This window comes from Micromonospora sp. DT15 (assembly GCF_049841475.1).
Classification (GTDB): Bacteria; Actinomycetota; Actinomycetes; order Mycobacteriales; family Micromonosporaceae; genus Micromonospora.
Genome location: NZ_JBNCKJ010000010.1, coordinates 185,551 through 300,893, shown reverse-complemented (window position 1 = coordinate 300,893; position 115,343 = coordinate 185,551). Strand labels below are relative to the sequence as shown.

General features: G+C 71.8%; 81 protein-coding genes (2 of these 81 only partly in view). 65 read left to right on the top strand and 16 right to left on the bottom strand.

What is annotated here, in order from left to right; translation table 11 throughout:
* The 4 genes from ACLQ3F_RS23080 to purE all read left to right on the top strand — a co-directional run.
* Positions 1-149, top strand: the end of a protein-coding gene (locus ACLQ3F_RS23080; RefSeq protein ID WP_425851337.1) for a putative bifunctional diguanylate cyclase/phosphodiesterase. 2,383 nt of this gene lie to the left of the window's left edge; the window shows 149 of its 2,532 coding nt (coding positions 2,384-2,532); its start codon lies beyond the left edge, outside the window; the stop codon is at positions 147-149.
* A gap of 52 nt (positions 150-201) precedes the next feature.
* On the top strand, positions 202-2,238 hold the full coding sequence (locus ACLQ3F_RS23075; protein ID WP_425851335.1) for a thioredoxin domain-containing protein: 2,037 nt from the start codon (positions 202-204) through the stop codon (positions 2,236-2,238).
* A gap of 121 nt (positions 2,239-2,359) precedes the next feature.
* Positions 2,360-3,535, top strand: coding sequence for a 5-(carboxyamino)imidazole ribonucleotide synthase (locus tag ACLQ3F_RS23070; protein WP_425851333.1), 1,176 nt, complete (start codon positions 2,360-2,362; stop codon positions 3,533-3,535).
* 83 nt (positions 3,536-3,618) lie between these two features.
* On the top strand, positions 3,619-4,116 hold the full coding sequence (gene purE / locus ACLQ3F_RS23065) for a 5-(carboxyamino)imidazole ribonucleotide mutase (protein WP_425851331.1): 498 nt from the start codon (positions 3,619-3,621) through the stop codon (positions 4,114-4,116).
* Positions 4,117-4,383: 267 nt separating this feature from the next.
* Here the strand turns inward: purE and ACLQ3F_RS23060 are convergent, their stop codons facing one another.
* Together ACLQ3F_RS23060 and ACLQ3F_RS23055 are read right to left on the bottom strand one after the other, a co-directional pair.
* Complete coding sequence (locus tag ACLQ3F_RS23060) at positions 4,384-9,279, bottom strand: SCO7613 C-terminal domain-containing membrane protein (RefSeq protein WP_425851329.1); 4,896 nt, start codon at positions 9,277-9,279, stop codon at positions 4,384-4,386.
* A gap of 151 nt (positions 9,280-9,430) precedes the next feature.
* On the bottom strand, positions 9,431-10,858 hold the full coding sequence (locus ACLQ3F_RS23055) for a UDP-glucose dehydrogenase family protein (protein ID WP_355005619.1): 1,428 nt from the start codon (positions 10,856-10,858) through the stop codon (positions 9,431-9,433).
* Positions 10,859-11,108: 250 nt separating this feature from the next.
* Here ACLQ3F_RS23055 and ACLQ3F_RS23050 point away from each other — a divergent pair, with 250 nt between their 5' ends.
* From ACLQ3F_RS23050 to ACLQ3F_RS23005, 10 genes are all read left to right on the top strand, one after another.
* Positions 11,109-12,272 carry an acyl-CoA dehydrogenase family protein gene (locus ACLQ3F_RS23050; RefSeq protein WP_355005618.1) on the top strand — a complete coding sequence of 388 codons (1,164 nt, stop codon included), beginning with the start codon at positions 11,109-11,111 and terminating at the stop codon, positions 12,270-12,272.
* A gap of 1,302 nt (positions 12,273-13,574) precedes the next feature.
* Entirely contained in the window at positions 13,575-13,799 is a 225-nt protein-coding gene (locus ACLQ3F_RS23045; protein ID WP_425851327.1) for an MbtH family protein, read from the top strand.
* The gene (locus ACLQ3F_RS23040; RefSeq protein ID WP_425851325.1) at positions 13,799-21,847 is read left to right on the top strand and encodes an amino acid adenylation domain-containing protein; all 8,049 of its coding nucleotides are present in this window, start codon (positions 13,799-13,801) and stop codon (positions 21,845-21,847) included. Before ACLQ3F_RS23045 ends, ACLQ3F_RS23040 begins: the two co-directional genes overlap by 1 nt.
* Positions 21,848-21,886: 39 nt before the next feature.
* Positions 21,887-22,858, top strand: coding sequence for a TauD/TfdA family dioxygenase (locus ACLQ3F_RS23035; RefSeq protein WP_425851323.1), 972 nt, complete (start codon positions 21,887-21,889; stop codon positions 22,856-22,858).
* Positions 22,855-23,409 carry a DUF6817 domain-containing protein gene (locus tag ACLQ3F_RS23030; RefSeq protein ID WP_357196803.1) on the top strand — a complete coding sequence of 185 codons (555 nt, stop codon included), beginning with the start codon at positions 22,855-22,857 and terminating at the stop codon, positions 23,407-23,409. The genes ACLQ3F_RS23035 and ACLQ3F_RS23030 overlap by 4 nt, the downstream gene beginning before the upstream one ends.
* Positions 23,410-23,416: 7 nt before the next feature.
* Complete coding sequence (locus ACLQ3F_RS23025) at positions 23,417-27,112, top strand: ATP-binding cassette domain-containing protein (protein WP_425851321.1); 3,696 nt, start codon at positions 23,417-23,419, stop codon at positions 27,110-27,112.
* Positions 27,109-32,847, top strand: a complete 5,739-nt coding sequence (locus tag ACLQ3F_RS23020) for an amino acid adenylation domain-containing protein (RefSeq protein ID WP_425851319.1) — start codon at positions 27,109-27,111, stop codon at positions 32,845-32,847. The genes ACLQ3F_RS23025 and ACLQ3F_RS23020 overlap by 4 nt, the downstream gene beginning before the upstream one ends.
* Entirely contained in the window at positions 32,844-40,016 is a 7,173-nt protein-coding gene (locus ACLQ3F_RS23015) for an amino acid adenylation domain-containing protein (protein WP_425851317.1), read from the top strand. Before ACLQ3F_RS23020 ends, ACLQ3F_RS23015 begins: the two co-directional genes overlap by 4 nt.
* A gap of 12 nt (positions 40,017-40,028) precedes the next feature.
* Entirely contained in the window at positions 40,029-40,805 is a 777-nt protein-coding gene (locus ACLQ3F_RS23010) for a thioesterase II family protein (protein WP_425851315.1), read from the top strand.
* Positions 40,806-41,110: 305 nt separating this feature from the next.
* On the top strand, positions 41,111-42,403 hold the full coding sequence (locus ACLQ3F_RS23005; RefSeq protein ID WP_425851313.1) for a multidrug effflux MFS transporter: 1,293 nt from the start codon (positions 41,111-41,113) through the stop codon (positions 42,401-42,403).
* A gap of 47 nt (positions 42,404-42,450) precedes the next feature.
* On the opposite strand, the gene ACLQ3F_RS23000 is transcribed toward ACLQ3F_RS23005, so the two are convergent.
* Entirely contained in the window at positions 42,451-43,122 is a 672-nt protein-coding gene (locus ACLQ3F_RS23000) for a hypothetical protein (protein ID WP_357203608.1), read from the bottom strand.
* Between the two features lie 23 nt (positions 43,123-43,145).
* Here ACLQ3F_RS23000 and ACLQ3F_RS22995 point away from each other — a divergent pair, with 23 nt between their 5' ends.
* Together ACLQ3F_RS22995 and ACLQ3F_RS22990 are read left to right on the top strand one after the other, a co-directional pair.
* Complete coding sequence (locus ACLQ3F_RS22995; RefSeq protein ID WP_203125586.1) at positions 43,146-43,664, top strand: acyl-CoA thioesterase; 519 nt, start codon at positions 43,146-43,148, stop codon at positions 43,662-43,664.
* A 143-nt stretch (positions 43,665-43,807) separates the two neighbouring features.
* On the top strand, positions 43,808-45,805 hold the full coding sequence (locus ACLQ3F_RS22990; protein ID WP_425851310.1) for an acetoacetate--CoA ligase: 1,998 nt from the start codon (positions 43,808-43,810) through the stop codon (positions 45,803-45,805).
* 29 nt (positions 45,806-45,834) lie between these two features.
* Here ACLQ3F_RS22990 and ACLQ3F_RS22985 read toward each other — a convergent pair whose 3' ends face one another.
* Entirely contained in the window at positions 45,835-46,524 is a 690-nt protein-coding gene (locus ACLQ3F_RS22985; RefSeq protein WP_357222873.1) for a TIGR03089 family protein, read from the bottom strand.
* 154 nt (positions 46,525-46,678) lie between these two features.
* Between ACLQ3F_RS22985 and ACLQ3F_RS22980 the strand changes: the two genes are divergently transcribed.
* Positions 46,679-47,824, top strand: coding sequence for a glycosyltransferase family 4 protein (locus ACLQ3F_RS22980; RefSeq protein ID WP_355005605.1), 1,146 nt, complete (start codon positions 46,679-46,681; stop codon positions 47,822-47,824).
* A 63-nt stretch (positions 47,825-47,887) separates the two neighbouring features.
* Positions 47,888-48,979: a mannose-1-phosphate guanylyltransferase gene (locus ACLQ3F_RS22975; RefSeq protein ID WP_425851309.1), complete on the top strand. Its 1,092-nt coding sequence runs from the start codon at positions 47,888-47,890 to the stop codon at positions 48,977-48,979.
* Here ACLQ3F_RS22975 and ACLQ3F_RS22970 read toward each other — a convergent pair.
* Entirely contained in the window at positions 48,948-49,550 is a 603-nt protein-coding gene (locus ACLQ3F_RS22970) for an NUDIX hydrolase (RefSeq protein ID WP_425851366.1), read from the bottom strand. The two genes, ACLQ3F_RS22975 and ACLQ3F_RS22970, sit on opposite strands and share 32 nt — an antisense overlap.
* 54 nt (positions 49,551-49,604) lie before the next feature.
* On the opposite strand from ACLQ3F_RS22970, the gene ACLQ3F_RS22965 reads away from it, so the two are divergent.
* On the top strand, positions 49,605-50,672 hold the full coding sequence (locus ACLQ3F_RS22965) for a hypothetical protein (RefSeq protein ID WP_425851307.1): 1,068 nt from the start codon (positions 49,605-49,607) through the stop codon (positions 50,670-50,672).
* 259 nt (positions 50,673-50,931) lie between these two features.
* Positions 50,932-51,924, top strand: a complete 993-nt coding sequence (locus tag ACLQ3F_RS22960; RefSeq protein ID WP_357203625.1) for an ArsR/SmtB family transcription factor — start codon at positions 50,932-50,934, stop codon at positions 51,922-51,924.
* A gap of 30 nt (positions 51,925-51,954) precedes the next feature.
* On the opposite strand, the gene ACLQ3F_RS22955 is transcribed toward ACLQ3F_RS22960, so the two are convergent.
* Together ACLQ3F_RS22955 and cofD are read right to left on the bottom strand one after the other, a co-directional pair.
* Positions 51,955-53,040: a coenzyme F420-0:L-glutamate ligase gene (locus tag ACLQ3F_RS22955; RefSeq protein WP_425851305.1), complete on the bottom strand. Its 1,086-nt coding sequence runs from the start codon at positions 53,038-53,040 to the stop codon at positions 51,955-51,957.
* Positions 53,037-53,984 carry a 2-phospho-L-lactate transferase gene (gene cofD / locus ACLQ3F_RS22950; protein WP_355005600.1) on the bottom strand — a complete coding sequence of 316 codons (948 nt, stop codon included), beginning with the start codon at positions 53,982-53,984 and terminating at the stop codon, positions 53,037-53,039. The genes ACLQ3F_RS22955 and cofD overlap by 4 nt, the downstream gene beginning before the upstream one ends.
* A 97-nt stretch (positions 53,985-54,081) precedes the next feature.
* On the opposite strand from cofD, the gene ACLQ3F_RS22945 reads away from it, so the two are divergent.
* The 6 genes from ACLQ3F_RS22945 to ACLQ3F_RS22920 all read left to right on the top strand — a co-directional run bounded on the left by ACLQ3F_RS22945 (position 54,082) and on the right by ACLQ3F_RS22920 (position 60,914).
* The gene (locus ACLQ3F_RS22945) at positions 54,082-55,131 is read left to right on the top strand and encodes a hypothetical protein (RefSeq protein WP_425851303.1); all 1,050 of its coding nucleotides are present in this window, start codon (positions 54,082-54,084) and stop codon (positions 55,129-55,131) included.
* A gap of 287 nt (positions 55,132-55,418) precedes the next feature.
* Positions 55,419-57,962 (top strand): bifunctional FO biosynthesis protein CofGH, encoded by a 2,544-nt coding sequence (locus ACLQ3F_RS22940; RefSeq protein ID WP_425851302.1) that lies wholly within the window; start codon positions 55,419-55,421, stop codon positions 57,960-57,962.
* A 162-nt stretch (positions 57,963-58,124) separates the two neighbouring features.
* Positions 58,125-58,403, top strand: coding sequence for a hypothetical protein (locus ACLQ3F_RS22935; protein WP_357231380.1), 279 nt, complete (start codon positions 58,125-58,127; stop codon positions 58,401-58,403).
* Positions 58,404-58,454: 51 nt separating this feature from the next.
* On the top strand, positions 58,455-59,849 hold the full coding sequence (locus tag ACLQ3F_RS22930) for a DUF4331 domain-containing protein (RefSeq protein WP_425851299.1): 1,395 nt from the start codon (positions 58,455-58,457) through the stop codon (positions 59,847-59,849).
* 18 nt (positions 59,850-59,867) lie between these two features.
* Positions 59,868-60,197: a phospholipase gene (locus tag ACLQ3F_RS22925; protein WP_425851298.1), complete on the top strand. Its 330-nt coding sequence runs from the start codon at positions 59,868-59,870 to the stop codon at positions 60,195-60,197.
* 459 nt (positions 60,198-60,656) lie between these two features.
* Complete coding sequence (locus tag ACLQ3F_RS22920; RefSeq protein WP_007455784.1) at positions 60,657-60,914, top strand: WhiB family transcriptional regulator; 258 nt, start codon at positions 60,657-60,659, stop codon at positions 60,912-60,914.
* Positions 60,915-61,107: 193 nt separating this feature from the next.
* Here the strand turns inward: ACLQ3F_RS22920 and ACLQ3F_RS22915 are convergent, their stop codons facing one another.
* Complete coding sequence (locus ACLQ3F_RS22915) at positions 61,108-61,557, bottom strand: metallopeptidase family protein (protein WP_355005594.1); 450 nt, start codon at positions 61,555-61,557, stop codon at positions 61,108-61,110.
* 153 nt (positions 61,558-61,710) lie between these two features.
* On the opposite strand from ACLQ3F_RS22915, the gene ACLQ3F_RS22910 reads away from it, so the two are divergent.
* Positions 61,711-62,079, top strand: coding sequence for a DUF3499 domain-containing protein (locus ACLQ3F_RS22910; RefSeq protein WP_091394110.1), 369 nt, complete (start codon positions 61,711-61,713; stop codon positions 62,077-62,079).
* Between the two features lie 166 nt (positions 62,080-62,245).
* Here the strand turns inward: ACLQ3F_RS22910 and ACLQ3F_RS22905 are convergent, their stop codons facing one another.
* Positions 62,246-63,592 carry an aspartate aminotransferase family protein gene (locus ACLQ3F_RS22905; protein ID WP_355005593.1) on the bottom strand — a complete coding sequence of 449 codons (1,347 nt, stop codon included), beginning with the start codon at positions 63,590-63,592 and terminating at the stop codon, positions 62,246-62,248.
* A 970-nt stretch (positions 63,593-64,562) separates the two neighbouring features.
* On the opposite strand from ACLQ3F_RS22905, the gene ACLQ3F_RS22900 reads away from it, so the two are divergent.
* Both ACLQ3F_RS22900 and ACLQ3F_RS22895 read left to right on the top strand, forming a co-directional pair.
* Positions 64,563-65,306 (top strand): Scr1 family TA system antitoxin-like transcriptional regulator, encoded by a 744-nt coding sequence (locus ACLQ3F_RS22900; RefSeq protein WP_425851364.1) that lies wholly within the window; start codon positions 64,563-64,565, stop codon positions 65,304-65,306.
* Positions 65,297-65,506 carry a DUF397 domain-containing protein gene (locus ACLQ3F_RS22895; RefSeq protein ID WP_425851296.1) on the top strand — a complete coding sequence of 70 codons (210 nt, stop codon included), beginning with the start codon at positions 65,297-65,299 and terminating at the stop codon, positions 65,504-65,506. The genes ACLQ3F_RS22900 and ACLQ3F_RS22895 overlap by 10 nt, the downstream gene beginning before the upstream one ends.
* Here the strand turns inward: ACLQ3F_RS22895 and ACLQ3F_RS22890 are convergent.
* Entirely contained in the window at positions 65,485-65,997 is a 513-nt protein-coding gene (locus ACLQ3F_RS22890) for an Lrp/AsnC family transcriptional regulator (protein ID WP_355005591.1), read from the bottom strand. The two genes, ACLQ3F_RS22895 and ACLQ3F_RS22890, sit on opposite strands and share 22 nt — an antisense overlap.
* Before the next feature lie 215 nt (positions 65,998-66,212).
* Here ACLQ3F_RS22890 and ACLQ3F_RS22885 point away from each other — a divergent pair, with 215 nt between their 5' ends.
* From ACLQ3F_RS22885 to ACLQ3F_RS22820, 14 genes are all read left to right on the top strand, one after another.
* Positions 66,213-67,397, top strand: coding sequence for a polyamine ABC transporter substrate-binding protein (locus ACLQ3F_RS22885; protein ID WP_355005590.1), 1,185 nt, complete (start codon positions 66,213-66,215; stop codon positions 67,395-67,397).
* Positions 67,397-68,554, top strand: a complete 1,158-nt coding sequence (locus ACLQ3F_RS22880; RefSeq protein WP_425851294.1) for an ABC transporter ATP-binding protein — start codon at positions 67,397-67,399, stop codon at positions 68,552-68,554. Before ACLQ3F_RS22885 ends, ACLQ3F_RS22880 begins: the two co-directional genes overlap by 1 nt.
* Positions 68,551-69,459, top strand: a complete 909-nt coding sequence (locus ACLQ3F_RS22875) for an ABC transporter permease (protein WP_355005588.1) — start codon at positions 68,551-68,553, stop codon at positions 69,457-69,459. The genes ACLQ3F_RS22880 and ACLQ3F_RS22875 overlap by 4 nt, the downstream gene beginning before the upstream one ends.
* Before the next feature lie 55 nt (positions 69,460-69,514).
* A complete protein-coding gene (locus ACLQ3F_RS22870; protein WP_425851292.1) occupies positions 69,515-70,351 on the top strand; it encodes an ABC transporter permease in 837 nt (278 codons plus the stop codon).
* 37 nt (positions 70,352-70,388) lie between these two features.
* Positions 70,389-71,855 (top strand): NAD(P)/FAD-dependent oxidoreductase, encoded by a 1,467-nt coding sequence (locus ACLQ3F_RS22865; RefSeq protein WP_425851291.1) that lies wholly within the window; start codon positions 70,389-70,391, stop codon positions 71,853-71,855.
* Positions 71,855-73,036 (top strand): saccharopine dehydrogenase C-terminal domain-containing protein, encoded by a 1,182-nt coding sequence (locus tag ACLQ3F_RS22860; RefSeq protein WP_357226955.1) that lies wholly within the window; start codon positions 71,855-71,857, stop codon positions 73,034-73,036. Before ACLQ3F_RS22865 ends, ACLQ3F_RS22860 begins: the two co-directional genes overlap by 1 nt.
* Positions 73,037-73,306: 270 nt before the next feature.
* Positions 73,307-74,074 (top strand): G5 domain-containing protein, encoded by a 768-nt coding sequence (locus ACLQ3F_RS22855; RefSeq protein WP_425851362.1) that lies wholly within the window; start codon positions 73,307-73,309, stop codon positions 74,072-74,074.
* Positions 74,075-74,340: 266 nt separating this feature from the next.
* A complete protein-coding gene (locus ACLQ3F_RS22850) occupies positions 74,341-75,186 on the top strand; it encodes a DUF559 domain-containing protein (protein ID WP_425851288.1) in 846 nt (281 codons plus the stop codon).
* 389 nt (positions 75,187-75,575) lie between these two features.
* Complete coding sequence (locus tag ACLQ3F_RS22845) at positions 75,576-76,241, top strand: response regulator transcription factor (protein ID WP_425851286.1); 666 nt, start codon at positions 75,576-75,578, stop codon at positions 76,239-76,241.
* Positions 76,238-77,302 (top strand): sensor histidine kinase, encoded by a 1,065-nt coding sequence (locus tag ACLQ3F_RS22840; protein WP_357205701.1) that lies wholly within the window; start codon positions 76,238-76,240, stop codon positions 77,300-77,302. The genes ACLQ3F_RS22845 and ACLQ3F_RS22840 overlap by 4 nt, the downstream gene beginning before the upstream one ends.
* A gap of 73 nt (positions 77,303-77,375) precedes the next feature.
* Positions 77,376-78,410: a threonine ammonia-lyase gene (locus tag ACLQ3F_RS22835; RefSeq protein WP_425851284.1), complete on the top strand. Its 1,035-nt coding sequence runs from the start codon at positions 77,376-77,378 to the stop codon at positions 78,408-78,410.
* Positions 78,407-79,537 (top strand): D-alanine--D-alanine ligase family protein, encoded by a 1,131-nt coding sequence (locus tag ACLQ3F_RS22830; RefSeq protein WP_425851282.1) that lies wholly within the window; start codon positions 78,407-78,409, stop codon positions 79,535-79,537. Before ACLQ3F_RS22835 ends, ACLQ3F_RS22830 begins: the two co-directional genes overlap by 4 nt.
* Complete coding sequence (locus tag ACLQ3F_RS22825) at positions 79,534-80,211, top strand: M15 family metallopeptidase (RefSeq protein WP_425851280.1); 678 nt, start codon at positions 79,534-79,536, stop codon at positions 80,209-80,211. Before ACLQ3F_RS22830 ends, ACLQ3F_RS22825 begins: the two co-directional genes overlap by 4 nt.
* Positions 80,212-80,268: 57 nt before the next feature.
* Entirely contained in the window at positions 80,269-80,943 is a 675-nt protein-coding gene (locus ACLQ3F_RS22820; protein ID WP_357259088.1) for a hypothetical protein, read from the top strand.
* Positions 80,944-81,006: 63 nt separating this feature from the next.
* Here ACLQ3F_RS22820 and gabT read toward each other — a convergent pair whose 3' ends face one another.
* Together gabT and ACLQ3F_RS22810 are read right to left on the bottom strand one after the other, a co-directional pair.
* A complete protein-coding gene (gene gabT / locus ACLQ3F_RS22815; protein ID WP_425851278.1) occupies positions 81,007-82,278 on the bottom strand; it encodes a 4-aminobutyrate--2-oxoglutarate transaminase in 1,272 nt (423 codons plus the stop codon).
* Between the two features lie 3 nt (positions 82,279-82,281).
* Positions 82,282-83,718 (bottom strand): gamma-aminobutyraldehyde dehydrogenase, encoded by a 1,437-nt coding sequence (locus ACLQ3F_RS22810; protein ID WP_425851276.1) that lies wholly within the window; start codon positions 83,716-83,718, stop codon positions 82,282-82,284.
* 142 nt (positions 83,719-83,860) lie between these two features.
* Here ACLQ3F_RS22810 and ACLQ3F_RS22805 point away from each other — a divergent pair, with 142 nt between their 5' ends.
* Positions 83,861-85,300: an aldehyde dehydrogenase family protein gene (locus tag ACLQ3F_RS22805; protein WP_425851274.1), complete on the top strand. Its 1,440-nt coding sequence runs from the start codon at positions 83,861-83,863 to the stop codon at positions 85,298-85,300.
* Here the strand turns inward: ACLQ3F_RS22805 and ACLQ3F_RS22800 are convergent.
* On the bottom strand, positions 85,297-86,544 hold the full coding sequence (locus ACLQ3F_RS22800) for an SUKH-3 domain-containing protein (protein ID WP_425851273.1): 1,248 nt from the start codon (positions 86,542-86,544) through the stop codon (positions 85,297-85,299). The genes ACLQ3F_RS22805 and ACLQ3F_RS22800 overlap by 4 nt on opposite strands.
* 3 nt (positions 86,545-86,547) lie before the next feature.
* On the opposite strand from ACLQ3F_RS22800, the gene ACLQ3F_RS22795 reads away from it, so the two are divergent.
* The 12 genes from ACLQ3F_RS22795 (at position 86,548) to ahcY (ending at position 100,680) form a co-directional block, all read left to right on the top strand.
* Positions 86,548-87,045, top strand: coding sequence for a YbaB/EbfC family nucleoid-associated protein (locus tag ACLQ3F_RS22795; RefSeq protein WP_425851271.1), 498 nt, complete (start codon positions 86,548-86,550; stop codon positions 87,043-87,045).
* Positions 87,042-87,374, top strand: coding sequence for a hypothetical protein (locus ACLQ3F_RS22790; protein WP_425851270.1), 333 nt, complete (start codon positions 87,042-87,044; stop codon positions 87,372-87,374). Before ACLQ3F_RS22795 ends, ACLQ3F_RS22790 begins: the two co-directional genes overlap by 4 nt.
* Positions 87,375-87,390: 16 nt before the next feature.
* The gene (locus tag ACLQ3F_RS22785) at positions 87,391-91,332 is read left to right on the top strand and encodes a toxin glutamine deamidase domain-containing protein (protein WP_425851268.1); all 3,942 of its coding nucleotides are present in this window, start codon (positions 87,391-87,393) and stop codon (positions 91,330-91,332) included.
* Positions 91,333-91,390: 58 nt separating this feature from the next.
* Positions 91,391-91,642, top strand: a complete 252-nt coding sequence (locus ACLQ3F_RS22780) for a hypothetical protein (RefSeq protein WP_425851266.1) — start codon at positions 91,391-91,393, stop codon at positions 91,640-91,642.
* Between the two features lie 44 nt (positions 91,643-91,686).
* The gene (locus ACLQ3F_RS22775) at positions 91,687-92,025 is read left to right on the top strand and encodes a hypothetical protein (RefSeq protein ID WP_425851264.1); all 339 of its coding nucleotides are present in this window, start codon (positions 91,687-91,689) and stop codon (positions 92,023-92,025) included.
* Positions 92,026-92,702: 677 nt separating this feature from the next.
* Positions 92,703-93,764: a hypothetical protein gene (locus tag ACLQ3F_RS22770; protein WP_425851262.1), complete on the top strand. Its 1,062-nt coding sequence runs from the start codon at positions 92,703-92,705 to the stop codon at positions 93,762-93,764.
* A gap of 69 nt (positions 93,765-93,833) precedes the next feature.
* A complete protein-coding gene (locus ACLQ3F_RS22765; RefSeq protein WP_355005567.1) occupies positions 93,834-95,219 on the top strand; it encodes a phosphomannomutase/phosphoglucomutase in 1,386 nt (461 codons plus the stop codon).
* A gap of 61 nt (positions 95,220-95,280) precedes the next feature.
* Complete coding sequence (locus ACLQ3F_RS22760) at positions 95,281-95,466, top strand: Trm112 family protein (protein WP_091394023.1); 186 nt, start codon at positions 95,281-95,283, stop codon at positions 95,464-95,466.
* Complete coding sequence (locus tag ACLQ3F_RS22755) at positions 95,463-96,659, top strand: SIS domain-containing protein (RefSeq protein WP_357204243.1); 1,197 nt, start codon at positions 95,463-95,465, stop codon at positions 96,657-96,659. Before ACLQ3F_RS22760 ends, ACLQ3F_RS22755 begins: the two co-directional genes overlap by 4 nt.
* 67 nt (positions 96,660-96,726) lie before the next feature.
* Positions 96,727-97,734 carry a cation diffusion facilitator family transporter gene (locus tag ACLQ3F_RS22750; RefSeq protein ID WP_425851260.1) on the top strand — a complete coding sequence of 336 codons (1,008 nt, stop codon included), beginning with the start codon at positions 96,727-96,729 and terminating at the stop codon, positions 97,732-97,734.
* Between the two features lie 3 nt (positions 97,735-97,737).
* Positions 97,738-98,901, top strand: a complete 1,164-nt coding sequence (gene manA / locus ACLQ3F_RS22745) for a mannose-6-phosphate isomerase, class I (protein WP_425851258.1) — start codon at positions 97,738-97,740, stop codon at positions 98,899-98,901.
* A 279-nt stretch (positions 98,902-99,180) separates the two neighbouring features.
* Complete coding sequence (gene ahcY, locus ACLQ3F_RS22740) at positions 99,181-100,680, top strand: adenosylhomocysteinase (protein ID WP_328650867.1); 1,500 nt, start codon at positions 99,181-99,183, stop codon at positions 100,678-100,680.
* 103 nt (positions 100,681-100,783) lie between these two features.
* Here the strand turns inward: ahcY and ACLQ3F_RS22735 are convergent, their stop codons facing one another.
* On the bottom strand, positions 100,784-100,930 hold the full coding sequence (locus ACLQ3F_RS22735; RefSeq protein ID WP_167493764.1) for a hypothetical protein: 147 nt from the start codon (positions 100,928-100,930) through the stop codon (positions 100,784-100,786).
* Positions 100,931-101,066: 136 nt separating this feature from the next.
* On the opposite strand from ACLQ3F_RS22735, the gene efeU reads away from it, so the two are divergent.
* The 8 genes from efeU to hpf all read left to right on the top strand — a co-directional run bounded on the left by efeU (position 101,067) and on the right by hpf (position 110,515).
* Positions 101,067-101,966: an iron uptake transporter permease EfeU gene (gene efeU, locus ACLQ3F_RS22730; protein ID WP_357203295.1), complete on the top strand. Its 900-nt coding sequence runs from the start codon at positions 101,067-101,069 to the stop codon at positions 101,964-101,966.
* Positions 101,967-101,988: 22 nt separating this feature from the next.
* The gene (efeO, locus tag ACLQ3F_RS22725) at positions 101,989-103,122 is read left to right on the top strand and encodes an iron uptake system protein EfeO (RefSeq protein WP_357203298.1); all 1,134 of its coding nucleotides are present in this window, start codon (positions 101,989-101,991) and stop codon (positions 103,120-103,122) included.
* Positions 103,123-103,147: 25 nt separating this feature from the next.
* The gene (gene efeB / locus ACLQ3F_RS22720; protein ID WP_357259108.1) at positions 103,148-104,425 is read left to right on the top strand and encodes an iron uptake transporter deferrochelatase/peroxidase subunit; all 1,278 of its coding nucleotides are present in this window, start codon (positions 103,148-103,150) and stop codon (positions 104,423-104,425) included.
* Between the two features lie 226 nt (positions 104,426-104,651).
* The gene (gene mtrA / locus ACLQ3F_RS22715; protein WP_030331519.1) at positions 104,652-105,341 is read left to right on the top strand and encodes an MtrAB system response regulator MtrA; all 690 of its coding nucleotides are present in this window, start codon (positions 104,652-104,654) and stop codon (positions 105,339-105,341) included.
* 12 nt (positions 105,342-105,353) lie between these two features.
* Positions 105,354-107,111, top strand: a complete 1,758-nt coding sequence (gene mtrB, locus ACLQ3F_RS22710; protein ID WP_357203304.1) for an MtrAB system histidine kinase MtrB — start codon at positions 105,354-105,356, stop codon at positions 107,109-107,111.
* A gap of 32 nt (positions 107,112-107,143) precedes the next feature.
* Positions 107,144-108,922, top strand: a complete 1,779-nt coding sequence (locus tag ACLQ3F_RS22705) for an LpqB family beta-propeller domain-containing protein (protein ID WP_425851361.1) — start codon at positions 107,144-107,146, stop codon at positions 108,920-108,922.
* A gap of 37 nt (positions 108,923-108,959) precedes the next feature.
* Positions 108,960-109,634, top strand: a complete 675-nt coding sequence (locus ACLQ3F_RS22700) for a ComF family protein (RefSeq protein WP_425851359.1) — start codon at positions 108,960-108,962, stop codon at positions 109,632-109,634.
* A gap of 245 nt (positions 109,635-109,879) precedes the next feature.
* On the top strand, positions 109,880-110,515 hold the full coding sequence (gene hpf, locus ACLQ3F_RS22695; protein WP_355005557.1) for a ribosome hibernation-promoting factor, HPF/YfiA family: 636 nt from the start codon (positions 109,880-109,882) through the stop codon (positions 110,513-110,515).
* 55 nt (positions 110,516-110,570) lie between these two features.
* Here the strand turns inward: hpf and ACLQ3F_RS22690 are convergent, their stop codons facing one another.
* Both ACLQ3F_RS22690 and ACLQ3F_RS22685 read right to left on the bottom strand, forming a co-directional pair.
* Positions 110,571-111,683: a GNAT family N-acetyltransferase gene (locus ACLQ3F_RS22690; RefSeq protein ID WP_425851254.1), complete on the bottom strand. Its 1,113-nt coding sequence runs from the start codon at positions 111,681-111,683 to the stop codon at positions 110,571-110,573.
* Entirely contained in the window at positions 111,680-112,834 is a 1,155-nt protein-coding gene (locus tag ACLQ3F_RS22685) for a GNAT family N-acetyltransferase (protein ID WP_425851252.1), read from the bottom strand. The genes ACLQ3F_RS22690 and ACLQ3F_RS22685 overlap by 4 nt, the downstream gene beginning before the upstream one ends.
* Positions 112,835-113,002: 168 nt before the next feature.
* On the opposite strand from ACLQ3F_RS22685, the gene secA reads away from it, so the two are divergent.
* Positions 113,003-115,343, top strand: the 5' portion of a protein-coding gene (gene secA / locus ACLQ3F_RS22680) for a preprotein translocase subunit SecA (RefSeq protein WP_425851251.1). The gene runs 587 nt beyond the window's last position; 2,341 of the gene's 2,928 nt are visible here — the first part of the coding sequence; its start codon is at positions 113,003-113,005; its stop codon lies beyond the right edge, outside the window.

The following is a 115,343-nucleotide window of genomic DNA, read 5'->3' as shown; positions in this document are numbered from 1 at the left end:
TGGCCCTGGCCGAGTTGGGCTGCACCTCCGCGCAGGGCTACCACTTCTTCAAGCCCATGCCGGCGGACAAGATCGGCGCGGTGCTGGGGTCGCTGCGCGACTCGGCGGAGTCGAACGTGTTCCGGCTCCGCGCCGACGGCGCGTCCTGACCGTCCGGGTGGAGCCCGCGCGGTCCGCGCCGGGGCTGGCTATGGTCGTCAGGTGAACCGACTCGCCGAGGCCACCAGTCCGTACCTGCTCCAGCACGCCGACAACCCGGTCGACTGGTGGCAGTGGTCGGACGAGGCGTTCGCCGAGGCGAAGCGGCGGGACGTTCCGGTGCTCATCTCGGTGGGCTACGCGGCCTGCCACTGGTGCCACGTCATGGCGCACGAGTCGTTCGAGAACGAGCAGGTCGGCGCCCTGATGAACGACAACTTCGTGTCGATCAAGGTGGATCGTGAGGAACGCCCGGACGTGGACGCGGTCTACATGACCGCCACCCAGGCGATGACCGGCCAGGGCGGTTGGCCGATGACCGTCTTCGCCACCCCGGACGGCACCCCGTTCTTCTGCGGCACCTACTTCCCCCGACCCAACTTCGTCCAGTTGCTCCAGTCGGTCGCCACCGCCTGGCGGGAGCAGCGCGAGGCGGTGCTGGGCCAGGGCGCCGCCGTGGTCGAGGCGATCGGCGGCGCGCAGGCCGTGGGCGGCCCCACCGCGCCGCTGGACGCCCCGCTGCTCGACGCGGCGGCCGCGAAGCTGGCCAGCGAGTACGACGCCACGAACGGCGGGTTCGGTGGCGCCCCGAAGTTTCCGCCGCACATGAACCTGCTCTTCCTGCTGCGCCACCACCAGCGCACCGGCGACCCGGGCAGCCTGGAGATCACCCGGCACACGGCCGAGGCGATGGCCCGGGGCGGCCTCTACGACCAACTCGCGGGCGGCTTCGCCAGGTACTCGGTGGACGCGCACTGGACGGTGCCGCACTTCGAGAAGATGCTCTACGACAACGCGCTGCTGCTGCGGCTCTACACCCAGCTGTGGCGACTCACCGGCGACCCGCTGGCCCGCCGGGTGGCCCGCGACACCGCCCGGTTCCTCGCCGACGAGCTGCACCGGCCCGGGCAGGGGTTCGCGTCCGCACTGGACGCCGACACCGAGGGCGTCGAGGGGCTCACCTACGCCTGGACGCCCGCGCAGCTCGTGGAGGCGTTGGGCGAGGAGGACGGCCGGTTCGCCGCCGACCTGTTCACCGTCACCGACGACGGCACGTTCGAGAAGGGCATGAGCGTGCTGCGGCTCGCCCGGGACGTGGACGACGCCGCGCCCGAGGTGCGCGCCCGCTGGCAGCAGGTGGTCGGGCGACTCCTCGCCGCCCGGGACACCCGCCCCCAGCCGGCCCTCGACGACAAGGTGGTGGCCGCCTGGAACGGCCTGGCGATCACCGCCATCGCCGAGTTCCAACAGGTCGCCGCCGTGTACGCGTCCCCGCAGGATGAGGACGCCAACCTGATGGACGGCGTCACCATCGTCGCCGACGGGGCGATGCGCCAGGCCGCCGAGCACCTGGCCGCCGTACACCTGGTGGACGGCCGGCTGCGCCGGGTCTCCCGGGACGGCAAGGTCGGCGAGCCGGCCGGTGTCCTGGAGGACTACGGCTGTGTTGCCGAGGCCTTCTGCGCGCTGCACCAACTCACCGGCGAGGGCCGCTGGCTGACAGTGGCCGGCGAGCTGCTGGACACCGCCCTGGCGCACTTCGCCGCGCCCGGTGGCGCCTTCTACGACACCGCCGACGACGCGGAGCGGCTGGTCGCCCGCCCGGCCGACCCGACCGACAACGCCACCCCGTCCGGCCGGTCGGCGTTGATCGCCGGGCTGGTGGCGTACTCGGCGCTGACCGGGGAGACGCGCTACCGGGAGGCCGCCGAAGCGGCCCTCGGCACTGTCGCGCCGATCGTCGGTAAGCACCCCCGGTTCACCGGGTACGCGGCAACCGTCGGCGAGGCGTTGCTCTCCGGGCCGTACGAGATCGCCGTGGTCACCGACGACCCGGCCGGCGACCCCCTGGTGGCCGCCGCCCGCCGGCACGCGCCGCCCGGAGCGGTGGTCGTCGCCGGGCGTCCGGACCAGCCGGGTGTTCCGCTGCTCGCCGACCGTCCGCTGGTCGAGGGGCGGTCCGCCGCGTACGTCTGCCGGGGTTTCGTCTGCCAGCGGCCGGTCACCTCGGTCGAGGAGCTGGTAGCCGAGCTCGGCTGAGCGCACGGCCACGCCCGGTAGTCGCCCGCCCCGCCCGCCGGGTGGTCCCGCCAGCGCTGCCGAGGCGGGTCGCCAGCCCTCCCGGTGGGCCCGTCGACGGCCCGGATAGGCTGGCCGCGCTATGGATTCCCGTACCGGTCTGCCAGTTGTCGGCATGGTGGGTGGCGGCCAGTTGGCCCGAATGACCCACCAGGCCGCGATCGCCCTCGGCCAGTCACTGCGTGTGCTCGCGACCGCCCCTGACGACGGCGCGGCGCTGGTCGCCGCCGACGTCCAGTACGGCGACCACACCGACCTGGCCGCGCTGCGCACCTTCGCCAAGGGCTGCGACGTCGTCACCTTCGACCACGAGCACGTACCTTCCGAGCACATCCGCACGCTGGCGGCGGAAGGGGTGCCCCTCTACCCGCCGGCGGACGCGCTGCTGCACGCCCAGGACAAGCAGGTCATGCGGGAACGCCTGACCGAGCTGGGTGCGCCCAACCCGGCCTGGCGGCCGGTCGCGGAGCCCGCCGACCTCGTCGGCTTCGGCGAGCAGGTCGGCTGGCCGGTGGTCCTCAAGGCGGCTCGGGGTGGGTACGACGGCCGGGGCGTCTGGATGGTCGACGACGCCGCCCAGGCCACCGAGTTGGCGACCACGCTGCTCGCTGGCGGCACTCGGCTGATCGTCGAGGAGCGGGTGCCGCTGCGGCGGGAGCTGGCCGTGCAGGTGGCCCGTTCGCCGTTCGGTCAGGTGGCCGCGTACCCCGTGGTCGAGACCGTGCAGCGCGACGGCATCAACGTGGAGGTCCTCGCCCCGGCCCCCGGCCTGGACGAGGAGCTGGCGGTCTCCGCTCAGCAGCTCGCCATCGACCTGGCCACCGCGCTCGGTGTGATCGGCCTGCTGGCCGTGGAGTTGTTCGAGGTGCGCGACGACGCCGGCCTGCCCGCGATCGTGGTCAACGAGCTGGCGATGCGACCGCACAACTCCGGGCACTGGACCATCGAGGGTGCCCGGACTTCGCAGTTCGAGCAGCACCTGCGGGCCGTGCTGGACTACCCGATGGGGGACACCGCGCTGACCGCCCCGGTGGTGGTGTCGGCGAACGTGCTCGGCGGTGAGCCGGGCGGGATGTCGATCGACGAGCGGTTGCACCACCTCTTCGCCGCCGAGCCGGGCGCCAAGGTGCACCTGTACGGCAAGCAGGTGCGACCTGGCCGCAAGATCGGGCACGTCACAGTGCTCGGTGACGACCTGGACGACCTGCGGGCGCGGGCCGCACGTGCCGCGCGCTGGCTGCGCGAGGGCCACGAGTGAGCCACGGTTTCGAATGAACCACGGGTTCGGGTGAACCAGGGTTCCGGGTGAACCACGGTTTTGGGAACGAGGAGAGGGCCGTAGTGAGCACTGTTGGCTTGATCATGGGCAGCGACTCGGACTGGCCGACCATGCGGGCCGCGGCCGACGTGTTGGACGACTTCGGCGTGGCGTACGAGGTCCGGGTGATCTCGGCGCACCGGACTCCGGTCGCGATGATCGAGTACGGGCGCGACGCTGCCGACCGGGGCCTCAAGGTGATCATCGCGGGGGCCGGGGGTGCCGCCGCGCTGCCTGGCATGGTGGCCTCGGTGACGCCATTGCCGGTGATCGGCGTGCCGGTGCCGCTGAAGCACCTCGACGGCATGGACTCGCTGCTGTCCATCGTGCAGATGCCGGCCGGGATCCCGGTCGCCACCGTGTCGATCGGCAACGCCCGCAACGCCGGCCTGCTCGCCGTACGGATCCTCGGTGCCGCCGACGAGGGCCTGCGCGCCAAGATGGCGACCTACCAGCAGGACCTGGAGAAGCTGGTAGCAACAAAGGAAGCCGCCCTCCAAGCAACCCTGCCCCAGTCCTAACCCGCGCGAACCCCGCCCCGCCCCCGCGATCTTGCACTTTCGGTCGTTGTTCTGCGGCTTTCGCGCCTTATACCGCAACAGAAAGTGCAAGATCGCGCAAGGCCCACCGGCGAGCCCGGCCCACCCCGCGCCAGCCCCCGCGAACCCGCCCTCAACGGGTCGATCATGGAGTTGTGGTGCCCGGCGAGAGGGCATTTACGTGTTTCGTCCCCCACCACAACTCCATGATCGACACCAGTGCACTCGCCCTGCCGTGACCCTTCGGCGTTATCTCATGCCACGCAGGGCGGTCTGTAGGCGTTCCTGGGCGCGGCGGCGGCGCTCGTTGCTTGCGCCGAGCACCAGCAGCAGGATGCCCACCGGGATCAGCGCCAACCACGGTCCCAGGCTGAACAGGGCGTGGATCGCCGTGATCGCGGTGACCGACGCGCCGACGATCACCGGGGCCTGTTGCCGGCTGGACGAGCCGAAGATAAGCACCGCGACCGCGCCGAGCAGCAGGAGCATCTGCCGCACTGTGCTGGTCTCAGTGGCCAGCACGATCGCCAGCGTCGGCACGAAGGCCGCTACCAGCGCCGGGCCGTACGCCACCCAACTGCTCATGTCGGGCCGGTGGCGCAGCTCCAGGACGCCGACGAGGAGGGCCAGCACGGCGAACGGCAGGGTGTACGCCTCGGGCAGCGCCACGTCGGCGACTCGCATCAGGATCCACCACGCGGTGATCTCACAGACCACCACCGCCCAGAACAGGATCCGGCGTTCCACTGGCCGGCGACCGGGTCGGGTCGCCGCCACCCCGAGGACAGCGCCCCAGGCGGCCAGCAGGGCGGCGATGTGACGGGGCGAGTCGAAGGCGAGGGCCAACGCGATCAGCGCGGCAGCGTACCCGGTCCACTCCACAGTGGAGGCCTCTCGCTGCGCCTCAGGGCGGCGCAGCCGGGGCACTGTCGCGGCGAGCACCTGTAGGACCGCGCCGACGGCCAGCACTCCGAACGCCGACCAGACCGCCGCCAGCCCGGCGACCAGGCCGACGGTGAGCACGAAGAGCTGCGCCATGAGTGAGGCGAAGAGCCAGCCGAGGATGCGCGCCCGCTGGGTGGTGCCGAACAGCGCCGCCACCGCGCCCACCCCGACCGCGCTGCCCAGGGTGAACAGGGTCATCTGCCGGTCGGCCAGGCTGCCGGCGAGCCCGGCGCTGCCACCGGCCAGACCGATGGCGAACACCAGCACCCGGGCCAGCCGCAGTGAGCGGGCCCGCTCGACCAGTGCCGGCGGTGGGGTCAGTGCGAGACCGAGCATCGCGATGGTGAAGACGGAGAGCGCGGCGACGGTGCTGGCGGGCCAGCCCTGGCCCAGCGCGATGGGTGCGATCAGCAGCGTGACGGCCGCTCCGGGCAGCACCACCGGCACGGCCCGGGAACGCCGCCCGCCGCTGAACCCGGTGGCGGCCAGCGCGGCGGTCGCGGTGAGCAGCAACGCCGTCAGTACGTGGGTCGGGTTGACCACGTCCGGTGGAGGGGTGAGCAGCTCCGGCGGCGGGCCCTGCCAGATCCGGGTGAGTGTGCGGTGCGGCTCGACCAGGGCGGTGACCAGCGCGGGGGCTATCGAGGCGAGCGCCAGGGCGGTCGGCAGCGCCGCCGCCGCCAACGCACCCGCGGCCGGGTTGACCCGCCACCGCCGTCGTTCCGCGTCGTCCGGCAGCCGCCGCAGGGCCCCGTCGAGTCGGACCGCCCAGCGCCGGACCGGCTGGGCCGCGCCGGTGGGCGGCACGGTGGCCGCGCGGATCAGTTCGGCCAGTACGCCGAGCAGGGCGGCGGCGGCCGCGTAGACGCCTGCGGCGAGGCCGGTGGGGATGGCGGCGAGGGCGCTGATGGTGGCCCCGCCGACGACCGCCACGCTGACCCAGGGCAGATATTGCGGCACCAGTCGGCGGACCGCTGCCACGGCGGCCAGGCCGAGGCTGGTCGCGGCCAGCGCGGCGGTCAGCACCACCTGCGCCGAGTGGTCGAACTCGGCGGACAGTGCCGCCACCGCACCCGGGAGGGCCAGCAGGGCGGCACCGATCGCCGCGCCGCCGATCTGCGCCAGGTGCGGCGGCATGCCCTCGGTGTCGATGTCGGCGACCTGTGGACCGGCGAGGACGCGGGCCAGTGTGGCCACCACCACGCCGATCAGCGCGATGCTGCCCAGCGCCAGGGCCGTGGTCCACGGGCGGACCAGTCCGGCGCCGGCGGCGTGCAGCGCGACGACCCCGGCCACAGTGGCCCGGGACAGCCCGGCGCGTGCCTCCTCCGTGGCCACCGCGGCCATGCCGAACACGGTGGCGACCATTCCGCCGACCAGCACCGGTGACCACCAGGCCAGATCGAATGCGGCCGGTGCGCCGATCGTGGCGAGCACCACCGCCACACCGGACACGTCCCAGCGCCACGGCGGCGGGAGCAGGATGCCGGCGGCGAGGGCCAGCAGTGCCAGCGCGACCGGCGCCTGCCAGGTGGCACCGCCGACGGGGGCGGCCGGCCAGTCGCTCAGGTCGCCCCTCCAGATCGGGCCGGGGGTGGCCAGCACGCCGACCCCGCCGCGCACCGCCGTCCAGCCGGCGAGGACGCCGATCAGGACGCCGCCGACGGTGAGGCCGAGGATCGGACCGCGTCGCCACTCCTCCGGCATGCTGCGGGCGGCCACGGCGACCACCAGGAGCAGTGCGGCGGCCACCGCCAGCTGCCCGCCGGGGGCGAGCACCGCCCCGATCCGTACCAGCGTGGCGATCAGGGCGGTGGTGACCGCCGCGGCGGCCAGGTCCGAGCCGTCGAGGGTGAGGTCGGCTCGACGGCCGGCGTCGATGGAGGGGGCCAGGAAGAGCAGCACCGCCGCGACCAGCAGGAGCGCGCCCACCCAGGCGTCGGCGACGGTCGCGCCGGGCGCCCCGAACGCGGCGGCGGTGACCATCAGCGCGCCCAGCCCGGTGCCCACCGACAGCGGAACGGGGATGTGGCGCTGGGAGACCTGCACGACGGCCGCGTAGCCCAGTGTCACGCAGACCGCCAGGAAGCTGGCCGCCAGGATCGGAACGGTCACCTCGCGCAGGCTCGCCGGGGTGAGGAGCGGGTCGTTCGGCATGGTCGCGGCCACGAACGCCGCCACCGCCCCGGGCAGCGCGAACGCGGCCCCACCGGCGGCCCAGGCGGTGACCGTCTCGGAGGCGGCCGAGGCGATCCGGATCCGGGGCGCCAGCGTGACAAGCGTGCCGGCCGCGAACAGGGTGATCAGGACCGCGGCGGTGAGGGTGGGGCTGGCCAGGCTGGCACCCGCGCCGAACAGGCCGACCACGGCCGCGCCGATGGCGTGCGCCACAGCGGCTCGGTCGGTGCGGGCGGACAGCCCGATGATCCCGATGCCGATCGCGGTGATCACCATTGGCCAGGGGGCCGTCGCCCAGCCGAGACCGAACGAGGCTGGAACGGCGAGCGCGGTCAGCGCCGCGCCGGCGACCGCGAACTCCCGGCGGATCTCGGTGGGCAGGGCCAGCACCGCCGCGATGGTGAGCAGGAACGCGGCACCCGCGAGCTGCCAGGTCGTCGGCCCGACGGCGGCGGCCAGCTCGCCCGGGTATCGGCTGAGGTCGGGGTTCCAGGCGGGCAGTGCCGCCCGGACCGGTGCCACCCCGGCGCGTAGCGCGCCGCCGGCGACCACCAGACCACTGACGGTCAGCGCCACCGCTGAGGCCAGCTGTGGGCCACGTCGGGCCGCCTCCGGGACCGCGCGCACCGCCAGCCCGGTCACGGTGATGACCGCCGCGATCAGCAGCAGCGCCCGGCCGGGGAGTGCCACCGAGGCGATCCGGCTGAGCGAGCCGATCACCGCCAGGGTGACGATGCCGGCCGCGACGTCCGGCAGCGGCGGGCGCCGCAGCACCAACGCGCCGGCCAGCCCGATCACGGAGGCCAGCAGCAGCACCACCCCGGCGCCGGTAGCGGTCGGCACGGTCTGTGCCCGCAGCAGGGCGGTGACCGCGTACGCCAGCGAGACGGCGACCGCCAGGGCGTGCAGCAACCAGGTCAGCTCACGCAGGCCGGGCACCGGCCTGGTGGGCTGCGGGTCCGTCGCGCCGCCGCTGGCGTCGATCAGCTCGGCGGCCTCCTCCGGGTCGCCCTCCGGCCTGCTCTCGGCGTCTCGTTGGCGGGGCGCGGGCGGCGTGCCTGGCGATGGCAGGTCCTGCCGGACCTGGCGTTCGACGGTCACGCTGGAGCGGGCCAGGCCGAGGTCGACGAGGGCGACCAGGGCCAGCACCAGCGCCCAGCCGCCCGGGCCGGTGATCTGGTCGTACGCCAGCAGCGGCAGCACCGGCTGGGCGGCGAGGACGGTGGCGAAGCGGGGCGCGCGCAGACCGGTCCAACCGGCGTACCCGAATGCGACGCCGGCGGTGACCGCGAAGATCACCCCGGCGAAGACCGTGCCCGAGCCGCCGCCGACGCCGATCCGGTCCACCGCCCAGAGGGCGTTGCCGGCGAGCGGCACCAGCAGCAGGCCGACCGCGGCGATGGTCTCGGCGGTCGAGGTGAGCCCGCGCCGGGCCAGTGCCGGCGGGGCGAGCAGCATCAGCACGGTGGCCAGGAGCAGGATGCCGAGCCGGGCCAGCGCGTCCATCGAGCTGGTGGCCACCGCGGCGAAGACCACGGCGGCCACGCCGAGCAGCAGCGCGCCCAGCCCCAGCGGGATGTTCTGCACCTCCCGCGAGGACGCCTCCGGCGGGTGCTCCGGGTCGTCCACGTCCAGCCAGGCGGCCCGGGGCGGGGGCGGCGGCGGGTCCTCGGGGGCGGGCGGAGTGCCCTGGCGGGGCACCCGGGGCGGCGCGCCCATGGTGGCAGTCGGTGGTCGCCGGCCGGGGCGGCGGCGCAGTACCCGGCGTGGGCGGGTGGCCTGCTTGAGCCGCTCCTCGCTGGCGTGGGCGAGGATGTCCCGCTGGAAGAGCGCGGCCTGCATCTTGGCGGCGATCTGCCGCTGCTCGCGGGCGATGGCGGCGTCGCGCGCCTTCATCTCCGCGATCGAACGCTCGATGTCGGCCAGGTGCTCGGCCCACTGTGGTTGATCTGCCCCACAGTGCGGGCATCGAACGGCCGGCTTGATCTCCCGGCCGCACGAGGAGCATTGAAAGGTCGCCACGACACCCCTCCACCCGCACTGTGGACTCCCACTGTCGCAGCATGCCCAAAGCTGGCGCGGATTTCGACTCTTGTCGGCGGGTCCGGGGCAAACAACGACACCGGCCGGCCATCGAGATGCTCGATGGCCGGCCGGCGGGGCGTCCGTTGGGTCAGGGGCGACCCATGCCCCGGTACTCCCAGCCCGCCTGGGCCCAGAGTGCCGGGTCGAGGCAGTTGCGGCCGTCGACGACCTTGCGGCCCTTGACCAACTCGCCGAGGGCGACCGGGTCGGCGTTGCGGAAGTCGGCCCACTCGGTGAGGACGCAGACCAGGTCGGCCTCGTTGACCGCCTCGTTGATGCTGCTCTCGTACGTCAACTCGGGGACCGCGCGGCGGGCGTTCTCGGTGCCCTGCGGGTCGTACACGTGCACGTCGGCGCCGGCCTTGTGAAGCAGCGCGGCGACGGCGAGCGCCGGGGCGTCGCGGACGTCGTCGGTGTTGGGCTTGAAGGTGGCGCCGAGTACGGCGATCCGGGTGCCGGAGAAGTCTGGGCCGGCCGGGCCGGAGCGGCGGCCCAGCAGGTCCGCGGCGAGCTGGAGCACCCGCGTACGCCGGCGCAGGTTGATCAGGTCGACCTCGTGGAGGAAGCGCAGTGCCTCGCCGGCGCCCAGCTCCTGGGCGCGGGCCTGGAAGGCCCGGATGTCCTTGGGCAGGCAGGCGCCTCCGAAGCCGAGGCCGGCCTGGAGGAACCGGTTGCCGATCCGCGGGTCGTAGCCGATCGCGCGGGCCAGCTGGGTGACGTCGCCACCGGAGGCCTCGCAGACCTCGGCCATCGCGTTGATGAAGGAGATCTTGGTGGCCAGGAAGGCGTTCGCGGCGACCTTGACCAGCTCAGCGGTGGAGAAGTCGGTAACCACCAGGGGCACCTCGCGGTCCTCCGTGGCGGCCAGGTCGAACACGCCCTTGTGCGCGGCGTAGAGCATGCCGTTGGCCCACTCGCTCTTGACGCCGACCACGATCCGGTTGGGCCGCAGGACGTCGTCGACGGCGAAGCCCTCCTGGAGGAACTCGGGGCTCCACGCCACCTCGACGTCCAGGTCGTTCGGGGTGTGCTTGCCGACGAGTTGCTCGACCCACTCGGCGGTGCCGACCGGCACGGTGGACTTGCCGACGATCAACGCCTTGCGGGTCAGGTGCTGCGCGAGGCTGGTGACCGACGCCTCGACGTACGACAGGTCGGCGCCCATGCCGTCGGCCCGCTGCGGGGTGCCGACGCAGATGAAGTGCACGTCACCGAACTCGGCGGTCTCGGCGATGTCGGTGCTGAACCGGAGGCGGCCGGCGGCGAGGTTGCGCCGGAGCAGCTCGTCCAGGCCGGGCTCGTGGATCGGCACCTGACCGGCGTTCAGCATCGCGATCTTGTCGGCGTCGACGTCGAACCCGAGAACCTCGTAGCCCAGTTCTGCGTAGCAGATGGCGTACGTCGCACCGAGGTAACCAGTCCCTAGGAACGTCACCCGCGGCCGGGGTGCGCCCGAGGGCGGGGTCACCGCGGCGATGGCGGGGGTCGGCTGGATGGTGGGGTAGGGGATCGTCACGCCTGTCTTCTCCGCTCGCGCTGGCGCCGCGTCGTCGCGTCGCATTCTGCTGCGGCGCCTGGGCGGGGCACCGGAGGGTGGCTCACTGTCTCAATCTCCATCATCGCTGAGCGCGCTAGGTGCGCCGTCCTGCCCATACCTACGCGCCGGTAACATCACCTGAACTGCAGTCGCTAGTCTTCAGTCTGCGCCGTCGGCGGTCAGGAGTCGTCACAGACTGCGCATGATAGTGGTGAAGGGGAGGGCCGAGATGGCCGCAGGGGAGTCGTTCGACGTCTACCGGTTGCCGGAGGAGCACCAGGCGATCCGGGAAGCCGTGCGAGAGGTCTGCGCCGCGAAGGTGGCTCCGCACGCCGCAGAGGCCGACGAGACGGGGGAATTCCCCAAGGCGTCCTACGACGCGCTGCGAGCGGCCGACTTCCACGCACCTCACATCCCCGAGGAGTACGGCGGCGCGGGCGCGGACGCGCTGGCCACCGCCATCGTGATCGAGGAGGTGGCCCGTGCCTGCGCGTCGTCCTCGCTGATCCCGGCGGTGAACAAACTCGGCACCATGCCGCTCCTGTTGTCCGGTTCCGCCGACCTCAAGGCTCGCTACCTGACGCCGGTCGCGGCCGGTGAGGCGATGTTCTCGTACTGCCTCTCCGAGCCCGAGGCGGGCAGTGACGCGGCGTCCATGACCACCAGGGCGGTACGTGACGGGGATCACTGGGTGCTCAACGGTGTCAAGCGCTGGATCACCAACGCAGGGGTGTCCGAGTTCTACACCGTATTCGCCGTCACCGACCCGTCCGCCCGGTCCCGGGGCATCTCGGCCTTCGTGGTCGAGAAGTCCGATGCCGGGGTGAGCTTCGGCGCGCCAGAGAAGAAGCTCGGCATCAAGGGCTCGCCCACCCGCGAGGTCTACCTCGACAACGTGCGGATCCCGGCCGACCGGATGATCGGCGCGGAGGGCACCGGCTTCGCGACCGCGATGAAGACCCTGGACCACACCCGGGTCACCATCGCCGCGCAGGCCGTCGGGATCGCGCAGGGCGCGCTCGACTACGCGAAGGGGTACGTGGCCGAGCGTCGCCAGTTCGGCAAGGCGGTCGCCGAGTTCCAGGGGATCCAGTTCATGCTGGCCGACATGGGCATGAAGCTCGAGGCGGCCCGGCAGCTCACGTACGCGGCTGCTGGCAAGTCGGAGCGTGGCGACGCGGATCTGACCTACTTCGGCGCGGCGGCCAAGTGCTTCGCCTCGGACGCCGCCATGGAGATCACCACCGACGCGGTGCAGTTGCTGGGTGGCTACGGCTACACGCGGGACTACCCGGTCGAGCGGATGATGCGGGACGCCAAGATCACCCAGATCTACGAGGGCACGAACCAGGTGCAGCGGATCGTGATGGCCCGGCAACTATTGCAGGGCTGACCGAGGGGTTTCCGAACGCCGTTGCTCAAGCGTCCGGTGCCGGCAGTCGCCGGTGCCGGCGCGCGGCATCCCGGCGCTCGGGTAAAGGTGGGGCAGCGCCGCACCGGGCCTGATTCGGCACGTACGCACACTGATCCTCATCGATGGGTCCGCGCACGCGTCCGCCCGGATTCGGGTGTCGACGGCCAGCTGGGTGCCCGGCGTCGGAGGCGCCTTCAGGTGCGCCGAGCGCCTATCCCCGGCGCCACGCACGCGTGTGGCGGCCTGTGCGACAAAGGAATCCGGCGCTAGACGCGTCGTCTGGGCCTGATCGGCTCCGGCAATCGAACGGAATCGTCCGGCGGCTCACGCATCGGCTTGTCGGCCCGGATGGTAGACGGCTTCGCGGGGGCAGTGATCCGGTGACGGTGGCGCGCTCTGTCGTGCCTCGCATTGCGCACGTTAACAACCATTACATTGACTGTTGTCCAACCATTCGGATGCTCGGCCAATGGATGATCGGTCGTTCTTTCCGCCTGTCGTGTGAGACTCGTCTCCGTGTCGGATTGTGACCACTATTTCCGCGATGAATGATTCTCCCCGTCCGGGCAAGGTGATCCTTCCGACGCGCCTCGTCCACTGTGGGCGGTGGCGTCGTCGTTGATCGTTCCGCACGGCGCAGAGGGCCCGCCGAGAATACCCCTGTACTGCATAGACGCGTTGCTGGCAACGCATTTCTGGCCGATTCCGGTCGTCCCGCCCGACCGCCCGGAGGCCCGCTCGACGGAGCGCCGGCGGGCCCGCCGACGTGCTCGGTCGACCAACCACCTGCGGAGCATTTGTCATAAATACGTCCCGGTTGGGATGGTCGACTTCAGCGGCAGGCAAGGGTCTTGACACGCTCCGTGTCTGATGGTTTTCTGTGCCTCGCTTGCGTTTACATTCATGAACGCTGTTGGGTCGCAACTTCGGGGGGGAGCGCGACGTGGGTTCAGCGTGGCTTGCCAAAATTTGCTTGACATCGACCGGGTTGCGTCCGTATAGGGCGCTCGGCTTCGGGTCGGATAGCCGATTAACGTGCAGGTGGCCGGCCGTGGCCGTGGTGGAATCCGATAGCGAGACACGCGGCGGTGAAACTCCGCACGTCCTCTGAGCGACGCATAGCAAAAGTCTCCGCAAACGACAGTTGACGACGCCCGATCTGGGGACGCGCGTCCCGACTGCGACGCCGGCAGGTCTGACCGCCATGGTCCCTGCCTGGCCGCCGTGCCGGTTCAGCGCTTCCTCGTCGGGTCCTGGGACCAGGCGCAAAGTGAGGAAGACGTGAACATTCTCGACAACCCCGACGGACGCTTCTTCGTAGTGGTGAACGACGAGGGGCAGCACTCGCTGTGGCCCGAGTCGCTCAGCCTGCCGGCCGGGTGGACGGTGGCTCACGGGCCCGCCGACCGTGCGTCCTGCCTGGACCACGTCACCACCGAGTGGACCGACATGCGGCCGCGCAGCCTCGTGACGCACCTGGAGAGCACTGCTCGGGAGGTGGCCTGATGACCACTGACGCGAGTGCCAGCCGCCCCGCGCCACACGGCGCGGCACTCTCGCCCGGCCGGTCACGCCTCGACTCGATGTCGCCCTCGAAGCGGGCCCTGTTCGAGAAGCGTCTCGGCGGCCGGCGCCCCCGGCCGGTCGAGGCGCTCGCCCGGGTGCCGCGAGGTGGCGACCTGCCCGTCTCCCCGGCACAGCGCCGGCTGTGGTTCATGGACCAGCTCGTCCCCGGCTCGGCGATGTTCAACGTGCCGACCGCCCTACGCCTGACCGGCGCACTCCGGCTCGACGTGCTCACCGACGCGGTGCGCGCCCTCGTCGACAGGCACGAGGCGCTGCGGACCGTGTTCGCGGCGAACGAGGGCGACCCGGTGCAGCGCATCCTGCCCGACATCGAGGTGGACCTCACCCCGCGCCCACTGCCCGTCGACGACGCGGCGGTGCTGGCCGCCGTACGCGACGAGGCGAGTCGTCCGTTCTCGCTCTCCGACGGGCCACTGGCTCGGGCCGCGCTGTTCCGGCAGACGCCCACCGCGCACGTGCTGGTGCTGACCCTGCACCACAGCATCTGCGACGGTTGGTCGGTCAGCCTGCTCATCGACGAGCTTCTGGAGCTGTACCGCGCCGGAGCAGAGGACCGGGCTCCCACGCTCGCGCCGCTCACCGTGCAGTACGCGGACTACGCCGCCTGGGAGAGCCGTCCCGACCGCGCCACCGAGCTGGCCGAAGGGCTCGACTACTGGAAGCGCGCACTGGCCGGCGCGGTACCCGTCATCGACCTGCCGTTGGACCGTCCCCGCCCGCCGGTGCAGTCCTTCCGGGGCGAGCGGCACCGCTTCGCCCTGCCCGACGGCCTGTGGCCGGCGGTGACAAGCCTGGCCCAGGAGGAGCGTGCCACCCCGTTCATGGTGCTGCTCGCCGGGTTCGCCGCGCTGATGTCGCGGTACGCGGCCCAGGACGAGGTTTCGGTGGTGACCCCGGTGGCGAACCGCCCCCGGGTCGAGCTGGAGACGATGGTCGGCTCCTTCGTCAACTCGATCGTCGTGCGGGTCGACACCTCCGGCGCGCCCACCTTCCGGGCCCTGGTGGGACGGGTCCGCGATCTCGTGCAGCAGGGCATGGCGCACGGCGAGGTGCCCTTCGACACGGTGGTGGAGGCGGTCGACCCGGAGCGCGACCTCGGCCACACGCCCCTCGCGCAGGTGATGTTCGCCCTCGTACAGGACCAGGCGCTTGAGGTCGAGGCGGCGGGGTTGCGGGTAACGGCCGTCGAACACCACCTGCCGATCAGCAAGCACGACCTGACGGTCGAGGTGTGGCCGGACGCCGACGGCCGGCTGCGGGGGCTGGCCGAGTACGCGACCGACCTCCTCGACGAGCACACAGTGGCGCGGATGGCCGCTCACCTCGGCGTGCTGCTGGTCGGTCTGACCGCCGCGCCGGACGCCCCGGTCGGGATGGCCCGACTCCTGTCCGCTGAGGAGACCCGGGCGGCGGTAGTGGACGGCAACCGCACCGAGGACCCGCTCCTCGGCGACGTGCGCGCGCACGAGCTGTTCGCTCGGCAGGCCGCCCGTACCCCCGACGCGCCCGCGCTCCTGGTCGGCGACCTGACTGTCACGTTCGGAGAGTTGGACCGCCGGGCCGACGCCCTCGCCGCGCGGCTGCGCCGGCACGGGGTGGGCCCGGAGATCCGCGTCGGCCTCTTCCTGGACCGGGGTGTCGACCTCGTCACGGCCGTGCTGGCCACCCTCAAGGCCGGCGGCGCGTACGTGCCGCTGGACGTGGGCGAGCCCGCCGAGCGGGTGCGGTTCATGCTCACCGACGCCGAGGTGCGGGTGGTCGTCACCAGCGCGGGCCGGGTCGCGGACCTACCGGACACCACCGACGTGTCGGTGCTGCTGCCCGACGGCGACGAGGACGCCACCACCGACCTGCCGCCGCTGCCGCGTCCGCACCCGGACAGCGCCTGCTACGTGATCTACACCTCGGGCTCGACGGGGCGACCCAAGGGTGTGGTGGTCACCCACCGCGGTCTGACCAACTACCTGGCGTGGAGCCTACGGACGTACCGGGTGGCCGAGGGCGGGGGCGCGCCCCTGGTCTCGCCGTTGCGGTTCGACCTGTCGGTGACGACGCTGTTCTGTCCGCTGCTGGCCGGACGCCCGGTGGTGCTCGTCGCCGACGGCACCGAGCTGGAGACCCTCACCGACCTGCTCGGCAGCGACCTGGACCTTGGGCTGGTCAAGCTCACCCCGGCCCACCTGGAGGCGCTGGACCGGGCCGTTCCGAGCCGGACCATCGCTGCGGACGGCTATCTGATCGTCGGTGGCGAGTCGCTGCACGGCACCACCGCCGCCGCCTGGCGGCGCCGGGCTCCGGGCCTGCGGATCGTCAACGAGTACGGGCCCACCGAGACCGTCGTCGGCTGCTGCGTGCACGAGGTGCACGACGGCACCGACCTGTCCGGTGTGGTGCCGATCGGTCGTCCGATCGCCAACACGCGGCTCTACGTGCTGGACGGCAACCTGCTGCCGGTGCCGCCCGGCACTGTCGGTGAGCTGTACGTGGCGGGTGCCGGTGTGGCCCGTGGCTACCACGGTCGGCCGGACCTGACCGCAGGGCGCTTCTTGCCCGACCCGTTCGCCCCGACGCCGGGGGAGCGCATGTACCGCACCGGCGACCTCGTCCGGGTGCGACCCGACGGCGAGCTCGACTGCCTGGGCCGGGTCGACACCCAGGTGAAGATCCGGGGGTACCGGGTCGAGTTGGCGGAGATCGAGGCCACCCTGACCCGGCTGCCGCAGGTCCGCGAGGCAGTGGTTCTGCTGCGTACCGACCGGCCTGGTGAGGAGCGGTTGGTCGCGTACGTCACAGCGGCCGGGGATTCCGCGGCCCACGACCCGCGTGACGCGCTGCGCGCGGAACTGCCGGAGTACATGGTGCCGGAGGTCGTCGTCACGCTCGACGCGCTGCCGTTGGCCGCCAACGGCAAGGTGGACCGGGCGGCCCTGCCCGCGCCCACGGCGGCCGAGCCGGCGCCCAGCCTGGCAGCTCCGCAGAGCCGGCTGGAGGAGGCCATCGCCGAGGTCTGGGCCGACGTGCTGGGGCGGCCGGTCGAGTCGATCGGACGGGACGCGAACTTCCTCGACCTGGGCGGGCACTCCCTGCTCGCGGTCCGGGCCATGGCCCGGCTGCGCAAGAAGCTCGACATCGAGCTGCCGCTGGCGGTGTTCCTGGAGTCCACCTCGTTGGCCGACCTGGGGGCCCGGATCGAGGCGCTCGGCGGGCGGGCCCCCCGGCCCGGTCTCGTCGCCGTCCCGAGGACCGGCCCGGTGCCGTTGTCGCACGCGCAGGGACGCCTGTACTTCCTCAACCGGCTCGCCGAGGACAGCGCGTTCTACAACGTGCCCCTCGCGCTGCGCTTCGACGGTGACCTGCGCGCCGACGCGCTGCGGGCGGCCTTCGGCGCGCTGTGGGCCCGGCACGAGGGGCTGCGCACCCGGTTCCCGTCCGTGGACGGCGAACCGGTGCAGGAGTTCCTGCCGGTCGACGCCGTGGCGTACGCCGAGGTGGACGTGCGGGGCGACGCCGACCCGGAGGGTCGGCTGGCCGCCCTCTTCGACGCCGAGGGGCGCACTCCGTTCGACCTGGCCGCCGGGCCGCTGCTGCGCGGCACCCTGGTGCGGGTACGCCCCGACTCGCACGTGCTGCTGTTGACGCTGCACCACACCGTCTCCGACGGCTGGTCCCTGAACATCGTGTTGGACGACCTGGTGACGCTCTACCGGGAGATCGCCCAGGAGCAGCCGTCCTCGTTGCCCGAGCTGACACACACCTATGTGGACTACACGTTCTGGCAGCGGTCCTGGCTGACCGGCGCCGAGCTGGACGACCAGCTCGACTGGTGGAAGCGGCATCTCGACGGCGTACCCACGCTGGACCTGCCGACCGACCGGCCGCGACCGGCGGTGCAGACCTTCCGCGGAGCGCGCCACGACGTCAGTTGGTCGGCCGAGCGGTCCCGGGCGGTGGCCGACCTGGCCCGGCGGGAGAAGGTCTCCCTGTTCATGGCGTTGCTGGCCGGCTTCGACGTGCTCATGGCCCAGCTCAGTGGCCAACGGGACATCACCGTCGGCACGCCCGTCGCCAACCGCACCAGCACCGAATTGGAGAAGCTCGTCGGGTTCTTCGCCAACACTCTGGCGCTGCGGGTCGACCTCTCCGGCGACCCCACTTTCCGCGAGGTGCTGCGGCGGGTCCGCAGCACGGCGCACGGTGCGTTCGCCCACCAGGACGTCCCCTTCGAGATGGTCGTCGACGCGGTGGCGCCCACCCGCAGCCTCAGCCACTCACCGCTGTTCCAGGTGCGCTTCGCGTTGCAGAACGCCCCGGGCGGCCTGCCCGACCCGGGCCCCGGCCTCACCCTCACGTCGATCGACAACGAGCAGTGCACCGCCCGCTTCGACCTGCTGATCGACCTGTGGGAGACCGAGGACGGCATCGAGGGGCACGCCGAGTACAGCACCGACCTGTTCGACGAGGGCACCGTCGAGGCGATGATGAGCCGCCTCGGGGTGCTGATGGACCGGTTGGTCGGTGACCCCGACCAGCGCGTCTTCGACGTGGATCCCCTCCTGCCGGGCGAACGGGAGCGTCTCGACGCGCTCGCGCACGGTCCGGCGCTGCCGGTTGGCGCAGTGCACCGCACGCTCGCCGCCCGGGTGGCCGAGCAGGCGGGACGCCGACCCGACGCTCCGGCGGTCACCAGCGGCGAGACGACCCTCTCCTACGGAGACCTGCACCGCCGCAGCGGTGACCTGGCCCGGGTGCTCGCCGAACGCGGCGCGCGCCCGGAAACGACTATCGCCCTGCACCTCGACCGGGGCGTCGACGTCGTCGTGGCGGCGTTGGCCGTCCTGGAGACGGGTGCCGCGTACGTGCCGCTGGACCCCGCGTACCCCGCGCAGCGGTTGGCCGCGATCGTGGCGGACGCCCGGCCGGCGATGACGCTCACCACCCGCGACCTGGCAGGTCGTACGCCCCAGGGCGCGGGCGAGGTGGTGACTATCGAGGACCTGCCGGCCCCGGTGGGCCCCCGGCCGACACCGGCGCTGCGACCGGAGCACCCGGCCTACGTGGTCTACACCTCCGGCACCAAGGGGCTCCCCAAGGGTGTTGTGGTGACCCACGGCGGGCTGTCCGCGTACCTGGACGGGCTGCCGGCCGCGCTGGCCCTGCCCGACGAGCCGGTGTTCCTGCACACCGCGTCGTTCGCGTTCTCGTCGTCGGTGCGGCAGTTCGCCGTTCCGCTGACGCTGGGCGGCCACGTGGTCGTCGCCGGGCGCGCGCACCTGGCCGACCCGTTGGCGCTGCTCACCTTCGTCACCGCGCACGGCGTGCAGGTGCTTGACCTGGTGCCGTCGTACCTGCGGGTCCTGCTGCCGGCGCTCACCTCGCCCGGCGGGTGGCGGCCACGGGTGGTGCTCACCGCCAGCGAGCCGCTGCGCTACGAGCTTCCCGAGGCCATCCGCAACGCGCCGGGGACGGCGCCCCGGCTGGTCAACATGTACGGCCAGACCGAGACGACGGGCATCGTCGCCGTGTCGGAGGTCCGCATCGACCGGGCGGGCCGCCAGGCGGTGGTGCCGCTCGGTCGGCCGATCCCGGGCGCGCGGCTGTACGTACTCGACGAGAGGCTGCGGCCGGTGCCGACCGGCCTGCCCGGCGAAATCGTCGTCGGGGGTGCGGGCCTGGCCCGGGGCTACCTGGGGGACGCCGCGTCGACCGCCGAGCGGTTCGTGCCCGACCCGCTGGGCACGCCGGGCGACCGGCTCTACCGCACCGGTGACCGGGGGCGGCTGCTGCCGGACGGCACCGTGGAGTTCCTGGGCCGGATCGGCGACCAGGTCAAGATCCGGGGGCACCGGGTCGAGCCGGACGAGGTCGCCTCGGCGCTGTCCGCCCTGGACGGCGTGGGCGAGTGCGTGGTGCTCTGCGACGACGATGGTGCGGACGACCGGCGGCTGGTGGCCCACGTGGCGCTGCGGCCGGGTGCCGCGCTCTCCACCGACGACCTACGTGCGGCGCTGCGGGAGCGGCTGCCGGACTACATGGTGCCGACGGTGGCGCTCGTCGACCGCCTGCCCCGGCTGCCCAACGGGAAGGTCGACCGGGCCGCGTTGACGGCGCCGACCACCACCACGGCTCCGGCCACCGCCGCTGCCACCGCCAGCGCCGAGACCCGGCGTGGACCGGTGGAGGAGATCCTGACCGGGATCTGGCGGGAGGTGCTGCGGGTGCCGGCGGTGGGTCCGGAGGACAACTTCTTCGCCCTGGGTGGGGACTCGCTGCACGTGATCCGGGTGGTGGACCGGGCCCGTAAGGCGGGTGTGGTGATCACGCCCGCGCAGTTCATCGCGTACCCCACCATCGCCGCGCTCGCCTCGGTCGCGACCGCCGCGCAGACGCCGGCCGACAAGGCGCGGGAGGTCCTCGCCGCGATCTGGCGGGAGGTGCTGCGGGTGCCGTCGGTGGGTCCGGAGGACAACTTCTTCGCCCTGGGTGGGGATTCGCTGCACGTGATCCGGGTGGTGGACCGGGCCCGTAAGGCAGGTGTGGTGATCACCCCCGCGCAGTTCATCGCGCACCCCACCGTCGCCGGCCTCGCGTCCGTGGCCGGTGGGCAGACGACCGCCGGTGCGGGTGGTGACGGAGTCCGGCGTACGGACCCCGGTGTGGTCCCGCTCGTCGCGTCGCACGTGGCCTTCGCCGAGCGAAACTTCGCCGACCCGCACAAGTACACGCACATCTTCATGTTCGATGCGCTGCGGTCACTCGACCCGGCGCTGGTGGAGCGGGCCGTGGCGGCGGTGATCACCCATCACGACTCGCTGCGGATCAGCTTCCCCCGACCCGGGGGCCGGTTGTCGGTCCGGGTCAACGAGCCCTACCAGCCCACGCCGTTCACCAACGTGGACCTGTCCGCCCTCGACCCGGCGGACCAGGAGGTCGCCTTCCAGCGCCTCGACCGCACCCTGCACCGCAAGCTCGACATCGAGAACGGGCCGCTGCTCCAGGTCGCCCTGGTCCGCTACGGGGCCGACCGTCCCGATCTGCTCGTGGTGATCGTCCACCACCAGTTGATGGACAACAGCTCCTGGGACGTCCTGATGGCGGATCTCCAGACCGCGTACCTGGCGGTGGAGGCCGGCGAGGAGCCGCGCCTGCCGTCGCCGACGGCGTCGTTCGCCGAGTGGTCGCGCAACCTGGACGCGCTCGCCCATGGCACCGAGTTGACCGAGGACATCGCGTACTGGACGGCGCTGGCCAAGGAACCCGTCCCGACCTGGCCGCTGGACCACCCCGACGGAGACGACTGCATGTCGTCGGAGGCGACGGTGGTGGTCGGGCTCGACGCGGAGGAGACCGCCGCGCTGCGCCGGCTGGTGCCGCAGGAGTACGGCCTGAGCGTCAACGACGCGCTGCTGGCCGCCACCCTCCAGGGCTTCACCGACTGGTCCGGTCAGTCGTCGATCCTGGTCGACCTCGTCGCCCGGGGTCGGGAGATGGGCGGCCAGGACCTCGACCTGTCCCGTGCCATCGGCCGCTTCTCGATGACCTCACCCCGGCTCGTCCGCCGACCCGAGAAGCCCGGCCCGAGGGCCCTGCTGGAGTCGGTCCGTGAGCAGATCGAGGCGGTGCCCCGGCGCGGCCTCGCCTTCGGCCTGCTGCGCTACCTCGGCGGGCATCCGGCGGTGGCGGACGCGCTCGCTCCGCTCGGCAAGCCGGACATCCTGCTCAACAACTGGGGCGAGTTCGCCCACGAGCCCGAGGAGTCGCCGCTGCTCGGGCCGGCCATGGACGACTCCTGGCCGATGCCGAAGCTGCAACGCATGCACCGGCTCCAGGTGTTCGCGCGGTTCGCCAACGGCGAGCTCAGCCTGCACCTGAAGTACAGCAAGAACCTCAACGAGCGGACGAGCATCGAGCGGCTCGCCGCCCTGACCCTGGCCGCCCTCCGGTCGTTCGTCCGGCCGGACGCCGACTGACCCGGACCACGACCCGACGTACGCGGAAGGACCTCCGACATGGACCACGTGAAAGAGAGCTGCCTGTTCCCGGAGCGCAACCGGGTGGCCTGCATCGAGGCCACCTCGCCCGGCATCTCGCCGGCGCAATGGGCCACCGAGCACCTCGACCTGATCAACGACCGACTGGACAGCCACGGCGCTGTCCTGCTGCGCGGGTTCGACGCCCCGGACGCGCCGGCCTTCTCCGCCTTCGTCAAGGTCTTCGGCGAGGAGATGGCCGAGTACACCTACCGGTCCACGCCGCGCAGCAAGGTCGGCGACGTCTACACCTCCACCGAGTACCCGGCCACCGAGGTCATCCCGCTGCACAACGAGATGGCGTACACAAGCGTGTGGCCCCGGCGGTTGTTCTTCTACTCGAACATCCCGGCGCAGACCGGCGGGGAGACTCCGCTCGCCGACAGCCACGCCGTCTGGCAGCGCATCCCCGCCGAGGTGCGCGAGCGCTTCGAGCGGCACGGTGTGCGGTACGTGCGCAACTACCGGGTCGGTCTCGGGGTGTCCTGGCAGGAGACGTTCCCCGGGATGGACCGGGAGGCCGTGGAGGAATTCTGCCGCGAGCGGGGCATCACCTACGAGTGGTTCGACGACGGCGCGCTGCGGACCACCGAGACCTGCCAGGCCGTCACCGTGCACCCGGTGTCCGGGCGGACGGTCTGGATGAACCAGGCCCACCTGTTCCACGTCTCCAACCTGCCCGAGGCCACCCGGGAGGCGCTGCTGGAACTGCTCGCCGAGGAGGACCTGCCGCGTAACGCGTACCTCGGTGACGGCAGCCCGATCACCGACGCCGACCTCGCGGCCATCCGCGCCGCGTTCGACGCGGAGTCCCTGGCCTTCCCCTGGCAGCAGGGTGACCTGCTGGTCGTCGACAACATGGCGATGGCGCACGGCCGGTCCAGCTTCACCGGGCCGCGCAAGACGTTGGTGGCGATGACCGGGTCGTACGGCAGTCGGGAGGCGGCGTGAGCGGGCTCGCCGAGAAGATCGCCTTCCTGGAGTCGCACGGGGTGGCCGAGTTGGCGCACTCGGAGGCCAACCTGCTGGCGCACCTGCGCGGCGTGCACGACCTGCTGGCCCAGTGGGGGTCGCGGCAGGAGCTGTGCGACGCGGGGTTGTTCCACTCGGTGTACGGCACGGAGATCTTCCCGACCGGCGCGATCCCGCACGAGCTGCGGCCCGCCGTGCGGGAGCTGATCGGTGCCGAGGCGGAGACGCTGGCGTACCTGTTCGGCACCGTCACCCGCAGCGCCCTCTTCGACGCCGCCTTCGACGGCCCGCCGTTCCTGCTCGAGGACCGCTCGGGCGGTTGCGTCGGTGTCAGCGCCGGCCAGTACACCGACCTCGCCGCCCTGACGGTGGCGAACTGGCTGGAGCAACGTCCCCGGTTCGCCGAGTCAAGCAAGTTCAGCCGCGCCCGCGAGTTCGACGCCATGCGCCGCTATCTGCCGGACAGTGTCCGTACCGCCCTGGAGCGCGCCTACGGGTTCGCTCCGCTCGCCCTCGCTGGAAACGAGTAGACGCACCGTGTCGACAACCACCACACCGGTCCGCCCGAGTGCCGAACAGGACGCGGGAGTGCTGTCCCGGCTCTTCGTCCAATGGCCCTCGATCCTGGTGAAGGCGTCCCTGCGCCGACCACTGAAGCTGTCGGACAGCCTGACGCCGCCCCGGTACGACCACCTGGAGCGGGTGACCCCGGTCTTCGAGCGTGCCTGGGCCGCCCGGCGGGACCAACCGGACGGGCTGCGGCGGGCCCTCTACCAGACCTACCGCCGGCGGTTCTGGTGGGCGGGCCTGATCTTCCTGGCCTACCAGACCTGCGCGACCGTCGGGCCGCTGCTGGTGCGGGAGCTGATCGCCTGGTTCGAGGGCGACGGCCGGGGCCCGGTGGTGGAGGGTCTGCTGATCGCCGCCGGCCTGGCCGGCTTCTACGTCCTGGATGCGTTGAGCCACAAGCACCAGTGGTCCGAGGTGTGGAAGACCGCGCACTCGATCACCGCGCTGCTGCGGACCGAGATCCTGCGCAAGTACCTGCGGATGGACCGCGGCGCCCGACTGGCCCACCCCTCCGGGGAGGTCATCACCCTCGCCTCGTCCGACGCCCGGAGGGTCGGGCGGGTCGCGTTCACGCACATGGCGTGGGCGGTGCCGCTGGGCATCGCCGGCTCCTGCGTGGTCCTGTGGGTGCTGCTGGGCTGGGCGGCACTGGTGGGCATCGTCATCCTCATCGCCGGCCTGTGGCTGTCGCACGTGGCCAACGAGAGGGTCTTCGCGCTGGTGCCGGCGATCCGGGACGCGAACGGCGTCCGGATCGGGCTGGTCGGCGAGTACCTGGGGGCCATGCGGACGCTGCGCACCCACGGCTGGGAGGACGTCGCCGAGCGGGCTGTCGGCCGGGAACGCGCGACGCTCAACGCGTTGCTGGTCCGCCGGCAGAAGCGGCTCGCCACGCTCTACCTGGTGAACGCCGCCGCGCCGGTGCTGATGGTGATGGCCACCCTGGTCACGTACGCGGCGCTGGGCAACGAACTGAAGGCGGCCGACGTGTTCGCGGCGATCGCCGTGCTCACCGTCCTCCGGTCCCAACTGCCTGAGCTGGTGCGCTACCTGGACATGCGCAACGAGTGGCGGGTGGCGTTCGGGAAGGTGACGACCTTCCTGCGGGCCCCGGACACCGCCGAGGCGTCGACCGACGACGACGCGCCGGCCGGGGCGGTCGACCTCGACGGCGCGTCGTTCACCTGGCCCGGGGCCGACGCGGACGCCCGGCCGGTCCTGACCGGCGTCGACCTGCGGGTCGCGCCCGGTGAGTTGATCTGCGTGCTGGGCCGGGTCGGCAGCGGCAAGTCCGCGCTGCTCGCGGCGCTGGCCGGGGCGCTGCCGACGGTCGCGGGTACCGCCCAGGTCGGCGGCAGCGCCGTCTACCTGCCGCAGCGCCCCTGGATCATGCAGGGCAGCGTCGTCGACAACATCCGCTGCTTCTCGCCCGACGATCCGGACCGGTACGCGGCGGTCGTCCGCGCCACCGCCCTGGAGGCGGACCTGGCGGCGATGCCGGCCCGCGACGGCACGGCCATCGGCGAGCGGGGCGTGAACCTCTCCGGCGGGCAACGGCAGCGCATCGCGTTGGCCCGCGCCGCCTACGAGGACGCCGACGTCTACCTCTTCGACGACCCGACCAGCGCCGTCGACGACGCGGTCGCCGGCACCATCCTGGAGGCGCTGTTCGACGGGGTGCTCGCCGGGCGTACCCGGATCGTTGCCACCCACCGCCTCGACGTGGCCCGACGGGCCGACCGGGTGGTGGTCCTCGACGGCGGCCGGGTGGTCGCGGCGGGCCGGTTCGCCGACGTCGCCGCGCAGATGCCGGACCTGCTGCCGGCCATGGCCGCCGAGGCCGCGACGTCGTCCGACCCGGACGGCGCCGCGCTGGACGAGGTGGCCGAGGAAATGGCCGCCGAGGAGGAGGAGGAGACGGTCCGCGCCGGCAAGGTCGGTTCCGCCACCTACCGCCGTTACCTGCAGGTCCTGACCCCGGGCCTCCTCGCTGTCGTCCTGCTCGGCCTGGCCGTCGGCGGGCAGGCCGTCCTGGGCGGCTCGTCGTTCTGGCTCGGCCACTGGACCGAGCACGCCGGACAGGACACGCTGTACTACGCGGGCGTGTTCGCCGCCATCGGTCTGCTGGCGCTCGTGCTGGATCGCGGGCTGTTCAGCTTCGCCTTCGCCCGGGGTGTGTCAGCCGGCCAGAACCTGCACGGGTCGATGCTGAACCGGGTCTTCCGGGCCCCGCTGTCGTTCTTCGACCGCAACTCCTCCGGACGCGTCCTGGCGCGGTTCTCCGGTGACATGGAGACCATCGACCTGGAGTTGCCGGAGACCACGATGGACACCCTCCGGGTCGCCGTCGGCCTGGTCGTGCCGTTGGCGGCGCTGGCCTTCACCAGTCCGCTGATGCTGGTGGCGGCTCCGCTGCTGCTGGTGGTCTACCTCCGCTGGCAGCGGCTCACCCGGGCCAGCACGGTCGAGGCGTCCCGGCTGTCGAAGCAGGCGAACGAGCCGATGCTCGCGCTGCTCAACGAGGCCGTCGACGGGGTCACCTCGATCGAGGGCCGGAACAGCCGGGTGCGCGGCTACCAGGCCGCGTTCGGTGAGCGGGTCCGCGTCGCGCACCACGCCGACTACACGGTCAACGCGCTGTCGCGGCACTTCAACCTGAAGCTCGACATGCTCGGCGCGGTAGTCCTGCTGACGTACGGGGTGCTGATCGTCGCCGTGGGCGGGATCGGCGCCGGGTTGGCCGGTGTCGGGATCAGTTTCGTGTACGCGCTGATGGAGGCGCTGGCGATGAGCCTGATGACGGTGCAGATGATGGACCTGTCGTTGGCGAGTTTCGAACGTGTCGACGACTACACCCGGCTGCCGGTCGAGCCGACCGACGGGCGACCGGCCCCGGCCGGCTGGCCCACCGCCGGCGAGGTCCACTTCGAGAACGTCACCCTGCGGTATTCCGAGGGTGGCCCGGCCGCGCTGAACGGCGTGTCGTTCGACGCCCCGGCGGGCAGCAAGATCGGCATCGTCGGCCGGACCGGCAGCGGCAAGTCCAGCCTGTTCACCGCGCTGCTGCGGTTCGTGCCAGCCGAGCAGGGGCGCATCCTCATCGACGGGGTGGACACCGCCACTCTGCGGCTGGCCGACCTGCGGGCCGCCGTCGAGGTGGTACCGCAGGATCCGGTGCTGCTGCCCGGCACCCTGCGGGACAACATCGACCCAACCGGTGCGTACCCCGACGCGGAGGTCACCGCCGTCCTCACCAAGGTGGGTCTCGCCGACCGGCTGCTCGGCGTGGACGGTGGCGGTCTCGACGCGGTCCTGTTCGCCGGCGGCGGACAGCTCAGCGCCGGTGAACGACAGCTGCTCTGCCTGGCCCGGGCGTTGCTGCGGGACGCGAAGCTGGTCCTCATCGACGAGGCCACGTCGAGCCTCGACGCCGAGACCGACGCCCGCATCCAGCGGCTGCTGGCGGTGGACCTCGCCGACGCGACGGTGCTCACCATCGCCCACCGCCGGGAGACCCTGGCCGGCGCCGACCGGGTGGTGACGCTCGACGGTGGGCTGGTGGCCCGGGTCACCGACAGCGATCCGGCCGGGGTGCTGGCCGGGGCGACGAACCCGGTCGGGCAGCGCGCCGGCGAGCCGAGTCTCGGGGAGCCGGTGCAGTGACCGGGTCGCGCGCGATGGCCGCGGAGGCGGACGCGCTCGCCCACTGGCGGGCCGGCCTGGCCGGCGTACCCACCCTGGACCTGGTCACCGACCGGGTCCGCCCGGCCCGTCGACGCCAGCACACCGACCGGGTGACGCTCACCGTCGGCCCGGACACCACCCGACGGCTGCACACGGTGAGCGCGGCGGTGGGCGTCGCGCCCTCCGTGCCGTTGCTCGCCGTGGGGCAGGTGGTGCTGGGCCGGCACGCCGGCACCCGGGACCTGGCCACCGCGACGCCGCTGGACGACGCCCTCGTGCCGTTGCGCGGCAGGTGGGACGACGACCCGTCGGCCGCCGACCTGTTCGCGCGGGTCGACGCCGGGTTGCGGGCGGCCTCGCCGTACACCGGCGTCCCGCTGCACCGGGTGGCCGAGGCGCTCGGCCTACCCCACGACCCGAGTCGTGCCGCGCTCTGCCCGGTCGTACTGGGGGTGGGAGCGGCCCCCGCCAGCACCGGGGCGGTGCCGCCCGACCTGAGCGTGCTCTGGGACGAGCCGGGGCCCGACGGGGCGTCCGGCGTCCTCGCCTACGACCCGGACCTGTTCGACAGCGCGACGATGCGCCGGTTCGCCGACCACTACCTGACGTTGCTCGACAACGCCCTGACCGACCCCGACGCGCCGATCTCCACCCTCGTGCACACGTCGGCGCAGGAGCGCGAGCTGATCGCACGGTGGGGCACCGGCGGCGGTACGGCAGGTCCGCCGAGCGTTCCGGCGGCGTTCCTCAGCCAGGCCGAGGCGACACCGGGCGCCGTCGCCCTGGAGTACGACGGCACCACCCTCACGTACGCCGAGGTGCGCGCCCAGGCGGATGCTCTGGCGACCGTCCTGACCGGACGCGGGGTCACCCCGGGCAGTGTCGTCGGCCTGGCGATGGGCTCGTCCGCGCAGCTCGTCGTGGCGATGCTCGCGGTGCTCGCCACCGGGGCGGCGTACCTGCCCCTGGACCCGTCCTACCCCGAGGCGCGGCGGGAGTTCATGCTGCGTGACAGCGGGGCGCGGCTGCTGCTCGCCGACGGTCCGGTGGCCGTCGTCGACGACCTGCCGGTGCTGCGGCTCGACCGGCTGGTGCTGCCCGCGGGGCGGTCCGCGCCGACGTGGCCGCCGACGTACCCGACCCAGCGGGCCTGCGTCCTCTACACCTCCGGGTCGACAGGGCGGCCGAAGGGGGTCGAGACCACCCACGGCGGGATCGTCCGGCTGGTTCACCGCGCCGAATACTTCCCCGTCGGGCCCGCCGATGCGGTCGCCCAGGCGGCCAACGTGTCGTTCGACGCGGCGAGCTTCGAGGTGTGGGGTGCGCTGCTCAACGGCGCGCGCCTGGTGGGCGTCCCCAAGGACGACGTGCTCACGCCGTCCCGGCTGGGTCGACGACTCGCCGAGCACGGCGTCACGGTGCTGATGCTCACCACCGCCCTGTTCCACAGGTGCGTGGACGCCGACCCGGCGATGTTCGCCCCGCTGCGCGCCCTCTACTTCGGCGGCGAGCCGGCCGACGCCCGCCGGGTCGCCACGCTGGCCGCCGCCCTGCCGGGCCTGCGCCTCGTCAACGGGTACGGCCCGACCGAGTGCACCACGTTCTCCAGCACCTGGGACGTGACCGACCTGCCCGGCGACGCGGCGCGGACCCCGATCGGCCGACCGATCGGTGGGGAGCTGCTCTACGTCCTCGACGACCACGGCCGTCTGACCGGCATCGGCGCTCCGGGGGAGCTGTTCATCGGCGGTGCCGGTCTCGCACACGGGTACGTCGGCCGGCCCGACCTGACCGCCGAGCGGTTCGTGCCGAGCCCGTTCGAGCCCGGCGCCCGCGTCTACCGCACTGGTGACGTGGTGCGGTGGCGCGAGGACGGTCAACTGGAGTGCCTGGGCCGGGCCGACCAGCAGGTCAAGATCCGTGGTGTCCGGATCGAGCCGGACGAGATCGCCAGCACCCTCACCACCTGCCCAGGCGTCCGGGCGGCCGCCGTCACGGTGCACGGCGACGGCGACGAACGTCGGCTCGTCGCCTACGTCGTCCCGGACGACGCCCCGGTCCCGGCGGGTGAGCTGCGCGCCCACCTCGCCGCCCGGCTGCCCGAGGCGATGGTGCCGACCTGGTACGTGCCGCTGGCCGCGTTGCCGGTCACCCCGAACGGCAAGGTGGACCGCCGAGCGTTGCCCGCGCCCGACGCGCACCACGGCGTCCGGGCCGCCGACGGCGTGCCGCCCAGCGGCCCGATCGAGGAACTGGTCGCGCGGACGTGGCAGGACCTGCTCGGCGTGCCGGTGGTGTCCGCCGCCGACGACTTCTTCGCCCTCGGCGGGCACTCGCTGCTCGCGGCGCAGATGGTGGCGCGGATCGCCGCCACCGCCGGCGTGCGGCTGGGCGTCCGCGCCGCCTTCGAGGCGCCCACCGTCGCCGCGCTCGCGGCACGCGTCGCCGACGCCGGCCCGGACGACGCCCGCCCGCCGGTGCCGGCCGCCGGCCCCGGGCCGCACCCCCTGTCGTACGCCCAGCAGCGGCTGTGGTTCCTCGACCGGCTCGACGCCGGTCAGGCGGTCTACTCGGTGCCGCTGGTGCTCACAGTGGACGGCCCGCTCGACGTCGACGCCCTCGACGCCGGCCTGCGGGGGCTGGTGACGCGGCACGCGGCGCTGCGGACCCGGCTGGTGACGATCGACGGCGAGCCCCGGCAGGTCGTGGACGACGAGCCAGCGGTCGTCCTCACAGTGGACGACCTGCGCGACCGGGCCGACCGTGACGAGCAGGCCGACGCCCTCCTGCGCCACGCCGCCGCCCGACCCTTCGACCTCGCCACCGGGCCGCTGGCCCGCTGGCACCTGGTCCGGCTGACCGACGAGCACGCGATGCTCCTGATGACGCTGCACCACGCGGTCTGTGACGGCTGGTCGATCGGCGTGCTGATCCGTGACCTCGGCGCGTTCTACGCCGCCCGGACCATCGGCACGCCTGCACCGGCCCCGCTCACCGTCGAGTACGTCGACTACACCCTGTGGCAGCGCGCGCTGCTGGCCGGCGACGCGCGGACGACCCAGCTCGCGTACTGGGTGGACCAGCTCGCGGGTGCGCCCGCGGCACTGGACCTCCCGACCGACCGTCCCCGCCCGGCCACCGCCCGACACCGGGGAGAGACGTTCGACGTACGGCTGCCAGCCGCCCTGGTCGAACGCCTCGACGCTGTGGGACGGCGGCACGGCGTCACCCGGTTCATGGTGCTGCTCGCCGCGTTTCAGCTGGTGCTGGGCCGGTACGCGGACGTCCGCGACGTCAGTGTCGGCAGCCCGGTATCCGGGCGCACCCGCTCCGAGTTCGACGACCTGGTGGGTTTCTTCGTCAACACCGTCGTGCTGCGGACCCGTTGGCAGGACACCGAGACCTTCGTCGACGTGCTGGCCCGGGCGCGGGACGCGGTGCTCGGCGCGTACGAGCACCAGGACGTCCCGTTCGAGCAGGTCGTCGAGGCGGTCCGGCCACCACGCGACCCCAGTCGTACCCCGCTGTTCCAGGTCATGCTGTCGGCACAGAACCTGCCCGAGCGGACCGACGCGGTACCCGGTCTGTCGGTCGGGGTGACCGAGCCACCCGGCCGGGTGGCGAAGTTCGACCTCACGGTGGCCTGGGACGAGGTGCCCAGCGCCACGGGCGAGCTGCGCGGCACCGTGGAGTACGACGTCGACCTGTTCGACAGGGACACCGCCGAGCGGCTGGCGCACAGTTACCGGACCCTGCTGGAGTCGGCGCTGAGCGCCCCCGACGCCCCGGTGTCCACCCTGGACCTGCTGCCCGGCCCCGAGCCGGTCCCGCCGGTCGGCGGGTCGACCGGCGCGCCGACCGCGTCGACTCTGCACGGCCTGGTCGCCGCCGCCGCGGCGCGCTGGCAGCAGCGCCCCGCGCTGGTGCAGGGCGACCGGCAGGTCAGCCACGCGGAGCTGGACAGCCGTGCCGCCGCTGTGCACGCCCACCTGACCGCCCGGGGCGTACGCCCCGGTGACACCGTCGCCGTCCTGCTGGAGCGCAGCCCCGACTGGCCGGCGGCGCTGCTCGGCGTCCTGCGCGCCGGGGCCGCGTACGTGCCACTGGACCCGGCGATCCCGCCGAGGCGGTTGGCGCACGTCCTCGCCGACTCGTCGGCGGTGCTGCTGCTCGGCTCCCGCGTGACCTGCCCGCCCGCCGTCGACCTGCCGTTCGTCGCGATCGAGGACGCGGTGCTCACCGCCCCGGCCGCCGCCGGCCCGCCGGTGCACCCGTCGGCGACGGCGTACGTGCTCTACACCTCGGGCACCACCGGGCAACCTAAGGGCGTCCGCGTCAGCCACGCCAACCTGGTGCACACCCTGGAGGCGGTGGCCGGGCACTACGCGCTCACCCACGCCGACCGGGTGCTCCAGTTCGCCGCGCTCGGCTTCGACGTGGCCGCCGAGGAGCTGTTCGGAACGCTGATCCGGGGCGGGACCGTGGTGTTGCCGCCGGCCGGGCCGGTGCCCGGTCTCGACGAGTTGACCGCGCTGGCCCGCCGGGAACGACTCACAGTGCTCAACCTGCCGGCGTCGTACTGGCACGAGTGGGTGGCGGTGCTGGACCGTCACCCGCCCGCCTACTGTCCGGACCTGCGGCTCGTCGTGGTCGGCAGCGAACGGGTCGACGCGGGACGGCTCGCCCAGTGGCGCGCCGCCGCGCCGGAGGTGCGCTGGCTCAACGCGTACGGCCCGACCGAGGCCACCATCACCGCCACAGTGCACGAGCCCGGAGGCGACCGGGAGCCGGTCACCGGCAGCGTCCCGGTGGGACTGCCGCTGCCGGGCGTGCGGGCGTACGTCCTCGATCGTGGACTGCGGCCGGTGCCGCGCGGGGTCCCGGGGGACCTGTGGCTCGGCGGACCGGGGGTGGCGCAGGGCTACGTCGGGGACCCGGCCCGCACCGCCGTCAGCTTCCTGCCCGACCCGTGGGGCCCGCCCGGCGACCGCATGTACGGCACCCGGGACCGGGTCCGCCTCGGTGTCGCTGGAGTGCTCGAGTTCCTCGGCCGGGAGGACGACCAGGTCAAGGTGCGCGGCTTCCGGATCGAGCTGGGCGAGATCGAGGCGGCGCTCGGCGCCCACCCCGCGGTCGGGGAAGCGGCGGCGGTGCTGCGCGAGGACGTGCCGGGCCGACCCACGCTGGTCGGTTACGTGACGCCCGGCGACGTGGACGTGGCGCTGCTGCGCGCGCACCTGACCGACCGGCTGCCCGGGTACATGGTGCCGGCCACGATCGTCACGCTGGACCGGCTGCCCCGCAACGAGCGCGGCAAGGTCGACCGGGCCGCCCTCGCGCCGCCCGCCGCCCCGACCCCTGCCGGGGTGGGTGTGCCCGGCAGCGAGTTGGAGCGCGCGGTGGCGGCGATCTGGCGAGACGTGCTGGTGGTCGACGAGGTGGGCGTCGACGACAACTTCTTCGACATCGGTGGGCACTCGCTGCTCGTGATGCGGGTGCAGACGCACCTGTCCGAGCGGCTGGGTCGCACCGTGCCGGTGGTGGAGCTGTTCCGCCACCCCACGGTGCGGGCACTCGCCCGGCACCTGGCGTCCGGGGACCGGACGCCGGCGATGTCCGCCGCGCACCACCGCGCCGAGACACGCGCCGCCATCCAACGGGCGCGCACACAGCGACGTCGGCCGGGCCGGCATCACGACAGGGGGGACGCATGATGACCGAGGAACGTACGCTGCCCGACACCGCCATCGCCGTCGTCGGAATGGCGCTCCGGGTTCCCGGGGCCGCCACCCTCGACGCCTTCTGGAGCAACCTGCGCGACGGGGTGGAATCGCTCACCACCCTCGACGACGCCGACCTGATCGCCGACGGCGTCGCACCCGAGGAGTTCAACCACCCCGACTACGTCCGCGCCCTCGGCGTCCTCGAGGACCCGGCCGGCTTCGACGCCCGCTTCTTCGGGTTCTCGGCCCGTGAGGCGCAGCTGCTCGACCCGCAGCACCGGATCTTCCTGGAGTGCGCCTGGGAGGCGTTGGAGCACGCCGGTCACCCGTTCGACTCCACGACACCGGTGACAGGTATCTACGCCGGGGTGGGGGAGAGCTCGTACCTGCAGCACAATCTGCTGCCCAACGCGGACCTGGTGGCCCGGGTCGGGGCGTTCCAGACCTCCATCGGCAACGACAAGGACTTCCTGCCGACCCGGGTGTCCTACAAGGTCAACCTGCGGGGCCCCAGCATCAGCGTGCAGACCGGCTGCTCCACCTCCCTGGTCGCCGTGCACATGGCCGCGCAGGCGCTGCTGGCCGGCGAGTGCGACGTCGCGCTGGCCGGCGGCGCGACGGTCATCGCCCGCCGCCGTGGCTACCGGCACACCCAGGGCGGCATCCTCTCCGCCGACGGCCACTGCCGGGCTTTCGACGCCGAGGCGACCGGCGCGGTTGCCGGCAGCGGCGCCGGCGTCGTCGTGCTCAAGCGGCTCGCCGACGCGATGACGGACGGCGACCTGGTGCACGCCGTGATCCGAGGCTCGGCAGTGAACAACGACGGCGACCGCAAGGTCGGCTTCACCGCCCCGAGCGTGGACGGGCAGGCCGACGTCATCGCCGAGGCGCTCGCCGTCGCCGGGGTCGACCCCGGCACGATCGGTTACGTCGAGGCGCACGGCACCGGCACCCCGCTCGGTGACCCGATCGAGGTGGCCGCGTTGACGAGCGCCTTCGGTGACCTGCCGCCGGGCCGCATCGGGCTCGGCTCGGTCAAGACGAACGTCGGGCACCTCGACACCGCCGCCGGGGTCGTCGGTCTGATCAAGACGGTGCTGGCGCTGCGGGCCGGCGAGATCCCACCGTCGCTGCACTTCCGCACCGCCAACCCCGAGCTGGGTCTTGACGCGAGTCCCTTCCACGTCTTCGCGGCCCGCACCCCGTGGCCCGGCGGGGTGCGCCGTGCCGGGGTCAGCTCGTTCGGCATCGGTGGCACCAACGCGCATGTCGTCGTGGAGGAGGCCCCGACCCGCGTGGCGGGCCAGGAGAGCCGCCGGCGGCACGTGCTGCCCCTGTCCGCCGCCACACCCACCGCCCTCGACACGGCTGCCGAGCGGCTCGCCGCGCACCTGAGCGCCCACCCGGACACGCCGCTGGCCGAGGTGGCGTACACCCTGCAACGCGGCCGGCGGACCCTGCCGTACCGCCGGGCGGTCGTCGGCGGCAGCCCCGCCGAGGTGGTCGAGGTGTTGCGGCGACCGGTGACCCGGCCGGCCGAGACCGCCACCGACCGCGCGGTGCTGTTCACCTTCCCCGGGCAGGGCGCGCAGCGCACCGGCATGGCGAACGCCCTCTACGTCGCTGAGCCGGTGTTCCGCTCCGAGGTGGACCGGGCCGCGGACCTGCTGACGCCGTTGCTCGACACGGACATCCGGGACCTGCTGTTCCCCGTCGACGACCAGCGGGAGACCGCCGCGGAACAGCTCCAGCAGACCCGGTACGCGCAGCCTGCGCTGTTCGTCGTCGAGTACGCGCTGGCGAAGCTCTGGGCGCACTGGGGCGTACGACCGGCGGGGCTGCTCGGGCACAGTGTGGGTGAGCTGGTGGCCGCCTGCCTGGCCGGGGTGTTCGCACTGCCCGACGCGGTGCGCCTGGTCGCGGCACGCGGTCGGCTCATGCAGGCGGCGGAGCCGGGCGTGATGCTCGCGGTGCCGCTGGCCGAGGCGGAGCTGCTGCCGCTGCTCGACGATGTGCTGGACCTCGCCGCCGTCAACGGCCCCCGGCAGTGCACCGTCTCCGGGCCGCCCGAGGCCGTGGCGGCTCTCGAGGCCCGGCTGCGCGAGCGGGGGGTGGCCTCGACCCGGCTGGCCACCTCGCACGCGTTCCACTCCCGGTCGATGGCTGCCGCCGGGTCGGCGTTCGAGGCGGAGGTGGCCCAGGTGCCGCGCTCGGCGCCGGAGATCCCCTTCGTGTCGAACGTGACAGGTACCTGGATCACCGCCGAGTCGGCCACCAGCCCCGCGTACTGGGCCCGGCAACTGCGGTCGACCGTCCGCTTCGGCGACGGCCTGGCGGCGCTGCGCGACGCCGCCGCCGACGCCGTGGTGCTGGAGGTCGGTCCCGGGCGGGTGTTGACCCGCCTCGCCGGTGGGTCGGCCGCCCGCGCGGTGGCGTCGCTGCCGTCGGCGGGTCGGGACGCCGACGCCGAGACGGAGCTTCTCTCCGCCGCCGGTGCGCTGTGGCGGATGGGCGTCGCGATCGGGTGGGAGGCGTTGCACGGTGACGTGCCGCCCCGGCGGACGGTCCTGCCGGCCTACCCGTTCGAGCGGGAACGCTGCTGGGTCGATCCTCCCCGGGACGCGGTGACGAGCCGGGCGGGTGCCGACGGGCTCGTCGTGCGCGGCTATCGCCGGGCCGGCGGTGCCGGGCCGGCGACCACCGCAACCGGTGCCTGGCTGGCCGTCGACGCCGGTCTGCCGGACGGCGTCGTCGACGAGCTACGCGCGGCGGTGGCCCGGGTGGTCGCCGCTGACCTCGATCCGGCCACCGGCGCGCTCCGCACGCCGCTGTCGCCGCAGGAGCGGGTCGACGGGGTGCTGCTGGCGGTTCCGCAGGGCGACCCGGCACCCACGCTCGCGGCCCTGGGCGACGCGCTCAGCAGGCGCGGCGACGCGTACGCCCGGGTGGTCGTCGTTACCGACGGCGCGCTCGACGTGACCGGCACCGAGACGCTGGTGCCGCCGCGCGGCGTGCTCGCCGGTTGGGCGACCGGCGGCGCGTCCGGCACCCGGACACTGCTCGACGTGCTCCCGGCCACGACGCCGGTGGCCGCCCGTCGCCTCGCCGCCTCGGTGGTCCGGGAGGTCAGGTGCGCGCACCCCGAGCCGGTGGTGGCCCTGCGGGGCGGGCACCGCTTCCTGCCGCACGTCACCGCGGCTCCGGCTGCCGCCCCCGAGCGGCACACCGGCGCCCGATACCAGCTCGCCGGCGACACGGTGGTCGGTGCCGCGTTCCGGCGGGCCCTCACCACCGCCGGTGCGAGCGTCGACGACCTGCTCGGTGCCGGTCAGCCCGGTCCGGTGACAGTGCTGGTGCCGGTGGACGCCCGCACGTCCGCCGACGAGGCCCTGGCCACGCTGGCCGCGGTGGGCGTCGGCGTGCGGGAGCCGGTCACCACCGTCGAGGTGCACCTGCTCGGCGGTACGCCGGACAACCCGCTCGCCGGCCACCTCGTCGCGCAGGCGGCGGCGCTCGGCCGGGAGTCCGACGCGGAGTGGGTGACCTACGGGTGGCCGGTGGCGGACCTGGGGACCGTCGAACGGACAGCCGCCCGGGTGGTGGGCGCGGCGACCTCCACGGGGTACGTGGTGGTGACCGTGCTCGACGAGACCGAGGGCGGCGCGGCGGAGGACCCCGCCGAGGTCCACGCGGTCGAGGACCCCACCGAGCGCGAGGTGGCGGCGATCTTCGCCGACCTCCTCGGCGAAGGGGACGTCGCGCCCACCGTCGGCTTCTTCGAGCTGGGTGGGCACTCCCTGCTCGCCGCTCAGCTCGTCGCCCAGGTCGGCCGTGTGTGCGGGGCGGACGTCCCGCTGCGCGCCTTCGTCGCCGACCCGACGGTCCGTGGCCTCGCCGCAGCGGTACGCGCGGCCCGCGCCGAGGTCGGTGTCAGCGGCCCCGAGTCGTTGCCGGCCGTCGTGCCGGACCCGGCGTCGGCGCACCTGCCGTTCCCGCTGACCGATGTGCAGCAGGCGTACTGGATCGGCCGCACCGGCGTGTTCGAGCTGGGCAACGTCGGCATGCACGGCTACGAGGAGTTCGACGTCCCCGAGCTGGACGTGTCGCGGTTGCAGCGGGCGCTGCGCCGGCTGATCCGGCGGCACGGGTCGCTGCGTACCGTCGTGCTGCCGCACGGCGAGCAGCAGGTCCTCGACGAGGTACCGGACTACGTCGTCGTCACCGAGGACATGCGGGGTCGCCCGACCGCCGAGGTGGACGCGAGCTTCGAGCGGACCCGCGCCGCCATGTCGCACCAGGTGTTCGTGCCGGACCGGTGGCCGCTGTTCGAACTGCGCGCCACACTGCTCGACGAAGGTCGGGGGCGGGTGCACTACAGCATCGACGGCCTGATCACCGACGCCTGGGCGTCGAGCATCGTGATGCGTGAGTTGACACTGCTCTACCACGAGCCGGACGCGACCCTGCCCGAGCTGGAGTTGAGCTTCCGCGACTACGTGCTCGCCGCGCGGGCTGCGGAGTCGACTGAGCGGTACCAGCGCGCCGCCGCGTACTGGCAGGAGCGGGTGCCGACACTGGCCCTCGCCCCGGAGTTGCCGCTGGCGGCCGACCCGCACACCATCGCCGCGCCCCGCTTCGCCCGGCTCACCGGGCAGGTGCCGGCGGACGAGTGGGACGTCGTCAAGGCCGCCGCGTCCCGGCGCGGCCTCACTCCGACCGCGCTGCTGCTGGCCGCGTACGGCGAGGTGGTCGCCACCTGGTCGAAGAACCAGCGGTTCAGTCTCAACCTGCCGATGGCGCACCGGTTGCCGCTGCACCCGCAGGTCGACGCGATCCTGGGTGACTTCACCTCGGTGACGCTGTTGGAGATCGACGCGGGCGGTGCGGCGTCGTTCGAGACCCGCGCCCGGACGATCCGGGACCAACTCCTCGCCGACCTCGACCACGGACTGTTCAGCGGTGTGCGGGTCGCGCGGGAGTTGAAGCGGGTACGCGGTGACGCCGCCGCCGTCATGCCCGTCGTGTTCACCAGCCTGTTCCAGGGCATCGGCGGGCACCCGCAGATCGGCGAGGTGGTCTACTCCATCTCGCAGACACCGCAGATCTGGATCGACACCCAGGTGTACGAGATGGACGGTGCCCTGGTGCTGGACATCGACGCCGTCGAGGGTCTCTTCCCCGAGGGCATGGTCGCTGCCATGCACTCGGCGACGCTGTCGGTGCTGCACTGGCTCGCCGCCGACGAGGCGCACTGGGCCGACCCGGTGCCGTCGCTGGTGCCCCGCGCGGAGCTGGCCGCCCAGGCGGCGTACAACCGCACCGAGGCGCCGTTGCCGGTGGGCCTGCTGCACGAGCCGTTCTTCGCCACCGCCGCCCGGGTGCCCGAGCGCCCGGCCGTGATCACGCCCACCCGGACGCTCACCTACGGCGAGCTGGCGGACCGCGCCCGCACGATCGCCGCCCACCTCGTCGGTCTGCGGGTACGCCCCGACGACCTCGTCGCGGTGGTGATGGACAAGGGCTGGGAGCAGTGCGCCGCCATCCTCGGTGTGCTCGCCGCCGGGGCCGCGTACCTGCCGATCGACCCGGACCTGCCGGACGAGCGGGTGCGTTTCCTGCTGACGCACGGCCGGGTGCGTGTGGTGCTGACCCAGGGGCGCCTGGCCGGCCCCGGGGCGCACCGGTTCGGCGACGTCGAGGTGTTGCGGGTGGACGAGCTGCGGGTCCTCCCGGCGGGTGCGTTGCCAGCGATCGACACCACCCCCCACAACCTCGCGTACGTCATCTTCACCTCCGGGTCCACCGGCCTGCCCAAGGGCGTGATGATCGAACACGAGGGTGCGTTGAACACCGTCGTCGACATCAACGAGCGCTTCCGGGTGGGCGAGGACGACCGGGTCCTGGCGCTGTCGTCGCTGAGCTTCGACCTGTCCGTGTACGACGTCTTCGGTCCGCTCGCCGTCGGCGGCGCGGTGGTGCTCCCGGAGGCGGCGGCACACCGCGATCCGGCCGCCTGGCTCGACCTGCTCACCAAGGCCAACGTGACGATCTGGAACTCGGTGCCGGCCCTCATGGAGCTGTTCGTCGAGCACCTCACGGTCCGAGAGGCCACCGGCGGCCTGCGCCTGGTCATGCTCAGCGGTGACTGGATCCCGGTCGCCCTGCCGGACCGGATCCGGCAGACGCTCGACGGGCCCGAGGTGGTCAGCCTCGGTGGCGCGACGGAGGCGTCGATCTGGTCCATCCTCTACCCGATCGGGGCGGTCCCGGCGGAGTGGACGAGCATCCCGTACGGGCGGCCCATGGTGAACCAGACCTTCCACGTCCTCGACGACGCGTTGCGCCCCCGACCCACCGGGGTTCCCGGGCACCTGCACATCGGTGGTGTCGGCCTGGCCCGCGGCTACCTGCACGACGAGGCGCGGACGGCGGCGAGTTTCGTCGTGGACCCGGCCACCGGAAGCCGTCTGTACCGCACCGGTGACCTCGGCCGGTTCCTGCCGAGCGGTGAGATCGAGTTCCTGGGCCGGGAGGACTTCCAGGTCAAGGTGCAGGGTTACCGCATCGAGCTGGGCGAGATCGAGACCGCCCTCGCCCAGCACCCCGAGGTGCGCGGCGCGGTGGTGGTGGCGCAGGGCGAGCCGCGTGGCGCGAAGCGTCTCGTCGCCTTCGTCGTCCCCCGGGTCGCCGGTGCCGTGCCGACGGACGTGCGCGAGTTCCTCGCGGGCAAGTTGCCGGGGTACATGGTGCCGGCGGCGTTCCACGAGATCGACGAGCTGCCGCTCACCGCCAACGGAAAGGTCGACAGGCGACCACTGGTGGAGTTGGCCGACACGGTCGAGGCGGACGACGTGCCGTACGTGGCACCCCGCTCCACCCTGGAGGAGACCATCGCCGAGGTCTGGGCCGGCATCCTGCGGGTCGACCGGATCGGCGTGCACGACAACTTCTTCGCCCTCGGCGGTGACTCGTTGCTGGCGATGCGGGCCGTGGTGCACCTGCGCAAGGCGTTCGACGTGCAGGTGCCGATCCGGGTGCTGTTCGACAGTCCCACCCTGGAGGCCGCCGCGTTCGCCATCGAGGACCACCTGCTCAGTGAGCTGGAGGAGATGTCCGACGAGGAGGCCAGTGCCCTGCTTGCCGACGAGCCGACGTACTAGGAGAGCCGTTCCGTGAACCGCCTCACCACCCACGCGCCCGCCCGCGCCCAGGGCTGGCTGGCCGCCGGGCCGCGCCGCCGCGTCACCCCCGCCGTCCGACTGATCTGCCTGCCGTACGCCGGTGGTGGGTCCTCGGCGTACCACGGGTGGCAGGAGCTGCTCGGCGACGATGTCGAGGTCTGCCCGGTCGAGCTGCCCGGACGGCAGTCCCGCTGGCGTGAGCCGGCGTACACCGGGGTGCGGCAGCTGGTGGAGGCCCTCGCCCCGGCGCTGGCCCCCGAGCTGGGGGTGCCCTACGCCCTGTTCGGGCACAGTATGGGGGCGTTGGTCTCCTTCGAGCTGGCCCGCGAACTGCGTCGCCGCGCGGTGCCGCCGCCCCGGGTCCTCTTCGCCGCCGGTGCCCTCGCGCCGGGGCTGCGGCGTACCTCGCCGAACATTCACGACCAACCGGACGCGGTGGTCGTCGAACGGCTGCGTGAGCTGGGCGGTCTGGACGAGGAGATCCTGGCCGAACCCGAACTGCTCGACCTGCTCCTACCCGCCATCCGCGCCGACTTCGCGGTCTGCGAGACCTACGAGTACCGGCCGGAGCCGCCGCTGAGCTGCCCGATCGTCGCCTTCGCGGGGGACCGGGACCGGGAGGTGCAGCCGGATCGGGTCGCGCCGTGGCGGGAGCACACGTCGGCCGGGTCCACCCTGCACGTGCTGCCGGGCGGACACTTCTTTCCAATGACGGCCCGGGACGCCCTGCTGGGAACCGTCCGGGCCACCCTCGCGGCGGGGAGTTAGACGGAGGGCGGGCCGGTCACCCGGCCCGCCCGACCCGGCATGGTCCGGCAGGCGAGTCGCGCGGCGGACGGGGTGGGGTGACTCCCCACACACCGGGAACGTCACACACCGCCGGGGTGTTGCCGACCGAGAGAATCACCCTCGGATCATCGCGCCACCCGGCCACCCCCGCCACGACCCCTGCCTCGTCACATCCACGCTGCCCACCGCCGGGCACCCCACACTGGGACGCCGCGTCCGCGCGGCTCCGGTGACGCCCGCGCCGCCGCTCGTGACGACGCACCAGCTTCCGCAGAGAGATCGAGATGATGAAGCAGTTGGTGGACAAGACCGGACACGAATCAGCCGTCGCGCAAGAGGTACTGCCCGGCGACCTGATGACCAACCGTCAGCGGGCGCAGCTCGTCCTGGTGCTGGGCGCCCTGATCGCGATCGGGCCGCTGACCATCGACATGTACCTGCCCGCGCTACCCGCCATCACGGCGGGCCTGCAGACCACCGAGACCGCCGTGCAATTGACGCTGACCGGCACGCTTGTCGGTCTCGCGTTGGGCCAGTTGCTGATCGGGCCGCTCTCCGATGTGGTCGGGCGACGGGTGCCGCTGCTGGCCGGTCTGGCCGTGCACATCGTGGCATCCGTGCTGTGCGTCTTCGCACCCAACATCGAGGTCCTCGGCGGGCTGCGCGTACTCCAGGGGCTCGGCGTCGCCGCCGCCACCGTGGTCGCGACGGCAGTGGTCCGCGACCTGTTCAGCGGTGCCTCCTTCGCCCGGATCTTCTCCCGGCTGATGCTCGTCATGGGCCTGGCGCCCATCCTCGCGCCGACGCTCGGCAGCGGCCTGCTGAGCTGGACCGACTGGCGGGGCGTCTTCGCGGCGCTGGCGGTGCTGGGCGCGCTGCTGATCGTCGTGGCCGCGTTCCGGCTCCCGGAGACCCTTCCGGTGGCGCGTCGGCGGCACGGCGGGGTGAGCGCCACCCTCCGCGACTATCGGGGGCTGCTCAACGACCGGGCGTTCGTCGGCCTGGTGCTGGTCGCCGGGCTGGCGATGGCCGCCCTGTTCGCGTACGTCTCGGGTTCGTCGTTCGTGCTCCAGCAGGAGTACGGCCTCGACGAGCAGCAGTTCGGCATCGCCTTCGGGGCCGGCGCGGTGGGCCTGATCGGGGCCACCCAGTTCAACGTGCGGCTGCTGCGCCGCTACACCCCGCAGCAGATCCTGGTGAGCGCCCTGATCGCCGGAACGGCAGCCGGACTGCTGCTGGTCATGTTCGCGGCGACCGGCATCGGTGGCCTGGGCACCCTGCTCGCGTCACTGTGGCTGGTCCTGGCCGCCGCCGGTCTCGCCCTGCCCAACGCGCCGGCACTGGCCATGAGCCGGCACAGCGAGGCCGCCGGCACCGCCGCAGCGCTGCTCGGCGCGGTGCAGTTCGGCATCGGTGCGTTGTCGGCGCCACTGGCCGGTCTGTTCGGCACCGGGAGCGTACCGATGGCGATAGTCATCGCGGGCGGTATGGCCGCCGCGCTGATCGTCATGCTCCTCGTCGTGCCCCGCGCCGGCCTCGGCACAGTCGACCCGGACCTGGCGATCGCGCTGCACTAGCCCGCAAGAGACGGAGGGCGGGCCGGTCACCCGGCCCGCCCCGGCGATCAGCGGATCTCGGTGGTGTCCTCGGGTCGCGGTTGGCCGCGCGGTGGGGCGGACCAGGGTGATTCGCCACCCACCCGGCGGGGCAGCGGATCGGTCGATGTCGAGTCGGCCGGGTAACCCAGAGTGAGGGGCGCGGTGTCGCGCTCCGTGGGCGCGGGAGGCGTCCAGTCGGTCAACGTGAAGTTGTCGTCGCGGGGGCCTCCGTCCGACCCCGGGGTGGGTGCCGCGGTCGGTTCGGTCGCTGGGCTCGGCCACTGCCGCCACCGCTGTTGACTGAAGGTCGCCATCAGCAGCAGTAGGCCGAGCAGGAAGAGCGTGCCGTTCTCCACGGGCAGTCGCAGCGGCAGAGGATCGCCGAACACCTTCCACTCGTGCGGGATCGCGTCCCGCACCGAGAAGGGCGCCACGAACATCCCGATGTACGGGGTGACCAGCAACGCACCGGCCACCAACGGGCCCAGCGGCGAGAAGCGCAGCGTGCCGAGCAGGCCCAGCAGGACACCGCCGACACCGAGGTACACGGCCGGCTCGATCAGGTTGGCGGTGTTGAACGTGCCGATCTCCACCCAGCGGTCGACCGTCCGGCTCGACCCGTCCTGCCCCAGTGTGACCAGCACCCAGGTGATGGGCGCCACCACCAGCCCGGCGAGGAAGCTCCAGAGATGTCGCATCCGCGCACCGTACCGTTTTCGACATGACTGAGCACCTCTCCGCCCCTCCAACCGGCAAGCCGACGTCGTACTCGCGCGTCACTCTCAGCAAGATCATGACCGCGGTGGACGTCAACCTGTACGGCACCGTGCACGGCGGGGTCCTGATGAAGTTCGTCGACGACGTGGCCGGGGCGGCTGCCGCCCGACACAGCGGAGGGACCGCGGTGACCGCGGCGATCGACGAGATCGTCTTTTCCGAGGCGGTCCGGGTCGGCGACCTGGTGCACGCGCACGCCCAGGTGAACTGGACCGGCCAGACCTCGATGGAGGTGGGCGTGCGGGTGGTCGCCGAACGGTGGGACTCGGCCGAGGACGCGCCGGTCCGGGTCGCCACCGCGTACCTGGTGTTCGTCGGCGTGGACGTGGGTGGGGCGCCGCGGGCGGTCCGCCCGGTGCTGCCCGAGACGGCGGAGGACGAGCGCCGGTACAAGGAGGCGGAGATCCGCCGAGCGCACCGGCTGGCCCGCCGCCGCGCCATCCAGGCCCACCGCGCCGGCTGACCCACATGAGGTGGCGGGTTGCAGTGTGGGACGGGCACGCGTCGGTTGGCCTACCCGGTGCGCAGAATGGCGCTTCGAGGTAGGGCAAGATGGCGCCACGGCCCAGTCACAGTGTCGTGTCGGGCCAGGGGGAGGGTGGAGCAGTGGGTGACATGCTGTGGACGCCGCCGGCGGACGTACGCGAGCGGTCCCGGATCGGTGCCTACCTGCGCTGGCTGCGGGAGCACCGCGGGTTGGACTTCGCCGACTACGACGCGCTGTGGCGCTGGTCCACCACCGACCTGGACGGGTTCTGGCGCTCGATCTGGGACCACTTCGAGGTGATCGCGCACACACCGCCGAGCGCCACCCTCGCCGAGCGGGGGATGCCCGGCGCCCGTTGGTTCCCCGACGCCACGCTCAACTACGCGGAGAACGTGCTGCGGATGCCGGGGCGGGCCGACGACGACCCGGTGGTGATCGCGCACGGGCAGACCCGCCCGCCGGTCACGCTTACCGCTGGGGAGTTGCGCGAGCAGGTCCGCCGGGTGTCGGCCGGGCTGCGCCGGCTCGGCGTCACCGCCGGTGACCGGGTGGCGGCGTACGCCCCGAACATCGCCGAGACGTACGTCCTGCTGCTGGCCACCGCCAGCCTGGGCGCGATCTTCTCGTCCTGCGCGCCCGAGTTCGGCACCCGCAGCGTCACCGACCGTTGGCAGCAGATCGAACCGACGGTGCTGGTCGCCGTGGACGGCTACCGGTACGGCGACAAGCCGGTGGACCGGCGTGCCGAGGTCGCCGCGATCCGGGCCGCCCTGCCGTCGCTGCGCCACACCGTCAGCATCGGCTACCTCGACCCGACGGGCCCCGCACCCGAGGGCGCGCTGGGCTGGGCCGAGCTGGCCGCACCCACCGACGAGCCGTTGACGTTCACGCCGGTGCCGTTCAACCACCCGCTCTACGTGCTGTACTCCTCGGGCACCACCGGCCTGCCGAAGCCGATCGTGCACGGCCACGGCGGCATCCTGCTGGAGCACCTGAAGATGCTCGCCCTGCACCACGATCTGGGCCCGGCCGACCGGTTCTTCTGGTTCACCACCACCGGCTGGATGATGTGGAACTTCCTGGTCTCCGGCCCGGCGGTGGGGGCGACCATCGTGCTCTTCGACGGCAACCCGGGGGTGCGGGCGGAACCCGGCCGGCCGGCCGAGCCTGACCTGGGCGCGCTGTGGCGGCTGGCGGCGGAGACCGGGACGACGTACTTCGGCACCTCCGCGCCGTACCTGCTGGCCTGCCGTAAGGCCGGGTTGGTCCCCCGGGAGGTCGCCGACCTGTCGGCGCTGCGCGGCGTGGGTTCCACCGGTGCGCCGCTGCCCGCCGAGGGCTTCCGCTGGGTGTACGAGACCGTCAGCGACGACGTCCAACTCCAGTCGCTCTCCGGTGGCACCGACGTGTGCACCGGGTTCGTCGGCGGGGTGCCACTGCTGCCGGTGTACGCCGGTGAGATCGCCTGCCGGGCGTTGGGCGCCAAGGTGGAGGCCCGTTCCGCCGACGGCACACCGGTCATCGGCGAACTCGGCGAGCTGGTGATCACCGAACCGATGCCGAGCATGCCGGTGGGCTTCTGGAACGATCCGGACGGCACCCGTTACGCGGAGGCGTACTTCGACGTCTACCCGGGCGTCTGGCGACACGGTGACTGGATCACCATCAACGAGCGGGGCGGCTGCGTGATCACCGGCCGCTCCGACGCCACCCTCAACCGTGGTGGGGTGCGTCTCGGCACCGCCGAGTTCTACTCGGTAGTGGAAGGGCTCGACGAGGTCCTCGACTCGGTCGTCGTGCACCTGGAGGACGACGAGGGCGGTGCCGGTGAGCTGCTGCTCTTCGTGGTGCTGGCCGAGGGTCTGGAGCTGGACGACCCGATGCGCGCGAAGATCTGCCGTGAACTGCGCACGGCGCTCTCACCCCGGCACGTGCCCGACGAGATCCACCAGGTGCGTTCGGTGCCCCGCACCCTCTCGGCGAAGAAGCTGGAGGTACCGGTCAAGAAGATTCTCACCGGCACCCCGGTCGACCAGGCCGCCGCGAAGGGTGCCCTCGCCAACCCCGAGTCCCTGACCGCCTTCGCGGCCCTCGCTCAGTCCCGCACGACGTCCTGACCCGCCCCGGCGGGGCGGGGCGGGCGTGGTCAGGAGAGGGAGTGCGTGACCTTTTCCGCTGTCAACCGGGCGGGCAGGCGGGCGGGGTCCTGGTTGGCGCACAGGACCACTGTGGCGGCCCGGGTCAGCGGGGCCAGCAGCCAGTCGACCGGGTCGGGGTGCCGGGCGGCGTCGATGAGGACCCGGGCGCCGGGGAGGATGCCCAACTCGGTGGCGCGGGCCTCGGCGCGGCTCAGCAGGTGCGCGTCGGTGGGGCCGGGGCCGGACTGCGGCGTGAAGTGGTCACCGTGTCCGCGTACCTCGACGACGTAGTCGACGAATCCGGGCGGCACCTGTCGAAGTGGGGCGGCGAGCGGGGCCAACCCGAGGGCGTAGCGCTCGTCGGCGGACCAGGACTGCGCCTCGTCGAACCTGTCGGCGGCGGCGAAGAGCACCCCCACCTCGCCCGGCGTGTCGACGACGCTCAGCTTGGCCGACCAGCAGGCCAGCAGCACCGCCGCGGTCTGCCAGTGTGGCGGCAGCACCACGCCGGCCGGGGTGCCCGGCGCGAGGCCGACCTCGTCGACGAGGAGGTTGGCGGTCTTCGCCACCCAGTTCGCCAACGTGACGCCGGAGAGTTCGGTGCGGTCGCCGGTGGCGTCGTCGTACCAGGTGAGCAGCGGTCGGGTCGGGTCGGACGCGATCGCGTCGGCGAACACCCGGGCAATGTTGTCGGCCATCGGCGCGAACGATACGCCCCTGCGGGCCGTACTCGATGACGATGACAAGTCGGCGTACCGTCGGGTCGCAGTCAGCGTCGGCCCCGCGCCCCGGCGTAGGCTTTACCCCCGGAGTGTTGTTCCCCACAGTCTCGCCAGTACAAGGAGTCGCCCCGTGACCGCCGGTCGCCCGCCCCGCGTGCTCATCGACGCCACGAGTGTCCCCACCGACCGTGGTGGTGTCGGTCGATACGTCGACGGTCTGCTCGGCGCCCTCGGCAAGGTGTGCGGGTCGGGGGTGGAGCTGGCGGTGGTCAGTCTCCGCACCGATCTTGAGCGGTACACCCGCATGCTGCCCGGCGCGGAGATCATCCCGGCCCCGGCCGCCGTGGCGCACCGTCCGGCCCGGCTCGCCTGGGAGCAGACCGGTCTGCCGCTGCTCGCCCAGCAGGTCGGCGCAGAGGTGCTTCACTCGCCCTTCTACACCTGCCCGCTGCGGGCCGGATGTCCGGTCACGGTCACCGTGCACGATGCGACGTTCTTCACCGAGCCGGAGCATTACGACAAGTCGCGCCGCACGTTCTTCCGCAGCGCCATCAAGACCTCGTTGCGCCGCGCCAACCGGGTGATCGTGCCCAGCAAGGCCACCCGGGACGAGCTGATCCGGTTGCTCGACGCCGACCCGACACGGATCGACGTCGCCTACCACGGCGTCGACCAGGCTGCCTTCCACGCTCCCACCGAGGAGGAGAAGGCTCGGGTGCGAGCGCGTCTGGGGCTGGGCAACAGCAGCTACGTCGCCTTCCTCGGTGCCAAGGAGCCGCGAAAGAACGTGCCCAACCTGATCCGTGGGTGGGCGCGGGCGGTGGCCGACCGGGTCGACCCGCCGGCCCTGGTGATCGCCGGTGGGCAGGGGCACGACGAGGACATCGACCGGGCGGTGGCCGAGGTGCCGTCGCACCTGCGTCTGCTGCGCCCCGGCTACCTCCGCTACGGCGACCTGCCAGGTTTCCTCGGCGGTGCCCTGGTCGCCGCGTACCCGTCCTACGGCGAGGGGTTCGGGCTGCCGATCCTGGAGGCGATGGCGTGCGCCGCCCCGGTGCTGACCACGCCCCGGCTCTCGCTGCCCGAGGTGGGCGGCGACGCGGTCGCGTACACCTCGGAGGACCCGGAGCAGATCAGCATCGACCTGGCCGCCCTGCTCGACGACGAGCAGCGACGGTTGTCGCTGGCGAAGGCGGGGTTCGACAGGGCCAAGGAGTTCACCTGGGAGTCCAGCGCCGAGGTGCACATCTCCGCGTGGAGTCGCGCCCGCTCCTGACCCTCCGCACCACTGCGGGTGACCCGTGCCACTTTGGGCAGGTACGTCGGGCATGATGTGCGGATGCTTTATGCGGTCATTCCGGCAGGTGGCAGTGGCACGAGGTTGTGGCCGCTGTCCCGCGCCGGCCATCCCAAGTTCCTCCACCCGCTGACCGGCACCAGCGCCTCATTGCTCCAGGCGACGGTCGAACGGCTCGCGCCGCTGACCACACCGGATCGGATCCTCGTGGTCACCGGCGCCGCGCACGTCACGGCGGTGGCACGGCAGTTGGCCGTGCTGCCGGAGGAGAACATCCTGGTCGAGCCCTCCCCCCGGGATTCCTGCGCGGCGATCGCGCTGGCCGCCGCGGTCATCGCGGCACGTGACCCGAACGCGGTGATGGGCAGCTTCGCGGCCGACCACCTGATCCGCGACCCGGACAGCTGGGTGTGCACCGTCCAGGAGGCGGTCCACGGGGCCCAGCAGGGCATGCTGATGACCGTCGGGATCACTCCGACCCGTGCGGAGACCGGCTACGGCTACCTGGAGACCGGCGATCCGACCGAGGGTGTGCCGTGGCGGCCGGTGACCGAGTTCAAGGAGAAGCCGGCCGCCGAGGTGGCCGAGGCGTACGTCCGTTCGGGCCGGCACCTGTGGAACGCGAGCATGTTCGTGTGGCGGGTGGACGTCTTCCTCGCCGAGCTGGCCCGCCAGCAGCCGGCGCTGCACGCCGGCGTCGCCGCGATCGCCGCCGCCTGGGGCACCCCGGAGCAGGACGACGTCCTGGGCGCGATCTGGCCGACCCTGCCGAAGATCTCCGTCGACTACGCGGTGATGGAGGGTGCGGCAACGGCGGGTCGGGTGGCGACGGTGCCGGGCGACTTCGGTTGGAACGACGTCGGTGACTTCCACACCCTCGGCGACGTGCTGTCGGCCGACGACGCGGGCAACGTGGTGCTCGGCTCGGAGGCCAAGCCGGGCGTGCTGCTGCGGGACAGCAGCAACCTCGTGGTCGTCCCGCAGTCGGGTCGGTTGGTGGCCGTGCTCGGTCTGCGCGACCTGATCGTGGTGGACACCCCGGACGCGGTGCTGGTCTGCCCGCGCGACCGGGCGCAGGACGTCAAGAGCCTCGTCGACGAGCTCAAGGGGCGAGGCGAAGAGGGCTACGTCTGACAGCGGCGAGGGCCGGTGCGACCAGTTGTGCGGTCCCGCCGGCCAGTGGCTCGGGCAGCTGGTCCGGTGGGAACCAGCCCAGCTCCTCGGCCTCGTCGCTGACCTGCTCCACGGCCGAGGGCGGGGCGATCACCGCGAACCGGACGTCGTAGTGCGCCGAGCCGCCCTGACACTGCACTTGGTGCACGTCCACGTCGATCGGCACCGGGTCGATGCGCAGGCCGGCGATCCCGGACTCCTCGGTGGCCTCGCGGAGCGCCGCGCCGACCAGGGTCTGGTCGGTCGGCTCGCAGTGCCCGCCGAGCTGCACCCAACGCCCGAACTTGCCGTGCAGGCAGAGCAGCACCCGGGAGCCGGTGGCGTCCAGCACCAACGCGCTGGCGGTGACGTGCCCCGGGCGGTGCTGCCGGCTCATCGCGATCGGGCCGGCGGCGAGCAACGCCAGCGTCCGGTCCCGCGCGCTGGCCGCGTCCGGGCTGGTGGGCTGCCAGCCCTTCAGCAACGCAATGGCGTCGGCGTGCAGCGCCTGGTAGGTCTCAGGGTCGGTCGGCTGGGCGGTCGGGCCGGTCATCACGGTGTCGGGCACCCCGCCACTCTACGAGCGTGTGCTCCGTACGCTGGCCCGGTGACCCTGCGACTCGTCGAATTCGTGGTGGCCGGTAACGAGGCCAGCGATCTGTTGCCGGTGCGGTCGGCGGCGCTGCTGCGCGCGTACGGGGCCCGGCGGGGCTTCTGGACGGTGCTGGACGAGGGGCCGGTGGAGCGTTGCCTGGCGCTGCTGCTGGAGCGCGACGACGGGGAGTGGACGGCCCTGCACGTGCCGGCGGATTCCGGTGTGGAGAACGGGCGGACCGAGGACGGTGAGGCGCTCGCCCACCACGACGGCTGGGTGTACGTGTTCGGCTCCCACTTCGGCTCGAAGGCAGGCCCGCTGCGCCCTCGGCGCGCCTTCGTGGCCCGGTTCCGCGAGGACGACGCGGCGGCCGGGCCGGTGCCGGTGCACGTGGTACGCAACTCGTTTCGCCTGCACCGGGCGGTGAACGACGCTCTCGCCGCGGCGCCGCTGACCCTCCTGCCGGCGGGGGAGCGGGTGCGGGAGCGGTTCATCGTGGAGACGCTGGCTCGGGGGACCGTCCGGGAGAAGAGCTGGGTGAGCCGGTTGGCCCCGGACGACCTGCCGTTGAACGTGGAGGCTGCGGCGTTCACCCCGGCCGGGACGGTGCTGCTCGGGCTGCGGTTTCCGGTCACCGATGCCGGTGAGCCGATCCTGGTCGAGGTGGCCGGTGTGCCCGGGATGTTCACGGCCGAGCGGGCCTGGCCCCGGGCGTTGGGCGCGTACGTGCTGACCGGCGTCACCGCGCCGGGGCAGCTGACCGGCTTCCGCGCGATCACCCCGACGGCGGACGGCGGGTACGCGGCCGTGATCGGCTCGATCGACGCGCTGGGGAAGGGGTCGGTCCTGCTCGACGACCATCCGGGTGGGGGTGAGGTCACCTCCCGGCACGTCCGCTTCCGGCTCACCGGTGGCGAGGCGGGCGACGGGCGGCGGCTCGTCGGGGAGCAGGTGGCGGACCTGGCCCCGTTTCACCACGTCGAGGGCGTGGCGGAGCTGGACGGACGGTCGTTCTACGTCACGGACGAGGACCATCGGGTCGCGCTCTGGGTCGGCTTAGCCGGCGCCGGGGGCGGATGACCGGACGGCACCTCCGCGGAGCAAGGGCCGCAGACCCTCGTGGTGCCGTCCGATCACCGGGGCCTCCCCGGTCCCGGTGCCCCCGGCAGCACGGGCGTCAAGGACGCACGGCGCCGTGTTCGGGCATGGGAAGCATGCCTAACCGGCCCCGGAGCCGTCGAGGTTTTTCAGTCCAGGCTTAAAGATGGAGATTACTGCCGGCCAGGTAGAGTCGAACGGTCATCCGGCATCCCCCCTGTCGGCGACACAGGAGCGCTCCATGCTGAAGATCCACTTTTCTGGGGAGGACATTCTCCGGACCCGGGTGGCGCCGGCGGCGGACCCGGTCTGGGAGCTGGTCCTCAGCCTGCACGTGCTGCGCGGCCGCACCCGCGATCCGCTGACCGCCAACTGGCGGCGCAGCGTGGCCCGGGATCTGCGCCAGAACTCCGCCTCCGAACAACTCCGCCTGCTCTTCGCGTTGAACCCGCCGCGTGGCTACTTCCCCGACTTCCTCACCCCGTACGCCAGCGTCGAGGGCTTCGAGGCCGGGCTGGACGCGCTCCGCCGGACCCCCGCCGAGTTGCTGCACCGGGACCTGAGCGTGCTGGCCGCCGAGAATCAGCTGCCCTCCTCCGCGGCAGCGCTCGCTCGCGGTGAGGTGTCGGCGCTGCACCACCTCGCGGAGTCGATGGAGCAGTACCGCTCGCTGGCAATCAGCCCGTACTGGGGCCGGATCCAGGCCGCGGTTGCGGCGGACCGCACGCGGCGGGCGCGGGCGCTGCTCGACGGCGGCGTCGAGGGCCTGCTCGCCAGCCTCCGGCCGGCGATGCGCTGGGAGAGCGGGGTGCTGGAGGTCCACAGCTACCCGCACAGCAGGGAGCTGCACCTGGACGGCCGTGGGCTGCTGCTGGTGCCGTCGTTCTTCTGCGCTGCGACCCCTGTCGCACTGCTCGACCCGGCGCTGCCACCGGTGCTGGTCTACCCGGTGGACCGGCTGGGAGCGCTGGTCTCCGCCGACGCCGACGCCGCGTCCGGTGCTGCCCGCGAATCACTCGCCGCGCTGCTGGGCCGCACCCGGGCGGCGGTGTTGCAGGCCAGCGACGAGGGCTGCACCACCGGGGAGGTCGCCCGCCAGCTCAACATCTCACCGGCGGCGGCGAGCCAGCACGCCACAGTCCTGCGCAACGCTGGTCTGCTGGTCAGCCACCGCGAACGCAACAGCGTGCTGCACACGTTGACCCCGCTGGGCCGGGCCATGCTGGACGCGTGACCCGGCCGTTCGCACAGGCCTTAGGGGGTTCTACAGGGCGAGCGCGGCGCTCGCCGGGCTGCCCGGCGGCGGCGGCAACAGTGTCGACCCGACACCCTGGGCGGCCAGGGCGACGCGCAGCCGGTGCAGGTCGGCGCCGAAACGGACCAGACCGAACGGCTCGACGGGCGTCGGGGCCGAGCCGAGCACCAGGTCGGCGCCGTCCGGCCACCCGGGCATCTCGGCGACCAGTCCGGCGCGTACCTCGGCCTCGTCGACCAGTGTGAAGACCGTGCCGGGGGCGACCACCCCGGCGACCGCGTCGATCGCCCGTCGCACCGCGGTCAGGTCCGCCGGTGTCGGGCCCGGACCGTCGGTCAGGGTGGCGGCGTCGGAGAGCCCGGCGGCGCGGGCTTCGGCGGTACCGAGCGAGAACAGGTCCTGCGCCGCGTCGCGGATCAGCGCCCGCGCGCCGCCGGCGTCGTCCGGGTTGCTGGCCGGCAGATAGCCCCGCACCACAGCGACGGGGACCTGATCGCACTTGCCCTTGATCAGTTCGCCGGCACCCGCCAGCTCGTCCACCACGGCCATCTGGGTCAACTGCAACTCGTTGCCGTACGGGTCGACCTCGCCCCGGTGGTCCCGGATCGCCGTCATGCCGGCCACCCCGAGCGCCACGTCGGTGAGCCCGTTGCGCCAGGGTCGTCCCATCGTGTCGCTGATGATCACGGCCAGATCCAGGTCGTAGCGCTCCCGAAGCGCGTCCCGAAGAGCCCGCGCCGAGGCGTCCGGGTCGACAGGCAGCAGCACCAGTTGGGTCTTGTCCACGTTCGACGCGTCGATCCCGGCCGAGGCCATGACGAAGCCGTGGTGGGTCTGCACGATCCGGGTCGCCCCCCGAGTGGCCACCACCCGGGCGGTCTCACCGGCCAGGACGTCGTCCCGGGCGGCCAGCCGTTCCGGCCCGTCCGCCGGCACGTCGACGAGCCGCCCCTCCGCCTTGGAAACGATCTTGCTGGTCACCACCAGTACGTCGCCGTTGCGCAGCCACGGCGCGGCAGTCGCGATCACCGCGGCCAGATCGTCACCCTCGGTCACGTGACCGATGCCGAGCACCGGCAGAATCTCCAGCCTCACGTCAACTCCACCGCGGCGCGGACCATAGCCGCCGTCGCCGCCTCGTCGGTCATCCGCAGCGGCACCGCGCGGACCGTCACCTCGGGCACCACGGTGCCCGCGTCCTCCTCGGCCACCAGCCAACCGTCGAGCAGACCGCCGCTCGCCCGGCCGCCGTAGAGCCGACCCACCCCCGCCGCGCTGCACTCCGCGCCGAGCACGGCCAGGCAACGGTCGGCCATCCCCCGCACCGGCGCGCCGCCGATGATCGGGGAGACACCCACCACCGGTGCCGGGCCGTCCGCCACCGCCGCACGCAGCCCCGGTACGGCCAGCACCGGCGCGACGCTCACCACCGGGTTGCTCGGCGCGATCAACACCAGGTCGGCCGAGGCGATCGCGTCCAGCACCCCGGGTGCCGGCTTCGCCGTCTCCGCGCCCACGAACACGAAGCGGTGCGTGAGGATGTCGGCGCGGTACCGCACCCACCACTCCTGAAAGTGGATCGCCCGCTGACCCTGGTCGTCCTCCACCACGGCATGGGTCTCCAGGCGGTCGTCCGTCGCCGGCAACAGGCGTACGCCCGGCTCCCAGCGGCTGGCCAGCGCCTCGGTGACCGCGCTCAACGGATAACCACCGTTGAGCATGGTGCTGCGGACCAGGTGGGTGGCGATGTCCTTGTCGCCGAGGCCGAACCAGGTCGGCTCGGCCCCGTACGCGGCCAACTCCTGTTTGACCGTCCAGCTCTCGCCGACCCGACCCCAGCCCCGTTCCGGGTCGGCGCCCCCGCCGAGGGTGTACATGACGCTGTCCAGGTCGGGGCAGATTTTCAACCCGTGTAACCACAGGTCGTCGCCGACGTTGACAACGGCGGTCACCTCAGCGCCGACGTCACGGGCGTACGCCCGGACGCCGAGCAGGAACCGGGCGCCGCCGATGCCGCCGGCCAGAACCACGATGCGCATGTCGACCATCCTCGCGCACGTGACGCCTCCGATCGGTGGGTGGCCCGGGAGACTAGGCTCACGGTCACCTGTCCGTTGATGCCCCGAGGGGGAGCTCGTGACCAGCCCCGCCGAGCCCGCGTCCGCCGACGCGACGCAGGCCCGCCAGCTGACCAAGCCACTACGGGAGCTCGCCGCGCTCGCGCTGCTCGGCGCCAACGCCGTGTTCCTCTTCGTGGGCCTGCTCCGGCTCATCGCCCCGAACGACTACAGCTCCTTCACCGACCGCGCGGGTAGCGCCTTCTACGCGTTCGTCGGGGTGGAGGCGGTGGGCCTCCCGCTGCTGGCGGTGCTGCTGGCCACGCACATCTCGCCGGTGTTGGCGAAGGCGAAGCTGATCACGCAGGCAGCTCTCGTCGAGTACGCGGTAAGCGCACTGTTCGGCACGCTGACCATGCTGATCTGGACGGTGGGCCGGCTGGCCGAGGCCGAGGTGCTCGACGCGCTGCTCGGTGTGCTCACCCGGTTCGCCTGGATGGTGATCTTCGCTATCGCCGCCTGGGTGGTCTACACCATCTGGCGTGCCCACTACTACGTGCCGCGAGCCAAGCCGCAGCCAGGCGTCTACGGCCAGCCCCAGCCGGGCTGGCCGCAGCAGCAGGGCGGTTGGCCGACCCCGGGCCAGCCCGGCAGCCAGCCGCAGGGTGGCTGGCCCGCTCCCGGCCAGCCCGGCGGCGGCTACCCGCAGGCTGGCCAGCCGGGTGGTGGTTACCCGCAAGCTGGTCAGCCGGGTGGCTACCCGCAGGCCGGCCAGTACGGCCAGCAGTCGCCACCGTTCCAGGCCCCGCAGTCGGCCCCGCCGCATCCGCAGTCGGCCCCGCCGCACCCGCAGTCGGCCCCGCCGCACCCGCAGTCCGCGCCGCCGCACCCCCAGTCGGCCCCGCCGTTCCAGGCGCCGCAGTCCGCGCCCCAGGCGAACCCCGCCCCTCAGTCGGCGCCGCCGTCCCCGGCCGTGCCGCCGTTCGGGCAGCCGCCGTCGGCCGACCCCACTCAGGCGATCCCGCGCCAGTCCGCCGACCCCACCGAGGTCATCTCCCACCCCACCGACCCGGACAACGACCGCACCCAACACATCAAGCCCAACGACCACCCCGACCAGCCCCGCTGACCCGCTGACCCGAAGTCCGCGCCGATCTTGCACTTTCGGTAGTCGAAACGAGCGAGCTGTCACCTAAGTCGGGACACAAACTGCAAGATCGCGAGGCTCCGGCACCACAACTCCGTCGATCATGGAGTTGTGGTGCCGGATTCGCGCTTTTACGAGACGCTTTGTCACCCACCACAACTCCTTGATCGACGGGGCGCACCGCGCGGGAGGCTGCGACCGGGCACGGCACGGCGCGGGGCGAGGTGGGGACTGGTTGGGTGGCGTCGGGCTGCGCATAGGGTGAGTGGATGGTTGATCGCACCCACTCCGGCCCGAGCGATGCGAGCGTGCGGCGGGCCCTGGGCCGGGCCGCGAACGGGCGGGCGCTGGATCTCGACGAGGCGACAGCGCTGCTGTCCGCTCGTGGCGACGCGCTCGACGAGCTGCTCCGGCTCGCCGGGGGAGTCCGCGACGCCGGGCTGCGGGACGCCGGGCGGCCGGGTGTGGTCACGTACTCCAAGAAGGTTTTCATTCCGCTGACCCGGCTCTGCCGGGACCGCTGCCACTACTGCACCTTCGCGACGGTGCCGCACCGGTTGCCAGCGCCGTTCCTGGACCGCGACGAGGTCCTCGCGATCGCCCGGGCCGGTGCCGCGCAGGGTTGCAAGGAGGCGCTGTTCACCCTGGGTGACCGGCCGGAGGAACGGTGGCCGGCGGCGCGGACCTGGTTGGACGAACGCGGTTACGACTCGACCCTGGACTACCTGCGCGCCTGCGCGGTGGCGGTGTTGGAGGAGAGCGGTCTGCTGCCGCACCTCAACCCCGGGGTGCTGTCCTGGTCGGAGCTGCAACGGCTCAAGCCGGTCGCGCCGAGCATGGGCATGATGCTGGAGACGACAGCGACGCGGCTGTGGTCCGAGCCGGGTGGCCCGCACTTCGGCTCACCGGACAAGGAGCCGGCGGTCCGGTTGCGGGTGCTCGAGGACGCGGGCCGGGTCGGGGTGCCGTTCACCACGGGCATCCTGATCGGCATCGGGGAGACCCCGGGGGAGCGGGTGGACGCGCTCTTCGCGATCCGTCGCGCCCACCGGGAGTACGGCCACCTCCAGGAGGTGATCGTGCAGAACTTCCGCGCCAAGCCGGACACGGCGATGCGCGGCATGCCGGACGCGGAGCTGCACGATCTGGCGGCCACGGTGGCGGTGGCCCGGCTGCTGCTCGGCCCGAAGGCCCGGATCCAGGCCCCGCCGAACCTCATCGCCGGCGAGTACGACCTGCTGCTGCGCGCCGGCATCGACGACTGGGGTGGCGTCTCCCCGCTCACCCCCGACCACGTCAACCCGGAGCGCCCCTGGCCGCAGATCGACGAGTTGGCCCGGCACACCGAGCTGGCGGGGTTCACGCTGCGGGAGCGGTTGACGATCTACCCGGAGTACGTGCGTGCGGGTGACCCGTGGCTCGATCCTCGGCTGCTGCCGCACGTCGGCGCCCTGGCCGATCCGTCGACGGGCATGGCGGTCGAGTCGGCGATGCCGCAGGGACGACCGTGGCAGGAGCCGGAGGAGGTGTTCGGCGGGCGGGTCGACCTGCACGCCACCATCGACACCACCGGCCGCACCGACGACCGGCGCGGCGACTTCGACAGCGTCTACGGCGACTGGTCCGAGGTCGCTGGCAAGGTCACCCCGGAGGCGACCGCCCGCCGGGCGGGCATACCCGTGGCGCCGGCCGGGAGTGGTGCGGACCGTGACCTGGCGGCCGGGTTGCGGCTCGCCGCCGACGACCCGGCGGCGCTGCTCGATCCCTCGCACACCGATGCCGCGCTGGCGCTGTTCGGCGCGGACGGCCCGGCGCTCGACGAGTTGTGTCGCCTCGCCGACGACGTGCGCCGTGCGGCGGTCGGCGACGACGTCACCTACGTGGTGAACCGCAACATCAACTTCAGCAACGTCTGCTACGTGGGCTGCCGCTTCTGTGCGTTCGCGCAGCGTGAGCGGGACGCCGACGCGTACCGGCTCTCCGTCGAGCAGGTCGCGGACCGGGCGGAGCAGGCGTGGGCGGCCGGTGCCAGCGAGGTGTGCCTCCAGGGCGGCATCGACCCGAAGATGCCGGTCACCGGGTACGCCGACATCGTGCGCGCGATCAAGGCCCGGGTGCCCGAGATGCATGTGCACGCATTCTCGCCCATGGAGATCGTCACCGCCGCCGCGAAGGCCGGGGTGCCGGTCCGTGAGTGGTTGCTCCAGCTGCGCGAGGCCGGGCTGGACACCATTCCGGGCACCGCCGCCGAGATCCTCGACGACGACGTGCGCTGGGTGCTGACCAAGGGCAAACTCCCGGCCGCCGCCTGGGTCGAGGTGGTCAGCACCGCCCACGAGCTGGGCATCCGGTCCAGCTCCACGATGATGTACGGCCACGTCGACCACCCCGGGCAGTGGCTGGCGCACTTCCGGGTGCTGGCCGGGGTGCAGGACCGCACGGGCGGGTTCACCGAGTTCGTGGCGCTGCCGTTCGTGCACACGAATGCTCCGATCTATCTGGCGGGTATCGCCCGCCCGGGGCCGACGTGGCGGGAGAACCGGGTGGTGCACGCCATGTCCCGGCTGCTGCTGCACGGCCGGATCGACAACATCCAGTGCTCCTGGGTGAAGCTCGGCGACGAGGGCACCGTCGCGATGCTCCAGGGCGGCTGCAACGACCTGGGCGGCACGCTGATGGAGGAGACCATCTCCCGGATGGCAGGCTCCGACAACGGTTCGGCGCGTACCGAGGAGCAGTTGCGGGCCATCGCGAAGGCCGCCGGTCGTCCGGCGCGCAAGCGGTCGACTGCGTACGGTCACGCCCGGCCCTGACGTCGAACCTTTCCCCGCCACCGGCCGTACCACGCGATGCCGGTGGCGGTCGCGGCGAGGACCGCCGCCGGTGTCCCCTCAGGGGCCCGGCGGCGTCGCGAGACGGCACCGGACCCGTCCGTCTCCGCGGGCGCGTTCGCGCCACCGCCGGAAAGGTTGCCCATGACCAGTGATCAGCGGAAGCGGCAGTGGCCGCGACTGACCCGCCGGCAGACGTTGACCGCCGCGGCGAGCGCCACCCTCGGCGCCGCCGCGCTCACCGTGCCGGGCCTGTCGGCCGCGCAGAACGCCCCCGGAGCGGCCGGACGTGCCGACGAACCGATCGTCGTGCACCTCCGTGACGCCGACTCCGGAACGATGGACGTCTTCGTCGGTGAGAGGCGCATCGAGGTACGCGACCGCAGCCTGGCGGACCGGTTGCGGCGCGCCGCCCGGCGCTGACCCGACCTTCCGCTCCGCCATCCTGTCCCCGCCCAGTGAGGTTGGTCCGTCATGTCTTCCCACCGCGAGGCCCCGGAGATAGCCAAGGATCCGGTCGCCGACAGCTCCGACCTGTACGCGTTCGTCAGCCCCGACAAACGCGACACGGTCACGTTGATCGCCAACTACGTGCCGTTGCAGCTCCCCTCCGGGGGCCCGAACTTCTTCGAGTTCGGCGACGACGTGCGCTACGAGATCCATATCGACAACGACGGTGACGGTCGCCCGGATGTCACCTACCGGTTCGAATTCACCACCGAGATCACCAACCCGAACAGTTTTCTCTACAACACCGGCCCGATCGATTCGCTGGACAGCAAGAACTGGAACCGGCGGCAGTTCTACAGCCTGACCCGGGTGGCCGACGGCCGCGAGCACCGGCTGGCCCACAAGCTGCAGTGCCCGCCGTGCAACGTCGGTCCGCTGTCCACGCCGAAGTACGCCGACCTGGTGCGGCAGGCCACCTACTCGCTCTCCACTGGGGAGCGGGTCTTCGCCGGGCAACGCGCCGACGGGTTCTTCGTCGACCTCGGGGCGATCTTCGACCTCGGCACGCTGCGGCCGTTCCAGCAATTGCACGTCGCGGGGAAGAAGATCTTCAAGGCCGAGGGGGAGCCGGTCAACGCCACCGACCGGATGAACGTGCACAGCATCGCCGTGCAGGTGCCGTTGGAGCGGGTGCGTCGGCGCGCCAACCGCTACGGTGCCACGGATCGGGCCTCGGTGATCGGGGTGTGGACGTCGGCGTCGCGCCGGCAGGTGCGGGTGCTCGGCGACCGGGGCGCGGCGGACACCAGCACCGGCCCGTTCACCCAGGTCTCGCGGTTGGGGAACCCACTGTTCAACGAGGTCATCGTGCCGATGTCCAAGAAGGACCTGTGGAATTCGCTGCCGCCGTCGGAGGACAAGCGGTTCGCCCAGTTCGTCGAGCAGCCCGAGCTGGCCGCGTTGCTGCCGGCGCTCTACCCGGACGTCTTCCCCAACCTGGACAAGCTCACCAAGGCGAAGAAGGCCCGGGCCGACCTGGTGGCGATCCTGCTCACCGGCGTGCCGGCCGGGCTGATCGACGGCTTCACCAACACCACAGGCGACGTGCAGGCCGACATGCTGCGACTGAACACCGCGATCCCGCCGACCAGGCGCCCGGACCGGTTCGGGGTGCTCGGCGGCGACCTGGCCGGCTTCCCGAACGGGCGGCGGGTCGGCGACGACGTGGTCAGCATCGCCCTGCGGGCCATCGCCGGGGTCACCGTCCCGTTGGTGGACAAGACATTCCGCCCGGACGCGGCGGCCGCCGCGGTCACCCCGGGGCTGAGCGCCGCCGACGTGACAGCGCCGTTCCTCGGAAACTTCCCCTACCTGGGCACGCCGTACGACGGGTTCAACAACCCGTCGGCGGCGTCCTGACCGGGGCGGGGAGCGCGGATGCACGAGCACGCGTACGGGCCGACGGAGACGGGGACCGTCGTCCTCGATCTGGGCGGTGACACCGGTGCGCTGATCGTCTACACGGGTCGGGATCTGCGCGGCCGGGAGATCGAGATCAGCCGCGACGACGACCGGCGGGTCCACTCGGCGGTGCGTGAGCGCCTGGTGCGCGACGGCTCGTTCCACAGCGCGGTCTATCCCGATCTGCCGAGCGGGATCTATACCGTCTGGTGGGATGATCACACGTCTGCCGGCACCATCACTGTCCATGGTGGAGCGGTGGCCGAGTTTGTCTGGCCGAGCAGCGGTTTTGGGGCCGCCGTCTGACCTCGACGCACCTGTTTCACCCCAGCGCCCCGTCCACATTGTGGACGGGGCGCGAGTCCTGTCCGCAGCTCGACGGGCGGTCTGCGCCGCACCGCGTTAACCTGTCCCCCATTCAAGATCAGCTTAGGGGTGACGGTCTCTGGTGCCGGCCGCTCAGCGACTCGTCGGAGAAGCGCCACGGCAGAAAAGTCGGGCAACTCGCCGGAGAGGGCGTTACTCGGCCGGGGTCTGAATCGATAGGGCAGGTTGCGAGGCTGGACGGCCCGAGTGGCCGACCGGGGGTGTCGGGAGGGCGACTCCATTATCAAGTTTGGCTTGACGGCGCACGCATTACACGCGTGTAATTTGAATGGGGTTGTTCGCGCGGAACGCAACAAAACGGGACGGGATGGACAAGCACGCCTTTCGCGTGGGGGGTTGCAGCGGCGATGACGCCGGTGCGCGACAAGGAGGCATTTGATGGACGGCCAGCTTGAGGTGGCCGACCTGCTCGGAAACGCGCCGGAGTGGCAGGAGCGGGCGTTGTGCTCGCAGACCGACCCCGAGGCGTTCTTTCCCGAGAAGGGCGGCTCGACCCGTGAGGCGAAGCGGATCTGCTCGCGTTGCGAGGTCAAGACCGAGTGCCTCGAATACGCACTGGGTCACGACGAGCGGTTTGGCATCTGGGGTGGGCTCTCCGAGCGGGAGCGGCGCAAGTTGAAGCGGCGGGCCGCCTGAGCGGTGCGCGGGGCTGCCTGCGCGTTGTGAGAGGTCTGCGTGGTTCGAGGGGCCGCCTGCGGTGGTTCGGGAGTCGAGGCGAAGGTTGCCTCAGCGGTGTGAGGGGCGGGGCTGCCGGGGGGCGGCCTGAGGTCGGGGCGGCGGGGGCCGCCCGACCGTCCGCTTCCCGCGCGGTCGGCCCGTCGGGCTCGGCTCAGGCGAGCTCGTCCGGATCCACCCCGAGAAGGTTTGCCACCTGTTCGATGATCACGTCATGGACGAGATCGGCGAGGTCCTCACGGTCCATCGCCCGGAACTCCAGGGGCCGCCGGTACAGCACGATCCGCGGCGGCACCTCCTGCCGGCCCGGGCGGCCGGGCAGCAGCCGGGCCAACGGGACCTCGCCGTCCTCCAGCACGTCCGAGTCGTAGACGTTCAAGTCCGGCGGGACGTCCTCGACAGCGAACTCGACCCCGGCCAGCTCCTTGGCGAACCGACGCTCCAGCGTCTCGACGGTGTCCAGGACCAGGTCGTCGAAGACCTCGGCCTTGGTCCGCGCCAGCGGCACAGTGGCCGGAACCAGCCGCCCACGCAGGCCCCGCCCGTGCCGGTCACGATGCCCACGCCGGCCAGAGGCAGGGCGGCGGTGTTCCGGGCTCGTCATGAGGCAAAGGGTAGCGCCCGTGTCGGGCTGGTCAGCGGCAGCGCCGCTCCCGTGGCGCGGCGCGCCCAGAACGTTCGACTGTGATCACCATGACGGGCGTGTCGCAACGCGAAGCGATGCGCCGGACCCGGTAATGGAGATACCCTGCCGCACGTGAGGTCACCACGGCGCTGCTCCCGTAACGGCTGCCCCCGGCAAGCGGTCGCCACATTGACCTATGTCTACAACGAGTCGACAGCGGTGGTGGGGCCGCTGGCGGCATTCGCCGAGCCGCACACGTACGACCTGTGCGAGCCGCACGCCCGCAGCCTGACCGCGCCGCGGGGCTGGGACGTCGTCCGGCACGAGGGCGAGTTCGAACCGCCGCCGCCCACCACGGACGACCTGGTCGCGCTGGCCGAAGCGGTCCGCGAAGCCGCCCGCCCGGCCCCCCGCCCTCCGGAGCCGGACCAGAACCGTCCCGAGAACCCCCACCAGACCGGCCGCCGAGGCCACCTCCGCGTAATCCCCCCCAACCACTAAACCCCGCGCCCCAGAGGCCCGCCGCGCCCAACGGCCCGGCCCGGCCCGGCCGCGCCTCCTTCCGGCGTTGATCATGAAGTTATTGCCCCGCGCCTCGGCGTGTCGTGGCAATAACTTCATGATCAACGGGGTGGGGGTGGGGGTGGGGGTGGGGTGGGGTGGGGGGTTAGAGCTTGGTCCAGGCTTGGGTTAGGACTGTGCGGAGGATCTGCTCGATCTCGTCGAAGTGCTGCTGCTCCGCGATCAGGGGCGGGGCCAGCTGAATGACGGGGTCGCCCCGGTCGTCGGCCCGGCAGTAGAGGCCCGCCTGGAACAGTGCGGTGGAGAGGAAGCCGCGCAGCAGGCGCTCCGACTCGGCCTCGGTGAAGGTCTCCCGGGTGGTCTTGTCCTTGACCAGTTCGATGCCGTAGAAGTAGCCGTCGCCGCGCACGTCCCCGACGATCGGAAGGTCGTGCAGCTTCTCCAGGGTGGCGCGGAAGGCGTCCTCGTTGGCGCGTACGTGCCCGACCAGGTCCTCGCGGGCGAAGACCTCCAGGTTGGCCAGCGCCACCGCGCAGGAGACCGGGTGCCCACCGAAGGTCACCCCGTGGGCGAACATGCCGGTCTCGGTGAGGAACGGTTCCATCAGCCGGTCGCTGGCGATCATCGCGCCGAGCGGGGCGTAGCCGGAGGTGATGCCCTTGGCGGTGGTGATGATGTCCGGCTGGTAGCCGTAGCGCACCGCGCCGAAGTACTCGCCCAGCCGCCCCCACGAGCAGATCACCTCGTCCGAGACGAGCAGTACGTCGTACGCGTCGCAGATCTCCCGTACCCGCTCGAAGTAACCGGGCGGCGGTGGGAAGCACCCACCGGAGTTCTGCACCGGCTCGAGGAAGACCGCGGCGACAGTGTCCGGGCCTTCCCGCTCGATGGCCCGTCCGATCTCGTCGGCGGCCCAGCGGCCGAACGCCTCGGGGTCGTCGCCGTGCTCGGGCGCCCGGTAGAAGTTCGTGTTCGGCACCTTGATCGCACCCGGCACCAGTGGCTCGAAGTCGCTCTTGATGCCGGGCAGGCCGGTGATCGACAGGGCGCCCATCGAGGTGCCGTGATAGGCGATGTAGCGGCTGATCACCTTGTACTTGTTGGGCTTCCCGGTGCGCTTGAAGTACGCGCGGGCCAGCTTCCACGCCGCCTCGACCGCCTCGGAGCCGCCGGTGGTGAAGAAGATCCGGTTGAGGTCGCCGGGGGTGAGCGCGGCGATCCTTTCGGCCAGCTCGACGGCCTTCGGGTGCGCGTACGACCAGAGCGGGAAGTAGGCAAGCTCGCCGGCCTGCTTGGCGGCGGCCTCGGCCAGCTCGGTGCGGCCGTGGCCGGCGTTGACCACGAAGAGCCCGGCGAGCCCGTCCAGGTAGCGGCGACCCTGCGCGTCCCAGACGTACGCTCCCTCGCCGCGCACGATGGTCGGCACCTCGCCGGCGGAGTAGCTCGCCATCCGGGTGAAGTGCATCCAGAGGTGGTCGGTGGCGTTGGCCATGTCAGCCCCATCGGTCGTCGGGCCGGTCAAAGGGGTGAGGCCGGCCGCTCTGCCAACGGTTATCGCACAGTCGAGACCTCCGGGGCAAGTGTTATCGGCGGTACCACGGTTAGTTGGCGACGGATTCAGCGTGCAGGCGTCACGGTGGCAACGGAATCCGTACTGCTGTCCGGCTGGATGATCGTCGGGCGGCAGGAGTCGGAAGTGTGCTGCTGGCGGCCTTTGGAGCTGAATCGTCTGCGACATCACGGCCGCCGGTCCGGATGAGCCTGGCTCGGTGCCAGTGTCCTTCCGGGTTCGCCCTGCGGATCGCCGAATCGTTTGCGACATCAGCTCCAAAGGACCCGCCCGGTGGTGGTGCCTCCCTCGGCGGCCGGATCGATCCACACTGGTTCGCTGAAATCGCGGTGTCCGGACGTGGTGGATACCGCGACATCGGTGGAGTCGAGTTGATCAAGCGTGGGGGGAGGGGCCTCGCGGGGCCGGCGAGGCGCGGACTGGAGGTCGGGAGGGTGAGTCTTGGGTCGGGGATCGCGCGGGCTGGGGGTCGGGAGGGGTGTGCTGGAGGTCGGGAGGGGTGGGCCTCAGGTCGGGGGAGGCGCTGCCCTCGGGACGCTTGCGGGGCACGTGGGGACGGCCTGGGGGCGTCCGGAATGCGCGCCAACACGTCACACCGCAACACGCCGGTAGAGCGCAGACACCGACACCCAGCGTGACTAACGTCCCCCGCGACGTGTACCGAGCGGCCCCGTCTGCTGGCCACAGGGAGCTGCGACACGGATGACCGACACGGATGACCGACACGGACGACCGACGCGGATGACCGACACGGGGAAGCGGTACGGGGAAGCGGCACGGACCAGCGGCACGGACCAGCGGCACGGACCAGCAGCACGGACCAGCGGCACGGGAAGCGGGCACGGCGGAGCGGCGGAGGGGTCTGGTGGCGAACGAGGCGTTGCGGGTGGCGATGGCCGAGGCGGGGGAGACGGTTGAGTCGTTGGCCGCGAAAGTGGGCGTCGACCCGAAGACGGCGGCGCGGTGGCTCGCCGCTGGGCGCATCCCGCATCCGCGTACCCGGGTGGCGGTGGCTCAGGTGCTGCGCCGGGAGGCGGCCGATCTCTGGCCTGAGCCGTTCCGCCGCCGCGACCTGCCGTGGTTCCGTCCGTGGGCCGAGCTGGAACAGGACGCGACGTCACTCCGGTGGTATGAGCCGCTGCTGGTGCCGGGTCTGCTGCAGACCGAGGGGTACGCCCGGGCGATCCTGGGCACCGGTGGGCTGGTCGCACCGTCCGAGGTGGACGAAGTTGTGGCGAGCCGCCTCGACCGGCAGGCAGTCCTGTGCCGCGATGCCCCACCGCAGCTCGTGGCGGTGATCGACGAGGTGGTGCTGCGCCGACCGGTCGGCGACAGCGCCGTGATGGCCGGCCAACTGGCCCACCTCGCCACAGTGGCCGAGTGGGAGCATGTGCAGGTCCGGATCATCCCGGCCGAGAGCCCGTGGCACACCGGGTTGGCCGGACCCTTCATTCTCGGGCGGCTGCCCGACGGGGCGGAATTGGCGTATCTCGACAATCAACTCCGCGGTCAGGTCGTGACCGACCCCCTCGACGTCGCTAGCCTGGGACGCAGGTGGGAGAGCGTCACCGGCGAGGCGTTCCCCCGACGACGGTCGATCGAGCTGATCAGGGAAGTGGCCACGACATGGACATGACCGACGCCCGGTGGCGCACCGCGACCCGCAGCAGCAACAACGGTGGCGCTTGTGTCGAGGTGGCCGACAACCTGCCTGGTCGGGTGCTGGTACGCGACAGCAAGGACCGCGACGGCGGCACCCTGACCTTCGCCCCGACCGCCTGGACGTCGTTCGTCGGCGCGGTGAAACCGGGGCGTCAGGCCGTACCCCAGGTGTAGGTCTGCTTGCGCAGCTTGAGGTAGACGAACGCCTCGGTGGAGATCACCCCTGGCACCGCGCGCAGTCGTTGCAGGATCTCCAGCAGGTGGTCGTCGTTGCGGCAGACCACCTCGGTGAGCAGGTCGAACGACCCGGCGGTGATCACCACGTAGTCGACCTCGTCCAGCTCGGCCAGCCGGTCCGCGACCGCCTCCAGGTCGCCGTCGGTGCGTAGGCCGATCATCGCCTGCCGGTTGAAGCCGAGCTGGAGCGGATCGGTCACCGCCACGATCTGCATCACCCCGGAGTCGAGCAGTCGCTGCACCCGCTGACGGACGGCCGCCTCGGACAGGCCCACCGCCTTGCCGATCGTCGCGTACGGGCGGCGGCCGTCCTCCTGGAGCTGCTCGATGATCTGCTTGGCCACGTCATCCAGCAGAGCGTGATTGGCGCCTTCACGGACAGCGACGCGTCGACTCCCGTTGCTGTTCTCGTGCTGCCGGTTTGTCATTGCCCGCTCCCCATGTCCCGAATCCTGATGTCGCGCGTGTATCACCGCGTAGTCTGGCGTATTTCGTCGTGCATCGCTATTCCCACAACGGAATCCCTTGTAAGGGAGGTCACCTCATGTCAGGATCAGTCGTCCATGGCACTTGACCCTCCCGACATTCCCGCCGGCGTGCCTCCCCCGTCCCGCCCGCCGACGATGACCCCCTAGGAGTCGTCATGCGTACTCCCCTCCGGCCCCTCTCCCGGCGTGGACTGCTCACCGGCACTCTCGGTTCGGCCGCCCTGCTCACCATGGGCGGCAGCCTCGCGGGCTGCGGCACCAAGGGCGCGCAGCAGACCGAAGCTGGTTGCGTCAGCGAGGACCTCTCCGGCACCGAGAAGAAACTCGCCTTCGCCAACTGGCCGCAGTACATGGACGTTGACGACGCTGACGAGTCCAAGCGGCCGAGCCTCGACGAGTTCATCACGAAGACCGGCATCCAGGTGACCTACACCGAGGACATCAACGACAACAACGAGTTCTTCGGCAAGGTGCAGAACCAGCTTGCCGCCTGTCAGAGCACCGACCGCGACATCATCGTGCTGACCGACTGGATGGCGGCCCGGATGATCCGGCTCGGCTGGATCCAGAAGCTGGACCCGGCGAAGATCCCGAACGTGCAGGCCAACCTGCTTCCGTCGCTGCTCAACCGCCCCTTCGACACCGAGAACCGGATCTCCATCCCGTGGCAGTCCGGCCTGGCGGGCCTGGCGTACAACGGCAACGTCACGAAGGAACTGCGGACCGTCGACGAACTGCTCACCCGCCCCGACCTCAAGGGCAAGGTGACAGCGCTCAGCGAGATGCGCGACACAATGGGCCTGCTGCTCGGGTCGAACGGACACGACCCGGCCAACTTCACCGCCGCCCAGTTCGACGACGCCCTCAACAAGCTCAAGAAGGCAGTCGACTCCGGGCAGATCCGCAAGTTCACCGGCAACGACTACGCGCCCGACCTGGCCAAGGGCGACATCGCCGCGTGCATCGGCTGGTCCGGCGACGTCATCCAACTGTCCGGTGAGGACGAGAAGGTGCGGTTCGTCGCGCCGGACTCGGGCGTGATGCTCTACAGCGACAACATGATGGTCCCCAACAAGGCCACCCACAAGGGCAACGCCGAAGCGCTGATCAACTACTACTACGAGCCGGCGGTCGCGGCGAAGCTGGCCGCGTACGTCAACTACATCTGCCCGGTCAAGGGCGCTCAGGCCGAGATGGAGAAGATCGATCCCGAGCTGGCCGCCAACCCGCTGATCTTCCCGGACGAGGCGCTGCTGTCGAAGTCCAAGGTGTTCATGGCCCTGGACGAGAAGCAGGAAAAGGAGTACGAGGGCAAGTTCCAACAGGTCATCGGGGCGTGATGAGGATGGCGCGCGAGACACCCGCCGGCGACCTGCGCCTGGCCGACCTCACCAAACGGTTCGGCGTCTTCACCGCTGTGGACGACCTGAGCCTGACCGTCGAGCAGGGCTCGTTCTTCGCGCTGCTCGGCGCGTCCGGCTGCGGCAAGACCACCACGTTGCGGATGATCGCCGGCCTGGAGGAGCCGACCAGCGGCCAGGTTCTGCTCGGTGACACGGACATCGCCCGGCTGCGGCCGTACAAGCGGCCGGTGAACACCGTCTTCCAGAGCTACGCGCTCTTTCCGCACCTCACCATCTTCGAGAATGTGGCCTTCGGGCTGCGCCGACGCGGCATCCGCTCGGTCGACGACGAGGTCTCTCGGATGCTGTCGCTGGTGCAGCTCGACGGCTATGGCAACCGCCGACCCGCCCAGCTCTCCGGGGGGCAGCAGCAGCGGGTCGCGCTTGCCCGCGCGCTGATCAACAGGCCGCAGGTGCTGCTGCTCGACGAGCCGCTGGGCGCACTCGACCTCAAGCTGCGCCGACAGATGCAGATCGAGCTGAAGCGCATCCAGACCGAGGTCGGCATCACCTTCGTGCACGTCACCCACGACCAGGAGGAGGCCATGACCATGGCCGACACCGTCGCGGTGATGAACGCCGGCCGGATCGAGCAGTTGGGCGCCCCGGCCGACATCTACGAGTTTCCCGCCACCGCCTTCGTGGCGAACTTCCTCGGCCAGTCCAATCTGCTCGCCGGCGAGGCCACCGGCGTCGGCGGCGGCGACGTCGCGGTGACGGCGCACGGCACGCGCTTCTCTGTGCCCGCCGGCCGCGCACGGGCCGAGAGCGGTCCGGTCCACCTGGGGGTACGCCCGGAAAAGCTGATTCTGGTCGGCTCCGCCGACCAGGTGCCCGCCGGGCATCAGCACGTCACCGGAGTGGTCACCGACGCCTCCTACGTGGGAGTCAGCACGCAGTACCTGCTGCGCACCGGCTGGGGCACCGAGTTGTCGGTCTTCGCCGCCAACAGCGGAACGTCGACGACAGTGGCGGTCGGCAGCGAGGCCGTGGCGTACTGGGATCCGCGGCACGCGTTCCTGCTGCCCCGCGACGCCGCCGACACCGACCGGACGTCACCGGTGCTGGACGAGCCGGTGGGTGTGTCGTCGTGACCCTGCTGGCCCCCACCGGGTCGGGGCGCCCGCCCGCCGCGCCACCGGCAGCCCGGTCCGGGCGACGCCGACTCCTGCCGTACCTCCTGTTGTTGCCGGGTGCGGCCTGGCTGCTCATCTTCTTCGGTGTGCCGCTCGTGCAGTTGGCGGCGGCCAGCCTGTACGACCCCAGCGGCTCGCTCTCCACCGGGTACGCGATGACCTGGGCGGTCGGCAACTACCCGGACGTGCTCCAGGCGTACTGGCCGCAGTTCCTGCGCTCGTTCGGCTACGCCGGGCTGGCCCTGGTGCTGGCGTTGCTGCTGGGCTACCCACTGGCGTACGCCATCGCGCAGAAGGCCGGCCGCTGGAAGAACCTGCTGCTGGTGTGCGTCGTCGCCCCGATGTTCACCAGCTTCCTGGTCCGCACCCTGGCCTGGAAGACGATCCTGTCGGACAACGGCGCACTCGTCGGTCTGCTGCGCGACGTGCACCTGCTCGCCCCGGACGGTCGGCTGCTGGCCACCCCGTTCGCTGTGGTGCTCGGCCTGACGTACAACTTCCTGCCGTTTTTGGTGCTGCCGCTGTACGCGAGCCTGGAGCGGCTTGACCCGCGGTTGCTGGAGGCGGCCACCGACCTGTACGCGAGCCCGGTGCAGGCGTTCCGTCGGGTGACGCTGCCGCTGTCCATGCCCGGTCTGGTCGCCGGCACGCTGCTGTTCTTCATCCCGGCCAGCGGCGACTACATCAACGCGGAGCTGCTCGGCACCCCGAACGAATACATGATCGGCAACGTCATCGACTCGGCGTTCCTGGTCCGACTGGACTACCCGCAGGGCGCCGCGCTGTCGTTCCTGCTGATGGCGGCGATCCTCGCGGTGGTCTTCGGCTACCTCCGTCGAGCCGGCACGGAGGAGGTCCTGTGAGCGCGAGGAGTGCAGCGCAGCGGAGCCCCGCAGTCGCGAACGAAGGGCGGCTCCGATGAGGGTTTCCCGCTGGTTGGCGGACCGCTGGGTGATGATCGTGGCGTTGCTGGTGCTCGGCTACCTGGCGCTGCCGATCCTGGTGGTGGCGGGGCTGTCGTTCAACCGGCCGTCGAGCCGGCTGTCGTACGACTTCAACGAGTTCACTCTGGACAACTGGCGGCAGCCGTGCGCCACCTCGGACATGTGCGACGCGGTGGTCCGCAGCGTGCAGATCGGCTTCATCGCCACGGTGGTCGCCACAGTGCTCGGCACCCTGATGGCGTTCGCGCTGGTCCGGCACCGCTTCCGGGGCCGATCCGGGATCAACGTGCTGATCTTCCTGCCGATGGCCACCCCGGAACTGGTGATGGGCACGTCGCTGCTGGCCCTGTTCGTGTCGGCGGGCGTACCGCAGGGTTTCTGGACCATCGTGATCGCGCATGTGATGTTCTGCGTGTCGTTCGTGGTGGTCACCGTCAAGGCGCGGCTCGCCGGGATGGACCGGCGGCTGGAGGAGGCCGCCATGGACCTCTACGCCAACGAGTGGCAGACCTTCCGGCGGATCACCCTGCCGCTGGTGCTGCCCGGCATCGTGGCCGCCGCGTTGCTGGCCTTCTCGCTCAGCTTCGACGACTTCATCATCACGAACTTCAACGCCGGCACCACCGTCACGTTCCCGATGTACGTCTGGGGCGCCGCCCAGCGTGGCATCCCACCGCAGGTCAACGTGATCGGCACGGCGATGTTCGCTGTCGCGTTGCTGCTCGTGGGGCTCAGCTCGCTGCGCGGTCGACGGGCCCGCCGCGCCGCGCTGCTGGCAGGGCCGTCAGGTCACCCGCGTCGGTCGTCATGACCCTTTCGAATGCGGATCGTCCGACCGGTGTGCCGTCATGACGCTCCCACATACCGGCCGGGCGTTGGCCGACGCGGCACCCGTGCCGTACTGGCTCGACCGCCCGGACCGCCCCGACCCGCTACCGCCGCTGAGCGGTCGGCACTCCGCCGACCTGCTGGTGATCGGCGGCGGTTACAGCGGACTGTGGGCCGCGCTGTTGGCGAAACAGGCTGACCCGGACCGGGACGTCCTGCTCGTCGACGCCGGGACCTGCGGTTGGGCGGCCTCCGGGCGCAACGGCGGTTTCTGCGCCGCCTCGCTGACCCACGGCCTCGCCAACGGTGTCGACCGGTTCCCCGACGAGGTCGGCGAGCTGGAACGCCTCGGCCGGGACAACCTGGACGCCATCGCCGCCACCGTCGAGAAGTTCGACATCGACTGCGACTTCGAGCGCACCGGTGAGCTGGCCGTCGCCGTCGAGCCGTACCAACTCGACGGGTTGGCCGCCGACGCGGACCTGGCCCGCCGGTACGGCCACCGGGTGCGGTTGCTCGACCGGGACGAGGTGCGCGCCGAGGTGCACTCACCGACGTACCTGGGTGGGATGTTCGACGCCGATCGGGTGGCCATGGTGGACCCGGCGAAACTGGCCTGGGGGCTACGCCGCGCCTGCCTCGACCTCGGCGTACGCGTGCACGAGCACACACGGGTCACCGGACTGCGCGCCGACGGTGCGGCAGTGCACGCCAGCACCCTGGGCACCGGTCCCGCCGTACACCCGGCCGACAGTGGCCGGGCCGACACCAGTGCCGCTGGCCTGCCCGGCTCGATCCGGGCGCGTCGGGTCGTGCTGGCCACCAACGCGTTCCCGCCGCTGCTACGCCGGCTGCGGGCGTACCTGGTGCCCGTCTACGACCACGTGCTGATGACCGAGCCGCTCACCCCCGCCCAGCGCGACGCCATCGGGTGGCGCAACCGGCAGGGGCTCGCCGACACCGCCAACCAGTTCCACTACTACCGGATCACCACCGACGGACGGATCCTCTTCGGCGGCTACGACGCCGTCTACCACTACGGCAACCGGGTAGCGCCCGAGTTGGAACAACGACAGGCCACCTTCACCACCCTCGCCCGCCACTTCTTCACCACGTTCCCGCAGCTCGCCGACGTGCGGTTCAGCCACCGCTGGGGCGGAGTCATCGACACCTGCACCCGGTTCTGCCCGTTCTTCGGCACCGCCTACGGCGGTCGGCTGGCGTACGCGGCCGGCTACACCGGCCTCGGCGTCGGGGCCACCCGCTTCGGGGCCCGGGTGCTGCTCGACCTGCTCGACGGCGGGAACACCCCGCTGACCCGGCTCGACCTGGTTCGCCGCAAGCCACTGCCGTTCCCACCGGAACCCGTCCGCGCGGTCGGCATCAATCTCACCCGCTGGTCACTGGCCCGCGCCGACGCGCGCGAGGGTCGGCGCGACCTCTGGCTCCGTACTCTCGATCGTTTCGGTTTGGGGTTTGATTCCTGATGCGTGTCCTCCTCGTCGGCGCCGGTGGCGTCGGCTCCGCCGCCGTAGCCATCGCCGCCCGACGGACCTTCTTCGAGACCATCGTGGTGGCCGACCACGACCCCGTTCGGGCCCAACGGGCGGTCGCCGGGCACGGTGACCGTTTCGTCGCCGCCCAGGTGGACGCCTCCTCGGCCGACGCGGTCACCGCACTGTGCCGGGAGCACCGGATCACGCACGTGCTGAACGCCGTCGACCCGCGGTTCGTCATGCCGATCTTCGACGGCGCGTTCGCGGCCGGCGCGGACTACCTCGACATGGCGATGTCGCTGTCACACGTCGAGACCGGCGTGAAGCTCGGCGACGAACAGTTCGCGCTGGCTGACACCTGGTCGGCGGCCGGTCGGCTGGCGCTGTGCGGCATCGGGGTCGAGCCCGGCCTCTCCGACGTCTTCGCCCGTTACGCCGCCGACGAACTGTTCAGCGAGATCGACGAGATCGGTGTCCGGGACGGGGCGAACCTGACAGTCGACGGGTACGACTTCGCGCCCTCGTTCTCCATCTGGACGACGATCGAGGAGTGCCTCAACCCGCCGGTCATCTGGGAGAAAGACCGGGGCTGGTTCACCACCGAGCCGTTCTCCGAGCCGGAGGTCTTCCACTTCCCCGAGGGGATCGGGCCGGTCGAGTGCGTCAACGTCGAGCACGAGGAGGTGCTGCTCATCCCGCGCTGGGTCAAGGCCCGGCGGGTCACCTTCAAGTACGGCCTGGGCGACGAGTTCATCGAGGTGCTCAAGACGCTGCACAAGCTCGGTCTGGACGCCGTCTCCCCGGTGCGGGTACGCGGCGTCGAGGTCTCCCCGCGCGACGTGGTCGCCGCGAGCCTGCCCGACCCGGCCACGCTCGGCGCCCGGATGCGCGGCAAGACCTGCGCCGGCACCTGGGTACGCGGCCTCGGCCCGGACGGGCAACCCCGCGAGGTCTACCTGTACCACGTGGTCGACAACGAGTGGTCGATGCGGGAGTACGGGCACCAGGCGGTGGTCTGGCAGACCGCCGTCAACCCGGTCGTCGCCCTGGAGCTGCTCGCCAGCGGCGCGTGGGCCGGCGTGGGCGTGCTCGGACCGGAGGCGTTGCCCCCGATGCCCTTCCTCGACCTGCTGAACGGTTACGGCTCACCATGGGCGATGGAGGAACGGTGAGCTCATCCCGTTGACGGCATAGCGACAGTTCCGTCGCCGTAGTTCGATCTCCGACCTCTGTCGATGCGGTGCGTGGTGATTTGCGGCTTTTGTTGGTGCTGATACCCGCACGATCGGCCCTGCCCCGCCAGCCTGGAGGTTTGCCGCACCTGCCGACTCGTCGCCCGCCAACGCGCCCACCGATCTTTCCCGCGAAGCGAAAGGCGCAGGTGACGAACACGACGGGGGATATTGCACGCCGTGTTTGCGACGACACTCATCGCCGTGACGATGCAACCACCACAGCACCCGGGGCCGCCGTACCCGCCGTCGTTCGACAGGACGCCCCGACCGAACTGGTTCCGCCGGGCCACTCCCGCCAGCCGGGTCGCCGTGATCCTCGGCTCGGTCACGCTGTCGATCCTGCTGCTCTGCTGCACCGGCACCGCCATCGTCGGCGCGTTGACCGGCGAGCCGGAGCCGGCCAAGACCGGCACCGCCGCCGAGCAAGCGCAACAGCCGATCCTGGCCGCGCCCGGCGAGCCGACCGAGGAGGCCCCGGCCCAGGAGGAGTCGCCGATCGCCGCGCCCTCCACAGTGCCCTCGTCGGTGCCTGCCACGGCGCCCTCGTCGGCGGCGGCCGTGCCGGTGGTGCAGGTGACGACCGTGACGGAGAAGGCCACCATCCGGTACGGCGAGCGGACCGTCAAGGACTCGTCGCTGGCCGAGGGCAAGCGGGTCGTCCGAACCAAGGGCGTGAACGGCGTCCGGACCATGACCTACGAGGTGACCACCACCGACGGCGTGCGGACGGCCAAGAAGCTGGTCACATCCGCAGTGACGAAGCAGCCGGTGACCCAGGTCGTGGCCGTCGGCACCAAGAAGCCGCAGTCGTCGAAGTGCGACCCGAACTACAGCGGCTGCGTCCCGATCGCCAGCGACGTCGACTGCGCGGGTGGCAGCGGCAACGGCCCCGCGTACGTCAGAGGGCCGATCAGGGTCATCGGCGACGACATCTACGACCTGGACCGAGACGGCGACGGCATAGCCTGCGACTAGTCCTGAACCCCGCGAACCCCGCGTCGCGCCTCACCCCACCCTTGCCTCGGCGATCTTGCACTATCTGCGGTTACTTATGCCTCCTATCGGACATTTCTCTGACAGAAAGTGCAAGATCGCGGGGGTGAGGGGTTTGGCGTGGGGATTTTGGGGGTTGGTGCTAGCACGGCTGAGGGTGTTGTGGGGGTTGTCCACAGGGGGGTTGGTTTTCCACAGGTAGTTGTTGCGGGGCACTGGTGGGGGTTCGGGTCGGTCAGCCTCCCTCCATGGCAACTCAGTTGTGGCGTACGGACGCGCTGATGCGGCAACTCACCGTTGGACGGATACGTACTCGACTCGACCGCGAGGAAATCCTGCGTGTGCGCAGAGGGGTCTACGCCGACAAGCCCTGCGACGACGACGACGAACTGCGTGCCCTGATGCTCCGGCTGCCCGACGGAGCGATGTTGGCGCGGCAGAGTGCCGCCCGCCGATACGGCTTCGGGGTCCTGCGCGACGATCTGATCCACATCCAGTTGCCCGCCGAGGTGCCAAAGCCCCGTCTGCCCGGCGTGGTCGTTCACCGGACGGTTCTACCTGCTCGGCCGATCTTTGTCGCAGGCATACCCTGCGTGCCGCCGGCGCGTTGCGCAGTCGACCTCGCACGCGCCGCTCGTCGAGTCGACGCACTCCCAGTGCTCGACGCCGCGCTGCGGTCGGGCTTGGTCACCCAGGATGACCTGCTGGCCGAGGTTGCGGCCCACAACGCATTGCGGGGTGTCCGCCAGGCCCGCCAACTGATACCGCTGGCAGACGGCAGGGCGGAGTGCCGACAGGAAAGCCAGTTACGACTGATCCTGATCGACGGAGGCCTGCCGCCGCCGGAGCCGCAACTATGGGTGACCGACCGCCATGGCATCCCTCTGTACCGGCTCGATCTGGGCTACCGCGAACGCCGAATCGGCATCGAGTACGACGGGCTGTCGCACCTGAACCGCGATCGACTCAGGCACGACCGTGAGCGGATCAACTGGCTGGCCGCAGCGGGTTGGCGGATGCGCTACTTCACCGACCGCGACCTCTACCGCCGCCCAGAACACATCAAAGCCACCATCCGCGCAGCCCTCTCCTAACTCCCCCATGCCGTGCCCCGTGCCCCGTGCCCCGTGCCCTCCGCCCTCGCCCTCGCCGATCTTGCAGTTTCTGCCCCGACAAAAAACGCCTTACTCATATTTCGGCAACACAAAGTGCAAGATCGGCGGGGTGGGGCGGGGCCGGGGCCTGGGGCGGGAGTCTTCTGAGGATTGTGATGCGGGTCACTGTTGATTGCTTTGGCTTCTCGTGTTGTTAGGACGGACGGCGCAGATGACGTGAGACGGGGGCGAAGGGGGCGGGGGCTGGGTTGCGATGGTTTGCCCGCTGGACAGCCGCGTGGAGGATGGCTGCGGCGGGTGCTTACAGAACCCTTAACCCGGGCCTGCGACGGTATGCCGGGCAAGCCGAACTGGGGGAGCGGGAAAACGTGCGGGTGCTGGTGGCGGACGACGAGCGGTTGTTGGCGGACACGGTGGCCGAAGGGCTGCGCCGCCTCTCGATGGCCGTGGACGTCTGCTACGACGGTGACGGTGCGCTGGAGCGGGTCGGGGTGAACCGGTACGACGTGGCGGTGCTGGACCGGGACATGCCCGGACGCACCGGCGACGAGGTGTGCCGCAGCATCGCCGACTCGCAGGTGGGCACCCGGGTGCTGCTGCTCACTGCGGCGGCCGGCATCCGGGACCGGGTGGAGGGCCTCGGCCTCGGCGCGGACGACTATCTGACCAAGCCGTTCGCCTTCGCCGAGTTGGTGGCCCGGGTGCAGGCCCTCGGGCGACGGTCGACGCCGGCTCTGCCACCGGTGCTCGCCCAGGATGGCCTGGCCCTGGACGTGGGTCGGCACCTGGCCACCCGGGACGGTCGCCCTCTCGCGCTGAGCCCCAAGGAGTTCGCGGTGCTGCACGTGCTGCTGCGCGCGGACGGCCAGGTGGTCAGCGCCGAGGAGTTGCTGGAGCAGGCCTGGGACGAGTTCGCCGACCCGTTCACCAACGCCGTACGGGTCACCGTGATGACCCTGCGCAAGAAGCTCGGCGATCCCGCGATCATCCACACCGTCCCGAAGGCCGGCTACCGCATCGGCGGCACGGCGTGAGCTGGACGCCCCGACGTCGGGTGCTGCTGGTGGGGCTGTTGGCGCTGCTGGCCGGCCCGGTACTGCCGGCGATGGGCAAGTGGCTGTCGGGGGTGACCTGGAACTGGGGGCAGCAGTTCTGTGACCTGCCCGTGCCGGGGATGTCGGCGGTGTGTCGCAACGTACGGCCGGGGGCGTTCATGCTGCCCCTGGTGGCCGTCCTGCTCGTGACCCTCGCCGTCCTGGTGGGGCTCTGGTTCGCCGCGGCGTGGTGCCTGCGCCCGGTCGCTGACCTGGCCGGGCCGATCGGGCAGCTCGGCCCGCAGAACCTCGGTCACCGGATCCGGCCCCGGGGCGGCGACGAGTTGGCCCGGCTGTCGAGGGCGATCGACGAGATGATGGAACGCGTCTCCGCCGGGTACGAGGGGCAGCGGCGGTTCGCCGCGAACGCCTCGCACGAGCTGCGTACGCCCCTCGCCGTGCAGCGGACGCTCATCGAGGTCGGTATGGCCAGGGCGCTCACCGGCGAGCAGTTGGAGTTGCTGACCAGTCAGCTGCTGGAGACCAACGAGCGCAACGAACGACTGATCGAGGGCCTGCTCGCGCTCAGCGAGAGCGACCAGGGTCTCCGTTCGCGGATACCGCAGCGGTTGGACGCGATCGTCGAGGCGGTGCTGGCCGGTTACCTGGACCGGGCCCGGGAGGCCGGGGTCACCGTGGAGACCCATCTCGAACCCCGGGTGGTCGTCGGCGAGCGGGTGCTGCTGGAACGACTGGTCACCAACCTGGTGGAGAACGGGATTAAGTACAACAGGCCGGGCGGCTCGCTGACCGTCGTGGTGAGCGGCGTGCCGGCGCTGTCAGTGGTCAACACCGGTCAGCCCGTGCCGGCCGAGGCGGTCGCCGGTCTGTTCGAGCCGTTCCGCCGGCTCGCCCGGGACCGGACCTCGCAGGGCGGTGGGGCCGGGCTGGGCCTGGCCATCGCCCGTTCGATCACCCAGGCCCACGACGGCATCATCGCGGCCCGGCCCGCCGAGTACGGCGGCCTGCGGGTCGACGTCCAGCTACCCACCTTGAACTGACACTTCCACCCACAGTCACCGGGGTCCACGTACCGCTGGACCCTGCCTGTGGCGTGCCCGAAAAGGAGAGACGATGACAGGCACAGTTGGTCAGGTCCGGGCCGATGTCGAGGAGGCCAGCCGCTGGCTGACCGGCCACGTGGTCCGCACCCCAGTGCTGCGCTCCCCGGTGATCGACGAGCTTGCCGGGGCACGGGTGCTGCTCAAGGCGGAGAACCTCCAGCACGGCGGCTCGTACAAGATGCGGGGTGCGCTGCGTGCGGTCGGCCGCCTCGCGGTGGCCGGACACACCGGGGTGATCGCGCAGAGCACCGGCAACCACGCGGTGGCGGTGGCGTTGGCGGCCCGGCAGCACGGGCTCGCGGCGACAGTGGTGCTGCCGGTCGACGCCGCGTCGACGAAGGTCGACCGGGCGCGCGCGGCGGGGGCGCGGGTGGTGTTCGCCGGCACCAGCGTCGAGGAGCGGGTGGCGGTGGCCAACGGGCTCAGCGACGAGAGCGGTCATCCCGTCGTCGACGCGTACGACCACCCGGACGTGATCGCCGGGCAGGGCACCGCGAGCCTGGAGCTGATCGAGGACGCCGAGCGCGCGGGGACGCCGTTGGACGCGTTGGTCGTACCGGTGGGTGGTGGTGGCGGGGTTGCCGGAGCGTGCCTGGCCGCCGCCGGCTCCGGCATCGAGGTGTACGGCGTGGAGCCGGTGGGTTGCGACTCGCTCGCCCGCAGCCTGGAGGCAGGTGTACGCGTGCCGGTAGCGCCGGCGACCACCATCGCGGACGGGCTGCGGCCGTCCTGCGTGGGGGAGCTGCCGTTCGCCATCGTGCGGGACACGCTGCGTGGGGTCGTCCGGGTCGACGACGACGAGATCGCGGCGGCGTTCCGGCTGATCCTGACGGAGCTCAAGGTGCTCGCCGAGCCCTCCGGGGCGGCGGGCCTGGCCGGCGCCCTCCGGCTTCCCCCGGACGGCGGAAGGCGAAGGGCGTCGGACAGCGACCGGCAGCGGACGGTTGGCGTGGTGCTGACCGGCGGGAACGTGGAGGCGGCGCTGGTGGCCCGGTTGATGGCCCCGGGTTCCGCCGACCTGGCTGAGGAAGGGGCGGCGGCGTGAGCGCGCCAGTGCGGATCGGAATCCTGTTCGGTGGGCCGTCGGCGGAGCACGAGGTTTCCTGCGCCTCCGCGCTCGGGGTGGCCCGGGCGCTCGCCGGTGGGGGCTACCGCACTGTGGCCATCGGTGTCACCCGCAGCGGCGGCTTCCGGCTGATGCCCGACGCGCTGCTGGCCGAGTTGCGCGACCGACCGGCCGGCGAGCGGGCCATCGACGACCAGTTGGTGGTGACCGGGCCGGCCGTCGAGTTGCGGGCCGGTCCGCGTCCGGGTGTCGTGCAGGTGTCCGCCGGTAACGCCCCCGGCGCGGTGCACGCCGAGCTGGACGTGGTCTTCCCGGTGCTGCACGGCCCGTACGGCGAGGACGGTGTGGTGCAGGGGCTGCTGGAGTCACTGAACGTGCCGTACGTCGGGTGCGGCATCCTCGCCTCGGCGGTCGGTATGAACAAGGTGGCGATGAAGCGGGCGCTGCGCGCCGAGGGCATCCCCGTCACCCCGTACGTGTCGTTCGACGCGCACACCTACCGGGAGGTCGACGACCCGGAGAAGGTGGTGACCGGGCTGAGCCGGCCGCTGTTCGTCAAGCCGGCCAGCATGGGCTCGTCGATCGGCATCTCCCGCGTCGACGAGGGTGACGACCTGGCCGCCGCCGTGGAGGAGGCGCTTCGCCACGACCAACTCGTCATTGTGGAGCAGGGGGTCGTCGGCCGGGAGTTGGAGTGCGCGGTGCTCGGTGGCTGGCGTCCCGAGGCGTCGGCGGTGGGCGAGGTGCAGGTCAGCGGCGGCTGGTTCGACTACCAGCAGAAGTACTTCGGCGACACCGACCCGATGATCGTTCCCGCCGTGCTGCCGGACGAGGTGACCGCGCGGGTCCGCGAGCTGTCGCTGCGCGCGTTCGCCGCGATCGGCGGTTGGGGTCTGGCCCGGGTCGACTTCTTCTACGACGCGACGGCCGGTGAGCTCTACGTCAACGAGCTGAACACGATGCCCGGCTTCACCGCGCACTCGATGTACCCGAAGGTGTGGGCCGCCGTCGGGGTCGGCTACCGGGAGGTGGTGGACCGACTCGTCGAGTTGGCCCGGGTCCGCCATGCGGAACGGTCGGTGGGCACGCCGGGGAGCATCCGATGATCCTGCTCTGCGACCCCCGGGTGGCGGCGGTGCCCAGCGCCGACGACGGCGAGGATTTCGTCGACCTGCGTGAGTTGCCGGAGTTGCGGCTCGACGGCCGGGCGGCCGACCCGGCCGGGGCGTACGCCCGCTTGCGCGCGGGTGTCGTGGACCGCCTGCTTGCCGCGCAGCGTGCCCTGCCCGGTGGGCTGCGGCTGCTGGTGGTCGAGGGCTACCGGCCGTACCAGGCGCAACTGGCCATCTTCACCGGCTACCGCGACGAGCTGCGCCGGCGGCACCCGGACTGGTCGCCGCAGCGGCTGCACCGGGAGACCACGAAGTTCGTGTCACCGGTCGAGGTGGCCCCGCACAGCACGGGTGGCGCGGTGGACCTGACGCTCTGCACCGACGACGGCGTGGAGCTGGACCTGGGCACTGCCATCGACGCCACACCGGAGGACAGCGCCGACGCCTGCTTCACCGACGCGCCGACGATAGGGGGTGCCGCCCGCCGGCACCGGCAGATCATGGTGGACGCCCTCGGCGGCGCGGGGATGGTCAACTACCCGACCGAGTGGTGGCACTGGTCGTACGGCGACCGTTACTGGGCGCTGATCACCAGGGCCCCGAGCACCCGGTACGGGCCGGTGGACCTGGCCGCCGCACGATCGATACCCGTGCCGGCTGAACGGTAGGACGCTCCGGTCCGTACCGGTGGGTGAAGAACACCACCGAGGACGGGAGTGACGGCGATGAGGGTGCAGCGCAGGCACGTGCTGGCAGCGAGTGTGGCGGTGCTCGCCGCGGTGGGCGTGTCGGTGGGGACCAGCTTCGGGTTCGCCGACACGGCCCCGGCACGGTCGTCGGTCTGCTCCGGTTCGGTCACCTTCTCCGCGGAGGGCGGGGCGCCGGCGGCGACCAGCGACCGGTTCCCGGTGGGGACCCGGCTGCGGGTGACCAACCTGGACAACAACCGGGCGGCCACTGTGACGGTGACCGGCCCGTCGGGCAGTTGCGTGCTGCTCAACGCCGCTGCCATGGAGCTGGTCCGCGAGCCCGGCAAGAACGTGATCCGCCGCAACGTGGTGGAACGCGTCGACGGCGCGGCCCCGCCCGCCGGCGCTCCGGCCCCCGGCACGGTCCGTCCCGGCGTCGCGTCTCCCGGCGTGCCCGGCCCGGCGCCCCAGTCGGTGTGCTCCGGGGCGATCACCTTCTTCGAGGAGGCCGCCGGTCCGGCGGCGACCAGTGGGCAGTTCCCGGTGGGCACCCGGCTGCGGGTGACCAACCTGGACAACAACCGGGCGACGACTGTGACGATCACCGGCCCGTCGGGTAGCTGCGTGCTGCTCAACTCCGCCGCCATGGAGCAGATCCGCGAGCCGGGCAAGAACCTGGTGCGCCGCAACACCGTCGAGGTGCTTCGCTGACATCGGGGCAGGGGCCCGCACACCGTGCCCCTGCCCGATCAGTCGCGGCGTGCCCCTGCCCGCTCAGCCGAAGGTGGCGTCCAGGATGTCCGCGCCTCGGTTGAGGTGCCCGTCGGAGATCACCAGCGGGGGCAGGAAGCGCAGCACGTTGCCGTACGTGCCGCAGGTCAGTGTGAGCAGGCCGGCGGCGTGACAGGCCGCCGAGATCGCCGCCGTGGCGGCCGGGTCGGGGGTGAGGGTGCCCGGCAGCACCAGCTCCACGGCGAGCATCGCGCCGCGGCCGCGTACCTCGGCGACCCGGGGATCCCGCTCGGCGATGGTCCGTAGCCGGGGGACCAGCACCGACTCGATCCGTCGGGCCGCACTGGCCAGGTCCAGCTCGTGCATGGTCTCGATGGTGGCCAGCGCGGCGGCGCAGGCGACCGGGTTGCCGCCGTACGTGCCGCCGAGCCCACCGACGTGCACCGCGTCCATCAGCTCGGCCCGACCCGTCAGCGCGGCCAGCGGCAGACCACCGGCGATGCCCTTGGCCAGGGTCACCAGGTCGGGTTCGACGCCCTCGTGCTGACAGGCGAACCAGTCACCGGTACGGCAGAAACCGGTCTGGATCTCGTCGGCGACGAAGACCACCCCGGCCGCCGTCGCCCACGCGCTCAGCGCGGGCAGGAAACCCGGCGCGGGTACGACAAAGCCACCCTCGCCCTGGATCGGCTCGATGAGCAGCGCGGCGACGTTCTCCGCGCCGACCTGCTTCTCGATCATCTCGATCGCCCGGGCCGCCGCCTCGGCGCCGGAGAGCCCACCATCACGCAGCGGGTACGACATCGGCACCCGGTAGATCTCCCCGGCGAACGGCCCGAACCGGTGCTTGTACGGCATGTTCTTCGCGGTCAACGCCATGGTCAGGTTGGTCCGGCCGTGGTACGCGTGGTCGAACACCACTACCGCTGGCCGTCCCGTGGCGTGTCGGGCGACCTTCACGGCGTTCTCCACCGCCTCCGCGCCGGAGTTGAACAACGCCGAGCGCTTCGCGAACCCGCCGGGCGTCACCGCGTTGAGCTGCTCGCAGACCGCCACGTACGACTCGTACGGCGCGACCATGAAGCAGGTGTGGGTGAACCGCTCCACCTGCGCCCGGACCGCCTCGACGACCCTCGGGGCCGAGTTGCCCACGCTGGTCACGGCGATGCCGGCGGCGAAGTCGATCCACTCCCGGCCGTCCACGTCGGTGACCGTCCCGCCGGAAGCACTGTCCACGTAGGACGTGATCACACTGCCGACACCTCGGGCCACGGCGTCGACGCGCCGCTTGTGCAGCTCCTCGGACGTGGTCATGGGTCAGCCCTCGATGTTGTGCATGACGTGCTTGATCCGGGTGTAGTCCTCCAGGCTGTAGACCGAGAGGTCCTTGCCGTGCCCGGAGTGCTTGAAGCCACCGTGCGGCATCTCGGAGACGAACGGGATGTGCGTGTTGACCCAGACGCAGCCGAAGTCGAGCCGACGGGTCATCCGCATGGCCCGGCCGTGGTCGCGCGTCCAGACCGACGCGGACAGGCCGTAGTCGACGCCGTTGGCCCAGCGCACCGCCTCGTCCTCGTCGGAGAAGCGCTGCACGGTGATGACCGGCCCGAACACCTCGTCCTGGATGATCTCGTCGGCCTGACGCAGCCCGGAGACCACTGTCGGCGCGTAGAAGTAGCCGCGTTCGCCCTGCCGGGACCCGCCGGTCTGGATCGCCGCGTGGTCCGGCAGGCGGTCCACGAAACCGCTGACCCGGGTGAGCTGGTTGGCGTTGTTCAGGGGGCCGTAGAGCACGTCGGCGTCGTCCGGTGCGCCAGTCTTCGTGTTGCGGGCCTGCTCGGCGAGCGCCGCCACGAAGTCGTCGTGGACGCCGGGGCCGGCCAGCACACGGGTGGCCGCCGTGCAGTCCTGCCCGGCGTTGAAGTAGCCGCCCATCGCGATGGCCTCGGCGGCCGCCGCCACGTCCGCGTCGTCGAAGATCACCACCGGGGCCTTGCCGCCCAACTCCAGGTGCGTGCGCTTCAGGTCGGGGGCCGCCGCGGCGGCCACCTCCATGCCCGCGCGGGTCGAGCCGGTGATCGACACCAGCTGCGGGGTCGGGTGCGACACGAGGGTACGACCGGTGTCCCGGTCGCCGCAGACCACGTTGAACACCCCCGGTGGGAAGAACTCGGCGGCGATCTCGGCGAGCAGCAGCGTCGACACCGGGGTGGTGTCCGACGGCTTGAGCACCACTGTGTTGCCGGCGGCGAGCGCGGGGGCGATCTTCCAGACCGCCATCATCAGCGGGTAGTTCCAGGGGGTGACCTGCGCGCAGACGCCGATCGGCTCACGCCGCACGTAGGAGGTGTGCCCGGCCAGATATTCCCCGGCGGACCGCCCCTCCAACATCCGGGCGGCGCCGGCGAAGAACCGGAACTGGTCCACCGCCGGGGGAAGCTCCTCCTCGGCGGTGAGCTGGCGGGGCTTGCCGGTGTTGCGCACCTCGGCGTCGACCAGCTCGGCGGCGCGCGCCTCCACGGCGTCGGCGAGCTTGAGCAGTGCCCGCTGCCGCTCGGCCGGGGTGACCTCCCGCCAGCTCTCGAAGGCGGTGGCGGCGGCGTTCATCGCCGCGTCCACGTCGGCGGCGCCGGAGACCGGGGCCTGGGCGAACACCTCACCCGTGCAGGGGTCGACCAGGTCGGCGTAACCGCCATCGGACGGGTCGACGTAGGAGCCGTTGACGAAGTTGCGCAGCTGCTGCTGGTCACTCATGAGGGATCACTCCGAGGGGGCCGGGGGCGCGATTCTGCGGCGGTTATCGCAATCTCTCTGCCATCTTCGCTACTGAATTCGCGGCAGACAAGGGTTATCGCGACTGTTTCCGTCGGCCGGTCGCTCGGCTACTCTGCTCCGCGTGGAGCCCGTACCCATCTTCGTCGCCTCCCGCCCCGCCACCGGCGAGGGTGAGTTGACAGTCCACCACCCGTACGACGGCCGCCCGGTGGGGCGTACCACACTCGCCACGCCCGACCAGGTCGACGCCGCCGTTGCCGCGGCGGCCGGTGTGGCCGCGCAGGCCGCGGCCCTGCCCGCGCACGCCCGCGCGGCGGCCCTCGACCACGTGTCCCGGCGGCTCGCCGAGCGCGCGGGCGAGATCGCCGCCCTGATCACCGCGGAGAACGGCAAGCCGCTCAAGTGGGCCCGCGCCGAGGTCGGGCGTGCGGTGTCGACCTTCCGGTGGGCCGCCGAGGAGGCCCGCCGCTTCTCCGGCGAGGTGCAACGACTCGACACCGACCCGGCCGCCGAGGGGCGGATCGCCCTGGTCCGCAGGGTCCCGCGCGGGCCGGTGCTGGGCATCACGCCGTTCAACTTCCCGCTCAACCTCGTCGCCCACAAGGTGGCGCCGGCCATCGCCGTCGGCGCGCCGATCATCGTCAAACCCGCGCCCGCGACGCCCCTGACCGCGCTGCTGCTCGGCGAGCTGCTGGCCGAGACCGACCTCCCGGCCGGGATGTTCTCGGTGCTGCCGCTGCCCAACGACCGCACCGCCGAACTGGTCACCGAACCCCGGCTACCCGTGGTGTCGTTCACCGGCTCCGGGCCGGTCGGCGCGGCCATCCGCCGCGCCGCGCCGCAGAAGCACGTGACGCTGGAGTTGGGCGGCAACGCCGCCGCGGTGCTCTGCGCGGACTGGACCGCCGACGAGGACCTGGACTTCGCCGCGCAGCGCATCGCGACGTTCGCCAACTACCAGGCCGGCCAGTCGTGCATCGCCGTCCAGCGGGTGTACGTGCACCACGCCCTGCACGCCGACTTCCTGCCCCGACTGGTGGAGGCCGTGCGAGGGCTGCGGACCGGAGACCCCGCGTCCGAGCTGACCGACGTCGGGCCGATGGTGTCCGAGGACGCGGCCCGCCGGGTCGAGACGTGGGTGGCCGAGGCGGTCGCCGCCGGCGGCACCGTCGAGGTGGGCGGCCTCCGCGACGGCGCGACCTACCCCCCGACCGTGCTCACCGGCGTGCCGGCGAACGCCAAGGTCGTGGCCGAGGAGGTGTTCGGGCCGGTGCTGGTGGTCACCCCGGTCGCCGACGACCAGGCCGCGTTCGCAGCTGTCAACGACTCGGCGTACGGCTTGCAGGCCGGCGTCTTTACACGACGTCTGGACGTGGCCTTCGCCGCCGCCCGCGCGCTGGAGGTGGGCGGAGTGATCATCGGTGACGTGCCGTCGTACCGCGCCGACCAGATGCCCTACGGCGGAGTGAAGGGCAGCGGCGTCGGCCGGGAAGGGCTGCGCAGCGCGATGGACGACTACACCGAGGCCCGGGTCATGGTGCTGACCGGCCTCACGCTCTAACTCGGGTCGGCCGGCCAGGTGCCGTCGTCGCGCACCCGGGCGGGTGCGCGGCCGAGCAGCAGGGTGGTCAGCGCGGCGTCGATGGTGTCGCCGAGGAACCACTCGCCGGCCTGGTCGAGCGCGAAGACCCGGCCGCGCTCGTCCACCGCCAGAATGCTGTCCTGCTGCTCGGTGCCGATCGGAAAGAGGCGTACGCCCAGCACCGCGCCGAAGTCCGCGAGAGTATCGGCGGTGTGCGCGACGGTGTGCGGGCGGATGTCGAAACGGGAGATCCACACCTGCTCGCCCCGGCCGCGTCGCGCACCGACCAGGCTGGGGAACGCGGTGAGCGCCTCCACCGCGGCGGGAAAGACCTCGTGCCGATGGTTGCGCCCCGGCACCGACGTGACGTCCCGGACGGCGGCGGAGGCCATGATCTGATCCCCGATGTGTGGCTGCCAACCGGCCGCGACCAGCGCGTTCGCGACCTCCGCCGGGAACCGCCCAGGATCGGGGTCGGGTGCCTGCGGCGCGTTCCAGGTCTCGGTCCAGGCGCGAGCCGACTCAGGGAGGACGTTCGCCCGGACCAGGAAGGAGATGCACGAGTCGCAGGGCCGTTCGGCGGGCCCGCCAGCAGGGTCGCCCGGCTCGCGGACCCGGAAGATCTCGAAGCGGGCCCCCTCCAGCAGCGCCGCTGCCTCGGCCCGCCCCATCGGCGCGATGCCCTCGGCGGCGCGGCGGTGGTCGTACTCGTGCAGGACATCGGAGACCACGATCAGCTCGGCGTGAGACGCCCCGCCGCGCATCAACTCGCCGGGCGGCAGTTGGTCGAGATAGTCGCGGACCAGCGGGTGATGGTTGAGTGGCACGTCGGCCTTCGTGCCCTGGGCCGTCCAGATCCGTCCGTCGATGGTCAGGTGCGCGGCGGTGTTCGGGGTGGCACCCCGATGGATCTCCCGGACCAGCAGGCTCGACGGGTCGAGAGTGCGGGCGGCTGTCGGCCCGGGGGGCCGGCTACGCCGGTAGAGCTCCGCCACCACAGCGCTCGGCACCCGGGGCCAGGTGGTGACAGTGCCGGTCTGCTTGTCGATGACCGTCGTCGGCAGGTCACCCGGCACCGTGGGCACCTCGGTGGGCACGACGGACGTGATGACCCACCCCAGGTCGAACTCGTCGACCATCGCAGTGCACTCGTGACCGAGGCGCTGCGAGTCACGGCGGGCCCAGGTGGCGGCGAGCTGCTCGGCCTGTTGACGGTCGATCACGCTATGAAACTACCGGACTACGCGGATCGATGGCGGCCGGTATTGTTTCGCTCTACCGACGGTGACGGGAGGGCGGCGGTGGGGGAACAGGCGGACCGGAGCGTCAATCGCGAGCTACGGGCCCGATTCGACGACGTTTATGGGCAATACCGGCAGCTCAGATCCGGTTTGGACACCCTCCAGACGCGACTCGCCGCGCTGCGGGTGACCCGCCGGTCGGCCGACGGGCAGGTGACGGCGACAGTTGGCGCTCAGGGCCAGGTGATCGAGGTCGAGCTGACGCCGGCCATCTACCGGGACCGCGACGCTGACGCGCTCGGCCGAAAGGTCACCGAGACGATCCGGGCCGCCGCGACCGCCGCCGCCGACGCCACCCGCGACCTCGTCGCCGAGAGCATGCCGGCCGGCTCCGGGGCGACGGACTTCCTCAAGACCGGCGATTACGCCACTTTGCTCGGTCGGGCCGACGCCGTCCTCGGCACAGGTGAGGCGAAGCCATGACCGACGGGCAGCTCTGGCTTGATCCGTCCCGGGCCCGCCGGGGCGGTGCCGACCTGGCGCTCGCCGGCGAGGCGGTGAAGGCCCGTCGTGCGGCGGAGGGGGGCGCGATCGAGGCCGCCAGCGGTGCCCGGCCCTGGGGTCGCGACGACATCGGCGCCGCCTTCGAGCGCAACTACCGCGGGTTCGAGCAGACCGTGCTGCGGGCCTGGGCCGGCGTCGGGCACCGGCTCACCGAGCTGGGCAGCGACGTGGTCGAGGCGGTCGACGCGAGCGTGCAGACCGACGGGGCCAACGCCGCCCGGGTCGGCCGGGCCGCCGACCGGCGCTGACGGCCGACGAGCTGAGATGAGCGTGCTGCCGAGCCCCATCCCGCACCCCCTGGACCACGCGCCGTGGGACGTGCCCGGCTGGATCTACGAGGCCCTCGACTGGGTGGTCGGCGTGCAGTGGCCGGATGGCAACGAGCGGGCCGTCTGGGACGTCGCCGACCAGTGGTACTCGGTTGCCTCCGTGCTCGCCGGCCCGCACGCCGACGCCGCCACGGCGGCCGTCGAGGTGCACAACGGGTACGGCGGCGTCGGAGCTGTCGACGCGGCGTTCGAGGCGGCCTGGCGGGGGATCGCCGAGGGCGCCGACGCTCCGCTGCCCGTGCTGCTCGCGGTCACGGCCGACCTGGGCCGGCTGGTCGAGGAGTGCGGTTGCGACATCGAGGGCGCCAAGCTGGAAGTCTGGATCGAGCTGGGCATCCTGGTCATCGAGTTGCTCACCGTTGCGGTGGCGGCGGTGCTGACCGCCGGTGCGGCAACCCCGGCCGCCGGGGCGGCGATCACCGCGACGCGGCTGCTGGTTCAACAGATCTTCAAGCGGTTGATGGGCCAGCTGGCCAGCAAGTCCCTCAAGCACGGGCTCAAGGAGGCCGGCGAGCGGGCCGCCAAGGAGGTCGCCCGAGGCGGTGTGCGCGGGTTCGCCAAGCGGGCCGCCCGGGGCGGGCTGGAGGAGGCCACCGAGGAGGCCGGGGTCACCCTGGCCACCCAGGCGTACCAGAACTCCAGCGGGCGGGCACACGGCCTGGACCTGACCGATCTCGGCGCGTCGGCGGTGGGCGGGTTGGCCGGCGGGGCGGTGGCACCGCTGGCCGGCCTGGGCCGGCACGCCACCGGGCGGGCGGCGAAGGTCGGGGAGCACCTGGGGCGGGAGATGACCGGCGAGGTGCTCGCCGACAGTGCGGCGAGCCTGGCCACCGGTCAGGGCCTGACCTCGATGGAGGACGTGGCGCGCGCCGCCGCGTCCGGGGCCACCGGTTCGGCGACCGGGCAGACCGACCACGCGCTACGCGCCCGGCTCGACGCGCAGGCCAACGCCCTCGCCGGAGCATCCTTCACGGGCCCCTCCCTTCCGCCGGTGTTGCCCGTCGCGGGGGATGCGGCCTCTGCCGGAGCGGCTCCCTCCTTCGGGGTCTCGTCTGCCGCGAGTGCTCCTTCCGCGGGGGCTGCCGGTGGTGTGGCTTCGGGTGGTCTGGTGACTGCTGCGGGCGTTCCGATGCAGGCGACGGAGGCTGTCGCGACCACTCCACCGGACGAGGTGGCTGCGCCGACACCACCGGTTGTCGAGCAGTCACGAGGAGCCGGGCCGGCGTCTCCGGTCGCGCCTGACGCGCACACGTCGTCCCCGACGCCGGTTGGCGCGCTGTCCGACGTGGACGCAGTGCACAGCGCGGCGGTGGGCGCCTCCGAGACGGGTGGGTCGTTCGGCGACAGATCGGGCGTCCCGCACCCGGTCACGGCCGACCCCGTGCTGTCGGCGACGACCACCAACCCGGCCACGTCGGCGGTAGGTGATCCGAGTCAATCTGTGGTGGGTGCTGATCCGAGGCTTTCGTCGGCGTCCGCGCCCGTGGTCGGTCCCCTCGAATCGGGCAGCGGGCCGGCTGCCACCGGTGTGCCGCCGGTTCAGCCCGGTAGTTCCCCGCACGTCACCACCTCCGGACCGACCGCCTGGCCTCCGGCGACCGGCCCCTCCGGACCGACCGCCTGGCCTCCGGCGACCGGCCCCTCCGCACCAACGATCACCCCAGGCCCGGCGGCACCGATCACCTACGGCACCCAGACGACCGCCAACGGGCCGCTGCCGGTCGCCTCCACCCCACCGGTGGTGGGTCGATTCACCGTGCCGGCGCGTGTCCCGACCCGGCAGACGCCCGCACCGGTGCGGTCGCCCGACCATCCCGCCCGGGGAAGGGCGTCGATCCCCGTCGACGTGGCCGCGTTCGGTGCCCCGTCGGTGCGCGAGCCCGAAACCAACGACGCGTACGCGGCGCAGTGGGCCGCAGCAGCGGAAGCCGCCGAGCGGCGGCGCTACCAGGACCACTACGAATCGCTGCGAACCGGGTTCGAGAACAACCGCCGGCACGCCGAGGCCGCCCGACTGCGCACCCGCGCCGTGGAACACGATCGCCGAGCCGTCGAGTACGCCACCTACGCCCGTCAACTGCACCAGGCCGGCAACCGGCAGTGGGCCGACGGCTGGCAGCGCGCCGCGAACGAGGAAGCACGCGCGTACGCCGAATGGCGTGACCTGGCAGACGCGGTGCTGGCCGGCACCACGGCCCCGCCGGTCGTGGACATCAGCGCCACTTTCGAACACGCCAACCGGGACGTGGGCGCGCTCGCGCTCGGCGCGGTGGAGACCACCGGCCCGTCCATGCTCACCGGCGACGACGATCCGCCGCCGATCGACGACTCCCGGCCGTACGGGCAGCCCGGAGGACTCCGGCCACCGCTCGCCCTGCACCAGGTCGACGTCGAACGACAGATGCCCCGTGGACCGGACGGCACCGTCACCCGCACCGCCGACCCCCGACACGGCGGCTGGTTCGGGCTGCTCAACGACGGCGGTCCCGCGGCCGACGCCACCCGGGGCATCAACTGCCTGGACTGCACACTGTCGCTGTTCGAGACGTGGGTGCACGGGCGCCCCCGCGTGTCGGCGCCACGAACCTTCGACGGCTACCTCGACGGTGACATCCGACGCCCCATCCGTGGCGAGGCGGGCGGCCCGGGCCGGGTGGAGGACGTGACCGGCGGGCGCTTCCAGAAACTCCTCGCCCCGGCGTCCGGCCAACGCACGGACTCCGCACAGGCGCGGCAGGCCGCCGACCGGGGCTACCGCAACCTGCACGACCAACTGCTGCTGGGCGGGCACGGCAGCTACTCGTTCCTGGTCACCGAGTGGGCGCACGGCGGTTCGCACGCCTGGGTCGCGCTCAACCAGAACGGCACAGTGCTCTACGTGGACCCACAGAACGGCGTGGTCCGGGACCGGCCGCTCTACCCCGACGTGGTCGGCATCGACGCGCTGGTGCTGAGCGGAGACGGCCGACCGATGCCGCTCGGCGGACTGCCCCGGGGCCGGTTCAGCGAACGGCCCGACCTGCCGGATCACCCGCCGACGCGCGACGACGGCGGCCACGGCGACCCGTACATCAACCGGATGTACCTGCTCCTCGACGGCCCGGGCTCGGCGAGTGCCGATAGCGGGCAGAACCGAATCGAGACCGGGCAGGAGACCGCAGGAGAAGATAGGGGCAACCCCGGTTGGCAGGCTGCCGGTCCACTGTTGCCTGCGGATGAGTCTGGCCGCCAGTTGAACCCGAAGGATTGCGAGTTCCTCGGCATCACACCCGATGCCGTCCTGGCCTGGGCCGACAGGTCGGCGCCTCTTGGAGCTACCCGGGAGCAGTTTGCACAGATGACGGCCGGTCTCTTCGATGCATTGCGAGAGGATGGTCTAGACCTGTCAACTGTCGACATTCGGCTTCAGGGCTCGTCGGCTCGATTTTTCTCGGGTCCCCACAAGAAGATGCCGACGGAGTCCGATTTGGTCGACGACCCGGAGGCGTTGGCGCGTCTGCAGGGCTGGTCGCAGGGACTGCCGCTTCCACTGCGTAGGCCGTTCGACTCCATGTACCGGCTGGGCCTCGAAGAGCCGAGTGATTTCGACTTCCAAATTTCCTCTGATGAGATGGTGGAGCAGGCACGGCAACACGCGGCCGAGAAATATCCTGGCCTTCGTGTCGTCAATGCGAGGTACGGTTTTGTGACGAAGAAGGTGGCGCGAGAGTGCTTCCCTCACCTGTTTGATTGGGCCGAGCGGCACGCACGTAATCTGGGCCGCGACGTGGTGCCAGCGATTTTTCCTGGTGCCGGCCCGCCGGATCGATCCGGAACCGGAGTGTCGTCCCACTTCCAAGATTCAGACTGGATTGTCGGGGAGCCGAATGTCAGCTAGTTGGGTAATTAATCTAGACGGGGAGATGGATCGGGCCACATTGGGTCGTCTGCGAGCCGTGCTCAGCCTGAATGAAGTTGGACGTCTCGGCGACGACTGGGACGAGCTGTTCGGCGAAGTCAGACGGACGATCGCAGGGGTATCTACGAGCGTTGGGCTCTGGCGCGACGTGGACAGCCAAGGGTGGCGCCTCGACATCGACGTGCTGGCGGAGCCGAGCGACTCGGACGTGCGGGATCTGCTGGCTGCGGTCCGGGCGGAGGTTGAAGCGGCGGGCGTGCAGGTCGCCTCGATCGAGAGTCGCCGATAGGCGTCGAAGTCGACACAGTCGATTCGGGTTAGCGCCCGGGATTGGTGACGAATCGGATGGGCCGCAGTCTGACCTACTACGTGGTCTACCGGAATGACGAGAGGCTCGGGGGTCCAGCCGGACTCTTCGTAATGGACGTAGGCGCAGGCAATGCCATCCTCTGGGATCACCGCAGCGGACGCTGGGCCTTCGATCCGGGTCTGGTCGTTCGCTTTGTTGACGACTATCGCAACGTCGACCGCTTCGAAACTGTCGATCGGGCCACGGCTGAGAGGGTTGCTGAGACCGTCAGTGGGGGCGCGCTGCCCGACGAGGACGGCATCCGAGCCATGTTCACGCCTGATGTCAGCGCCGGCGGCCCGCAGCCATCCGGTCGGCAGTGATTGCGCGTGCAAGCGAGAGAGCAGGCGCTCATTCGTGGGATTCGGCAGCGGGCGGTCGTCTTGGGTTGGCCGGTGGGTCGAGGAGGCCGCGACGAGTTGGAGCGATCGGCGGGGCCCTCGCGGGGCCGAATAAGATCGACGCGTGGCGAAATCTGGTACGCAGAGCGTCAGGTCCACTGTCTGGGCCTGGCCGGTCGGCCTCCTGATCGGTCTGGCGATCGGCATTCCCGTGTTCGGTGCGAAGGGTGGCGTTGCCTTCGGTGTCGCCTTCTGCACTGCCTTCGCCCTCGGCCTGGGTGCGATCAGGGGCCGGGCCGGCCGTGATCCTGCCCAGGATGGCGGGGTCACCGGGGATGGCGTCGGTGCCTCAGGTCGAGGGTGATCGACTCGGGTTCATTGATGTCGGGGCATCCGGGGCGGCGGGACCACCCGACTTCCGTGAAGCCGAGTGGATCATGGCGCGCGCCGCCGGAGACCACCCGCACCGCTGACCGGCTGTGCCGTGACGCCCTCGCCGAGGCGGAGCGCGCCCGCTGATTGGCTGGTCAGTCTGGCTGTCGGGAGGGGCGCTAAACCGTAACGCCGCACACATGCGGGGCGCTCTATGACCGGTGGGACAGGTGGGCCGGTAGTAGCCTGGCCGGCGGACCCCACCCGGGGAGAACGGCGAGGTAATCATGACAGTGCGTCGACGCGTGGCACGGCTCGCGGCGGTCTGCGGTCTTGCGGGCGGCCTGGTGATGCTCGGTGCGTCACCGGCGCTGGCCGACCAGGACTCGGTCCGGGTGGGCGCGGCCAGCAGCTTCGCCGCCGGTGGTTCCGCGCAGGGGGTAAACGTCGCGGTGCGCAAGCGCACCGACGGGTGTGTCCTGCTGCGTACCGCGCTGGGCTTCAGCCTCCAGGGCCTCCAGCCGAACCAGGTGGCGGTCGAGGTCAACGCGGGCGGGCGCTGGTTCCCGGTGGCCGTCACCGGCGGCACCGGCACTGTGTCGACAGCGCAGACGTCACCCTCGAAGCCGACGCTGTGCAAGGGCAAGGGCATCACGGTGCGCTACCGGGTGGCGTTCGCGGCGGGTTCGCCGGGTGGCCGTCTCGTGGTCACGGGCGTGGGCATCAGCGCCTCTGGCCAGACGCTGGGTCGCGCCACCGATGCGGCGCGGCTGACCGGAGCGCGGGTCACTCCGTCGCCGACTCCGTCGCGGTCGAAGACGCCGTCGCCGACTCCGAGCCCGACCGAGGTCGCGACAGTCGACGAGGCGGTGAACCCGGCGGCGCAGGGCGGCGTCTCCGCGGCGCCGAGCACCACGGCGACCGCCGCCGAGTCGTCAGGGGGAGGATCGCCGGTGATGTACTTCGGCATTGTGCTGGTGGCGGTCGGGCTGCTGCTCATCGTGCTGCTGTTCCGCCGCTCACGGCAGGACCGCAAGCCGTCCGACGAGGCGCCCGACACCCTGCCGGGCAACCCGGGCGGCACCACCTACCGGGCCGGGGGTGGGTTGCCGGCCGCGCCCGGTCGCCCCGGTCAGGTGTACGGCCAGCAGCCGCCGGCCGCCACCTGGGGTGGTGCGGTGCCGTCACCGCGTCCCGCCACCGGCGGGGTTTACGGTGCCCGGCCGGACACCCCCGCGCCGGAGGCCACCCAGCCGATGCCGGGCCGGCCCGACGGCCGCCCGAAGCCCGGTGACCCGCCCACCGACGGTGACGGCCACACCGTGTTCATCCCCCGCCTCCCCGGCTGAGCGGAGGACGGCCCGGCCCTCCGTTAGGCTCAGGATCGGTGTCTAACCTGCGGCCAAGGAGTGGAACACGTGTCTGATCTGTCCCAGATTGTGAAGGCCTACGACGTCCGCGGGACGGTGCCGGACCAGTGGGACGAACGGGCCGCCGAGGCACTGGGCGCCGCCTTCACCCAACTGCTCAACTCCACCGACGAGCCGGGCGACGCCGTCGTCGTCGGGTACGACATGCGGGCCACCTCGCCCGGCCTGGCCGCCGCGTTCGCCACCGGGGTACGCGCCGAGGGCCGCTCGGTGATCGAGATCGGCCTCGCGTCCACCGACCTGCTCTACTACGCGTCCGGCTCGCTCGACCTGCCCGGCGCGATGTTCACCGCCAGCCACAACCCCGCGCAGTACAACGGCATCAAGATGTGCCGCTCCGGCGCGCGCCCGATCGGCCAGGAGAGCGGCCTGGCCGAGATCCGGGAGCGGGCCCAGGCACTTCTGGACTCGGGCGACGCTCGTCCCGCCGGAGCGCCGACCCGGCCCGCCGAGCGGCGCGACCTGCTCCCCGACTACGCCGGCTACCTGCGCAAGCTGGTGGACCTGTCGGGTATCCGGCCGTTGAAGGTGGTCGTCGACGCCGGCAACGGCATGGGTGGCTTCACCGTTCCGACGGTGCTGGGCGACGCGGCCCTGTCGCCGCTGCCGCTGGAGATCGTGCCGCTCTACTTCGAGTTGGACGGCAGCTTCCCCAACCACGAGGCCAACCCACTCGACCCGGCGAACCTGGTCGACCTCCAGCGCGCTGTGGTCGAGCACGGGGCGGACATCGGGTTGGCCTTCGACGGTGACGCCGACCGGTGCTTCGTGGTGGACGAGCGCGGCGAACCGGTCTCACCGTCGGCGATCACCGCACTCGTCGCCGCCCGTGAGCTGGCCAAGCACCCGGGTTCCACGGTGATCCACGGCCTGATCACCTCCAGCGCCGTCGCGGAGATCATCCGGGAGCACGGTGGGAAGCCGGTCGTCGCCCGGGTCGGGCACTCCTTCATCAAGGCGGAGATGGCCCGCACCAACGCCGTCTTCGGCGGCGAACACTCCGCGCACTACTACTTCCGGGACTTCTGGTTCGCCGACACCGGGATGCTCGCCGCGATGCACACGTTGGCCGCGCTGGGTGAGCAGTCGCTGCCGCTGTCCGTGTTGGCCGGTGAGTACGAGCGCTACATCGCCTCCGGCGAGATCAACTCGACGGTGACCGACCAGGCGGCGGCGGTGGCCGAGGTGCGCGCCGCGTACCCCGACGCGGTCGCTGACGAGATGGACGGGCTCACCCTGCGTTTCCCCGACGGCGCCTGGTTCAACCTGCGCGCCTCCAACACGGAGCCGCTGCTGCGGCTCAACGTCGAGGCGCCCACCCGGGATCGGATGGTCTCGCTCCGGGACGACGTGCTCGACCGCGTTCGCCGATAAGATCGCCTGCGCCGGTCGGCACCGCCGTCGGTCAAGCCGTACACGTGGAAGGAGCCGTGCCATGGCCCTGGATCCGCAGTTGCTGGAGATCCTTGCCTGTCCGGACACGCACCACGCCCCGCTCACCTATGACGCCGAGGCGCAGACGTTGACCTGCACGGAGTGCGGCCGGATCTTCGAGGTCCGCGACGACGTGCCGGTGCTGCTGCTCGACGAGGCGCGCGGCGGCCCCGGGCAGTCCTCATGATCGACGGTACGGCCGGGGTCAGTGGGCGCCGTGACGCCGACGAGGCCCTGCTCGACAACTCGCAGGCGTTGGCCGAGGCCGACCCGGGCGGCATGCTCCGGCACACGGCGTCGGCCGGTGCGCAGGTTCGCGAGAGCGCCGCACTGGCAGCCGAGGCGAACCTCGCGGTGCTCGCCGACGACGGGCGGCCCCGAGCCGTCGTGATCGCCGGCATCGGCACCGCCGGGCGTACCGGTGACGTGCTGGCCACTGTCGCCGGCCCACGCTGCCCGGTCCCGATCATCGGGCACCGCTCCGCCGGCGTGCCCGGTTGGGTGGGCGCGGCCGACGTGGTGATCGCGGTGAGCGCGTCCGGACGTAGCCCGGAGGCGCTCGGCGCCGCCGAGGCGGCCCACCGCCGTGGTGCCCGACTCGTCGCCGTGGGTGCCCCGGATTCGCAGTTGCAGTCGATCGCCGAGCAGGCCCGGGCGCCGTTCATCCCGGTGCCCCGGCGTGCCCCGGCCCGGGCCAGCCTCTGGGCGCTCACGGTGCCGGTCCTGCTCGCCGCCCGTTCCCTCGGGCTCGTGAAGGTCAACGAGGCGGACCTGGCCGAGACCGCGTCCCGGCTCGACGCGGACGCGGACCGCTGCCGGTCCGCGGCCGAGTCCTTCGTCAACCCCGCGAAGTCACTGGCGCTGGGCCTGGCCGGCTCGATCCCCATCGTCTGGGGTTCGTCCCCGCTGGCCACGGTGGCGGCCCGCCGGTTCGGCGACACCCTGTCGGCAAACGCCCGCTACCCGGTGGTCACCGGAGCGTTGGGTGAGGCCGGGCGGGGTCGGGTCGGGCTGCTCGACGGCGTCTTCGGCGGCCTGGCCGAGGGGGAGCGGGACATCTTCGCCGACCCGGCCGAGGACGACGGCGAGGGCACCCGGCTGCGGCTGGTGCTGCTGCGCGACGGCGGGCTCAACGCCGAGGACGACACCGACGAGCCGCTCGCCGTCGAGGAGCGCCGTGCGGACGCGGTGCAGACCCTCGCGGAGCGCCGTGGCGTGCGGTGCGACGTGGTGACCGCCGAGGGCGGCTCCGCCCTGGAGCGGCTGGCGTCGCTGATCGCCGTTCCGGATTTCGCCTCGATCTACCTTGCTCTGGCACACGGGTTGGACCCGATGGCCGTTCCGGCCATCACCGAGATGAAGGAGCTATCGAACCAGTGAACGAACGTACGGGGCGGCGCATCATGCGCGGACCGAGCGGCTTCGTGCGGCGAAGCGGAGCGGTGGCATGAGCGCCAACGGTGGGACGAAGGCGATTGTCGCCGCCCTGCTGGCCAACATCGGCATCGCCGTCACCAAGTTCATCGCGTTCCTGCTCTCCGGCTCGTCGTCGATGCTGGCCGAGGCGGTCCACTCGGTCGCCGACTCCGGCAACCAGGGTCTGCTGCTGCTCGGCGGCAAGCGGGCGAAGCGCGCGGCCACACCGGAACACCCGTTCGGGTACGGCCGGGAGCGCTACATCTACGCGTTCATCGTGTCCATCGTGCTGTTCAGCATCGGTGGCCTGTTCGCGCTCTACGAGGCGTACCACAAGTGGCATGACAAGGGCGGCATCGAGTCCTGGCACTGGCTGCCGGTGGTCGTGCTGGTGTTGGCGATCATCATGGAGTCGTTCTCCTTCCGGACCGCCATCAAGGAGTCCAACCACATCCGGGGCAACCAGTCCTGGGTGCGTTTCATCCGCCGGGCCAAGGCGCCGGAGCTGCCGGTGGTGCTCCTGGAGGACTTCGGCGCGCTGGTCGGTCTGGTGTTCGCCCTGTTCGGCGTCACCATGACGCTGATCACCGGCAACGGCGAGTGGGACGCCGCCGGCACCGCGATGATCGGCATCCTGCTGGTGGTCATCGCCGTCGTGCTGGCCATCGAGACGAAGAGCCTGCTGCTCGGTGAGGGCGCCGAGGCGTCCGAGCTGGCCGCCATCGAGCGGGCCGTCACCGAAGGCCCCGAGGTGGAGCGGATCATCCACATGAAGACGCTCTACCTGGGCCCGGAAGAGCTGATGGTGGCCGCCAAGATCGCCGTTCCGGAGTGGGAGAGCGCCCACGACCTGGCCCGTGGCATCAACGCCGTCGAGGCGCGGATCCGCGCCGCGGTGCCGATCGCCCGGGTGATCTATCTGGAGCCGGACGTCTACAGCACCGCCGCCGCCGAGGCCGGCACCGGTGCCGCGGCCGACACCGCGGTACCGCAGCCGCAGGACACGTCGGGCGAGCCGGCCGGGCGGCCCGGGGGCTGACGCGTGGAGCCACTGTACGGGCCGATCCGGGACTACGCCTGGGGCTCGCGCTCGGCCATCGCCCTCCTCCAGGGGCGAGCGGTGCCGAGCGCGGGCCCGGAGGCGGAGCTGTGGTTGGGGGCCCACCCGGGCGCCCCGGCCCTCGTGGATCGTGCCGGCCTGCGGGTGAGCCTCTGCGACCTGGTGCGGGACGAACCAGGGCAGTGGCTCGGCCAGCGGGTGTCCGAGCGGTTCGGCGACCGGCTGCCGTTCCTGCTCAAGGTGCTCGCGGCCGACGCTCCGCTGAGCCTGCAGGCCCACCCGGACGCCGAGCAGGCGCAGGCTGGCTACGCGGCGGAGGCGGGGCGCACCGAGGGGCCGCGCAACTACTCCGACCCGCACCACAAGCCGGAGTTGCTTGTCGCGCTCACCCCGTTCGAGGCGCTGTGCGGTTTCCGGGATCCGGCGGAGTCGGCCGAGGCGCTCGCGGCGTTCGGCGTACCGGAGTTGGCGCCTGTGGTCGCCGCGTTGCGGTCCGGGCCGGCAGGGTTGCGGACGGCGGTGCGGACGCTGCTCGGCTGGCCGGTCGCCAGGCGTCACGACCTGCTGGCCGCTGTGGTGGCGGCCCCGGTCGACGGCCCGGACGCGGAGCTGACCCGCCGACTGGCCACGGCGTACCCGGGGGATCCGGGTGCGCTGGTCGCGCTGCTGTTGCACCACCTGCGGCTGGAGGCGGGGGAGGCGATCTGGATGCCCGCCGGCAACCTGCACGCCTACCTGAGTGGCTGCGGCGTGGAGATCATGGCGGCCAGCGACAACGTGCTGCGCGGCGGCCTGACGCCGAAGCGGGTGGACGTCGACGAGTTGTTGCGGGTGCTGCGCTTCGAGGTGCTCGTCGATCCGGTGCGGGCCGCGGAGCCGGTCGGCCCGGGCGTGGACTGCTGGCCCGTGCCGGTGGACGACTTCGCGCTGCACCGGGTCCGGGTCGACGCGGCGGTGCCCTCGGTGACACTGTCGCTGCCGGGGCCCCGGGTGGTGCTCTGCGCTGGTGGTTCGATCACCGTGGACGACGGTGCCGGCGCGTTGACGCTGGCCTCCGGCGAGGCGGCGATCGGTACGGCGTTGGAAGCGCCGCTGCGGATCGACGGCACCGGTGTGGCGTTCGTGGCGACGTCCGGGCTGCGCTGACCCCGACCCTAGCCAACGACACAAGTCCGACTTTTCCGGAATAGCTTGACGTCATCCTGCCTGAGTGTGACTCTATGAGTACGCAGCGTTATCGCGACGACGGTCCGAGAACGTGCGGGGGAACCAAACCGGGGGGATGCACGGGGCGGGCGGGACGTGGGCGGGAAAGTCCGTCCATCACCGACCGCCCCGTGCGCTGTCCGCCGACCGTGCCTGATGCCCGTCGCCGACGCGCGTAAGGTGGAAGGTCGGCGCAGACATCGTTCGACAGGAGCTTTCATGACCAGCACCCTCCCGGCGTCCGCCAGCGGCACGCCGTCCGAGGCCCGGCCGAGCACGCTCGCCGACGGCGACTTCAAGGTGGCGGATCTGTCGCTCGCCGAGTTCGGGCGTAAAGAGATCCAGCTCGCCGAGCACGAAATGCCCGGCCTGATGGCGATCCGTCGCGAGTTCGCCGAGGCGCAGCCGCTCGCCGGCGCGCGGATCACCGGCTCCCTGCACATGACCATCCAGACCGCCGTCCTGATCGAGACGTTGGTCGCGCTCGGCGCGCAGGTGCGCTGGGCGTCCTGCAACATCTTCTCCACCCAGGACCACGCCGCCGCGGCGATCGTCGTCGGCCCGGACGGCACCCCCGAGGCTCCGGCCGGGGTTCCGGTGTACGCCTGGAAGGGCGAGACCCTTCCGGAGTACTGGTGGTGCACCGAGCAGGTGCTCGCCTGGCCGGACGGGCAGGGCCCCAACATGATCCTCGACGACGGCGGCGACGCGACCCTGCTCGTACACAAGGGCACCGAGTTCGAGCGGGCCGGGGCGGTCCCGCCCGTCGAGTCCGCCGACTCCGAGGAGTACGCGGTCATCCTCGAGCTGCTGCACCGCTCGCTCGGCGAGGACGGCCAGCGGTGGACCCGGATCTCCGCCGGCATCAAGGGCGTGACCGAGGAGACCACCACCGGCGTGCACCGGCTCTACGAGATGCACCGGGCCGGCACCCTGCTCTTCCCGGCCATCAACGTCAACGACTCGGTGACCAAGAGCAAGTTCGACAACAAGTACGGCTGCCGGCACTCGCTCATCGACGGCATCAACCGTGCCACCGACGTGCTGATCGGCGGCAAGATGGCGGTCGTCATGGGCTACGGCGACGTGGGCAAGGGCTGCGCCGAGTCGCTGCGCGGCCAGGGCGCCCGGGTCGTGGTGACCGAGGTGGACCCGATCTGCGCGTTGCAGGCCGCCATGGACGGCTACCAGGTCGCCACCCTGGACGACGTTGTCGAGCAGGCCGACATCTTCATCACCGCCACCGGCTGCTTCGACGTCATCACCAACGAGCACATGGCCCGGATGAAGCACCAGGCCATCGTCGGCAACATCGGCCACTTCGACAACGAGATCGACATGGCCGGGCTGGCCAAGCGGTCCGACGTCGAGCGGATCAACATCAAGCCGCAGGTCGACCTGTGGCGCTTCGCCGACGGGCACGCCATCATCGTGCTCTCCGAGGGTCGCCTGCTGAACCTGGGCAACGCGACCGGGCACCCGAGCTTCGTCATGTCGAACTCGTTCGCCAACCAGACGATCGCCCAGATCGAGCTCTTCACCAAGACCGAGGAGTACCCGATCGGCGTCTACGTGCTGCCCAAGCACCTGGACGAGAAGGTGGCCCGACTGCACCTCGGCGCACTCGGCGCCAAGCTGAGCACGCTGACCAAGGAGCAGGCCGCCTACCTCGGCGTCTCCACGGAGGGTCCGTTCAAGCCGGATCACTACCGCTACTGATCGACACCTCTGGACCGGGTCGGCTTTTCGCAGCCGGCCCGGTCCGTCGTCTCCGCCCTGCCGGGCCGGGGCTCGGGCGCGGGTCCGCGGGGTCGGGGCTTGGTCAGGTGCGGCGGGTGGGGCGGAACCAGGTCCAGATGCACCAGGCCAGCCAGCCGAGCGAGACGAGGGTGGCCAGTGCCCGTAGGCGTAGTGCGCTGAGCAGCAGCACCACGGCCAGGACCGTCAACCACGGCAGGAATCCCCTCACGGCGCGATCTTCGCACAGTGGAGTTCGCCGTAGACAGGGTGAGCTTGTCGTGAACGACTTGACGACGACGCTGACCAGGAGGAAGGTATGCCTGCCCTAAGTCAACCAAGGCGTGCCTAACCTACTCGGAGCTCGGATGTTCGCCACCTACCTGATCGGTCTGCGGGAAGGGCTGGAAGCCACCCTGGTGGTCAGCATCCTGGTCGCCTTCCTGGTGAAGTCGCAGCGCCGGGACCGGCTGCCGCAGGTGTGGGCGGGCGTTGGCCTGGCCGTGGCGCTCTCGGTGCTCTTCGGCTGGCTGATCGAGTACACGTCGACCTCGCTGCTGTCCCGATCCGAGGATCGTGAGTTGTTCGAGGCGATCACCTCGGTCGCCGCCGTGGTTTTCGTGACCTGGATGATCTTCTGGATGCGCCGGGCCGCCCGGACCATCGCCGGCGAACTGCGGGGCAAGCTCACCGAGGCGCTGGCCGTCGGGTCCCTCGCCGTCGCCGGGATGGCGTTCCTCGCGGTGATCCGCGAGGGTCTGGAGACGGCGCTGATCTTCTACTCGGCCGCCCAGGGTGCGGCCGGCGACAGCGGCCCGCTGCTCGCGTTGATCGGCGGGATCGTCACCGCCGTGGTCCTCGGCGTGCTGCTCTACGCCAGCGCCCTGCGGATCAACCTCAGCAAGTTCTTCACCTGGACCGGCGCGCTGCTGATCCTGGTCGCCGCCGGCATCCTCAAGTACGGCGTGCACGACTTCCAGGAGGCCGGCGTCCTGCCCGGCCTGAACGACCTGGCTTTCGACATCACCAGCGTGCTCGACCCGAGCACCTGGTACGCGGCCCTGCTCGCCGGCATGTTCAACGTGACCCCCGCGCCCACAGTGCTGGAGACGATCGCCTGGGTCGCGTACGCCGTACCGGTGCTCCTGCTCTTCCTGCGACCGGCCCGGCGTAAGCCGGCACCCACCGCGACCACCACCACCGTCACCGAGCGCGGGGCTGACACCGGCGCCGAGGCCGAGGCGGCGTCCGCGCCGCAGCGTGCCTGACCCACGAGGAGAGACAGCTTCGATGCGTACCACCCAGTTCTTCGCGCTGGCCGCCGCCGGCGTGCTGGCCACGGCCGGTCTGGCCGCCTGCTCCGACTCTGACAAGGGCGACTCGGCCGGGTCTGGCGGACCGATCGTGGTCAAGGCCAGCGACACCGCCTGTGAGGTCGGCTCGACCGACCTGGGCGCCGGCACCGCCACCTTCAAGATCACCAATTCGGGTGCGAAGGTGACCGAGTTCTACGTGTACGCCGACGGCGACCGGGTGATGGGCGAGGTGGAGAACATCGCCCCTGGGCTGAGCCGCGAGCTGCACGTGGAGTTGCCGGCCGGCACGTACCAGACGGCCTGCAAGCCGGGGATGAGCGGCAAGGGCATCCGGGGCGCGCTCAAGGTCAGCGGGTCGGCGCAGCCGCTCACCGCCGACGCCGCGCTGGGTGACGCCACGGACAACTACCAGCGGTACGTGAAGAGCCAGACCAGCGCGCTGTTGGACAAGACCGAGGAGTTCGTCGGCGCGGTCAAGGCCGGCGATGTGGCGAAGTCCAAGGCGCTCTACCCGGTCGCCCGCACCTACTGGGAGCGGATCGAGCCGGTCGCTGAGATCTTCGGTGACCTCGACCCCAAGATCGACGGCCGCGAGGAGGTCCTTGAGGAGGGGATGGAGTTCACCGGCTTCCACCGGATCGAGAAGGACCTCTGGCAGTCCGGCGACATCTCCAAGGACGGCCCGATCGCCGACCGCCTGCTGGTGGATGTCAAGGAGATCGTGGCCAAGGCGAACGCCGAGAAGCTCTCCCCGCTCCAGCTCGCCAACGGTGCCAAGGAACTGCTCGACGAGGTGGCCAGCGGCAAGATCACCGGCGAGGAGGACCGCTACTCGCACACCGACCTGTGGGACTTCGCCGCCAACCTCGAAGGTTCCAAGGCCGCCGTGTCTGCCCTGCGGCCCGCGTTGCAGCAGCGCTCGCCGGAGCTGGTGAGTCAGCTGGACGCCGAGTTCACGAACGTCGAGGGCCTGCTCGGCAAGCACCGCGACGGCGACGGGTGGAAGCTGCACACCGCGCTGAGCAAGGCCGAGCTCAAGGAGCTCTCCGACGGGATCAACGCGCTCGCCGAGCCGATCAGCAAGGTCGCCGCGGCCGTCGCGAAGTGACCACCTGGCAGAAAGAGTCGAGTCGATGAGCGGAAGCAGGTTCACCCGGCGCCGGGCGATCACCCTGGCCGGCGCCGGGGTGGCCGGGGTCGCCGGAGTGGCGGCCGGCGCGGGGGCGCTGCTGAACGGCTCCCATGGCCCGGCCGCGGCGAGCGACCACCCGGCCGGGGCGGTGCCGTTCCACGGAGAGCACCAGGCCGGCATCGTCACCCCGGCGCAGGACCGGCTGCACTTCGTGGCCTTCGACGTGATCACCAAGGACCGGGCCCGACTCGTCGAACTGCTCCAGGAGTGGACGGCCGCCGCCGCCCGGATGACCGCGGGGCGCGACGCCGGGGTGCTGGGTGCGGTCGGCGGGATGCCGGAGGCCCCACCGGACGACACCGGCGAGGCGCTCGGCCTGCCTCCCTCGCAGCTCACCCTCACCATCGGTTTCGGGCCGACGCTGTTCCGCGACGCCGACGGACGGGACCGCTTCGGCCTTGCCGAGCGTCGTCCTGCCGCCCTCGCCGAGCTGCCGAAGTTTCCTGGCGACGCGTTGCAGCCGCAGCTCTCCGGCGGCGACCTCTGCGTCCAGGCCTGCTCCAACGATCCGCAGGTGGCGGTGCACGCGATCCGTAACCTGGCCCGGCTGGGCATGGGCGTGGTGAGCGTCCGCTGGTCGCAGCTCGGCTTCGGTCGCACCTCGTCGACCACGCGGGAGCAGGCCACCGCACGCAACCTGTTCGGGTTCAAGGACGGCACGGCCAACCTCAAGGCCGAGGACACCGACCTGCTGCGTGACCAGTTGTGGGTGCAGCCGGGCGACGGGCCGGACTGGATGGCCGGCGGCTCGTACCTGGTGACCCGCAAGATCCGAATGCTGGTGGAGACCTGGGACCGGACCTCCCTCGCCGAGCAGGAGGAAATCGTCGGCCGGGCCAAGGGCAGCGGCGCGCCGCTGGGTCGCGGCGACGAGTTCGACGAGCCCGACTTCGCCGCCCGTGGCGCGGACGGGAAGCCGGTGATCGCCGAGCACGCCCATGTCACGCTGGCCCACCCGAGCCGGAACGGCGGGGCCCAACTGCTCCGCCGGGGTTACAACTTCGTCGACGGCTCGGACGGCCTCGGCCGGCTCGACGCGGGCCTCTTCTTCATCGCCTACCAGCGTGATCCACGCCGTCAGTTCGTGCCGATCCAGACGCAGCTGGCCCGGCACGACGTGATGAACGAGTACCTGCGACACGTCTCCAGCGGGGTGTTCGCCTGCCCGCCCGGGGTACGCGACGGCGGGGAACACTGGGGGAGTGGGCTGTTCGGCTGACCGTCGTCCGGATGGCGACAGCCGGATCGGTCCGGCTTGCGGTGGCGCCGGGCGCCGCCAAAGGGGGATCATGGTGGCAGCCTGGCCCGCGGCCATCCGTGCGCCCAGGCACCGCAGCACGTGGCGCCGCCGCCGCGGACTGCTGGCACCCGGTTTGACGGCGGCGCTGAGCGTTACCGGCGGACGCCGGTCCCACCGAACTGAATGAGGATGCAATATTAATCCCATGAGAGCCCGCGTACTGGTGGTCGACGATGACCCCGCGCTCGCCGAGATGCTCGGCATCGTGCTGCGCAGTGAGGGTTTCCTGCCCTCTTTTGTGGCGGACGGCGAGCGGGCGTTGGCCGCTTTTCGCGACAGTCGTCCCGACATAGTGCTGCTTGACCTGATGCTTCCCGGCATGAGCGGGATCGACGTCGCCAGGTCGATTCGGGCGGAGTCCGGCGTGCCCATCGTCATGCTGACCGCCAAGAGCGACACCGTCGACGTCGTGCTCGGCCTGGAATCCGGCGCCGACGACTACGTGGTCAAGCCGTTCAAGCCCAAGGAGCTGGTGGCCCGGATGCGGGCCCGACTGCGCCGAGGCGAGGACGTGGCCCCGGAGATGCTCACCATCGGGCCGCCGGACAACCAGATCACCATCGACGTGCCCGCGCACACGGTGAGTCGCAACGACGAGGAGGTGAAGCTGACGCCGCTGGAGTTCGACCTGCTGGTCGCGCTCGCCCGCAAGCCACGTCAGGTCTTCACCCGCGAGGTGCTGCTCGAACAGGTCTGGGGCTACCGGCACGCGGCCGACACCCGTCTGGTCAACGTGCACGTCCAGCGGTTGCGGGCCAAGATCGAACCAGACCCGGAGCGACCGGAAATCATCCTCACCGTGCGGGGCGTGGGTTACAAGGCGGGGACCGGATAGCCTGGTCGCACTGTGTCGACCTCGCCGCCCCCACCCTCCCCGAGTACGGCAGCCCGCCGGCCCAGCGCCGGCGGGGAGCTCTGGCGTGCGGTGAGTGGTCGGGTCGCTCGTGCGGTGGGTCGGGCACACCAGACCTGGCGTCGCTCGCTCCAGGTTCGGGTCGTGACCATCACGCTGGTCGCGTCCAGCCTCCTGGTCGGCGGGTTCGCGTTCCTGATCGCTGACAAGATCACCACCATCCTGCTCGACAGCGCGCGCAGCGACGTCCGGCAGCGGGTGACAACCGGCGCCAGCTACGCGGCCAAGCAGGTCTCCTTCTACGGCCAGCCGCAGGAGGCGCAGCTTCAGGAGACCATCGACGGCACTGTCAACTACCTGGCCGGCGGCGACCCCCAGCAGACCAGCGGCGTGGTGGTGGCCATCACCGCCGACGACTATCCCAACGACATCCAGACGCGCACCTCCCCGTCGGCGAACGTGCAGCCGCTGATCAGCCCCGAGCTGCGGGCCGCGATCGCCGACGGCAAGGTGGCCAGTCAGATCCGCACCGGGCGACTCACCGGCGAGACCACCAAATACCTTGTCTACGGCTCGCCGGTGCCCACCCGCTTCGGCCAGATCGAGCTCTACTACCTGGTCCCGCTGGGCCGGCAGGACGTCACCGCCGCCGACGCCCGCGCCACGGTGGTGGCCACCGGGGTCGCGCTGGTGATCCTCCTCGGGTTGCTCGCGGCGCTTGTCACCCGGCTGGTGGTCAACCCGGTCCGGGTCGCCGCACGTACCGCCCAGCGGCTCTCCGCGGGCCTGCTCGACCAGCGGATGGTGGTCAACGGCGAGGACGACCTGGCCCTGCTCGCCGCGTCGTTCAACCAGATGGCCACCAACCTGCAACGGCAGATCCTGCGCCTGGAAGAGATGTCCCGGTTGCAGCGCCGCTTCACCTCGGACGTGTCCCACGAGCTGCGTACCCCGCTGACCACGGTGCGGATGGCCGCCGACCTGATCTTCGCTGAGCGCGACGAGTTCGACCCCGCCGTAGCCCGCAGCGCCGAGCTGCTCCAGGCCGAGTTGGACCGCTTCGAGGAGCTGCTGACCGACCTGCTGGAGATCAGTCGGTTCGACGCGGGCTTCGCCATGCTGGATTCCGAGCCGACCGACCTGGTGCCGGTGGTGCACCGGGTGGTCGACCGGCTGGCGGGCCTGGCCGAGCGGGTTGGCGTACCGATCGAACTGGACCTGCCGGGCACGCCGGTCATCGCCGAGGTCGACCCGCGCCGGGTCGAGCGGGTGTTGCGCAACCTGGTCGGCAACGCCGTCGAGCACGGTGAGGCCCGCCCGGTGCTGATCACCCTTGGCATCGACGAGACCGCCGTGGCGATCACGGTCCGCGACCACGGCGTGGGGCTGAAGGTCGGCGAGGAGAAGCTGGTGTTCAACCGGTTCTGGCGGGCGGACCCGTCGCGGGCCCGGCAGACCGGGGGCACCGGGCTGGGCCTGTCGATCAGCCTGGAGGACGCACGGCTGCACGGCGGCTGGCTGGAGGCGTGGGGTGCTCCCGGGCAGGGCGCGCAGTTCCGACTCACCCTGCCGGCCCGTGCTGGCGATCGGCTGACCACCTCACCGCTGCGGCTGGTGCCGGCCGACGCCGCCCTGCCGTTCGGCGGCCCCCGCGACGGTGGGCCACTGGCCATCGGTCCCGGCACCGGCGGGGCACTGGCGATCGGTCCGGCTCCCGCCGGGGACGGGCAGCGGACGGAGGTGCGCTCGTGAGACGGCCGACTCTGCTCGGAACCCTCGGCGTGATGGTGCTGCTGGGCGCCGGCTGTGGCATTCCGGCGGCATCCGACGTGCGGGTGGACGGCAAGGGCAGCGCCGCGACCGAGGCCGGTGTGATCAGTCGGGGCAGTGAGCCACCGACGCGCACGGCCAGCGGCAGCGTCAACGAGACGTTCGTCCGCAACTTCCTGTCCGCCGCCGCCGGCGAGCCGGATCGGGCGTACGAGCGGGTCAAGGCGTTCATCGCCCCGGAGGACAAGACTCGCCTGCAGGACAAGAAGGGCAGCGAGGTCGCGCTGAACGTGGTCCGGCTGCGCGAGGCGGTCTACACCCTCAACAGCGACTCGACCACGACCGTCAAGATCACCGTGCAGCAGATCGGGGTGCTGCGGACCAACGGCATCCTGGCCCCACCGGTGGCGACCGAGACGGAGTACGAGTTCGGCCTGCGCAGTGCGTCCTTCAACGGCGGCGTCAACGATGACCGGGCCGGCCTCTACGTCATCAACCCGCCCAACGTGCTGCTGCTCAGCGACACCGCCCTTCGGGAGTACTACCAGGACGAGACGATCTACTTCTGGAGTTCGGACCGCAGCCGCCTGGTGCCCGACCAGCGCTACCGACCGCAGGCGGTGCCGGTCGAGCGGCAGGTCAACGAGGTGGTGAAGTGGCTGGTCGGTGGCCCCTCCGACTGGTTGCGCCCGGGAGTCGTCGGGCTGCCCGACCGCACCGAGCTGATCAACAACGCCACCGGCGGCAACGGTCGGTGGGAGGTCAACCTGGACATGTCCGGCGACGACCAGAGCGGGATCGATCAGTTGATTACGCAGATCGCCTGGTCGCTGGGGGACCTCACCGGTCAGCTGGAGTTGAAGATCCGCAACAACGCGCAGCCCGTGGTGGACCTGGGCGAGCGACGAGACGCCCGGGTGCTCTACCCGTATGCCACCAGCCCGCAGCGGTTCGGCGTGTACGACGGCGCGATCCACCCACTCGACTTCGACGGCGAGCCCAGCGGCACGGTGCCGTTGACACCCGAGGCCAACCGTAACGTCGTCTCCGCCAGCCTCGGGCTGGCCAAGGACCGCCGGATCCTCGCCGCGATGGTGGTCGCCAGCAGCGGCAAGAACCGGTACCGACTCGCCGTGGGCACGGGTGCCGACCCGGTCTCCGTGGTCAGCCGCAGCGGCGCCGAATACTCCTCGATCGGCCGACCGGTCTGGCTGCGTACGGTCGACAACCGTCCCAGCCGCGGCCTCGTCGTGGCCGACGGGCAGCTCTACCGGTTCGACGAGGCGGCCCGGATGTATCCGGTGCCGCTCAACCTGCCCTCCGCCGCGGTCACCGCGGTGGCCGCCGGGTTGGACGGCCAGCGGGTGGCGCTGATCGTCGGCGGCCGTCTCTACGTCGCCGCGGTCAACCTCGACGGCGGCGGGGCCTCCATCGGCCCGCCCCGAGAGCTGGTCACCTCGCTGACGAACCCGACGGCTGTCGACTGGGGCAGGGAGGACCAGCTGGTGGTGGCGGGGTCGGTCGGCCAGCCGGCGATCTACGAGATCAGTGTCGACGGCGCCCTGGAGACACCGTTGCGGACCGACCTCGGCGCCAAGGTGACCCACCTGACCGCGTACCCGACCAACCGCAGTGTGCGGACGCCCGGCGGGGCGTACATGTACGAGGCGAACGGGGTGGCCTACCGCAGCAGCCCGTTCGAACGGATCGAGCCCGGCCGGGTACGCGACATCGCCCCGGTGCCGACCGGTGTCCGGCCGAGCAACCCGTCGGCGCCGTTCTTCCTCTACTGACACGGTGAGCGGGCTCTGGGCGGACCTCGCCGACCTGGTGCTGCCCGCCGACTGCGCCGGTTGTCGGGAGCGCCGACCCGGCCTGCGGCACGGGGTCTGCCCAGCCTGTGTCGTGGCGCTGGGTGCATTGCGGCCACGGGCGGTCCGCCCCACCCCCGCCCCGCCGGGCCTGCCGTCCTGCGTCGCCCTCGGCCCGTACGCGGGTCCGCTGCGCGAGGCTCTGCTGGCGTACAAGGAACACGGCCGACACGGGCTTGCTCGCCCGCTCGGCGCGCTGCTCGCCGAGGTCGTCGCGGCGGCCGTCGGTGGGGCCCGTCCGCTGGCGTTGGTTCCGGTCCCGGACACCGCGGCGGCGGCCCGGTCCCGCTACGGGGACCACCTCGACCGGCTGGCCCGGCACTGCGCGGCCCGGCTCAACCGGAGCGGTTGGGCGGTGCGGGTGCACCGTCCGCTGCGGGCGTCACCCCGGCCCGACTCGGTCACCCTGGACAGCGCCGGGCGCGCGGCGGCGGCCGAGGCGGCCTTCCAGCCCCGCCCGACGGGGCCGGTCCGGGGTCGTGCCGGCGGCCCGGCGCCGGTCGTGGTGCTGCTCGACGACATCGTCACCACCGGCGTGACCCTCGCCGCCGCGAGCCGGGTGCTGACCGCTACAGGATGGGCACCGGGTGTTGCGGCGGTGCTCGCGGCGACCGAGAAAAGGCACCAGTCGTAACCCATAGTGTTTCCGTTTCACCCGTTGGTGTATGAGCTGCGAAAAATCCTGGGTCGTCTCGGCAACATGGGGTGACTGCCGGGCAAACAAGAGTTAGCGTTTCGCTGTCGGGGGTAGGAGGTCGTTCCCACCACCCTCGGCGGTGAGAGGAGGCGTAGCCGTACCAACCGGTCGACGCCAGCGGGTCTCCCCACGGCGCGCGGCCGGGCAACCGGATCGAAGACCGTCCGAAAAAGGGAGGTCACGTGGACATCGTGGTCAAGGGCCGAAACGTCGAAGTGCCGGACCATTACCGGGTACACGTAGCCGAGAAACTCGCGAAGATCGAACGCTACGACCACAAACTTATTCGCGTTGATGTCGAGCTGTTTCACGAGCGCAATCCGCGCCAGGCCGATCACTGCCAGCGGGTGGAGATCACCTGCGTTTCCCGGGGCCCGGTCATGCGGGCCGAAGCCTGCACGAACGACTTCTACAGCGCGCTCGACGCGGCCATCGCGAAGCTCGACACCCGGCTGCGCCGCGCGGCCGACCGCCGCCGCGTACACCGGGGTCGGCACGCGCCGATCTCCGTCGCCGAGGCCACCGCTGGCCTGCCGGTCGCGGACCTGGTGCCCAACGCGCTGAGCGCGCCGAGCGATGGCGCCCGCGCCGGCACCGCCGTTGCCGAACGGGTCGAAGAGGAGCACGACGACCAGCCGTGGCACATCGCCCGGGAGAAGGTGCACCCGGCGGAGCCGATGACCATCGACGACGCGTTGTTCGAGATGGAACTGGTCGGCCACGACTTCTACCTTTTCCAGGACAAGGAGTCCGGCCGCCCCAGCGTCGTCTACCGGCGCCACGCGTACGACTACGGCATCATCTCTCTCGCCACCTGACCGGCAGCTCGTGGGGTTGTGGTGGGGTGCCCCCACCACAACCCCGCGACACCGGTCAGCGGAGGTCGGCGGGCAGCAACGCGAAGGTCAGGTCGTCCAGGCGGGCACCGGCCAGTCCGGGCAGTCGCCCGCGCTGAACTGCCTCGCGCCGAAAACCGACCCGCTCCAGCACCCGGTGCGACGGGGCGTTGTCCGGCACCGTTCCGGCCGACAGCCGGGCGATACCGACCGAGCCGAACGCCCAGCCCGCGAGCAACCGGACCGCCCGCGTCGCGTACCCCCGGCCGCGCCACTCCGGCAGCAACGCGTAGCCGACCGATGCCTCGCCGGCGGCCACGTCGGTGTACGACAAGCCGCAACTGCCCACGGGCTCGCCGCTGGTCACGTCAGTGATCATCAGCCTGGCGATCTCGCCGGTCAGCCAGCCGCTCTGCGCGAGACGACAACGCCGCTCCATCGCCTCGCGGGTCGGCGGCACCGGCGGCGCCTGGTTCGCCACCACCTCGGGTCGGCTGTGCAACCGGTACATCAGCGCCGCGTCGTCCGGCGCGAGGGGGCGCAGCGCCACCACCTGGTCGGTGAGCACCCCGCCGGGCAGGTCGGGCAGCAGCCGGGCGGTCGGGCCGGGCGGATCACCGGTGACGCGTACCCAGGCCAGCAGATCGTGCCGGCCCGCGTCGCGGGACGCACCGGCCGACCGGCGCAGACCCTCGTAGCGGAAGCCGGCGGCCAGCGCGACCCGTTGGCTCGGACCGTTCTCCGGTTCGGTGAGCAGTTCCAGCCGGGCCGCCCCGGCGGCGAACGCGTGCTCGCTCAGCACGCGGGTCGCCGCGGTGGCCAGCCCGCGACCGCGGGCCGCCGGCCGCATCCAGTAGCCGATCTCCAGCTGACCCCGGGCGGGCACCGGGTTGTTCAGCCCCACCGCGCCGAGCAGCCGATCGGTCGCGGGGTCCGCGACGGCGTACGCCGTGCCGCCGCCGGTCCAGGCCGCCGGGGCGCCGACGTCGATCCACCAGCGGGCGTCGGCCTCGGTGTACGGCGTCGGGAGGTTCGACACGAACCGTTGGGTCAGCGGGTCCGCGCAGCCGTCGACGACCTCGGCGCTGTCCTCCGGGCGGAAGGGGCGCAGCCGCACCCCGTGCGCCTCGACGACCGGCCGCAGACTCATCCCAGATCCTTCGCGAGGAGCGCACCGACCCACACGTCCACCCGCTCGCCCCGGTGCTGCACGCCACCCCGGGCCGTCCCCTCGACCAGGAAGCCCGCCTTCTCCGCCGCTCGCCGGGAGGCGGTGTTGCCCACGTTCGCCCTCCACTCGATCCGCGCCAGGCCCAACGTGCTGAAGCCCCAGGCGCTGAGCGCGACCAGCGCGGCGGGCAGGTAGCCCCGGCCCCGGGCCGCCGGCGCGGTCATGAAGCCGGTGTCGGCCACCAGCGGGTCGGTGGGGGAGAGCCGCAGGTCGAGCGTGCCCACGTACCGGTCGTCGGCGTCGGCGATCATGAAGCAGGCGGCGTCCCCCCGAGCCCAGGAGTCGCGGCCGTACGCCTGGTAGCCCTCCGCGTCGGCCCGGTCGTACGGGTCCGGCACCGTCGTCCAGCGGATGGTCTCCGGGTCCCGGCAGGTCTGCACCACCGCGTCCAGGTCCTTCTCCTCCATGGGCCGCAACCGCAGCTCGCCGGCCCCGGTCTCGGCGAACAGAACGGGCTGCGGGCGGCCGAAGATGGCGGCCCGGCGGGCGGCGAGGGTGCCCGGCCCGGCCGGACCGGTCGACCCGGCGGCCGGCACCTCGCCGGGCAGCAGCGAGCCGATCCAGCCGTCCGCGCTTCCGGGCAGCAGCGCCGGGTCGGCCAGCCGCAACCTGCCGTCGATCCGGAAACCTGCCCGGAGGGCCACCAGCCGGGAGGCGTGGTTGCCCACCTCGGCCTGCCAGATGAGCCGGCGAAGCCCGAGGGTGTCGAAGGACCAGCGGGCCACCGCCCGGGTGGCCCGGACCATCACGCCTCGACCACGCGCCCAGGGTGCCGTCCAGTAGCCGATCTCACCGGTGCCGTCCTCGCCGATCGAGGTGAGCCCGCTGGAGCCCAGCAGCTCCCCGGTGTCCGGGTCGCAGACCGCGAACGGTGCCCCGGTGCCCTCGGCCCAGGCCTTCCGGCTCATCTCGGTGACAAATCCGTGGGCGTGTTCCGGCCGGTACGGGCGCGGTACGGTGGTCCAACGCTGAATGTCCGGGTCCTGGCAGGCTCGGTGCACGGCCTCGGCATCCGTCTCTCGCCAGGGTCGCAGCAGCACGCCGTCCTCGATGATCTCCACGAGCTCCACCCGTGCATCCTGCCGCAGCGTTCGCCGACGGCGTAACCGGATAACGTTTGGGGCGTGTGCAGGACGCGAGTTATGTCGGGTTCGGCGGGGTCGAGCACCGCCACCAGTGACCATCGCGCCGATGAAGCGCCTACGATGGTTCGAGACTGTCTAGGGGAGCGTTGATCCGTGTCGATTCTGGAAAAGGTCCTTAACGCGGGCGAGGGCCGCATGGTGCGCCGCCTCAAGGCGATCGCCAATGCCGTCAGCTCGATCGAGGACGACTACATCAACCTCACCGACGAGGAACTGGCCGGCATGACCGAACAGTTCCGGGAGCGGCTCGACGAGGGTGAGACCCTCGACGACCTGCTGCCGGAGGCGTTCGCGGTTGCCCGTGAGGCGTCCGCCAGGGTGCTCGGCCAGCGCCCGTACGACGTCCAGGTGATGGGCGGCGCGGCGCTTCACTTCGGCAACATCGCCGAGATGAAGACCGGTGAGGGCAAGACGCTGACCTCGGTCATGGCCGTCTACCTCAACGCGCTCTCCGGCAAGGGCGTCCACGTGATCACGGTCAACGACTACCTCGCCCAGCGTGACGCGGCGTGGATGGGCCGGGTGCACGAGTTCCTCGGGCTGACCGTCGGCGTGGTGCTGCCCAACCGGCCGGCAAGTGAGCACAAGGCCGCGTACGAGTGCGACATCACCTACGGCACCAACAACGAGTTCGGCTTCGACTACCTGCGCGACAACATGGCCTGGTCGAAGGAAGAGCTGGTGCAGCGCGGGCACAACTTCGCGGTGGTCGACGAGGTCGACTCCATCCTGATCGACGAGGCCCGCACCCCGCTGATCATCTCCGGCCCGGCCGAGCACTCCGCCCGCTGGTATGGCGAGTTCGCTGGCGTGGTGGCCCGGCTCCAGGCCGGCACCGACGGCGAGGGCGACTACGAGGTCGACCACTCCAAGCGCACCATCGCGGTGACCGAGCGGGGTGTCGCCAAGGTCGAGGACCGGCTCGGCATCGACAACCTGTACGAGTCGGTGAACACCCCGCTGGTCGGCTACCTCAACAACGCCATCAAGGCCAAGGAGCTCTACAAGCGCGACAAGGACTACATCGTCAGCGACGGTGAGGTCCTGATCGTCGACGAGTTCACCGGTCGCATCCTGCACGGCCGTCGCTACAACGAGGGCATGCACCAGGCGATCGAGGCCAAGGAGGGGGTGGAGATCAAGCAGGAGAACCAGACCCTGGCCACCATCACCCTCCAGAACTACTTCCGCCTCTACGAGAAGCTGTCCGGGATGACCGGTACGGCGCAGACCGAGGCGAGCGAGTTCAACAAGGTCTACAAGGTCGGCGTCGTGACCATTCCGACCCACCGCCCGATGGTTCGCGAGGACCGGCCGGACGTCATCTACAAGACCGAGAAGGCCAAGTTCAACGCCGTCATCGAGGACATCGCCGAGCGGCACCAGATGGGTCAGCCGGTGCTGGTGGGCACCGTCTCGGTGGAAAACTCCGAGATCCTCTCCCAGCTGCTGCGCCGCCGTGGCATCCCGCACAACGTGCTGAACGCCAAGTTCCACGCCCGGGAGGCCGAGATCGTCGCCCAGGCCGGGCGTAAGGGCGCGGTCACCGTGGCGACCAACATGGCCGGCCGCGGCACCGACATCCTGCTCGGTGGCAACGCCGAGTTCCTCGCCGCGAACGAGCTGCGCCAGCGCGGCCTCGACCCGCTGGAGAACGAGGAAGAGTACGCCAAGGCGATGGAGGAGGTCCTTCCGACCTGGAAGCAGGCCTGCGACGCCGAGGCGGAAGAGGTCTCGGCCGCCGGCGGCCTCTACGTGCTGGGCACCGAGCGGCACGAGTCCCGGCGGATCGACAACCAGCTGCGTGGTCGTGCCGGCCGGCAGGGCGACCCGGGCGAGTCCCGTTTCTACCTGTCCCTTCAGGACGAGCTGATGCGGCGCTTCCGGGCCGGAGCGGTCGAGGCGGTGATGGAGCGCTTCAACATCCCGGAGGACGTGCCCATCGAGTCGAAGATGGTCACCCGGCAGATCAAGAGCGCCCAGGCCCAGATCGAGGGTCAGAACGCCGAGATCCGCAAGAACGTGCTCAAGTACGACGAGGTGCTCAACAAGCAGCGCCAGGTCGTCTACGCCGAGCGGCTCCGGGTGCTCAACGGTGAAGACCTCTCCGACCAGGTCCGCAACATGATCGACGACACCGTCGAGGCGTACGTGCGGGGCGCCACCTCCGACGGCTACGGCGAAGACTGGGACCTCGATCAGCTCTGGTCCAGCCTCAAGCAGCTCTACCCGGTCGGCGTGACGATCGAGGAGTTGGAAGAGGAGGCCGGTGGCTCCCGGGCCGGCATGGACGCCGACTTCCTGGTCGCCCGCCTCAAGGACGACGCCAACGCCGCGTACGACCGGCGTGAGGAGCAGCTCGGCACCGAGGGGGTGCGCCAGCTCGAGCGGATGGTGCTGCTCCAGGTCATCGACCGCAAGTGGCGCGAGCACC

Bases quoted from the DNA above. Each gene is read 5' to 3' on its own strand.
- ACLQ3F_RS22860 (WP_357226955.1), top strand. From the start codon at position 71,855: ATGCGTGTCCTCCTCGTCGGCGCCGGTGGCGTCGGCTCCGCCGCCGTA.
- ACLQ3F_RS22760 (WP_091394023.1), top strand. From the start codon at position 95,281: ATGGCCCTGGATCCGCAGTTGCTGGAGATCCTTGCCTGTCCGGACACG.
- ACLQ3F_RS22855 (WP_425851362.1), top strand. From the start codon at position 73,307: ATGCAACCACCACAGCACCCGGGGCCGCCGTACCCGCCGTCGTTCGAC.
- mtrA (WP_030331519.1), top strand. From the start codon at position 104,652: ATGAGAGCCCGCGTACTGGTGGTCGACGATGACCCCGCGCTCGCCGAG.
- ACLQ3F_RS22915 (WP_355005594.1), bottom strand. From the start codon at position 61,557: ATGACGAGCCCGGAACACCGCCGCCCTGCCTCTGGCCGGCGTGGGCAT.
- ACLQ3F_RS22750 (WP_425851260.1), top strand. From the start codon at position 96,727: ATGAGCGCCAACGGTGGGACGAAGGCGATTGTCGCCGCCCTGCTGGCC.
- ACLQ3F_RS23050 (WP_355005618.1), top strand. From the start codon at position 11,109: ATGGCCGCAGGGGAGTCGTTCGACGTCTACCGGTTGCCGGAGGAGCAC.
- ACLQ3F_RS23000 (WP_357203608.1), bottom strand. From the start codon at position 43,122: ATGCGACATCTCTGGAGCTTCCTCGCCGGGCTGGTGGTGGCGCCCATC.
- ACLQ3F_RS22825 (WP_425851280.1), top strand. From the start codon at position 79,534: ATGATCCTGCTCTGCGACCCCCGGGTGGCGGCGGTGCCCAGCGCCGAC.
- ACLQ3F_RS22905 (WP_355005593.1), bottom strand. From the start codon at position 63,592: ATGGCCAACGCCACCGACCACCTCTGGATGCACTTCACCCGGATGGCG.
- ACLQ3F_RS22820 (WP_357259088.1), top strand. From the start codon at position 80,269: ATGAGGGTGCAGCGCAGGCACGTGCTGGCAGCGAGTGTGGCGGTGCTC.
- ACLQ3F_RS22870 (WP_425851292.1), top strand. From the start codon at position 69,515: ATGAGGGTTTCCCGCTGGTTGGCGGACCGCTGGGTGATGATCGTGGCG.
- ACLQ3F_RS23035 (WP_425851323.1), top strand. From the start codon at position 21,887: ATGGACCACGTGAAAGAGAGCTGCCTGTTCCCGGAGCGCAACCGGGTG.
- ACLQ3F_RS22865 (WP_425851291.1), top strand. From the start codon at position 70,389: ATGACGCTCCCACATACCGGCCGGGCGTTGGCCGACGCGGCACCCGTG.
- ACLQ3F_RS22940 (WP_425851302.1), top strand. From the start codon at position 55,419: ATGGTTGATCGCACCCACTCCGGCCCGAGCGATGCGAGCGTGCGGCGG.
- ACLQ3F_RS22920 (WP_007455784.1), top strand. From the start codon at position 60,657: ATGGACGGCCAGCTTGAGGTGGCCGACCTGCTCGGAAACGCGCCGGAG.
- ACLQ3F_RS22795 (WP_425851271.1), top strand. From the start codon at position 86,548: ATGAAACTACCGGACTACGCGGATCGATGGCGGCCGGTATTGTTTCGC.
- ahcY (WP_328650867.1), top strand. From the start codon at position 99,181: ATGACCAGCACCCTCCCGGCGTCCGCCAGCGGCACGCCGTCCGAGGCC.
- ACLQ3F_RS22995 (WP_203125586.1), top strand. From the start codon at position 43,146: ATGACTGAGCACCTCTCCGCCCCTCCAACCGGCAAGCCGACGTCGTAC.
- ACLQ3F_RS22935 (WP_357231380.1), top strand. From the start codon at position 58,125: ATGACCAGTGATCAGCGGAAGCGGCAGTGGCCGCGACTGACCCGCCGG.
- ACLQ3F_RS22960 (WP_357203625.1), top strand. From the start codon at position 50,932: ATGCTGAAGATCCACTTTTCTGGGGAGGACATTCTCCGGACCCGGGTG.
- cofD (WP_355005600.1), bottom strand. From the start codon at position 53,984: ATGCGCATCGTGGTTCTGGCCGGCGGCATCGGCGGCGCCCGGTTCCTG.
- ACLQ3F_RS22755 (WP_357204243.1), top strand. From the start codon at position 95,463: ATGATCGACGGTACGGCCGGGGTCAGTGGGCGCCGTGACGCCGACGAG.
- ACLQ3F_RS22890 (WP_355005591.1), bottom strand. From the start codon at position 65,997: ATGACAAACCGGCAGCACGAGAACAGCAACGGGAGTCGACGCGTCGCT.
- ACLQ3F_RS22895 (WP_425851296.1), top strand. From the start codon at position 65,297: ATGGACATGACCGACGCCCGGTGGCGCACCGCGACCCGCAGCAGCAAC.
- ACLQ3F_RS22925 (WP_425851298.1), top strand. From the start codon at position 59,868: ATGCACGAGCACGCGTACGGGCCGACGGAGACGGGGACCGTCGTCCTC.
- efeU (WP_357203295.1), top strand. From the start codon at position 101,067: ATGTTCGCCACCTACCTGATCGGTCTGCGGGAAGGGCTGGAAGCCACC.
- ACLQ3F_RS22770 (WP_425851262.1), top strand. From the start codon at position 92,703: ATGACAGTGCGTCGACGCGTGGCACGGCTCGCGGCGGTCTGCGGTCTT.
- ACLQ3F_RS22970 (WP_425851366.1), bottom strand. From the start codon at position 49,550: ATGACCGGCCCGACCGCCCAGCCGACCGACCCTGAGACCTACCAGGCG.
- ACLQ3F_RS22850 (WP_425851288.1), top strand. From the start codon at position 74,341: ATGGCAACTCAGTTGTGGCGTACGGACGCGCTGATGCGGCAACTCACC.
- ACLQ3F_RS22930 (WP_425851299.1), top strand. From the start codon at position 58,455: ATGTCTTCCCACCGCGAGGCCCCGGAGATAGCCAAGGATCCGGTCGCC.
- ACLQ3F_RS23040 (WP_425851325.1), top strand. From the start codon at position 13,799: ATGACCACTGACGCGAGTGCCAGCCGCCCCGCGCCACACGGCGCGGCA.
- ACLQ3F_RS22705 (WP_425851361.1), top strand. From the start codon at position 107,144: ATGGTGCTGCTGGGCGCCGGCTGTGGCATTCCGGCGGCATCCGACGTG.
- ACLQ3F_RS22810 (WP_425851276.1), bottom strand. From the start codon at position 83,718: ATGAGTGACCAGCAGCAGCTGCGCAACTTCGTCAACGGCTCCTACGTC.
- ACLQ3F_RS22790 (WP_425851270.1), top strand. From the start codon at position 87,042: ATGACCGACGGGCAGCTCTGGCTTGATCCGTCCCGGGCCCGCCGGGGC.
- ACLQ3F_RS22885 (WP_355005590.1), top strand. From the start codon at position 66,213: ATGCGTACTCCCCTCCGGCCCCTCTCCCGGCGTGGACTGCTCACCGGC.
- ACLQ3F_RS23005 (WP_425851313.1), top strand. From the start codon at position 41,111: ATGATGAAGCAGTTGGTGGACAAGACCGGACACGAATCAGCCGTCGCG.
- efeB (WP_357259108.1), top strand. From the start codon at position 103,148: ATGAGCGGAAGCAGGTTCACCCGGCGCCGGGCGATCACCCTGGCCGGC.
- ACLQ3F_RS22900 (WP_425851364.1), top strand. From the start codon at position 64,563: ATGGCCGAGGCGGGGGAGACGGTTGAGTCGTTGGCCGCGAAAGTGGGC.
- efeO (WP_357203298.1), top strand. From the start codon at position 101,989: ATGCGTACCACCCAGTTCTTCGCGCTGGCCGCCGCCGGCGTGCTGGCC.
- ACLQ3F_RS22985 (WP_357222873.1), bottom strand. From the start codon at position 46,524: ATGGCCGACAACATTGCCCGGGTGTTCGCCGACGCGATCGCGTCCGAC.
- ACLQ3F_RS22785 (WP_425851268.1), top strand. From the start codon at position 87,391: ATGAGCGTGCTGCCGAGCCCCATCCCGCACCCCCTGGACCACGCGCCG.
- ACLQ3F_RS22975 (WP_425851309.1), top strand. From the start codon at position 47,888: ATGCTTTATGCGGTCATTCCGGCAGGTGGCAGTGGCACGAGGTTGTGG.
- ACLQ3F_RS23015 (WP_425851317.1), top strand. From the start codon at position 32,844: ATGATGACCGAGGAACGTACGCTGCCCGACACCGCCATCGCCGTCGTC.
- gabT (WP_425851278.1), bottom strand. From the start codon at position 82,278: ATGACCACGTCCGAGGAGCTGCACAAGCGGCGCGTCGACGCCGTGGCC.
- ACLQ3F_RS23070 (WP_425851333.1), top strand. From the start codon at position 2,360: ATGGATTCCCGTACCGGTCTGCCAGTTGTCGGCATGGTGGGTGGCGGC.
- ACLQ3F_RS22690 (WP_425851254.1), bottom strand. From the start codon at position 111,683: ATGAGTCTGCGGCCGGTCGTCGAGGCGCACGGGGTGCGGCTGCGCCCC.
- ACLQ3F_RS22880 (WP_425851294.1), top strand. From the start codon at position 67,397: ATGAGGATGGCGCGCGAGACACCCGCCGGCGACCTGCGCCTGGCCGAC.
- ACLQ3F_RS22835 (WP_425851284.1), top strand. From the start codon at position 77,376: ATGACAGGCACAGTTGGTCAGGTCCGGGCCGATGTCGAGGAGGCCAGC.